Raw genomic sequence first — 115343 nt, 5'->3', positions numbered from 1 at the left:
GGGGGCGGGTTGATCCACACGTCGCGCGCCGTCACGCCCTCGCCGTGCGCCTGCACCAGCGCGCGGGCGTTGCCGGGGTTGGTCTCCAGGTGCAGCACGCGGTTGGCGTGGGCGTACAGCACCGGGTCGCTTTTCACCTGCTCGTAGCTGGGCAGGCGGATCACGCTCCTGTCGCGCGGCGGCACCTTGAGCTTGGCCTTGAGCACAGGGTTGGCCACGAACAGCATGGGCTGGATGGCGGGGTTGGGCTCGACCTTTTCAGAGCCTTTTTGGCCGTTACCGCCCGTCCCATCTGCCTTTGCAGCTACAGAATCAGGAGCATCCTCCTTGCTGCAGGTGCTGCCCTGGGCAGCCGCCTGCTCGCTGGTGGTCATATAGGGGTTGATGTGCGCTTCCACACGGCCGGGTTCGTCCACCGTGGTGGAGTCGATCTCAAACCAGCCCTTGCCGCTTTCGTCGTCGGGGCGGCGCACAAAGGCCGTGCCGCGCACGTCGGTGATGTTCTCCACTGGCTCACGCGCTGCAATGCGGTGGGCCACCTCCACCAGCGCACGTTCGGCATTGCCGTACAGCAGCAGGTCGCACTTGCTGTCCACTACGATGGAGCGGCGCACCTTGTCGCTCCAGTAGTCGTAGTGGGCGATGCGGCGCAGGCTGCCTTCGATGCCGCCCAGGATGATGGGCACGTCCTTGTAGGCCTCGCGGCAGCGCTGGCTGTAGACGATGGCGGCACGGTCGGGGCGCTTGCCGCCGATGTCGCCGGGGGTGTAGGCATCGTCACTGCGGATCTTCCGGTCGGCGGTGTACCGGTTGATCATCGAATCCATGTTGCCCGCCGTCACGCCCCAGAACAGGTTGGGCTTGCCCAGCACCTTGAAGGGCTCGGCGCTTTGCCAATCAGGCTGGGCGATGATGCCCACGCGAAAGCCCTGGGCTTCGAGCGTGCGGCCGATCACGGCCATGCCAAAGCTCGGGTGGTCCACATACGCATCGCCCGTCACCAGGATGATGTCGCAGCTGTCCCACCCCAGTTTCTCCATCTCGGCGCGGCTCATCGGCAGAAACGGGGCCGTGCCAAAGCGCTTGGCCCAGTACGGACGGTAGCTGGTCAAAGGCTTTGCGGCGCGCGCAAAAAAGGAGACGTCAACGGGGGCGTTCATGCAGAGGGGGTCGCGGCCGCCCCCGGTGCGATGGGGGCCTTCGTGGGGCGCGTCTGTGGTGGATAACCCGCGATTTTACGTTGGCAGGCGGTTTTTGTCGCCTCTGCAGCACTTGCCCCTCTCTGTTACAGGCTTGATGGTCATCAAGCATATACTTGCCTTTGTCAATTAATTAACTGACAAAAGCATTTATGAGCACCACCACGCCAGCCACTTCGGCCGCCACCCCCGTCCCTGCCAGCGCCGTGAAGGCGGTGCGCCGCTTCAACCGCTTCTTCACCCGCCGCATTGGTGTGCTGGACCCGTACCTGGGCAGCGACCTGTCGCTGACCGACGTGCGCGTGCTCTATGAACTGGCCCACCGCGAGGCGCCCGTGGCCAGTGAACTGGCGCGGGAGCTGGGCTTGGACGGCGGCTACATGAGCCGCATCCTGCGCCGCTTCGAGCAGGCGGGGTGGATCAGCCGAAGCACCAGCGCGCAGGACGCCCGGCAAAGCGTGCTGGCCCTGACGGAGGCCGGGCGCGCGGTGTTCGAGCCGCTGCAGCAGCGCTCGCGCGACGAGGCCAGCGCCCTGCTCGCCCCGCTGCCCCCGGCACGCCAGCAAGAGGTAGTGGATGCCATGGAACGCATCGAAACCCTGCTCGACCCGGCATCGGGCGCAGGCGCGCCCCCGCGCATGGCCGTGCTGCGCGACCCCGTGCCGGGCGACATGGGCTGGGTGGTACAGCAGCACGGCGAAATCTACTGGCGCGAATACGGCTGGGACAGCCGCTTCGAGGCCCTGGTGGCCGACATTGCCGCGCAGTTTCTGCGCAAGTTCCAGCCTGAATGGGAGAAGGCCTGGATCGCCGAGCTGGACGGCGAGCGGGTGGGTGCGGTGTTTGTGGTGCGCAAATCCACCACCACGGCTCAGTTGCGCATGCTGATCCTGGTCCCCAAGGCGCGCGGGCTGGGCCTGGGCGCGCGGCTGACCGACGAATGCCTTGCCTTTGCGCGCGCCAAGGGCTACAAGAAGATGGTGCTGTGGACCAACAGCTGCCTGACCGCCGCCCGGGGCATTTATGCCCAGCGCGGCTTTCGCCTGACCAAGTCGGAGCCCTATGAAGGCTTTGGCCAGCAGCAGGTAGGAGAGACCTGGGAGCTGAAGCTGTAGCTGCAACAAACACCCGATGGCACCGCACGCCATACAAGGCCACCACCATGACCGACAGCCCCCGCCCCACGATCCGCCAGGTCACGCCCGAAGACGACCTGGCGCGCCTCACCGCACTCATCCACGCCGCCTACGCACCCCACGCCCGCTTGGGCCTGCGCTACTGGGGCACCCACCAGTCGGAGGAAGACACGGCCAAGCGCTTTGCGTCAGGCACCGGCATGGTGATGGTGGATGGAGATGAATACGTGGGCACGGCCACCTTGCGGCCACCCCAGCCGGATTCCACCGTGCCGCTGTACCGCGACCCCACGGTCTGGTCGCTGTGCCAGTTCTGCATCCCCCCCCAGGCCAAGGGCCGTGGCTACGGCAAACAGCTGCACGCCTATGCGACCGCATTTGCCAAGCAGGCAGGCGCCCGGACCCTGGCGCTGGACACGGCCCAGCCTGCGGCGGCCTTGATTGCGATGTACGAATCCTGGGGCTACCAGGTGGTGGGCGAATGCGACTGGCGGCCACTGACCAACTACACCAGCGTGCTCATGGCGCGCAGCCTGGTGGACCTGCCGGGTGACGGCGGCACGGGCGCCGGCTGAAGTCAAACGCAAACAGGGCCCCAGAAACGGCAATGGCCCCAAGAGGGCCATTGGTGGCAAAGCCGGGATCGGGCCCCGCACCGCTCACCACTCGCCGACTTCCCGCACGCGCTGGGCCAGGTCGGGCAGGTCGTCCTCTTCCTCCACCGGGGCGTTCACCACGAGCGCCGCCATGGGCTGGCGGGTGGCGGCCGGGGCAGACAGGGACATGAGCCGGCCAAACACCTGGTTGGCAAAGCGGGAGGGCACGGGGGCGGAGAACGGGGTGGCAAACATGGTAGTTCCTTTTTTTCGGGTGGGCCTGGTGCTTTCAAAAACGTAGCGCCAGCGTAGGCCACCACAACAGCTGGGCAGTGTAGGAATGCATGCCGCTCTGGCGTGTGACAGAACGCACACTCCCGGCCCTGGCGCCCATCCCTCGGTGTAATGAGAACGCCGGGCGTGACATTCATCACACAACGCGCGCCGTACACTCGCTGCCCCATGCCCCAGACTCTGGCCGCCCCGGCACACAGCGAACTCATCATCAAGAAAAGCCGCTTCATCGGCTGTGTGCAACCCATGGCCGACCGCGCCAGCGCCCAGGCGGCCGTGGATGCGCTGTGGAAGCAGCACCCCGGAGCCGCCCACATCTGCTGGGCTTTGCTGGCAGGCGGGCAGTCGGCAGCTGTGGATGACGGAGAGCCCGGCGGCACGGCCGGCCGCCCCATGCTGGATGTGCTGCGCCACCAAGACCTGGAAGGCGTGCTTGCCACTGTGGTGCGCTACTTTGGTGGTGTGAAGCTGGGCGCGGGCGGCCTGGTGCGCGCCTACACCGACACCATTGCCCAGGCTTTGCTCACCGCCCCCAAGGTCACACTGCAGCGCATGGCCACCCTGCAGTGCCAGGTGCCCTATGCGCTGGAGGGCTTTGTGCGGCGCGAGGTCGAATCGGCCGGTGCCGAGCTGGTGGACGTGCAGCATGGCACGCTGGTGCAGTTGCAGATCCGCCTGCCCGAGGCGCAAGCGGGCGCTTTTGTGCAGCGCATCAACGATGGCGGCCAGGGCCGGGTGGGCTGGACAGACAATCTATCCTGACTCCCGCCCCCTGCCAGAGATGTAACACCCCTCAAGCCCGCAGCCGGGATGCCGATAAACCGCCATTACCCCAAGGAATCGCCATGGACGTCGCCCTCGCCAACAGCATCGTCAGCACCGCCACCAACCTGGCCAGTGCCAAAACGTCGGATGCGCTGAACATGGTGGTGCTGAAAAAGGCGCTGGACATGCAGGCGGTGTCGGCCGCCACCATGATCGACGCCATGCAGCAGTCCATGCCCCAGCCCCAGCTGGCGACCAGCGGAACGCTGGGCACCAACGTCAACACCTTCGCCTAAGTTTCATGGCCTTGGTGGCGGCGCCACCCTGGACCATGAAAGTTACTCCACATTAAGGGGCTGAGCCCCTCCGCTCACGCAGCTCAGCGCAACCGCGCAGGCGACAGCCCTTCCACCCCCACGCCCTCGCGCACCAGTTCCTCGGCCAGCGGCTCGCCCCGCAGCAGTTGCCGCGCCAGCAACGAGGCGCCCGCCGCGCTCTGAATCCCATACCCGCCCTGCCCGGCCAGCCAGAAGAAGCCGGGCACATGGTTGTCCCAGCCAATCACCATGTCGCCATCCGGCACAAACGAGCGCAGCCCGGCCCAGGTGTGCGACGGGCGGCGAATCTGGAAACGTGTCATTTCCTCGATGTGATAGATGCCCGTGGCCACGTCCAGCTCTTCGGGCACCACATCGTGTGGGTGCGTGGGGTCGGCATTGGCCGGTGAGCCCAGCAACTGCCCCGCATCGGGCTTGAAGTAAAAACTCTCGTCAATGCCGATCACCGCAGGCCAATGGGTGGCGTCCATGCCCTCGGGCACGGGGAAGGTGAACGCAGTGCGGCGGCGCGGCTCCAGCCCGATGGGCGGCACACCGGCCAGGCCCGCCACCACGTCGGCCCAGGCGCCCGCAGCGTTGACGATGGTGGGGGCAGCAAACACCCGCCCATCGGCCAGCGCCACCTCCCACGCATCTCCAGCGCGGCGCACGGCCGTGACCTCGGCATTGGTCAGCACCTGGCCGCCACGCTGGCGCAGGCCACGCAGATAGCCCTGGTGCAGGGCATTCACATCAATGTCTGCCGCCTCGGGCTCGCTCATGCCTGCAGCCACGGCCTCGGGCTTGAGGCAAGGCAACATTGCCAGCAGCTCCGCCTTGTCCACCCACCGCACATTGGGCGAGGTGGCATGCGCTTCGTCGTAGGTCTGCTTGAGCAGGTCCAACTGGTCCGGCCCCGCCACATAGACCACGCCCCGGGGCGAGAGGATGGGATCGGAGCCAAACTCGGGCGGCGGCGCGTCGTAAAACGCGCGGCTGGCCCGGGTCAGCGCCTGGATGTTGGGCGTGCCGTAGGTCGCCATGTACAGCGCGGCCGATCGTCCTGTGGTGTGGTAGCCGGGCTGCGATTCACGCTCCAGCAGCAGCACGCTGGCGCCCTGCCCTGCGGCGCCGGGCTGCACCAGTTGCCAGGCCACGGAGGCCCCGGCAATGCCTGCGCCGATCACGATGGTGTCCACGGTTTGCATGTTGGTGTCTCCTTTTAAACCGCCGACACCTGCGCTGCCGATGCCGCACGGTCGTCACGCGGCAGGCTGCGGGCATCGCGGGGGTCGGGTGCCACGGTCACGATGGAGGTCAGCGCGGGTTCGGCGCGCGTCTGCATCAGCTTGGCCATGTCAGGCCGGGGCCGCGCCAGCCCGGCAATGCCCTTGAACGCCTGCTCCAGCGCATGCGCCACGCCCAGCGTGTGGCGGTCGGCACGGAACCGACCCACGATCTGCAGGCCAAACGGCATCCCGGCGTCGTCTAGCCCGCACGGCAGGCTGAGCGCCGGGTGGGTGGTGAGCGTGCTCACATAGGTCAACGCCAGCCATCGGTAGTAATTGGCCTGCGGCTCGCCGTTGATGTGGCTGGCAAACAGCTCGGTCCACGCAAACGGAGACACCGGCGTGGTGGGCGCCAGGATCACGTCGTACTGCTCATACAGCTTCTGGAACCGCGCCAGGATGCGCGTCTGCTCGGCCTGTGCCCAGGCACTGTCCGGCAGCGTCATGGCGGCCCCCATTTCGTAGTTGGCGCGGGTGTTGGGGCCCAGGCTGGCGGGGTCGCGCTCATAGGCCTCGCGCGTGCTGGCCACAAAGGCCTCGGCGCGCAGCACGTCAAAGCAGCGGTGTACATCGCCCAGGTCGATGTCGATGGCGTCGCAACGCGCAAACAGGTGCCTCATGGCCTGTACCTTGCGGCGGAAAACGACGCGGATGCCGTTGTCCACCGCGCAGGCGCCGAAGTCCTCGGTGTAAGCCACGCGCAGGCGGCTCAGGTCCACGGTTTCGGGTAACAGAAAACTCATCGGGTCCAGCGGGTAGCTCAGCGGGTCGCCCGCCGACATGCCGGCCGATGCCGCCAGCTGCAGACAGGCCTCTTCCACCGTGCGGCCCATGGGGCCGACCACCGAAATCGGCGTCCAGCCCAGCAGCTTGCGCGAGCTGGGCACCACGCCGGGCGAGGGCCGGAAGCCCACCACACCACAAATGGATGCCGGAATGCGCAGCGACCCACCCGTGTCCGAGCCCGTACACACCGGCAGCATGTCGCACGCCAGCGCAGCGGCCGAGCCGCCCGACGAGCCCCCAGCGTTCAGGTTGGGGTTGAACGGATTGCCCGTGGCGCCCCACACGGTGTTGCGCGAATTAGCGCCCGCCCCCATTTCGGGGATGTTGGTTTTGCCCGTGACAATGGCACCCGCCGCGCGCAAGCGCGCCACCAGCACGTTGTCCTCGGCCGGAATGTGCTCACGGTAGATCTGCGAGCCATAGGTGGTCAGCAAGCCCGCCGTGGCCTCCAGGTCTTTCACGCCCATGGGCAGGCCATGCAGCAGGCCCAGCGGCTCGCCGCGCAGCACCGCCTGCTCGGCGGCTTTGGCCTCGGTCCGGGCGCGGTCGTAGCAGGTGGCCGTGACGGCATTCACATGCGGGTTCACTGCCTCGATGCGGGCGATGCAGGCGTCGAGCAGCTCCACCGGCGAAATCTCGCGCGCGCCGATGTGATGGCGCAGTTCGTTGGCGGTCAGCTCAATCAGGGCTTGGGGGCTTGTTGTGGTCATCTCGGGCTTGTCTCCTTGTTCTGGTCACACGGGTTCAGTCTGCGGTGATGGCTGCGCGCTGTGCAATGGCGCGCATCAGCGGCAGCTCCTTATCGATCAGCTCGGCCAACACCTTGGACGAAGCATAGGACGGCTCGAACCCCACCGCGATCATCTTGTCACGCGTTTCGGGGTCTGACACCACCTGGGCCAGCGCCAGCTCCAGGCGGGACTTCACGGCCGGCGGCAGGCCACGGGGCGCCACCATGGCCAGCCAGGTGTCCATCTCCAGGCCGGGGTAGCCGCTCTCGGCCAGCGTAGGCACTTTGGGTAGCAGGGCCGAGCGTTTGCCGGATGTCACCGCAATGGCCTTGATCTTGTTGTCCTTGAGCTGCGGCAGCGCGGCCGACACGGTGTCCACCGTGAACGGGATCTGCCCGCCGAGCAGGTCGGTCATTGCAGGAGCACTGCCCTTGTAGGGCACATGCTGGATCTTGAGACCTGCCGCGTGGAAGAACATCTCGCCTGCAAACTGCGAGGTGGTGCCCGCACCGAACGAGCCATACGAGTACTTGTCCGGCCCGGCCTTCACCAGGGCCACAAACTGCTTCACATCGGCCACGGGCACATCCTTGTTGGCCAGCAGGATCAGCCCCGTGCGCCCGGCAATGCCAATGGGCTCGAAGCTCTTGACCGGGTCATACGGCAGCTTGGCGCGCACCGCCGGGTTCACCGTGAAGGTGGTGCCCGAACTCATGAGCAGCGTGTAGCCATCCGGCGCGGCCCGGGCCACCGAGGTGGCGCCAATCACCGTGCCAGCGCCCGCGCGGTTGTCGATCACCACGCTCTGGCCCAGTTTGTCGCCCAGTTTTTTGCCAATGAGGCGGCCCAGCACGTCAGTGGCGCCACCGGGCGGGAACGGAATTACCAGCGTGATCGGCTTGGTGGGGAACGCCGCCTCCTGTGCCATGGCCGGAGCCAACGCGGTGGACCCCAGGGCGGCAAAAAGGGCGGCAGACAAAAGCAGTTGCTTGCGGTTCATCGGGTTCTCTCCAAAGGTCACAAAGGTTGGGAAAGCAAGAAGAAATCAGCCCTGCGCAGCCAGCACGGCCCGCCCGCGCTGCACAAAGCCCTGGTACTGCGCCTCGGGCACCAGCAGGCCGCCCGTGGTCCACACCAGATGCGTGGCGTTGTTCAGCACGGCGTCGATGCCCGTGCTGCGTAGCCAGGCCTGCCCGGCGGTGGTGCCGGTCAGCAGGGCCGGGCCGCTGAAGCCTGCAGCGGCCGACGGCTCAATGCGCTCGCCCAGGGCATCCAGCACCCGCACCAGCTGCGCAAACAAGGTGTCGTCGGCCACCGTGAACACGCCCGACAGCAGCGGCCGCATCAGCTCCGCCGCCAGCAGCGAGGCACGCGGCACGGCCAGGCCATCGGCCTCGGTGCGGTTGGTCAGGCCCCAGTCGTAGACAGAGGGGTGCTCCCCCTGCCCGGCCATCATCTGCACCATGAAGCACGGCGACTGCACCGGCTCCGCAAAAAAGCAGTGCACATGCGGCCCCAGCACCTGCCGCAGGCCAAAGGTGATGCCCGCTGGCGCGCCACCCACACCACACGGCAGGTAGACGATGAGCGGGTGCTCGGCGTCCGCCGCCACACCCTGCTCGGCCAGTTGCTTTTGCAGGTGCAGCGCCGCTGCGCTGTAGCCCAGCAGCAGCGAGCACGATTGCTCGTCGTCCACAAAGTGGCACAGCGGGTTGCTGGCCGCCTCGGCACGGCCTGCGGCCACGGCGCGTTCGTAGTCGCCCGCGTGTTCCACCACCAACACGCCACGCTGACGCAAGCGGTCTTTTTTCCATTCCTTGGCATCGGCCGACATGTGCACCGTGGCCTGAAAACCCAGGGCCGATGCCACCACACCGATGCTCATGCCCAGGTTGCCGGTGGAGCCCACCGCCACCTGGTAGCAGCCCAGCACTTCGCGTGCCTGCGGCGTGGCCAGCGCGCGGTAGTCGCCACCGGGCAACACCAGCCCGTGCTGCTGCGCCAGCCCCTCGGCAAACTCCAGCACCTCGTGCATGCCGCCCCGGGCCTTGATGGAGCCCGCGACGGGCAGGCTGTGGTCGGCCTTGATGAAAAGGCGGCCTTGCGCGTCGGCCATGCCCAGTGCAGGCGCCAGCACCGCAGCAGGCAGCAGGGGCGACTCCACCACGCCCCCGGTGGCGGCCAGTTCGGGGAACACCTGCGCCAGCAGCCCGGCAAAACGGGCCAGGCGGGCAGCCGCTGCGTGCGTATCATCCAGACTAATGGTTCTGCCCAGTGCAGGCAGCGCTGCAGCGGGCTGTGCCTGCCGCGCCGGGTTGGTCCACAGGGCGGGCTGGGCGTTGCGCAGGCGGGTGGCCAGCAAGGTGTCTATGGCGGGTGAGGGTTCGGCAATCGTCATGGCGCGTTCATCTCGAAAAGTCTTGCCCCCATTCTTCGCCGGTCACGCCTCCGTCACAAACCATTTATAATGAGCGCAGCATTAGTATTAATAATGGATATTCGCCTCTCCCCCTCCCTGCTCGCCTGGCTGCGCAGTTTTGATGCAGCCGCCCGCCACGGCAGCTTCACCAAGGCGGCGGCCGAGCTGTGCATCACCCAGGGCGCGGTCAGCCAGCAGGTCAAGCAGCTCGAAGACTGGCTGCGCCGCCCCCTGTTCCTGCGCACCCCGCGCGCCCTGGTGCCCACGCCCGAGGGCAAATGGCTGGCCGTGGTGCTGCGCGAGAGCTTTGACGCCATCGAAAGCACCCTGGCCCAGATGCGTCAGCCAGCAGAGGCCGCCACCGCCACGCTGAGCTGCTCGCCCTCGTTTGCCATGAGCTGGCTCACCCCCCGGCTGGGCGACTTCTTTCGCCAGCACCCCCACACCGGGCTGCGCGTGTTTGGCGAGTTCCACACGCTGGACCGCACCCGCATGGTGCGCGACGGCGTGGAGGCCGCCGTGCGCTTTGACCTGGGCGGCTACCGCGACCTGAACGCCACCGTGTTCCTCGACGAGTGGCTCATCCCCGTGGCCAGCCCCGAGTTCCTGGCCCGCCACCCGCCCATCACCCAGCCGCAAGACCTGCACGGCGACTGGCTGCTGCACGACGGCAGCGCCTGGGACGGCGCGGACACGTACGAAGAATGGCAACACTGGTTTGCGCAGAGGGGCGCCACGCCACCGCCCTGGGCGGGCGGCCAGCAGTTCAACCTGTCGCAACTGGCCCTCGGCGCAGCGCTGGCCGGCCAGGGCATTGCCATGGGCCGCGCCGCGCTGGTGCTGCAGGACGTGAAAGCCGGGCGCCTGGTGCCGCTGCTGGGGCACAGCGTGCCGTCACGCGCGGCCTATTCGTTTGTGACCACCGCGCACCCCAGCCCCGCCATGGAGCTGGTGCGGGAGTGGCTGGGGGACGAGGCGCGGAAGTTTGGCGAGGAGCGGGCGCGGGTGCTGCCGCCGCTGCTGCTGGATGCAAAGTAGGTCGGGCTGACCCGCTCTGCGGGATGGCAGGAAACGCAACTGGCCACCCCACGCCTGCGCTGCTCCTAAATCTGATCAAAAAAACTGTGTGCGCGCGTCCATCATGCGCAAGCAGCTATCATTTTTGACAATCCCGTTGCATCGACCTGAGAACCGTCCCTTCAGTACAAACCGCCCGGCCCGTACCAGCGCTACCCCTACCCCTGCCCCCGCAGCCATCCAATCAAGGCGCGCAGCGCCGGGCTGACCTGCTTGCGCCCTGGGTAATACAGCGCAAAACCGGGCTCGGCCGGGCACCAGTCGGCCAGGGCCTGGACCAGGTGGCCTGCGCGCAGGTGGGACTGGGCCATGGCTTCGTACACATAGGCCCAGCCTGCGCCCCCCAGCGCGGCGCGCAGGGCCAGGCGCTGGTCGTCAACGGTGAGCGGGCCTTCCACGGCCAGGTCAAAGGCCTGGGCGCCTTCACCCGGGGGCACAAATTGCCAGCGGTACAGTGCCCCGCTGGGGAAGCGCTGGCGTACGCAGGGCCGCTGCAGCAGGTCGTGCGGGGTTTCGGGCACGCCCAGGGCGGTGGCCAATGTGGGGGCGGCCACCACGGCAAACCGCTGCGGCGGCCCGATGGGCACGGCCACCATGTCCTGCGGCAGGGCTTCGGGGAAGCGGATTCCCGCATCGAAGCCCTCGCGCACGATGTCCACCAGCCCGTCCTGGGTGCACACCTCCAGCGCAACGCCGGGGTGGGCCTTCAAAAATCCGCCCAGCAAAGGGCCGAGCAGCAGGTCGGCGGCGCTGCGCGGCACATTGAGCCGCAGGTGCCCGCGCACCTCCTGGCCCCACTGGGCCGCCTCGGCCAGCGCGCCGTCCAGCCCCTGCATCACCGGCGTGAGCTGGGCCAGCAGCTGGGTGCCCGCCTGGGTCATGGCCACGCTGCGCGTGCTGCGCTGCAGCAGGGGCACGCCCAGCCGCTCTTCCAGCGTGCGCACGGCCTGGCTTACCGACGACGGCGACAGGCTCAGCGCCCGGGCCGCACGCCGAAAGCTGCGCCACTCGGCCACGGCCATGAAGGCGCGCAGGTGCTGGAGGTCGGGGGGTGCAGGCATGGGGCGGATTGTTCCACACCCACCGGCCTGCAAAGGGCGGCATGGCGCGGCCATTGTGCGGCCTGGCCGGACAGTGCATTCAGACCAGAAGCGCTTGCGGGAGGATGCTCGCAGGAAGAACATCCACCCCTTTGCTGCAGGCACCTGCCACTACCCAAAGGAACCATATGGCCGAACCGAACAATCCCTCCAACAACATCCTCCCGTTGCCGCGCCCACTGGGGCAGCGCCAGGTCCACCCCCTGGGGCTGGGCTGCATGGGCATGAGCGAGTTCTACGGGCAGACCGACGATGCGCAATCGCTGGCCACGCTGCACATGGCGCACGGCCTGGGCGTGAACCACTTTGACACTGCCGACGCCTATGGTTTTGGCCACAACGAATCCCTGCTAGGCCGCTTTCTGCACGAACTCTCCCCCAGCCAGCGCAATCAGGTCACGGTGGCCACCAAGTTCGGCATCATGCGCGAGCCTGGCCGGTACGAGCGGCGCATCGACAACTCGCCCGCCTACATTCGCCAGGCCTGCGATGCCTCGCTGCAGCGCCTGGGGGTGGAGCGCATCGACCTGTACTACTGCCACCGCCGCGACCCGGCCGTACCGCTCGAAGAGCTGATGGGCACCCTGGGTGACCTGGTGCGCGTCGGCAAGATTGCCGCCGTGGGCCTGTCGGAGGTGAGTGCAGAAAGCCTGAGCGCCGCCCATGCGCTGCACCCGGTGGCGGCCGTGCAAAGCGAATATTCGCTGTGGGAGCGCGGCGCCGAGCAGGCCGTGCTGCCCACCGCCCGGGCGCTGGGCATTGCGTTTGTGGCCTACAGCCCGCTGGGCCGGGCCTTCCTGACCGACCAGCCGCCCGTGGTGGACGCGCTGGCCCCCGACGACTTCCGGCGGGCGCTGCCGCGCTTCAATGGCGCCGAGGGCCAGGCCAACCGCAGCCTGCAGCAGGGGCTGGCGCAGCTGGCCCAATCGGCAGGCCTGCCGGTGACCACGCTGGCGCTGGCCTGGATGCTCCACCGCCATCCGCATGTGCTGCCCATCCCCGGCACCCGGCGCAGCCAGCACCTGCAGCAGAACCTGGCGGCGGCCCAGGCCACGCTGCCTGCCGAGGTGACGGATGCGCTTGACGCCCTGTTCGCCCCCGGCAGGGTGGCGGGTGCCCGCTATACGGAGGCGGGCTGGGTGGGGATCGAGGGTTCTTAGCCCCATCCACGGCGCCAGGCTTCGAACTCGCTGGGGCGCAACCGATACCGGGCCATGTTGCCTTCATGCAGGCTCATCAGCTCGGTTTCGGCCACCTCTACGAAGCGGTGGCGATCAGCGGCAGGCACCTGCAACCGGGCTTGCTGCGCCACAAAGGCAATGGCGCGTTCCTTGCCCAGTGCGGCACGTACCACCTCGGCCACGGTGTCAAAAATCTGCTCGCGGTACCGCAGACGAAACGGATCGGGCTCCCCCAGTGACTGGCGCACCGCAGAGTAGCGTGCACACGATCGCTTGTAGGCCCAGGCAAAAACATCGCGCAGCAGTTCCACCCGGTTGAGTTCATACACACCAAGCATGGCGCTGATGTACACCGTCGGCGGCACGTCCACGAACGACAGCGGGCACAGGTTGTGCTGAATGAGGGGAATGTTGGCGGCCAGACGGGAGACCCGCTTGTTCACATCCTCAAAAGGCTGCAGATAGGGCAAATGCACCATCGCAAAAAAAGCCTGCTCCAAGGGGTCTTGAATGGCGGCGGCGGTGTCCAGCACCTGGGCAAAACACTCGGCAATCAACTGCGGCCCCTCCAGCGGCAGGAACACTGCCTGCCCGATGCCCACCGCCACAGTGCGCAGGCGGCCACTGGCGGCCGGGTCGGGCAGCAGGTTGTCTGACAGCAGCGCGTGCAGATTGAGCAGCGTGTAGCGGTTGAAGCCGATGTCGGGCGCAGAGGCAATCAGAAACTCGATCGCAGCCTTGTGGTTGAGGATCATCTGGGCGTCCAGCGCCCCCTTGCCTTCGGCCGCCTCGCCCATGGACAGGAGGCGCTCGGTTTCGAGCAACGAGTAGGTATTGCCCTCCAACCGGCTGGAGTTCCACGACAGGTCGATCAGCAACCGGTGCGCGATGCTGCGTGCATAGGTGCCGGCCGGTTCGTTGTGCGCCGCCACCTGGCCTTGCGCCCGCAGCTCCTCACGCAAAGGCCCGGGCAGGTAGTACGTGGTGTTGGGGCGATAACTGTCGAGAAACCGGCGCTGGTACCCCACAGGCGTGCGGTGCTGCACGGGCTGCCGCACCGCGTTTTCAATGCTCCTGGCCTCTTGCGAAAGAGGCAAAGAGACTTCTATGTGTCCTGTGGAAGTGACTCCGGCCAGGGCTGCCGCTCCCTCGATGGCCCGAATCGGCAGCAGGTACCGCGTGGCACGCGCCCGGCCTTCTTTGCGCAAACGCCCCTGCTCTACCAGGTCGTTGAGCCAGCGCTGCACCGTGCGCCGCGTGGGGGCATCGGGCAGTTGGGATTCGATGTGCTGGATGTCAGCACCCGCCGCAACTTGCGCCACGGCCGCCAGAACCGCGCCGTAGGCATCATGGGGAATGGGTTTGGCCATAATGTCGCAATACAATTTTTTGCGACATTAAAGCATTATTTAATGTCGCAATAAGAATTTTGCGACATTAAAGACAAGATCGCGACATCAAACCACGGCAACCCCATCCTTGAGCGCACCCACCGCTTCTGCGCACAATCCGGTGCCACCACGCCCCTCTGCCCGGTCCGCCGCACCATGAGCCTCTCCACCGTCGTCAAGATCGCCATCGCGCTGCTGATCGCGTTTTTTGCCATCGAGAAGCTGCGGGTGCACCGGGCTGACCAGCGGCTGCGCAGCCCGGTGGGCACCACACAACAGCAGCCGTTTGCCGACAGCCCCGTGCAGACGGCCACGCGCGATGCGCCGTTTGTGCGGCAGGGGTACGAGATCAAGCCACTGGCAAACTTTGCGGTGCGCGCGCGGGTGCTGTCGCGCGAGGACTACTCGCTGGGCAAGGAGGCGGACTTGTCGCGCACCGACCTGGCGCTGGGCTGGCAGCGCATGGCCGATCCGGCGGTGTACGGGCTGCTCAGAATTTCCCAGGGCGGCCGCTGGTACCGCTATTCCTGGCGCGACCAGCCGCCCATCCCGTTGCAGGAGATCATCGAGTCGTCTGCCAACATGCACATGATTGCGGCCGACGCCACGGTGGAGCGAGCCTTGGCGAAGGTCCGCAAGGGGCAGTGGGTACGCATCACCGGCAAGCTGGTAGAGGTGAGCCATGCAAGCGGCTGGCGCTGGACCAGTTCGCTCACCCGGACCGATTCGGGCGCCAGCGCCTGCGAGCTGGTGTGGGTGGACTCGCTGCAGGTGGAGGACTGATGGCGCGGGTGACCTTGGGGCAATGCGCCAGCAACGCTGCGAAATCAGTAGCTATCAACCCATGACCATAGCGCGCAAACTGGGTTTTTTGTTCAAATCCCCAGCGCACCGTACGGTCAGTGCCCCGCCTTGTCGGCCCAGCCGGGATACTGCGGCTGCAAGGTTTGCCCCACGGGCAGACCACCGGACTCCCTGAACCCCAGCAAAGGACGCCCATGGCCAAGATCCTGGAAGTGAAGTACGAGCACCAGGCCGATGCCCGCGTGTGCGAGGTGGCCCACAAGAGCCAGGCCGACCTGTGCTGGCACGAGGTGCACTACCCCGCACAGGCCAGCGGCGACGCGATCTGGTTCATGGTGGCCTATGCGAACCAGGCCAGCTTCAAGATCCTCCGCGTCAAGCATGCCAGCCAGGCAGACCTCACGATCTTCAAGGTGGCGACCCCCGAGGAAGCTGGCTGGAACACCAAGGACCACCTGCTGATCGGAAAGCTGGGCAAGTAACCGGGTCAGCAACCCACCTGGGCGGTCAGGCCAGGTCAGCTCAGCTCAACCCCCCACGCACTTTTGCACCTGCTCGCCCAGGCCAGTCGCGCCCAGCCGCATCACGTCGCCGGGCTTGAGGAACCAGGGAGCGGGCTTTTGCCCCAGCCCCACCCCGGCGGGTGTGCCGGTCAGAATCAGGTCGCCGGGCTCCAGCGTCATGAACTCGCTGATGTACGACACCACCGTGGGCACATCAAAAATGAAGTTGCGGGTGCTGCCGTTCTGCACGCGGCGACCGTTCACCTCCAGCCACAGGTCAATGGCGTGTGGGTCGCCCACCTCGTCGGACGTCACCAGCCAGGGGCCGATGGGGGCGAAGGTGTCGTGGCTCTTGCCCTTGTCCCACTGACCGCCGCGCTCCATCTGCCATGCGCGTTCGGACACATCGTTGGCCAGCACATAGCCCGCCACATGCTCCAGCGCCTGCGCCTTGGCCACGTTGCGCGCACGGGTGCCGATGACGATGCCCAGCTCCACCTCCCAGTCGGTCTTGACAGCACCGGCGGGGATGCGCACATCGTCGTGGGGGCCGCTGAGCGCCGTCACGGCTTTCATGAACAGCACGGGCTCGGCGGGGGGTTGCAACCCGGCCTCGCGCGCGTGGTCGGCGTAGTTCAGCCCCACACACACGATCTTGCCCACGCCCCCCACCGGGCTGCCCAGGCGCGGCGTGCCGTAGACGGGCGGCAAGCGGCTGGCGTCGATGGCGGCCAGGGCAGACAGGGTGCGCGGGTTGAGCTGGGCGGGGCCGATGTCGGGCAGCAGCATGGACAGGTCGCGCAGCGTGCCGGTGGCGTCCAGCAGGCCGGGGCGCTCGGCGCCGGGCTGGCCGTAGCGGATGAGTTTCATGGCGGGGAGTCCTTGTGGATCGATTGGGGGCCGCAGCGACAGCAAGAACCCAGCAGTCTGCTGGCTGCAAGCTGCGACCACCACGCAGCATAGCGGCCCGCAGGCCCATGCGGGCCCGTGCGTGGACGCAAATCACCGCCCCTGCCTTGCCACAACGCGACGCCTTCACCCCACGCGCAGCCCTCGCCCGCCGCGCAGCACGCGTAACATGGCGTACGGGGCGCCATGCCCATGACCGCCCCACCAAATACTCCTGATTTAATAGCTGCTACCGCAATATGGACGAGCGGTAACGGCCATTTTGACCACTATTCACCATGGCCACTGCTGCCAATCTGCCCTCCGCGCCCCGCCCCTCCCCCGAGCCCGCTCCCCGGCCCCAGCCGCGCAACCCCGCCGACCTGTTCTGGTCCTTCACCTGGCTGGCCCTGCAGGGTTTTGGCGGCGTGCTGGCCGTGGTGCAGCGCGAGCTGGTCGAGAAAAAGCGCTGGATGACGAACGAGGAGTTCGTCGAGGACTGGGCGGTGGCGCAGATCATGCCGGGCCCCAATGTGGTCAACCTCAGCATCATGATCGGCGACCGCTACTTCGGCCTGCGCGGTGCGTTTGCGGCATTAGCGGGCATGCTGACCTTTCCGCTGATTCTGGTGCTGGCCCTGGCCGTGGTCTATGCGCAGTTTGCCAGCCACCCGGCGGTGGCCGGTGCGCTGCGCGGCATGGGCGCGGTGGCCGCCGGGCTGATCGCCGGAGTGGCCATCAAGCTGTTCACCTCCATCAAAAGCCACCCGCTGGGCCGCCCACTGTGCGTAGCCTTCCTGGTGCTGACCATCCTGGCCATGGTCGTGCTGCGCTGGCCGCTCTGGTGGATTCTGCCGGTGATCGGCGGCGCAGCCTGCCTGCTGACCTGGAGGAAGCTCGCACCATGAACAGCATTGCCCTCACGCTCAGCCCAATGGACTGGCTGAACCTGTTCCTCTACTACATGTCGCTGTCACTGCTGGCTATGGGCGGCGCCATTGCCACTGCGCCCGACATGCACCGCTTTCTGGTCGAGCGCCAGGCCTGGCTCACCGACCCGCAGTTCAACGCATCCATCGCCATCGCCCAGGCCGCACCTGGCCCCAACGTGCTCTTCATCGCCCTGCTGGGCTGGAACGTGGGCATCAACGCGGGCGGCCCCGGCATGGGCGGCTGGATGCTGGGCGCATTGGGCATGGCGGTGTGCATGCTGGGCGCGATGCTGCCCAGCAGCTTGCTCACCTGGCTGGCCACGCGCTGGGGCCACCGCAACCGCGAGCGCCGGGGCGTGCGTGCCTTCAAGCAAGGCATGGCGCCCGTGGTGATTGGCCTGCTGTTGGCCACCTCGTGGGTGCTAGCCCGCGCCCACGGTGGCCCCGCCGAAGCCTGGCCCCTGTGGCTGCTGAGCGGCGCCACCGTGCTGCTGGTGTGGCGCACCAAGCTGCACCTGCTGTGGATGCTGGGCGCAGGAGCGGTGCTGGGGGCAATCGGCTGGGTGTAGCCAATGACAGAGGCGCCGCGCTGGGCATCCCTGCGCGGCACGGGGCCCGTTCAGCTGATCCGGCGCCCGTTCTCCGCATACACCGCCAGATAGATCGCATCCGAGCCGATGTAGGGTGCCTTGTTGCCAAAACCCACGTTGAAGTCGCCAAAGGACAGCGCGCGGATGCTGGCCAGACCTGCGCGCAGGCGCTCGCGCGTGGGCTCCTTGCCCGCATTCTTCAGGCCTTCGATCATGATCTGGGCGTTCAGCCAGCCTTCGAGCGCGCTGCCGCTGTTGAGATAGGCGGCATCGCCACCGGTGGCTTTCATGGTGCTCTGGAACTTGCGCACCACCACCGATTTTTGCGAATTGGCGTCCGGGAACACCTGCACCAGCGCCAGACCGCGCGTGGACGCGGCCAGCTTGGGCAGCTCGGACGAGATCACCGTGACCGACAGGCCCGCCAGAGGCACGCCCTGCGCCTTGGCGCGGAAGGCATGCACAAATGCCGTGTTGGCTGTGCCCGTGGTGGCCAGCAGCACCGCGCCGGGGCGCTCGGCGGCCACCTTGTCGGCCAGCTCGGCACCGTTTTTGCCGTCCACGGCCAGCGCAAACTCGCCGCCGCGCTCCACCTTGATCTCATCGAGCGCTGCGGACATGTCCTTGAGCACTTCCTTGCCGAAGGGGTTGTCCAGGTACACCACGGCAATGCGCTTGAGGCCCATGTCCACGATCTGCTTGACCAGGCGCTGGGTTTCCTCGCGGTAGGTGGGGCGCAGGAAGAACACATGCTTGTTGCCAGGCACGCGCAGCGAGGTGGCGCCCGTGACGGGGCCCACAGTGGGGATGCCCTTGGACTCGACGAGCGGCAGGATGGACGCGGTGTTGGCCGTGCCCAGCGGCGAGATCAGCGCAAACATGGACTGCGCCTCGACCATCTCGGTCACGTTCTTGAGCGTGCGCGCGGCCACGTAGCCGTCGTCCTTGGCGTCCACACGGATTTCGCGGCCATGCACGCCACCTGCGGCGTTCACTTCGGCAAACGCGGCCTTTATACCGGCCAGCTGTTCGATGCCGGCCTGGCCCAGCGGGCCGGTGAGCGCAATCGAACAGCCCAGGGTGATGGAGCGGGCGGTCAGCGCCTCTTCAGCCGCCAGGGCGTGGTGGGCCCAGGTAGGCAGACCGGTGACAGCGACAGCCTGGGTGGCTCGCAGCAGAAATTGACGACGGCTCATGGTGGTGCAGGGGCGGAAAGGATAAAAGTGGCGCAGGCTACCGGCCACCACGCGTACCCCCTGTCCGTTGTGCGACAAAAGCCACCGCGCGGGGCCAAAACCCGGGGTTTTTACCTAGACGCCGCGAGGCGCCATGGCCGCCCGGGGTCTGCACCGTGTGTCAGAAAACCAGCAGTTGCGGCAACAGCGTGGCGGCCGTGCCGCGCAACAGCGCGTGTGCAGCGCCATCCAGTTCGCTGGGGGCGGGGTTCAGCACCACCACCCGCGCACCCGCCGCCCGGGCCTGGTGTGCCAGTCCCGCTGCGGGGTAGACCGCACCGGCCGTGCCCACCACCAGCATCAGGTCGCACTGCTGGGCTTCGTTCTCCGCTGCTTCGAGTGTGGCCCAGGGCAAGGCCTCGCCAAACCACACCACGCCGGGCCGCACCACGTTGCCGCAGCGGTCGCAATGGGGCGGGTGCCCGGCCACGGCATGGTCGAGATGGCAGCAAGGGCGCGGCGTATCGAGCCAGCGGTTGCTAAAGATGTCGCCGTGCAGGCACAACACGCCGGGGCTGCCCGCGCGCTGGTGCAGGCCGTCCACGTTCTGGGTGATGAGGGTGAGCCGGCCGGGGTGCCGCTGCGCAAAGCGGGCCAGTGCATGGTGCCCGGCGTTGGGCACCACGTCGGCCAGCAGGTTGCGCCGGTACTGGTACCAGTCCCACACGCGCTGGGGGTGGGCGCGAAAGCCCTCCTCCGTCGCCATGTCTTCGGGACGGAACTGGGCCCAGTAGCCCGTCTGCGCGTCGCGGAAGGTGGGCACGCCCGATTCGGCACTCACACCTGCGCCGGTGAGCACGGCGATGTGTTGCGCCTGCTGGACCCATTCCTTCACCGTGTCCAGCATGGCGCCACCGTCAGTGGATGGCATCGGCGGGGAATCAGGTCCTCTGGCGCAGGGCCTCGTACAGGCACACGCCGCTGGCCACGGAGACGTTCAGGCTTTCCACCGCACCCTTCATGGGGATGCTGACCAATTCGTCGCAGGTCTTGCGCGTGAGCTGGCGCATGCCGTCGCCCTCGGCGCCCAGCACCAGGGCCACGGGGCCTTTCAGATCGACCTGGTAGATGGTCTTGGGCGCATCGTCGCTGGTGCCAATGCACCAGATGTTGCGCTCCTTGAGCTCATTCAGGGTGCGCGAGAGGTTGGTGACCATGAAGTACGGCATGGTCTCGGCCGCGCCGCTGGCCACCTTGGCCACGGTGGCGTTGATGCCCACGGCGTGGTCCTTGGGGGCGATGACGGCATGCGCGCCCGCGCCATCAGCCACCCGCAGGCAGGCGCCCAGGTTGTGGGGATCGGTCACGCCATCCAGCACCAGCAGCAGGGGCTGCTCGATGCCTGCGGCTTCCAGGTCCTCCAGCAGCTCGTCCAGCGAGGTGGCAGCCTTCACGGGCTCCACCCGCGCGGCCACGCCCTGGTGGCCATGGCTGCCTGCCAGCTTGGCGATGCGCACGCTGTCGGCTTCGATGAGGCGGGCACCGGCCTCGCGGGCGCGGTCGAGAAACTGGCGCATGCGCGCATCGCGCCGCGTGGCTTCGTAGTAAATCTCGATGATGGACTTTGGCGCGGTCTTCAGACGCACGCCCACGGCGTGAAAGCCGAAGAGAACTTTGGGGCTGGACATGCGGGGATTATCCGCTGGCCACGGGGCTGCCCCGCTTCACACTATGGATTTAATAGCTATCAAGGCAATACCATCGCGCGGCAGAGGCCAAAAATGCTCAAAATTTTTGCCTTAAACAACACGCCCCGCGTCGATGGTAATGCGGTGTTCGCATTGCGCAGCGATGGCCCGGTCGTGGGTGACGAGGACCAGGGTGGTGCCCTGCTCGCGGTTCAGCTCGAACATGAGCCGCATGATGGTCTCGCCCGTCGCAAAGTCCAGGCTGCCCGTGGGCTCGTCGGCCAGCAGCACGGCGGGCTGCACCACAAAGGCCCGCGCCAGCGCCACGCGCTGCTGTTCGCCGCCCGACAGCACCTTGGGGTAGTGCGACAGGCGCTGGCCCAGGCCCACGCGGGCCAGCATCTCGGTGGCGGCCTTGCGCGCGTTTTTGCGAACCTCAGGGCGGCTTGCCAGCTCCAGCGGCAGCATCACGTTCTCCAGCGCCGTGAGGTTGCCCATGAGCTGGAAGCTCTGGAACACAAAACCCACCTTCTGCGCGCGCAGCGCGGCGCGCTCGTCCTCGTCGATGGCAAACAGGTCATGGCCGTCCAGCCGCACGGTGCCGCGCGTGGGGGTATCGAGCCCCGCGATGATGGACAGCAGCGTGCTTTTTCCCGAGCCCGACGCGCCCACGATGGCGGCGGTTTCCCTCGCGGCCAGGCGGAAATCGATATCCCGCAGAATGTCGAGGGTTCCGGTGGAATCGGTCACCGACTTGAAGACATGCTCCACGGCGATGATGGGGGTTGCGGACGATGCCTGCGGCAGTGGGGAGGATTCGGACATGAAAGGATTTTTGCTTTGATTCGATACCTACGTCGGCGCCACTTTATCGTGAGCGCAGCCACCGGCGCGCTGGTGGGGCTTTGTGCCCCCGCCGCCCTCGCCCAGGCCAAGGCCCCGGCACAGGCCGCGCGCGCACCCTTGCTGCTGGTGCTGGGCGACTCGCTCAGCGCCGAATACGGCCTGGCGCGCGGCACCGGCTGGGTCGCGCTGCTGGAGAAACAGCTGGCGCAGGACAAGCTGAATGTCACCGTGGTCAATGCCAGCGTGAGCGGCGAGACCACCTCGGGCGGCCGCTCGCGCCTGGCGGCGCTGCTGGCCCAGCACAAGCCCACGCATGTGGTGATCGAGCTGGGCGGCAACGATGCCCTGCGCGGCCTGCCGCTCAAGAACACCGAAGAGAATCTGACCTGGATGACCCAGGCCGCCCAGAAGGCCGGGGCCAAGGTCTTGCTGGTGGGAATGCAGGTGCCGCCCAACTATGGCACCGACTACGCGAACAAGTTTGCGGGTTTGTTTGCCACCGTGGCGCAAGCCCAGAAGGCGGCCGTGGTGCCCTTTCTGCTGAAAGGGGTGGCGGATGGGCCGGACCCAACCCGCCTGTTCCAGCCTGACCGCATCCATCCGCGCGCCGAGGCACATCCGCAGATGCTGGCCAACGTGTGGCCGGAACTGAAAAAACTGCTGCGCTAACGCGCAGCTCTGGCGATCAGGCGCTGGCGGGACCCCCAGGCTGGCCGGGGGCAGCGGCGTCACCAGCGGGCTGATCGTCAGCGGGCTGGTCCCCGTGCGGCTCATCCGGCCTGCGGTGCGCCTTGGCCCTCAGCTTCTCTTCTTTTTTCTGTTTTTTGGCGAGTTCGCGCTGGCGCTTTTCGTATCCGTAGTTAGGTGTTGCCAAGGTAATTGCTTCCTGAAGTAGAGGCCCACTGTAACAGCATGCTCCTTGGAGCCGAATCTAAGAACCTGCTCAAAGCATCACGCCGCAGCAGGCGGTGGCGGCGTGATCCGTGCGACCGATGCGCGATAAGCGTGCCAGCTCGCAAAGCCCAGCACCGGGCCCGCCAGCAGCAGCCCCACGCCCCAGAACCAGAGCGAGACCGCAACAATGAAGGTGATGAGCGCGCCCCACAGCAGCATGATCAGCGGGTTCTCCAGCACCACGCGCATGCTGGTGATGCCTGCGGTCAGGGCATCGGTGTCGCGGTCCAGGATCATGGGGATGGACACCACCGAGGTGGAGAACACCAGTGCGGCGAACACGCCACCCACCACGGCGTACACGGCCACAAAACTCCAGTTCTGCGGGTTGAACACCGCCTGCAGCACACCCGTGGTGGACGGCATGCCGGTGTTGAAGAACACCGCAAACACCACCAGCGAGGCCCGGCCCCAGAGCAGTTCCAGCACCACCAGCACCAACACCAGCATGCCCATGCTGCCCATGTGGGTGTCCCAGCAGGTGAGCGACTCGCTGAGCTGCGGCTTCAGGCCCGCCTCGCGCCGACGGCTGGTGTCATACAGCCCCATGGCCAGAAACGGCCCCAGCAGCAGGCAGCCGCTGGCCATGGACATCGTGTATTCAGGCCGCGTGCGGAACACCCAGCCCAGCACCACCGCCATGGCCCAGAAGCACACACCATAGAACAAGGCAATGCCCGGCGCGGTCCGCACGTCCTCCAGCCCGCGCAGCAACCACCTGAACGGGTCGGCAAAACGCAGCGGCTGCAGCTGCACGGGCTGGGCGGTCTGGGCCTTCACGCGGTTGGCAATGGCCTCGGCGTGTTGGGATTCCGACGGGTTTGGCGTGCTGAGTGCGTCTGGTGCGGGCTTGGAAGGGGTCACGGTCATGCCGCCACACTAAGCCCGCAGCTGCGGCGGCGCCACTGAGGAAAGCCCGTATCCCGGGCGGCATCGACCGCCGGGCTGCGGTGCCAATGCGGTTCAGGCGACGGGGAAGGCCCGCTCCATGGCTTGCTGCAGATCGCGCCGCAGGTCTTCCACCGCTTCGAGCCCGATGGAAAAACGCACCAGCGTGCCCGACTTCAGATGCTGCGAACGGCGGCTGCGCATGCTGCCAATGGTGTAGGGCACAACCAGGCTCATGGGGCCGCCCCAGCTGTAGCCCAGCTTGAACAAGCGCAGGCCATCGCAGAACGCGTCTACCTGCTGCTGCGTGTAGCGCGCATCGATCATCACGCTGAACAAACCCGCCGCCGCGCCCTGCCCGCCGTGGGCCGCGCCACACAGCGCCTTCCAGTGCGCATGGCCGGGGGCGCCTTCCAGTGCAGGGTGCAGCACCTGCGCAATGGCCGGTTGCTGCTGCAGCCAACGCGCCAGCACGCGGGCAGCTTCGTCATGGGCACGGTAGCGCAGGCCAATGCTGGGCAGCGCGCGCAGCACGGCCTCAACATCATTCACCCCCACGCCCAAGCCCAGCCGCATGTGGGTGAGCTTGATCTTCATGTGCAGGCCCAGGTCGCGCGTGATGACGCTGCCCATCAGCACGTCGCCACCGCCGCTCGGGTACTTGGTCAGCGCGTGGGCAGAAATATCCACGCCCAGGCTGCCGTCGCCGGTCAGGTCAAACGGTGCAAACGCCAGGCCCGCGCCCCAGGTGTTGTCCAGCGCCGTGGTCACGCCGCGTGCGCGGCAGATGCGCACCTGCTCGCACAGGTCGGGGAACTCCATGCTCACCGAGCCCGGGGCCTCCAGCCACACCAGCCGAGTGGCGGGCGTGATGCGGGCAGCCAGGTCGGCCGGGTCCAGCGGGTCATAAAACGCATGGGTGATGCCAAAACGGGCCAGTTCGCCGTTGGCGAAATCCTTGCCGGGGCCGTAGGCGTTGTCCGGAATCAGCACCTCGTCGCCGGGCTTGAGCAGGGCCAGACCTACGTTGGCAATGGCCGCCAGGCCGCTGGGCACCAGCACGCACTGCAGGCCCCCCTCCAGCGTGCACAGGCGCTCTTCCAGGATGAAGGTGGTGGGTGTGCCATGCAGGCCGTAGGTGTAGCCACTCTTGTCCTTCCACTCGCGCGAGCGCATGGCTGCGACGCTGGGGAAGATGACAGTGGACGCCTTGTAGACCCCGGGCTGGGGGGCTTCAAAACCGGCGGGTGGCAGGTAGCCGTGGTGGACGATGCGGGTGGCGAGATCGGTGTCGTGGTCGTTCATGGCGGCCATGGTAGCGCGCCGCCCAGGGCCAGCCTGGGCGGCGCGGTGCATGTGGCCTGCAGCGGGTTGCCGCGGGTTTAGCTGGCGCTTACCACCAGCTGGTTGTTCACCGAGGTCACGCCGCTGACCGCCTTGGCAATGGTCTCGGCACGGTCACGGGCCACGGTGGAAGGCGCGGGGCCGTTCAATGTGACCTTGCCGTTCACGGTGTCCACATTGATCTTGACGGCGCTGAGGTCGGGGTCCTTGGCCAGGCCCGCACTCACCTGTGCGGTGATGGTGGCGTCATCGATCGCTCCCTTGGCGGTGTCGGCGGCCTGCTTGGCTGTTGCTTCTGCGCTGGCGGCGCCCTTCTCCATCTTGGTTTCCGCGCTCTGCATGGCGGCCTCGGCCTTGGCGCGGGCATCGGCAGCGGCCTGCTCGGTTTTCTCGACAGCGGAGTCGAGCCGCTGGCCCACCGTGGGCTCTTCGGTCTTGCCGCAGGCCGCCAGGCCCAGGGCCAGGGCGCTCACGACCAGAAGGCTGGCTACGCGGTGGGCGGGGTGGAGGCTGGTTGTTTTAGAGGTGTTCATGTCGTGACTCCTTCAGGTTGAAACATGGGCCCCACTGTAGGCAGCCCCCCAGGGCCTGCGGGTCGGACAGGGCCGAAGTGCCTGTAGGACGGTGCCGGGCGGCTCTGCCGGGCCGTTGCCCCTGCCAAAGGCATCACCCCCGCCTTGACACGCGACAATCGGGCCATGATTTCGCCGTCGCTGACCCGCTGGTTTCCCTTTCTCGCCTGGCCCCGCCCCGACCGCCACCTGCTCAAGGGCGAGTTCTGGGCCGGCATGACCGTGGGCCTGATGCTGGTGCCCCAGGGCGTGGCCTATGCCGCGCTCGCAGGCATGCCACTGGTCACGGGCATCTACGCCTCGCTGATCCCGGCGCTGATCGCCGTGCTGTTCAGCGCCTCCACCCGGCTGGGCGTGGGGCCCACGGCGCTGACCAGCCTGCTGATTGGCGCCTCGCTCACCGGCCTGGCCGAGCCCGGCAGTGCCCAGTGGGTGGCCATGGCGGCGTGGATGGCCATGCTCTCGGGCCTGCTGCAGTTGGTGATGGGGCTGGCGCGGTTTGGCTGGCTGCTCAACCTGGTCACCTCGCCGGTGCTCAATGGCTTCACACAGGCGGCGGCGCTGCTGATTCTGGGCTCGCAGCTGGGTGCGCTCACCGGCCTCAGGGCCGCAGAGTGGAGCACCCTGCTGACCACGCCCTCGCCCGGCCTGTTCGACCTGACGGCCGCTGCCTTCGGGCTGGGCAGCCTGGCGCTGCTGATGCTGGCGCGCCGCTGGCGGCCCAACTTCCCGGCCGCCATCGTGGTGGTGGGGGCGGCGGGTGCGCTCAGCTGGGCCCTGGGGTATGCCGACGCCGGTGGCGCGGTGGTGGGCGCCCTGCCCTCGGGCCTGCCCGCACCTTACTGGCCGGGCGCCCTGCCCTGGTCCAGCTTTTCTGCGTTGGTCATGCCGGTGCTGGTGGTCACGCTAGTGAGTTTTCTGGAGACAGCGTCCAGCGCCAAGGTTGAGAGCCAACGCTCGGGCGAGCAATGGAACGAGAACCAGGATCTGATCGGCCAGGGCCTGGCCAAGATCAGCAGCGGCTTGTGCGGCAGCTTTGCCACCAGCGCATCGTTCTCGCGCTCGGCCATCAACCTGTACGCCGGTGCCAAAAGCGGCTGGGCCACCTTGTTTGCGCTCAGCCTGGTGCTGGTGGTGCTGCTGTGGCTCACGCCCGCGCTGTACCACGTGCCGCAATCGGTGCTGGCTGCGGTGGTGGTCACGGCCGTGACCAGCCTCATCAAACCCGGCACGCTGCTGCGCCTGTGGCGGGTGTCGCGGGTTGAGGCCGTGATCGGCGGCATCACCTTCGCCCTGACCCTGGCCACGGCGCCACGCATGTACTGGGGCGTGCTGGTGGGGCTGCTGGTCAACCTGAGCCATTTCCTCTACCAGCGGCTGCACCCGCGCATCATCGAAGTGGGCCTGCACCCCGACGGCAGCCTGCGCGACCGCCACCTGTGGCACCTGCCCCCGCTGGCCCCCCGGCTGCTGGCGCTGCGCATGGATGCCGAACTGGACTTCGCCTCGGCCAGCGCACTGGAGCGGCGGGTGGCCGAGCACCTGGCCCAGCACCCCGACGTGGTGCACCTGTGCCTGCTGGCCCAGCCCATCAACCGCATCGACGTGACCGGGGTGGAAACCTTTGCGCAGTTGCTGGCGCTGATGCAATCCCGGGGTGGAACCCTGCACCTGAGCGGCCTCAAGCTGCCCGCCGAGCAGGTGCTGCGGCAGGCGGGCCTGCTGGAGCCACGCGCCGGGCTGGCCATGTACCGCACCGACGCCGACATGCTGATGGCCATGCAGCAGTTGCCCGAGCCTGTTGCCAGGGCCTGACGCTCGCAAGACAAGCCCCTGCGCGGGTTTTACCTACACCCCCGGCAGGCGCTGGCCAGCCCTTGCCACTGGTACACTGCGCAAACTCTCTTTGCTCGATTTGTGTCTGACTCTGCGGCCTCTCATCTGGTAGATCTGCGCGAACTTCGCCTGGATACTGCTCACGCGCTGGTGGCTCAGGCCGGCGGCAGCGAAGCAGCGTTGCACCGCGAAACCCCTTCGCGCTACTTGCAGGGCCTGATCGACGGCCTGTGCGAGCTGTCCCTCAAAGACCCCCTCACCGGCCTGGCCAACCGCAGGCATTTCCGCGCCGTGCTGGAGCGCGAGATCGACCGCGTGACCCGCTCGGGCGAAGCCGCCCTGCTGCTCATGCTCGACATCGACCACTTCAAGAAAGTGAACGACACGCACGGCCACCTGGCAGGCGATGTGGTGCTGCAGTCGGTGGCCCGCACGCTCAGCGCCTGCGTGCGCCCCATGGACACCCTGGCGCGCTACGGCGGCGAGGAGTTTGCCGTGGTGCTGCCCGCCTGCCAGGCCGCGTTTGGCCGCGTGGTCGCCGAGCGCATCCGCCGGGCCGTGGCCAACACGCCCGTCCGCATCTCGCCCGGGGCGGAGCTGAACGTGACGGTGAGTGTTGGCGGCGCCTTTGCCATGCAGTGGATACGCTCCACCACCCTGCTCTGGACCGACCGGGCCGACCACCAGCTCTACCAGGCCAAATCGGCCGGACGCAACCGCGTCAGCATTGAGGAGCAACCCGACAGCACCGTCAGTGCCGAAGAGAAAAGCCTGTTGTTTGGCCCGCTCTACACCCCATCGGGTTGGGGCGACCTGCCTCCGCTGGACCCCAACCCCACAGGCAGCGCCTACTGAAAGTTAGATGATGAGCGACGCGCTGACCCCTCAACCCACCACGCCTGCAACCCCTGCAGGCGCCGCCACCCCCACGGCCCCCGCCCCGGATGGTGCCCGCATCATTGCGGTCACCAGCGGCAAGGGCGGCGTGGGCAAGACCTTTGTGTCCGCCAACCTGGCCGCCGCCCTCACCCGCCGGGGCCAGCGTGTGCTGGTGCTGGATGCCGACCTGGGCCTGGCCAACCTGGACGTGGTGCTGAACCTGCACCCCAAGATCACGCTGCATGACGTGTTCACCGGCAAGGCCGCGCTGGACGATGCCGTGATCACCGCCCCCGGCGGTTTCGACGTGCTGCTGGCCGGTTCCGGCATGGTGGAGTATTCGCGCCTCACGCCCGAGGTGCGCAACCAGTTCCTGAGCGTGATCCAGGCGCTCACGCCACGCTACGACGTGGTGCTGCTGGACACCGGCGCGGGCATCTCCGACGTGGTGCTGTTCTCGGTGTCCCTGGCCTCCGAGGTGCTGATCGTGGCCACACCCGAGCCGACCTCACTGACCGACGCCTACGCCGCCATCAAGGTGCTGGCCATGCAGCAAAAGCGCCAGCATGTGCGCATGGTCATCAACCAGGCCGCGCGGCCAGGCGATGGCCGTGCCATCACCAGCCAGTTGCAGCAGGTGCTGGACCGCTTTGTGAGCACCGAGTCTGGCCGCCCCATGCGCCTGATCCACATGGGCGATATCCCGGCCGACCCCTCGGTGCGTGACGCCGTGATGCGCCGCCAGCTGCTGCTGCTGCAAACCCCCGGCTGCCCTGCAGCGCTGGCCATTGCCCAGCTGGCCAACAAGATAGAGACCACGCTGCTGTCACCTGCAGCCTGACCGGCATATGCCAGGGCGCGCCTTGGCCACTGTGCCAACCTGACCCACAGGCCCGCCAGCGGGCCTTTGTGCATTTTTACTGCCGTGAACACCACCCACACCGTCCTCAACATCTCCTGCTACAAGTTCGTGCCACTGCCCGACGCCGCCGTGCTGCGCGAGCAGCTGCACGAGCGCGCAGTGGCCGCGCAGCTCAAGGGCACCATCCTGCTGGCCGAGGAAGGCATTAACTTCTTTCTGGCAGGCCCGGCCGATGCCGTGCGGGGGTTTGTCGGGCAGCTGCGCACCGACGCCCGCTTTGCCGATCTGGAGCCCAAGGAGAGCTGGTCGGCCACGGTGCCGTTTCGCAAGATGCTGGTCAAGGTCAAGCGCGAGATCATCCGCATGGACCACCCCACCATCCGGCCCGCCGAAGGCCGCGCGCCCTCGGTAGACCCGGCCACGCTGCACCGCTGGCTGGCGCAGGGGCATGACGACGAGGGGCGCGAGGTAGTCACACTCGACACCCGCAACGCCTTCGAGGTGGACGCAGGCACCTTCGACAACGCCATCGACTGGCGCATCGACAAGTTCACCGAATTTCCGCCCGCCCTGCGCGCGCATAAGGCCGAGCTGCAGGACAAGACCGTAGTGAGCTTCTGCACCGGCGGCATTCGCTGCGAAAAGGCGGCCATCCTGATGCGCGAGGAAGGCCTTTCCCATGTCTACCAGCTGGAGGGCGGCATCCTCAAATACTTTGAACTGACCGACGGCGCGCACTACCACGGCGGGTGTTTTGTGTTTGACGAGCGCGCCGTGCTGGCCACGGACCTGCGTGCGGCAGACAGCGAATAGCTATCAAATTAATAGCTACAAAGACATACCCACTGCGCGGTAACTGCCATTTTTTCTTGAAATTTTGACCTGTTTCTTCAGCCACCTTGCAGTGCCTGCGCCAGATCAGCGGCGCTGGGTTGCTGCTGCAGGATCTTTCCGTACTCCCCCGACTGGCGCAGCGCTTTCAGCCCCCGGTTGAAAGCCTCCATGCGCTTGGCGCTGGCGGGCAGCTTCTCGCTCATCATCAGGTGGGTTGTGAAGTCGGGCACAAACAGCTTGGGATGCGCCCGCACGCGGCGTGCCTTCTCGCCCGTGAACTTGGCACCCAGCAGGTCGCACGCCACGTTGCGGTCCAGCGGCACCACATCCACGCGGCCCGCCAGCAGCTTGTTGAGGTTGCTCACGTCGTCGGGCGCCACGTCTGCGCGCAGGGTGCTGTCCTTCACCATGCGCCAGAATGCAGGGGTGTAGGTGTAGTCGGCCACCACCCCAATGCGCAGCCCCGCCAGGTCCTGCAGGCTGCTCCAGGTGAAGTTCCGGTCACTGCGGTAGCGGATCTGCCACTGCTCGGTTAGCACGTTGTCGCTGACCAGAAACCCCTTGCATGGTGGGCGAAGGCGCCATCGTGCGCGCCGACATCCTGGACGGCGAACGCACGCTGATGACGGTCTCGCGACCCGGCGAAGTGCCGCCCATCGACACCACCTGGACCATCCCGATTGCGGACCCGCCCCACCCCGGCGCTGGCCAGCCCCCCTGGGCGAGATCCGTGTGTACGAGTCCTACACCGCGCTGCGCGCCCAGCAGGCCGAAACCGCCTGGCGCATCGCCATCGCCCAGCTGCTGCAGATCGCCAGCATTGCCGCCATGCTGGTGGTCATCGTGCGCTGGCTCATCATGCGCCACCTGTCGGCCCTGGCGCGGGCCGTCACCGGCCTGAACCCGCTGGACCACCAGGACCGTATCCGCCTGCAGCGCCAGGCCAGCGGCGCACAGCCCGACGAGCTGGACGCGCTGGTGGATGCGCTCAACCGCTTTCACACCGAACGTGCCACCGAAGCCGTGCTGCGCCTGCAGGCCGAACGCGCGCTGCGAGCGCGCGTGCAGGAGATCGAGGCCACGCTGGGCGCGCTCAGCGACGGTGTGCTGGCCCTCAACAGTGCGGGCGAGGTGGCCTACGCCAACGGTGCGGCGGAACGTCTGATGGGCATGGCCGAGCCAGACCTGCAGGGGCAGCCCTGGCACAACCTGTTTCGGCTGCTGGACGAAGCCAGTGGCGAGCCGCGCGGCGAATGGCTGGAGCAGGCCCGCCAATCCGGGAAGCCGCAGCGCGTGCGTGGCGAGCTGCGCATCGCCCCGGTGCACGCACGGGCCTTTGTGGCAGAACTCAACGCCGTGCCCCTGCACAAGCCGGGAGACGTGGTGGTGCTGCTGGTGCTGCGCGATATCTCCGAAGAAATCGACAAAGAGCGGCAGATCGTCTTCCAGGCCTTCCACGACCCGCTCACCGGGCTGGGCAACCGCTCCAAGCTGGCGCGCGACCTGCCGCAGGACCTGGCCCGCTCGCGGGCCACCCAGGGCCGCCTGGCCCTGCTGTTCATCGACCTGGACAACTTCAAGGACATCAACGACACCCTCGGACACCAGGTGGGCGACCTGCTGCTGCGCCAGCTGGCGCTGCGCCTGCAGGCCAGCGTGATGCCCCCCGCCTGGGTCACACGCCATGGTGGCGACGAGTTTCTGGTGGTGCTTCCGCAGCTGGACGGCGATGAACAGGCCATTGCGCTCGCACAGGAGCTGATGAACCAGATCCGCCGCCCGTTCACCCTGGAGGGCTACCAGCTGCATGTCACGCCCTCGGTGGGCATCAGCTTCTTCCCGGACCACGGCACCACCCCGGCCGAACTGGTGAGCCGCGCGGACATGGGCATGTATGCCGCCAAGAAGCTCGGGCGCAACACCTACTGTGTGTTTGACGACCGGCAGCTGCAGGAGTCGTCGCGGCGGCTGAGTGTGGAGAACGGCCTGCGCACCGCGCTGGCCCAGGGCGAGTTCTGGCTGGCCTACCAGCCCAAGGTGGACCTGGCGACTGGCCGGGTGGTGGGTGTGGAAGCCCTGCTGCGCTGGGAAAGCCAGCAGCTCGGCCGCATCCCGCCCGCCAGCTTCATCCCCATTGCGGAGGAAAGCGGCCTCATCATCGACATCGGCGACTGGGTGCTGCGCGAGGCCATCGCCGCCGCACGGCGCTGGCGCGACATGCTGGGCACCGAAGTGCCCGTGGCGGTGAACGTGGCGGCGGCGCAGTTCCGCAGCCCGCGCCTGCTGCAGGCGCTTCGCGCCATCGCAGCCGAAGACCGCGACATCCCGCGCCTGATTCAGCTCGAAGTGACCGAAAGCGCGTTGATCAGCGGGCTGGAGGACGTGACCGGCAAGTTCATTGCCATCAAGGAGCTGGGCTACAGCATCGCCATCGACGATTTCGGCACCGGGTATTCATCCCTGTCGTACCTGAAGAACCTGCCGGTGGACACGCTCAAGATCGACCAGGCCTTCATCCGCGACCTGCACCGCAGCACGCAGGACGTGACCATTGTCTCGGCCGTGGTGCGCATGGGCCAAAGCCTGGGGTTTGCCATCGTGGCCGAAGGGGTGGAGGAAGCCCGCCATGTGCAGATCCTCCAGGGCCTGGGCTGCGACCAGGGCCAGGGCTACCACTTCAGCCGCCCCGTGCCCGAGGCGGAGCTGATCCCCCTGCTCCGGCAGGGGTGTGGCACGGTCAAGGCCTGACCGCAGGCAGTTTCAGTCTGCCTTGAAGCACTGGGGCGGCAGCGGGATGAACTCCGTCTCGCCCGGTACCGGGTCAAACCGTTGGGCCTCCCAGTCTTGCGCCGCCTGCACGATGCGCTCCTTGCGGCTGGACACAAAGTTCCACCACATGTGGCGCGGGGCATCCAGCGCATCACCGCCAATCACCATGAGCCGGGCCGCCGCATCAGCCGGGGCCGCAAGCTGCATGCCCTGCCCGGCCTCCACCACGCCCAGCAACTGCGCATCCAGCGGCTGGCCGTTGAGCTGTACCGGCTGGTCCACGGTGTAGACCGCCATTTCCTGCGCCAGCGCCGGGATCTCCAGCGTGGCACCGGCGGACAGTTGCACATCCAGGTACAGCGTGGGCGACAAGGTGGCCACCGGCGAGGTCTGGCCAAAGGCCGAGCCGATGAGCACACGCACCGTGGCGCCTGCGGCGCCACCCGCATCGGCCACATGTACCTCGGGAATGTCCGCAGCAGGCGTGTGCACAAAAGACGGATCCGCCTCTTCATGCGCCACCGGCAGAGCCGTCCACAGCTGGATGCCGTGGTTCACATAGGACTGATTCGCCAGGCTTTCGGGGCGCCGCTCGGAGTGCACGATGCCACGGCCTGCGGTCATCCAGTTGATGGCGCCGGGCTCGATCTGCTGCACGCAGCCCAGGCTGTCGCGGTGCATGATGGCGCCTGAGAACAGATAGGTCACCGTGGCCAGGCCAATGTGCGGGTGCGGCCGCACATCGTGGCTGTCACCCGGCAAAACTGTCACCGGGCCGAAGTGGTCGAAGAACAGGAAAGGCCCCACGGCCTTGCGCTGCACGGCGGGCAGCAGGCGGCGCACGGTGAAGCCACCGCCCAGATCCTTGGCATGGCCCTTGAGCTGCAGGAAGGTGGATGAATCGCTCATGCCGCACGCTCCACCGAAGTGCTGATCTCGGTGGTCACCGTGGTCATCAGCTTGTGCACGGGGCATTTCTGCGCCACGGTTTCCAGCTCGGCGATCTGGTCATCGGTGAGGTCGCCGCTGACCTGCAACCGGGTCGCGAGGCGGTAAACGCCCGTGCGCTCGGCCGATGCATCGCGCTCGACCACGGTCTGCACATCTTCCACCGGCAAGCCCTTGCGGCGTGCGTACCACAGCACCGTGAGCGCCTTGCAGGCTCCCAGTGCGGCGTCATACAGGTCGTGCGGGCTGGGGCCGCTGTCGGTGCCGCCCTCCTCCACACTGCCATCGGCCACGAGGTCGTGCGCGCGGATGCGCATGGTCTGGGCCATGGGCGCGCCGGGGACGCGCCGCAATTCAACTGCCATGGGTTGTTCTCCTGGTTGTGCTGGGGCGCGCCACTGTAGCGCCAAAAGTGGGCTTGACCTTAACGGTCGAGTCGGCGGGCCACGTCGGCCACACGCTGGCCAAACTGGCGGCCGGTCTCCAGGTCGCCAGGGAACATCTCGGCGGCCGAGGCGTCGGACGGCGACTGTGCCATGGCGCCACTGAACGAGCCGATCCAGTTCACATCGTTGCGCGTGGCGGCCTTGGAGTTGGCGGGCATCATGCCGTTGCCCACCCAGATGCCGCCGTGCTGCATGGCCAGGTGGAACAGGTAGTCCAGCGTGACCTGCTTGTCGCCATTGGTGCTGGCGCTGTTGGTGAAGCCTGCGAACAGCTTGTCCTTCCAGGCCTGGCTGAACCAGGGCTTGGACGAGGCATCGGCAAACTTCTTGAACTGCCAGCTGGGGCCTGCCATGTAGGTGGGCGAGCCAAAAATGATGGCGCTGGCTGCGGCCAGCGTCTCCCAGCCGCCTTCGGGCAGGTTGCCCTCGGCATCAATGGCAACCAGTTGGGCACCTGCGCCCTCGGCCACGGCTTGCGCCAGGCGTTGTGTATGACCGTAACCCGAGTGGTAGACAACTGCGATCTGTGCCATGAGAAAACTCCTGTTGAAACGATGGGGGAACGACGAAAGGGAAAAAAAACAAGCAGCCAGGGCGGATTGAATGCCAGAACCTGCAGCCCTGCGGGCTGCAGGCCCATTCATTCATGCAGGTGCGATCAGCGGCCTGCGCGGCGTGCGTCCAGGCTCCAGGCGCCAGCGCCAAAGGCCGCCAGGGCCAGCAAGCCGCCGGTCACGCCCACGTTCTTGAAGAACATGAGCTGCTGCATCATCTGCTTGTCGGCGGGCAGGTTCCAGTAGGCGTGGAAGAAGAAGCTGGCCACCAGCGTGAAGAAGGCCAGTGCCAGCGCGGCAAACCGGGTGCCCACGCCAAAGATCAGCGCCAGGCTGCCCAGCACTTCCACCGCTGCCGCAATGGCGGCCGCCACCGTGGGCATGGGCAGGCCCACGGACGTGATGTAGCCCACGGTACCGGCAAAGCCGGTGAGCTTGCTGATGCCCGCAGGCAGGAACAGGGCGGCCAGCAGCAGGCGCGATGCCAGGGCCAGGGGGTTTTGCAGGGATGTGAACATGGTGAAGAACTCCTGAGTGAAGGGGGTTGAGAAACAAACGATCCAGAGATCAGGCGGCCAGGTCAAACACCAGCACCTCGGCGTCGTGGCCATCGGTCAGCGACAAGGTGGTTTCCTTTTCCATCAGCAGGGCATCACCGCCCGACAGGGCTTGCCCATTGGCGCTGAGTGCACCGCGCACCAGGTGCACATAGGTCTTGCGGGCGGGGTTCAGCGCCAGCGTGGCGGATTCAGCGCCATCCAGCAAGCCTGCGTACAGGGCCGCATCGGCATGGATCTTGACCGAGCCCTGGGCGCCGTCGGGCGATGCCACCAGGCGCAATGCGCCGCGCTTTTGCGCCTCGGCAAAGGTCTTTTGCTCGTAGCTCGGCGGGATGCCGCGCACATTGGGCTCAATCCAGATCTGCAGGAAGTGCGTGGTCTGGCCCGCTGCGTGATTGACCTCGCTGTGCTGCACGCCCGTGCCTGCACTCATGCGCTGCACGTCGCCGGGCGGGATGCCCAAAATGTTGCCCATGCTGTCCTTGTGGGCCAGTTCGCCCGACAGCACGTAGCTGATGATTTCCATGTCGCGGTGGCCATGGGTGCCAAACCCGGTGCCCGGCGCGATGCGGTCTTCGTTGATGACGCGCAGGTTGCCAAAGCCCATGTGGGCGGGGTCGTAGTACCCGGCGAACGAGAAGCTGTGGAAGGAATTGAGCCAGCCATGGTCGGCGTGGCCCCGGTCTTGCGATTTACGAACAGTCAGCATGGTTATGGCTCCTTTGAAGACTCGACTGTAGGACTGCAGGCCCGCCTGCGGGGGCAGATGAATTGATGGCAATGTTCAAATAATCTGAATTAACATGGTGCCACCATGCAAAACGCCCGCGATGTCCTCACCCCCGATGCGCTGACCATGTTGCAGGTGATTGCCGAGGCGGGCAGCTTTGCCGCCGCCGCGCGGCAACTGGGCCTGGTGCCCAGCGCCCTCACCTACCGCGTGCGCCAGATCGAAGACGCGCTCGACGTGCTGCTGTTTGACCGCAGTGCGCGCCAGGCCCGCCCCACCGAGGCCGGGGTGGAACTGCTGCGCGAAGGCGCCCGCCTGCTGCAGGACATCGACGCCGTGGCCCACCGCGTGCGCCGCGTGGCCACGGGCTGGGAGCCACAGCTCACGCTCTCCATAGACGGCATCATCTCGCCCCACACCATGCTGGAGCTGGTGGATGCGTTCTATGCCATGCAGCCGCCCACGCGCCTGAAGCTGCGCGACGGCATCATGACCGGCACGCTGGAGGCCCTCACCTCGGGCCGCGCCGATCTGGCGATTGGTGTCTCGGTGGCGGCCTCCAATGTCGCGGGCCTGCAGCAGGCCCTGCTGGGCGATGTGCTGTTTATCTACGTCGTGGCGCCCCACCACCCTTTGGCCTCAGCCCCCGAACCCATCTCCGACGCCACCTTGCTGGAACACCGCGCCGTGGCCGTGGCCGATTCGGCCACGCGCGGCGGCGCCACCATGGGCCTGCTGGGCGGGCAGGACGTGCTGACAGTGGACACCATGCAGGCCAAGGTGCAGGTGCAGCTGCGCGGACTGGGCGGGGGGTTTCTGCCAGAACCCATGGTGCGCCCCTACCTGGAGGCCGGCCGCCTGGTGGAGCGCCGCGTGGCCCGGCCCGAGCGCAACGTGCGTGTGCACTACGCCTGGGGCGGCCCGGGCTTCACCGCACCCGGCCGTGCGCTGCAGTGGTGGCTGAACCAACTCCAAAGCCCCGCCACACGCCGCGCTCTGCTGGAAAACCACCATCATTTCTGATCCCGATCAAGCGCCTGTACCTCCTGGGCGCGTGTAGAGTGGTTCCTGTTGGTTTCGCATTGCATTTCATCCGCCGACCGTCACCGAAAGGCCTTCCATGAGCACACCCGATCCTCGCCCCGCCAAACGGCTCCGACGCACCAGCGCCCCGACCACCGCCCCCGTTGCGCCCCCCGCAGCCCCCATCACCCTGTCTGGCAAACCCCAGCGCCACTTCGCCATCATCGGCGCCGGCATGGCGGGCATTGCCTGTGCCCGCACCCTGGTGCAGGCTGGGCACCGCGTGACGGTGTTCGAGAAATCCTCCCAGGCCGGTGGCCGCACTGCCACCATCGACACCCCGTTCGGCAACTTTGACGCCGGGGCCCAGTATTTCACCGTGCGCGACCCGCGTTTTGCCCGCGCCATCGACACCGTGCCCGGCATCTGCAAGCGCTGGAGCGCCAATTCCGTGCAGGTGCTGGACGCTGCGGGCCGCGTGGCCGCTGCGGGCCTGCCCCACCGCGAGGCGCACTGGGTGGCCAGCCCCGGCATGCAGGCCCTGGTGGCCACCTGGGCCGAGCCGCTGCGCCAGGCTGGGCAGCTTCTCACCGACACCCGCGTCACCCGTATCGAACCCGACCCCCTGAACACGCCCGGCTGGCAACTGCGCACCGAAGGGCCCGGCGGCAGCCAGCATGTCTATGCCGGTTTTGACGCCGTGCTGCTGGCCCAGCCCGCTGTGCCGGCCCAGGCACTGCTGGCCAGCTCGGCCGTGGACACGCCCCTAACCGACGCCCTTTCCAAGGTGGCCATTGCCCCGTGCTGGACGCTGATGCTGGCCTACCCCCAGGCCGTGCGCCCGGGCCTGACCACGCTGGGCCCGCAGTGGAACGCGGCGCGCAGCACCCACCACCGCATTGCCTGGCTGGCACGCGAATCGTCCAAGCCCGGCCGCAATGTGGTCGAGCGCTGGACGGTGCAGGCCAGCCCCGCCTGGTCGGCCGAACACCTCGAAGACGACGCAGCCCGCGTGCAGGCCAAGCTGCTCAAGGCCTTTGCCGAAGTCACCGGCATCCGCGCCACCCCCGCCCACGCCGACACGCGCCGCTGGCGCTATGCACAAACCACCCACCCGCTGGGCAAGAGCCACCTGTGGGACACCACCATGGGCCTGGGCGCCTGTGGCGACTGGTGCCTGGGGCACCGCGTGGAAGACGCCTTTGTGTCGGGCCTGGAGCTGGCACTCGCGGTGGCATGACGGAGAGCGCGGCCCCTGAACCCAGTGGCGCCGCCCGGTACATCGGGCGCTTTGCCCCCTCGCCCACCGGCCCGCTGCATGCGGGCTCGCTGGTCGCAGCCCTGGCCAGCTGGCTGGACGCGCGGGCCCATGGCGGCCAGTGGCTGGTGCGCATCGAAGATGTGGACACCCCGCGCTGCGTGCCGGGCGCCGACCAGTTCATCCTGCAGCAGCTCGCCACCTGCGGCCTGGTGCCCGACGCCCCGCCCGAGTGGCAGTCTGCACGTTCAGCACACTACCAGCGCGCGCTGGACCAGCTGGTGGCCCACGGCCACGCCTACCCCTGCGCCTGCTCGCGCAAGGACATCGAAGACGCCCAGGCGGCACTCGGCCATGCGCGCGAACGCCACGCCGCGCTGCCCTACCCCGGCACCTGCCGCCACGGGCTTCAGGGCCGCACCGGGCGCTCATGGCGGTTCAATGCCACAGATTTCAAGCAAAAACAGGCCCTGCCGCCTGATGGATATGCCCTAGTAGCTATCAATTCAATAGCAAACAGCACCCTGCACTGGCACGACCGCCGCCTGGGCCCGCAGCAGCAGGACGTGGCCCGCAGCGTGGGCGACTTTGTGCTGCACCGGGCCGACGGTCTCTGGGCCTACCAGCTGGCCGTGGTGGTGGACGACGCGGCCCAGGGCATCACCGACGTGGTGCGCGGCGAGGACCTGGCAGACAACACCCCGCGCCAGATCCTGCTGCAGCAGGCCCTGGGCGTGCCCACGCGCCGCTATCTGCACACCCCGCTGGTCCACGGCGCCAATGGCGAGAAGCTCTCCAAGCAGAACGGCGCCCGCGCGCTGGACCTGGCCGACCCGCTGCAGGCCCTGTCGCAGGCGGCCCAGGTGCTGGGCCTGCCCGCACTGGAACATCCGCACAACAATCACCTGGGCGACGCACAAACACAGTGGGTTGCGGCGTGGCGACGTCACTACAATGGCTCACCGTGATTGAACCGACCCTTGCTTCCGCCCCCGCGAGCGCAGCACCCGCTGCCGCTCCCTCCACCCCCGGTGCAGCGCCTGCGGGCGTGACCCACCCCAAGACCATCAAGAGCTTTGTGCGCCGTGCAGGCCGCACCACCACCGGCCAGGCCAAGGCCTTTGAAGACTTTGGTCCCCGTTTTGTTCTGCCCTATGCCCCCGCCCCGCTGGACGCCACGGCCACCTTTGGCCGCAGCGCCCCGCTGGTGCTTGAAATCGGCTTCGGCATGGGCGAGGCCACGGCCCACATTGCCCGCGTGCGCCCGGATGACAACTTCTTGTGCTGCGAGGTGCATGAGCCGGGTGTGGGCGCGCTGCTCAAGCGCATTGGCGAGCAAGAGCTAACCAACATCCGCATCCTGCAGCACGACGCCGTGGAGGTCATCGACCACATGCTGCCACCCGGCGTTCTCGACGGCGTGCACATCTTCTTCCCCGACCCCTGGCACAAGAAGAAGCACAACAAGCGCCGCCTGATCCAACCCCCGCTGGTGGCCAAGCTGGCCGCCCGCCTCAAACCCGGTGGCTACCTGCATTGCGCCACCGACTGGCAACCCTACGCAGAGCAGATGCTGCAGGTGCTGAGCGCCGAGCCCCTGCTCCAGAACACCGCCGCTGGCTTTGCGCCGCAGCCCGACTACCGCCCCCTCACCAAATTCGAGAACCGCGGTCTGCGGCTCGGACATGGGGTGTGGGACGTGGTGTTCGTGCGACGCAACCAGTAGCGCACCAGCCACCATGCCCCGACTGGCACGCCAAACACCGCCTATGAAACCCATCCTGCAAAACCTGGTGGAGATGACTGGACACCGCGACCACCTGCGGTTGGAGGTGTCGGTGTTGTCCACGCTGCAAAAGCTCAGCAGCATCACCGAAGTGCGGGCCCTGGAGCTTTTTACCGACGCAGGTGTACCGTACGTACGCCCGCGCACCTGGGTAGACAACGGCCAGCTGGTCTCTACCGACTCGGAGGCCGCCGCAGACCCCCGCCGCGAACCGCTGGAGAACTACCCCGCGCTGCGTGGCTGCGTGGACACCCATGGCGAAAGCGCCCTGGCCTCGCCGCGCAAGGGCCGGTATGTGCTGTGGCTGCCGGTGTGGATGCATGACAAGGTCAGCACCTGCCTGGAGATCACACAGTCGCGCCCCTTCTCGGCCCACAAGCTCGATGTGCTCATGGGCGTGTTCCAGGTCTACCAGAACTACCAGAGCCTGCTCGACTACAGCGAGCGCGATGCGCTGACCGGGCTGTTCAACCGCAAGACGTTTGACGAGCAGTTCTCGCGCCACACCATGAGTGGGCTGGCCAGCCGCACCAGCGCCGCCAACGAATCGCTCGTGACAGATGAAAGCCCGGTGGCCAACGGACACGAACCTGTGCAGCAATGGTTGGCCGTGGTCGATATCGACCACTTCAAGCAGGTGAATGACCGCTTCGGCCACCTGTATGGCGACGAGGTGCTGATCCTGATAGCCAACATCCTGCGCAGCTCGTTCCGCAGCCACGACCGCGTCTTCCGCTTTGGTGGCGAGGAGTTCGTGGTACTGCTGCGCTCCACCACGCTGAGCACGGCCCACAAGGTGTTCAACCGCTTCCGGCTGGCAGTGCAGGAATACAACTTTCCGCAGGTGGGCCGAGTCACCGTTAGCCTTGGCTTTGTCTGCACCACCAAGGGCTCGCCCGTCGAAATCCTGGGCCAGGCCGACCAAGCCCTCTACTACGCCAAGGAGCACGGCCGCAACCAGGTCTGCTTCTATGACGATCTGGTGGCCAACGGCCACCTTGCGGCCAAGGTTGCCAACGACGACGTCGAACTGTTCTGACCCAGCCGGACCGGGCCCTTGCCGGGCTTGATCAGGCCAGCGACGCCAGGATGGCGTCCACATCCACCGCATCGCGCTGTGCAGGCGCCAGAAACTGCTCGGCATACTCGCGCCACACACCGCTGGTGAGGAAAAATCGGAACACCTCGGCATCGATATGCCGGTCGCGCACCATGTGGGTCATGATCTTGAGCGACTCGGACAGCGTCTTGGGCGGCTTGTAGGGGCGGTCTGCCGCCGTCAGCGCCTCGAAGATGTCGGCCAGGGTCATCACCCGGTCGGCCAGGGTCAGCTCGGTGGCCTTCAGGCGGCGTGGGTAGCCCGTGCCATCCAGCTTTTCGTGGTGCGAGCCCGCAATCATCGGCACCCGCGCCAGGTGGGGCGGAAACGGCAGGCTGCTCAGCATGATGATGGTCTGCACGATGTGGTCGTTGATCTTGAAGCGGTCTTCCGCCGTGAGCGTGCCGCGCTGGATCGACAGGTTGTGCAGCTCACCCAGGTGCGCCTCCTGCGGCGGCAGCAACATGTCGAAGCCCCAGCGGTTGGCCGGGTGCCCCGCCTCCACAGGTGGCCTGCGCGTGCCCCAGGGCACGATGTGCTCGGGGCGGTCGGCCAGCAGCGGCTCGTTCGCGGGCAGAGGCCGCACCGGCACATTCGCCAGCCGCCCCGTTTCGGAGGCCGACAGGCCCAGGCGGTCATCAAAATGCCGCTGCCACACCTGCCGCCCGATGGCCTTGAGGCGGGCAATGTCGGCCTCGGCCATGAACTCGCCGCCCACATTGCTGCGGGCCACAAAGGCGAAGTCTTCCAGTAGCTGCTCGCGTCGCTGCAGCAGCTCGCGCTGCAGGCGCACCGGGTCCACCCCCGCCACCTGCTGCTTCCAGTAATCCAGCTCGGCATCGCGCCACAGCACCTCGAAGCGCATGCGCACCTCGTGAATGCGGTTGTAAAGCGTCTCCAGCTTGGTGGCCTTGTCGATGATGTGTTCGGGGCTGGTGACCTTGCCGCAGTCGTGCAGCCAGGCGCCCAGGCGGAACTCGTAGCGCTCTGCGTCGGTCATGCTCACCTGGGCAAAAGGCCCCTCGTCGGCATCGCACATGCGCTGCATCAGCGACTCGGCCAGCTGCGGCACGCGCTCGCAGTGCCCGCCGGTGTAAGGGCTCTTGGCGTCGATGGCGTCGGCCAGCAGGCGAATCACAGCGTCCAGCAGCTTCTTCTGCCCTTCAATCAGGTTGCGCGTTTCAATCGCCACCGACAGCGTGCCCGAGAGCTTCTCGACAAAGGCGCGGAAATGCGCGTCGTCCTGCAACGCATCGGCCACATACCGCAGCACCAGCAGCCCCAGAGGCTGCCCGTCCCGCGTGCGCAGCTGCACGCGCAGCACGCGCACGGATTCGGCGTCGTCATCGTCTTCGTGCTGGTCGCCTTCCTGCACCTGGGTGTGGTTGATGAAATGCACCATCGCCAGGTGTTCGGGGAAGCGTGACTGCTGCTCGGGGTCTTCGCAGTAGCGGGCTGTGCGCAGCAGGCCCGCACGCTGCGGCTCCACCATGTAGACCGCGCCGCCCGTGCAGCTCGTGGCACGCACCAGCTCGTACAACACGCTGGACAGCATCAGGTCGGTGCGTGACTCGGCACTGATGTGGTGGGTGATGTGCAGAAACTCCTGGATGGTGTCCGACATGCGGTCCATCACCTGACCCAGGTCACGCACTTCGCGCACGGGCGACAGGGAGCGGGCCGCGCGCCGGAAGTCAAACCGCGCCAGCGCCCGCGCCTGCGACGCCAGGCCAAACAGGCTGCGCCCCACCCGCCGCCCGGCCAGCCAGCCCACGGGCAGCATGAGCCCGATGAGCGACACCGACAGCCACACCTGGCGCCGCAAGTTTTCGTTCACATCGGCCAGCATCGCCTGGGTGGGAATGGCCATCAGGATCTGCAGCCCCCGCCAGCGCATGGATTCGAGCGGCAGGGCACGGGTCAGCCACTCCTCTCCATCGGCCACCAGGCGCTGCGACTTTCCGCTTTGCAGCCCGGCCCCCTGCATGGCCTGCAAGCTGCTCACCCCCAGGTCGTCCAGCGTGCGCAAGCGCAGGCTGGAGGTTGCGCCGTCGCGCATGATCACGCGGGACATATCGGGGTAGGCCAGCACGCGCAGGTCCTTGTCCACCACCGCGATTTCGGTGCGCTGCATCAGGCGCAGCCCGGCAATCTCGCGCCCCAGGTCGGTCAGGGCCACATCCAGGCCAATCACCGCCCGCCCGTCTTCACTGGGCTGGCTCAAGGTGACGCCCACCTCCTGCGTGGTGAAGAAAACATAGGGTGCCGTCAGGATCTGGGTGTTCTTTTCAGCCGCCTCGGCATACCAGGGCCTGGTGCGCGGGTCGTAGCGGTATTCGGGCCGCACGGAGGAGTCAATCTGGCGCAGCGCGGCGTCGTAGTAGCTCCAGCGCCCCACCAAGCCGCTCATGCCCCGCTCGCGCGCCATGGACTGCACCAGGAAGGCCGTCTCGCGGGGGGCATTCAGCCGCAGGCGCATGGCCTCGTCGCGCACCGGGCGCACCAGCAAAAACTGGCCGTCGGGGTAGCCGATGAACACGGCCGACAGCAGTGGATTTTGCTCCAGCAGGCGCGCCAGCACCGGCAGACGGCGCATGCGCGCGGGCAGCCAGGTGGTCGACGCAATGGGGTCAAACGCCAGAAGGCGGATGGCGGCATCGGCCGGGTCCACGATGCGCTGCACCCGCTCGGCCACCAGTTGGCTGATGTGTTGAGCACTGTCGTCGGACGCCGCAATGATGGCCTGGCGCGCGCTGGTGCTTACCTGGTAGACCAGCAGCGCCGTGAGCAGCAGCATGGCAGAGACCACCACGGAGGCGATCAACACCTCGAACGGCACCGTGATGCGCCGCCACCAAGGCAGGTCGGCCGCCGCGCCCTGGGTGAGCAGGGTCGGCGAGTCGTCAGGCACGGTGGGCTTGGGCGCTGGCGGGCTTTCGCGCATGGTGTCGTCCATGCGGCTGAATGTAGGGGGAAAGCCCGTCGCGCGTCATCCCCTTTTGGCAACACCAACCCGGCAGACAAAACAGCCGGGGTGGCGCCAGGCGTCAACCCAGCTGTTGCGTAACCCAGCCTGCCACTGAGGCCAGCGCTGCAGGCAGCTTGGACGCATCGGTGCCGCCAGCCATGGCCATGTCGGGCTTGCCGCCGCCCTTGCCACCCACTTGCTGGGCAACAAAGTTCACCAGCTCACCTGCCTTGACCTTGCCCACGCTGTCGACTGTGACGCCTGCAGCGATCTGCACCTTGTCGCCGTCCACGGCGGCCAGCACGATGGCAGCGGTCTTGAGCTTGTCCTTGAGCTTGTCCATGGTGTCGCGCAGGGTCTTGGCATCTGCACCCGGCAGCACGGCCGCCAGCACCTTCAGGCCCTTGATGTCCACGGCCTGCGTCAGCAGCTCGTCGCCCTGGGCGGAAGCCAGCTTGCCCTTGAGGGCGGTGACTTCTTTCTCAAGTGCAGATCTCTCAGCCCGCTCTTTTTGAAGTCGCTCTTCCAACTTGTCAGCAGTCGTTTGGTAAAAACCCTCGACAAAACTGACCTGTGTCTCGACTTCTTGCAAATAGGTCAATGCGTTCATGCCAGTGACGGCTTCGATGCGGCGGATGCCCGCAGCCACACCGCCCTCGCCCACCACCTTGAACAGGCCGATGTCACCCGTGCGCTGCACGTGGGTGCCGCCACACAATTCGCGGCTTGTGCCGATGTCGAGCACGCGCACGGTTTCGCCGTACTTCTCGCCAAACAGCATCATCGCGCCGGTCTTCTGGGCCGATTCGATGTCCATCACACGGGCTTGCGTGGGCTGGTTGGCCAGGATTTCTTCGTTCACGCGGCGCTCGATCTCGCGGATCTCGGCCGCCGTGACGGCGCCGTTGTGCGTGAAGTCAAAACGCGTGCGGTCAGCATTCACCAAGCTGCCCTTTTGCTGCACATGGCTGCCCAGCACTTCGCGCAGCGCCTTGTGCATGATGTGCGTGACCGAGTGGTTGCGCACGGTGGCGGCGCGCACGGCCGTGTTCACCTGCGCCTGCACGGTGTCGCCCACGTTCAGCGTGCCCTCTTCGAGCGTGCCGTGGTGGCCAAACACATCGGCCTTGATCTTGAGCGTATCGCCCACCGCAAAACGGGCCGAGCCGCTGGTGATGACACCTTCGTCACCCACCTGGCCGCCGCTTTCGGCGTAGAACGGGGTCGTGTCGAGCACCACCACGCCGTTTTGACCGGCTTTCAGGGCCGCTGCGCCTGTCCCATCTACATAGATTGCTACGATTTTTGCAGTTTCAGACAGGTGCTCGTAGCCGGTGAACTGGTTGGCCACACCGGTGTACTCCAGCGCCTTGTCCATCTTGAACTTGCCAGCGGCTCGGGCCTGGGCCTTCTGCTTTTCCATGGCAGCCTTGAAGCCCGCCTCGTCCACGTCCACGTCGCGCTCGCGGCAGACGTCATTCGTCAGGTCGAGCGGAAAGCCGTAGGTGTCGTGCAGCTTGAAGGCTACGTCGCCGGGCAGCACCTTGGCGCCGCCGTCCAGCGCTGCATCCAGGATTTCCATGCCGTTGGCCAGGGTCTCGAAGAAGCGCTCTTCTTCGGTCTTGAGCACGTCGGTGATGCGCTGCTCCTGCTCACGCAGCTTGGGATAGGCATCGCCCATCACGCGCACCAGATCAGCCACCAGCTTGTGGAAGAACGGAGTCTTCTTGCCCAGCTTGTAGCCGTGGCGGATGGCGCGGCGCACGATGCGGCGCTGCACATAGCCTCGGCCTTCGTTGCTCGGGAGCACGCCATCGCTCACCAGGAAGGCGGTGGCGCGGATGTGGTCGGCAATCACGCGCAGGCTCTTGTTGTTGAGGTCGGCTACACCCGTCTCACGGCCGGCGGCCTTGATCAGCGCGTCGAAAAGGTCGATCTCGTAGTTGCTGTGCACGTGCTGCAGGATGGCAGCCAGGCGCTCCAGGCCCATGCCGGTGTCCACGCAGGGCGCGGGCAGCGGCGTGACCGAGCCGTCTTCGGCCATGTCGAACTGCATGAACACGTTGTTCCAGATCTCGATGAAGCGGTCGCCGTCTTCATCGGGGCTGCCGGGGGGGCCGCCAGCGATGTGCGGGCCGTGGTCGTAGAAGATTTCGCTGCACGGGCCGCAGGGGCCGGTGTCGGCCATCATCCAGAAGTTGTCGGACTTGTAGCGGCCGCCCTTGTTGTCGCCGATGCGGATCACACGCTCGGGCGGCAGACCGATTTCCTTGGTCCAGATGTCGTAGGCCTCGTCGTCTTCTTGGTACACCGTGGCCAGCAGGCGCTCGGGTGGCAGCTTGTAGACCTCGGTCAGCAGTTCCCACGCCCACTTGAGCGACTCGCGCTTGAAGTAGTCGCCAAACGACCAGTTGCCCAGCATTTCAAAGAAGGTGTGGTGGCGCGCGGTGTAGCCCACGTTCTCCAGATCGTTGTGCTTGCCACCGGCACGCAGGCAGGCTTGCACGGACACGGCCCGGTTGTATGGGCGCTTGTCGGAGCCCAGGAACACGTCCTTGAACTGCACCATGCCCGAGTTGGTGAACATCAGCGTGGGGTCGTTGCCCGGCACCAGGGGGCTCGATGCCACAACGGTGTGGCCCTTGGAGACGAAGAAGTCCAGGAAGGACTTGCGGATGTCGGCGACAGAAAAAGTGGGTGTGCTGCTCATGGTGTGGTGGAGTGGTTTCACACAGTGGACCGCCGCACAGACCAATGCCTGTGGGCGCCCCAGCGGGACCAACCTTTAATTATAGGTTTGGCGCCTTGCAGGCCGTGGCTGGGGAACGACACCGCCTGGCTACCGGCCATCGCTGTCTCCAACGCCGCCCTCCAGATCACACATCCCGGCGATCAGGCCACGCTCACACGCACTTTGCAAAAAAGATGAAAACGCCCATTGCATTTCAAATATTTCTTTAATATATTTACAACATACTTAAATTCCTCACCCACCCCGGAGCTCGTTCCCATGAATCCTCAACCCCGCTGGCAAGGCATCTTCCCCGCCATCACCACCAAGTTCCACGCCGACGAATCCATCGACGCCGAAGGCACGGCACGGCACATCGACTTTCAGATCCGCAACGGCATCCATGGCCTGGTCACTTGCGGCTCGCTCGGTGAAGCAAGCACCCTCAGCCTGGAAGAAAAGCTAGAGGTAGCAAAGATCGCCCTCGAAGCCGCCGACGGCCGCGTGCCCGTGCTGGCCAATGTGTCCGAAACCAGCACCCGCGAGGCCCTGCGCTACATCGACGGCGCCAACAAGCTGGGTGTGGCAGGCTACATGGTCATGCCCTCGGTGATCTACGTGGCCGATGCGCGGGAGGCCATGGCCAATGTGCGCGCCATGGCCGGTGCCGCCCAGCGCCCGCTCATGGTCTACAACAACCCCGTGGCCTACCGCGTGGACCTGAAGCCCGAGCACATGCTGGAGCTGGCCGATTGCGAGTGGATCGCCGCCATCAAGGAAAGCACGGGCGACATCCGTCGCATCACCGACCTGCGCAATACCGTGGGCAACCGCTACCAGCTCTTCCTGGGCGTGGACGACCTCGCCTACGAAGGCCTGGCGCTGGGCTGCGACGGCCTGCTGGCTGGCGTGGGCTGCGCCTTCCCGCGTGAGACCGTGGCGCTGTACGAGCTGATGAAGGCGGGCCAATTTGCCGAGGCCCTGCCGCTGTACCAGTGGATGACGCCCATGCTGCACCTGGATGTGTCCAACAAGCTGGTGCAGAACCTCAAGCTCATCGACGTACTGGTGGGCGTGGGCTCCGAACACATGCGCCGCCCCCGCCTGCCGCTGGTGGGCGAAGAGCGCGCGTTTGTCGAGCGTGTGGTCCGCAAGGCGCTCGAAACCCGTCCGACCAAGTACCAGTCCGTCGCCTGACGAGCCGCCCGTTTACCTGTTGCCGTCACCGGGCCGGACGAGACACCGGCCCTTTCCATCACGCACACACAAGAGGTTTTCCATGACACGTGCATCTTTCGGATTTCGGACGCTCACGCCCGCCGCCATCGCGGCCTTGCTGCTCGTGGGCCACGCCCACCACGCCAGCGCGCAAGAGCAGGTCATCAAAATCGGCCACAGCGGCCCGCTCTCGGGCCCCAATGCCTTTGCGGGCAAGGACAACGAGAACGGCGTGCGCCTGGCCGTTGAGGAGCTCAACGCAAAAAAGATCGTGGTTGAGGGCAAGACGCTGAAATTCGAACTCGTGTCGGAAGACGACCAGTGTGATGCGCGCACCGGCGTGAGCGTGGCGCAGAAGCTGGTGGACAGCGGTGTGAAGTTCGTCATGGGTCCGTACTGCTCTGGCGTGGCCATCCCAGCGTCACGGGTCTACAACGACGGCGGCGCGATGGTGTCCACTGTGGGCACCAACCCCAAGGTGACGGAAGGCGGCTACAAGAACCTGTTCCGCATCATCGCCAGCGACACGCAGATCGGCTCCAACATGGCCGTGTATGCCGCGCAGATTCTCAAGGTAAAACAGGTGGCCGTGATCGACGACCGCACTGCCTTTGGCCAGGGCGTAGCCGAACAGTTCACCAAGGAGGCCAAGAAGCAAGGCCTCACGGTGGTGGGCCAGGAGTTCACCACCGACAAGGCCACCGATTTCCTCTCCATCCTCACCAGCCTGAAGGCCAAGCAGCCGCAGGCCATCTTCTTTGGCGGCTACGCACCTCAGGCTGCGCCTATGGCACGGCAGATGAAGCAGCTCGGCCTTACCGCCAAGCTGCTGGGCGGCGACACCCTGTGCAGCCCCGAGGTGGGCAAGCTGGGTGGCGACGCCGTGAACGACACCGTGTTCTGCGCCCAGGGCGGCACCATGCTCGACAAGGTGGCCGACGGCCCGGCCTTCAAGGCCAAGTACAAGGCACGCTTCAAGCTGGATGCCGACGCGTATGCGGCCGCCTACTACGATCAGGTGATGTTCATGGCCGACGCCATGCAAAAGGCCAACTCCACCCAGCCTGCCAAGGTGGGCGCACAGATGCTCCAATCCAGCCACCAGGGCGTGGCGGGCACCTACGCCTACGATGACAAGGGCAACCTCAAGCAGGCGCCCATCACGGTGCTGACCTTCCGCAATGCCGCGCCCGTGCCTTTGGCAAGTTACTGACCCCGTTCTCAGCCCTCACCCCTGAAACAACTCCATGAAACGCATCCAGATCCTTGACTCCCACACCGGCGGCGAGCCCACACGGCTTGTCATCGGCGGCTTCCCTGACCTGGGTGCGGGCAGCATGGCCGAGCGACGCGAGCGCCTGGCGCGCGAGCACGATGCCTGGCGCGCCGCCACCGTGCTGGAGCCACGCGGCAGCGACGTGGTGGTGGGGGCGCTGCTCTGCACCCCCCAGGACCCGGCCAACGCGGCGGGCGTGATCTTCTTCAACAACAGCGGTTACCTGGGCATGTGTGGCCACGGCACCATCGGGCTGGTGGCATCGCTGGCCTACATGGGCCACATTCAGCCCGGCGAGCACCGCATCGAAACCCCGGTGGGCACCGTCACCACCACCTTGCACGCCGATGGATCGGTCAGCGTGCGCAACGTGCCCGCGTACCGCCTGCACCACCGGTTGGCGGTGGACGTGCCCGGCTATGGCCGCGTGGTGGGCGACGTGGCCTGGGGTGGCAACTGGTTTTTTTTGATCTCTGACCACGGCCAGCGCGTGGCCAGCGACAACCTGGAGGCGCTGATGCACTACAGCTGCGCCGTGCAGCAGGCCCTGAAGGACCAGGGCATTCGCGGCGACAACGGCGGCGAAATCGACCACATCGAGCTCTTCGCTGATGATGATGACGCGGACAGCCGCAACTACGTGCTGTGCCCTGGCAAGGCCTATGACCGCTCGCCCTGCGGCACCGGCACCAGTGCCAAGATTGCCTGCCTGGCCGCCGATGGCAAGCTGGCTCCCGGTGCCATCTGGCGCCAGGCCAGCATCATTGGCAGCCAGTTCGAGGCCAGCTACACGCTGCAGGACGATGGCAAGCTCATCCCCACATTGCGTGGCCGCGCGCACATGAGTGCCGAAGCCACGCTGCTCATTGAAGACAGCGACCCCTTCGGCTGGGGCATCCGGCTGTAAAGCGCCTCTTTCCATCCGCACAGGCCCTATGCAAACCACCGATGTCCTTGTGATTGGCGCTGGCATCGTCGGCGCGGCCTGTGCCCATGCGCTCGCGCAGGCCGGGTTGTCGGTACGTGTCATCGACGCGCGGCTGGGCGGTGCCACGGCCGCTGGCATGGGGCACCTGGTGGTGATGGATGACAACCCCGCCGAACTGGCGCTCAGCAAATCCTCCCTGGACCTCTGGCACGCCTGGGCCCCGCAGATGGATGCGGGCTGCGCCTTCACCGCCTGCGGCACGCTCTGGCTGGCCGCCAACGATGCCGAACTGCAGGCAGCACACGACAAACGCGCCACCCTGCAAGCGCAAGGAATCACCTGCGATATGCTGGATGCAGCCGCCCTCTCCCGCGCCGAGCCCGCGCTGCGCGTCGGTCTGGCAGGCGCACTCAAGGTGCGGGGCGACAGCGTGGTCTATGCCCCGCGCGCGGCCCAATGGCTGCTGGACCAGGCAGCAGCGCATGGGAAAGTTGTTTTTGAACAGGCCGAAGCCACGCAGATCGACGGCCACACCGTCACCCTGCGCGACGGCAGCCAGCGCAACGCAGGCGCCATCGTGCTGGCCAGCGGCATCCAAGCCCCGCAACTGTGCCCCGGCCTGCCGCTGCGCCCCAAAAAGGGCCACCTCGTCATCACCGACCGCTACCCGGGCACCGTGCACCACCAACTGGTGGAGCTGGGCTACATCACCAGCGCGCACCACAGCGATGGCACCTCGGTGGCCTTCAATGTGCAGCCCCGGCCCACCGGGCAGTTGCTGATTGGCTCGTCGCGCGAGTTCGACACCACCGACCCGGCCATCAACCACGCCGTGCTGGCGCGCATGCTGCAGCGGGCGCTGGGCTACCTGCCCGGCCTGGCAGACTTGAACGCCGTCCGCACCTGGACAGGGTTTCGCGCCGCCACGCCCGACAGCCTGCCCATCATCGGCCCGCACCCCACGCACCCCCACCTGTGGCTGGCCGTGGGCCATGAGGGCCTGGGCGTGACCACCGCCCCCGCCACGGCACAGTTGCTGGCCGCACAGATCACAGGGGGCACGCCCTCGATAGACCCCATGCCCTACGCAGCGCAACGTTTTGATTTGCAGGTCGCGGCATGACATCCACATCCAACGCCCCGCGCACCGTGCAGATCGCCGTCAACGGCGTTCCCCGGCAGGTGCCAGCGGGCACCAGCGTAGCCGCCGCGCTGGCGCAGCAGCTGCCCGGCACCACACGCACCTCCACCACCGGCGAGCTGCGCGCACCGCTGTGTGGCATGGGCGTGTGCCACGAATGCCGCGTGCGCATCCAGGGCCGCATCCGCCTGGCCTGCCAGACGGTCTGCACCGAAGGCATGGCCATCGACACCGATGCAGGCACCGCCCCGGGGAGCGCCATGCCATGCCCATGAACCGCCCCACCCCCATGCACGAACGCTGCGACATCCTCATCATCGGCGCGGGCCCGGCTGGCATGGCCGCAGCCCTGGCCGCCGCCCCAAGCGGGGCCGCCATCACGGTGGTAGACGACAACCCCCAGCCCGGCGGACAGATCTGGCGCGATGGCCCGCAGGTGGCCCTGCCGCCGCTGGCGCAGCAGCACCGCGCGGCCCTGGCACAGCACAGCAACATCCGCGTGCTGACTGGCACCCGGGTGGTGGGCCTGGGCGCACGCCAGCCCACCGACAAGGCCCCCGCCCTGCTGCTGGAAGACGCCAACCGGGGCTGGACCCAGCACAGCCACCGCATCATTCTGTGCACCGGCGCGCGCGAGCTGCTGCTGACCTTCCCCGGCTGGACCTTGCCCGGCGTGACGGGCGCTGGCGCGCTGCAGGCGCTCATCAAGGCGGGGATGGATGTGCGCGGCCAGCGCATCGTGATTGCTGGCACCGGCCCGCTGCTGCTTGCGGCGGCAGCCACGGCCACGCAGGCAGGCGCCAGCGTGGTGCGCATTGCCGAGCAGGCCGCCTGGGCATTACTGGCGGGCTTTGCGGCGCAACTGCCGCGCTGGCCTGCTAAGGCGCTGCAGGCCCTCACGCTACTCAATACTGGTTTGCGTGCCAACACCCATGTGCTGGAGGCACAAGGCACCACCCAGGTGCAGTCCGTGCGGCTGCGCAAGGGCGCGCATGCAGAAGAAACCATCGCCTGCGACCGCATCGCCTGCGGCTTTGGCCTGGTGCCCAACACCCAGCTGGGCCAGCTGCTGGGCTGCGCTCTCGGCGGGCCGCTGAGCGATGGCCTGGGCTTGGCGGTGGATGCGCAGATGCGCACCTCGGTGGCAGGTGTGTTTGCTGCCGGGGAAAACACGGGCTTTGGCGGCAGTGAGCGGGCCCTGGTGCAAGGTGCGATTGCAGGCCATGTGGCAGCAGGCCAAGTGCCGCAGGCCCAGGCACTGCGCGCGCAGCTTGCGCGCTGGGAAGGTTTTGCCCAGGCGCTGCAGACTTCGTTTGTGCTGAACAACCAGCTCAAGGCCTTGCCCCGCCCCGACACCCTGGTATGCCGCTGCGAAGACGTGGCCTATGCCGACCTGGCCCCGCGCCAGGGCTGGATCGACGCAAAGCTGCACACCCGCTGCGGCATGGGCGCCTGCCAGGGCCGCATTTGCGGCGCGGCCACACAGCACCTGTTTGGCTGGACACCTGCCGCGCCCCGGCACCTGCTCGCGCCTGCGCGCATCGCCACCTTGGCCGCCTGTGGCGGGCTTGCGCCGGAAGACCCCAGCGCAGCACCACCTGCCTGACCCACAGCCTTTTCTACAGCCCAGCAGCGACGCCACGACCCACTATCAACAGGCATCCATCTTGCTCAAAAAATATATCAACCAGATATCAATAAACAGCATTACCAAATCGCCTGCCCAACCACATTCACTCCGAGCGCCGCACCATGTCTTCAACCCACAGCCACACCCCACCACCCGTTGCCACCCCGCGTGCACCTGTTCGCTGGGTGCTGGCGCTGTCCTCGCACATCCTGCGCACGGAGCGACACGTGCTCACCGGCCTCATGACGCTACTGGTGCTGCTCATCCTGCTCAACGTGGTCACGCGCTACACCGGTATGCCCATCTATTGGGTGGACGAGGCGGCGGTCTACACAGTGGTGTGGCTGACCTTTGTGGGCGCCTCGGTCATGACGCGGCTGCGCATGGACTTTGCAGTGACCATGCTGACCGATCACCTCGGCGCACGCGGTGCCCAGGCGTTCAAGGTGGTGGCCACCTTCGGCGTGCTGCTGTTTGGTCTGGCCATGCTGGTGATGTGCTGGGTGTGGATGGACCCCATCGGGATTGCACGCTATGGCTTTGACGCCAAAGAGTTTGCAGCCGAGAGCTTCAACTTCCTCTACACCGAGCGCACCCAGACGCTGAACTGGCCCACCTGGGTGCTGCAGCTCATCCTGCCGATCTTCTCCGCCACCTTCAGCGTGCATGCGCTGGCCAACCTGCTCGAAGACATGGGCGCCGCGGAGCGTGTGCAGCACGCGGGCTTCGACGTGATCAACGCTGACGCCGTGAACTGAGCGCCCCAACGCCCGTAAACCCAACCGAGCCTCGACCATGATCACCACTCTGTTCTTCCTCGCCGCCTTGATGGTGGGCGTGCCCATCGGCGTGTGCCTGTGCCTGTCGGGCGCGGTGTACATCCTCAGCATCGGCAGCCCAGTGCTGTTCCATTCCTTCCCCATGCAGATGTTCGGCGGAGTGGACAGCTATGGCCTCATCGCCATCCCGCTGTTCATCCTGATCGGCGAGATCATGAACAGCGGTGGCATCACGCGGCGGCTGGTGGACTTGTCCATGGCCTTCATCGGCTCGGTGAAAGGAGGGCTGGCCTACGTGAACATCCTGGCCAACATGCTGGTGTCTTCCATCATTGGATCGGCCACCGCGCAGGTGGCCATCATGTCTCAGGTCATGGTGCCCGAGATGGAGAAGCAGGGCTACGACAAGACCTTTGCGGCGGGCCTCACGGTGTATGGAGGCATGCTGGGACCCATCATCCCGCCCTCAGTGATGTTCGTGGTCTACAGCGTGCTGGCCCAGGTGGCCGTGGGCGACATGCTGATCGCGGGCATACTGCCGGGCATCCTGCTCACGCTGCTGTTCTTTGTCGTGATCGCACTCATGGGCTTTGTATACGACTACCCGCGCAGCGAGAAACGCACGCTGGCCCAGCGTGCACGCACCGTGGTGCAAGCCAGCCCCACACTGCTGATCCCCATCATCATCGTGGGCTCCATCCTGAGTGGCCTGGCCAACCCCACCGAATCGGCCGCCGTAGGCGCGCTGGCGTCGGCTCTTGTGGGCCGTTATGTGACCAAGGAGTTCCGCTTCAGCGCCATGCCGACCATCCTGCTGCGCTCGGCGATTTACTCTGCCATTGTGCTATTCCTGGTGGCGGCAGCGGCCGTTTTCTCGTGGCTGCTGATCTACGGCAAGGTGCCACAGATGGTGGCCGCCTGGGTGCAGACCGTCGCGCATGATCCGGTCACCTTTTTGCTGCTCACCAACGTGATTCTGCTGGTCATCGGCACGGTGATCGACGGCATCCCCGGTCTCATCATGACCGCCCCCATCCTTCTGCCCATTGCCACCGAGGTCTATCACATCGACCCGCGCCACTTTGGCGTGGTGATCGTCGTCAACCTAGTGCTGGGGCTAATGACCCCCCCCGTGGGCCTGAGCTTTTTTGTCGCATCGGCCGTCACCGGGGCCAAGCCCGGAAAGATGTTCATCGTCACCCTGCCGTTTTTCATCATCAGCTGTGTGGCGCTGGTGATGTTGTCGCTGTTCCCCAGCCTGTCGCTCGGCCTGCTCAAGTAGCAAGGCATGCCGTTCGACAGATCCGTCCCCCTCCCAACGTTCTTTCACACGGAGTTCACCATGACGACCCAGTCCGCCCACACTGTCACCCGCCGCCATTTCATCCAGCGCCACGCCGTAGCCGCCGCCACCGTCACGGGGCTGGGGTTTCCGGCCCTGGTGCGTGCGGCAGACGCCAAGGAGTTTCGCCTGGGCCTGATCACGCCCGCAGGCCATTCGTGGAACCGCGCCGCGCTGCAGTTTGGCGAGGCATTGAAAAAAGACACCGACGGCCGCCTGAGCGTCACCGTCTTCCACTCCGGCCAGCTGGGCAACGAGGCCGCGATGATGCAGCAGTTGCAGTCCGGCGCGCTCGACATGGGCTGGATCCAGGCGGCCGAGCTGGGCTCACGTGTGTCGAGCATCGCGGCCATCAATGCGCCCTACCTAGTGCGCTCTACGCCCGCCGTCGCCAAGCTGGTCAAGCACCCGGCCGCCACCAAGCTGCTGGAGGTGCTGCCGCGCGAGACCGGCACCATTGGCCTCGGCTGGGGCATCACCGGCATGCGCGCCGTATTCTCCACCAAGGACATCAACCTGCCCACCGACATCAAGGGCATGAAGCTGCGCATCAACCCCACGCCCGTGTACCGCGACTTCTATCAAATGCTGGGCGCCGCGCCCACGCCCATCCCCACGCCGCAAGTGTTCGACGCCATGAGCAACGGCCAGGTCGATGGACTGGAGGCCGACATCGAGTTCTCGTGGAACCAGCGCTTCGACAAGGTGGCCAAGACGCTGCTGCAGATGAACGCACTGTTCATGCCGTTTGCGCCACTGGTGTCGGGCCGCATCTGGCAAGGGCTGGATGCCAAGGACAAAGAGATCATCCGCAAGCTGGTGGCCCAGTCGCTCGACGCGCAGATCAACGACATCGTGACCACCGAGACGGGGCTGATCGAGAAATTCAAGGGCACGCCCATCGCCTTTAAGACGGCGTCTTCCTTCAACCCCGACGGCATCATCCAGGAGTTCGACAAGCTGTGGCTGCCCAAGGCTCCGCAGATTGCCGAGCTGCGCAAGGCGGGCGCTAGCCTGACCTGATGGCAGCGGGGCCGCTTCCGCAAGCCACTAAGATGCGGTCCGCAACCCCGCCCCTCACACCCAGCTCCCCATGACTACCCGCAGTGCCCCCCCCCTGCGAGACCTCGCACCCAAGCGACGCGCGGCCGACGTGGCCTATGACGCCATCGAGGCCATGATCTCCACCTTGCAGCTGCAGCCCGGCTCGCCCGTGGTGGAAGCCGAAATTGTGGAAAGCACCGGCCTGGGCCGCACCCCCGTGCGCGAGGCGCTGCTGCGCATGGTCTCCATCGGGCTGATTGCGCAGCAGCCCCGGCGCGGGCTGCTGGTGTCGCACATCGACCTGGCCGACCACCTGGACGTGATCCAGACCCGCCGCGTGCTGGAGCGTCTGATCGCGTCCTGCGCCGCGCGCCGCGCCACGGCACCGCTGCGTCAGGCCATCATGCATTGCGCCGAGAAGATGGTGGAAGCCGCCGCACGCGGCCACCTGGATGACTACATGCAGGCCGACCATGCGCTTGACGTGGTGGTGCACCAGGCCAGCCAGAACCACTCGGCCGCCAAATGCGTGCAGCCGCTCATCGTGCAGTGCCGCCGCTTCTGGTATGCCTACCAGCACGAGGGCGAGGTGTCGGAAGGCGCCCGCGCCCACCTGCAGCTAGCCCAGGGCATTGCCAGCGGCGACGAAGCCCAGGCCATGGCCGGGGCCGAGCAGCTGATGGAGTACCTGGAGCGGTTCGCGCGGCGCATCATTGACCGGTAGGTTCCGCAGTCTCGGCTAAAAATCACTATCCATTTGATAGCTTAAAGCGCTTATCTATCGCGCGCTACAGCCGATTTAAATTTTCTCAACCCGACGCCATGCGCTGCCTTCCGGTGGCGTATTCCAAGGCAACCGCTTTGCATGTCGAATGGCGCTACCCTGCGCCCTGTTCCGGCCCTACCGATGAGAGACAACATGGACACCAAGACCTCCCCCCTCGCCCTGCTGAACGACCCCACCTTGCTCAAGACCGACGGCCTCATCAATGGCCAGTGGGTGGCGGGCAGCAGCCGCTTTGACGTGAACGACCCCGCCACGGGCCTGAAGCTGGCCGACGTGGCCAACCTGGGCCCGGCCGATGCAGAGGCCGCCATTGCCGCCGCCAACGCCGCCTGGGGCCCCTGGAAGACCAAGACCGCCAAGGAGCGCAGCATCATCCTGCGCAGGTGGTACGACCTGCTCATGGCGAACCAGGACGACCTGGGCCGCATCATGACGGCCGAGCAAGGCAAGCCGCTGGCCGAGGCCAAGGGCGAAGTGGCCTACGGCGCGAGTTTTGTGGAGTGGTTTGCCGAAGAAGCCAAGCGCATCAACGGAGAGACCCTGCCCCAGTTCGACAACAACCGCCGCTTGATGGTGCTCAAGCAGCCCATCGGCGTGTGCGCCGCTATCACGCCGTGGAACTTCCCGCTGGCCATGATCACGCGCAAGGTGGCCCCTGCCCTGGCCGCAGGTTGCCCCGTGGTCATCAAGCCCGCCGAGCTGACGCCGCTCACGGCCCTGGCCGCGGCCGAGCTGGCCCTGCGCGCAGGCATCCCGGCGGGGGTGTTCAACATCCTGCCCGCCGACAGCGACAACTCCATCGCCATCGGCAAGGTGCTGTGTGCGAGCGACGTGGTGCGCCACATCAGCTTCACCGGCAGCACCGAAGTGGGCCGCATCCTGATGGCGCAGTCCGCCCCCACGGTCAAGAAGATGTCGCTGGAGCTGGGTGGCAACGCGCCCTTCCTGGTGTTTGACGACGCCGACATCGACAGCGCCGTGGAAGGCGCATTCGCCAGCAAGTACCGCAACGCGGGCCAGACCTGCGTCTGCACCAACCGCTTTTATGTGCAGGAAGGTGTGTACGACGAGTTCGTGGCCAAGTTCGCCGCCAAGGTCAAGACGGCCAAGGTAGGCAACGGCTTTGAAGCCGGCGTGAACCAGGGCCCGCTGATTGAGGAAGCCGCGCTGGCGAAAGTGCAGCGCCATGTGGATGACGCGCTGGCCAAGGGCGGCCAGGTGGTGGCGGGCGGCCAGCGCCTCACCGCCCTGGGCTCAGGCCAGTTCTTTGAACCCACCGTGGTGGCCAACGCCACGGCCGACATGCTCTGCGCCCGCGAGGAAACCTTTGGCCCCTTCGCCCCGGTCTTCAAGTTCAAGACCGAGCAGGAGGCCATCGATGCGGCCAACAACACCGAGTTTGGCCTGGCCAGCTACTTCTACAGCCGCGACGTGGGCCGCATCTTCCGCGTGACCGAGGCGCTGGAATACGGCATGGTGGGCGCCAACGTGGGCATCCTGGCCACTGAGCATGTGCCTTTTGGCGGCGTCAAGCAGTCGGGCCTGGGCCGCGAGGGCTCGCACTACGGCATGGACGACTATGTGGAGATCAAGTACCTGTGCCTGGGGGACATCCAGAGCGGCAAGTAGCCCTTCTCTTCTCCGCCCTGTTCACCGCGCCATCCATACCGCAATAGCTATTTTTTTATAGCTGCTTACATAGATGGGGTGCGCGGAAAGGGCTAAAAAAGCTCAAACTTTTGGTCACTCCACACCGCTGCGCACCTACACGCAGCGGTAGGCCACCTCAAAACGGCTGACCTGCACAGCCAGCTCCGCCTGCAGGCCATACCGCGCACAGTGTTTGTCGGCCGCCTGCTGAGCGCCATCCGGGCCCAGCGTGGAGTTTTCCCAGTTGATGGACACCACCTTATCGTTGCCCACAATGATGAACGGCGCGGGCGGTGAATAGGCGCAGCCGCACAGGCCTGCGGCCATCACCACCAGCCAGCGCCGGGCCATCGGGGTCATCGTGTTCATGCAGGTGCTCGTGCGGGAATCCATGCGAGCCGCAGTGTATCGGACGGCCCCTGAGACAGGTGCTCAGCGTCCGGCAGGCCATACCCGCTTGAGCCGCAGCCCCGCCCAAACGGCCGCAAACACGGCCGCTCCAAACACCCAGCCCGACAGCGCCCCCGCCATGCCACCCGACAGCAATGTGCCGATGGTGCAGCCCAGCCCCGTCATCGCGCCCCAGCCCAGCAGCACACCACCCGACAGGCCCCGCATGGCATCGCGCCAGGTGGGCCAGCGCAGCGCAAATTGGCGGCTGGCCAGGGCCGCAACAAACGCCCCCGCCACCAGCCCGGCCAGCAGCAAAGCATTGGGTGTGAACCAGGTGGACTGAGGCGCTGTGGCGCAGCCTGCAAAACCATCCAGCCCCTCCAGCCGATGGGGAATCCAGCCCTGCCCCTGCGCCCACTGGCGTGCCGCACTGCCCAGCGTGGCCGTCACGCCCAGCGGCCGCATGCGCACGATGGCTAAAGCGCCGATCAGCCCCACCGCCAGGCCCCCTACCCAGTAAGGCCAGCGCCCAGCCCACAGGTTGCGCCACACCACACCCAGGCTGGGCACGCCCTCCTTCGCCGAGTCAGCGGCCGCCTCACGCGCAAAACCGCGCCACAACCAGGCCGCCACCAGCGCCAGCGCGCCCAATTGCACCAGCAGCGCCCCGCCATATCCCAGGTGCGCGGGCAGCCAGACCACGGGTGCATCGGCCACGCTCAGGCTGCACAAGGGGTTCCAAGTGGTGAAACCCAGGATGAAGCCCAGTGCCGACCCGAAAAGCGCAAACGGCGACACGGCGGAACCCTCGGCCAGCCGGTACCAGTGCGCGCTGATGCACGAGCCCGACACCACCATGCCCGCGCCAAACGACAGCCCCGCCGCCACCAGCACCCAGCTCACCGGGCCAATGTGCATGTCGGGCGGCAGCTTTCCAGGCTGGGGCACGGGCAGCCAACTGCCCAGCACCACGGTATAACCCACCACCCCCACGGCCAGCGCCAGCACGATGGCCAGCAGCCCGCGCGGGTTGCCATCTTCAAACCAGTCGCGCGCATGGCAATAAAAACAGAAGCGCGTGCGCTGCAGCACCAGCACCAGCCCCAGCACCGCGCCCGTGGTCAGCGCAAACACCAGCGTGCGCCCGCCAGGCAGCGCCTGCACTGCATGGGCAGCAACACCCAGCACCACCACCAGCGCCAGGGCGCCTGCATGAGAAAAATTGACCTTGAACGCCATGAACCCCCCGTGCATAAAAAAGCCCGCACGAAGCGGGCTGTAAAAGAGACCCCCTACCAAAAATCAGAAACTCTCTTTGTTTTGCATTGCACCTTCTTCCCAAAAGGTTCTGTCGGCAAACCCCATCACTTGGCGGCCCAGATGGTGCCCGCCGGGTTGGTGATGGGCACGCCCACCGCGTTGCCGTATTCCGTCCACGAGCCGTCGTAGTTCTTCACGCTGTAGCCCAGGATCTTGGACAGCGCAAACCAGGTGTGGCTGGAGCGCTCGCCAATACGGCAGTAGGTGATGATGGGTTTGCTGCCGTCCACGCCTGCGCTGGCGTAGAGCTTTTTCAGGTCTTCGGCCGACTTGAAGGTGCCGTCCTCCTTCACCGCCTGGCCCCAGGGCACATTGGCCGCGCCGGGGATGTGGCCAGCGCGGATGCTCAGCTCGGGCACCCCGGCAGGCGCAAAAATCTTGCCCGTGTATTCGTCGGCCGAGCGAATGTCCACCAGCTTCGCGTTGCTCTTGCCCTCGGCCGCCGCCAGGGCGTCCGACAGGCGGGCGCGCAGGTCAGTGTTCACCTTGGACACCTTGTAGCTGGTGGCTGCAAACTCGGGCACGCGGTTGTTCAGCGGCTGGTTTTCGGCCTCCCACTTCTTGCGGCCGCCGTCGAGCAGCTTCACGTTCTTGACACCATAGATGTCAAACACCCACGCGCCCCAGGCGGCAAACCAGTTGTTGGTGTCGCCATACAACACCACCGTGGTGTCCTGCTTGACCCCGGCTTTTGAAAGCAAGGCCTCGAACGCCTCCTTGCCCACGATGTCGCGCCGCACCCGGTCGTTCAGATCCTGGTGCCACGAAAAGTTGACCGCCCCCGGCACATGGCCACGTTCGTACAGGCCCGGGTCCACGCTCACTTCCACAATGCGTACCTGCGGGTTGTCCAGGTTCTGCGCCAGCCATTCGGTGGTGACCAGGGGGCCTGCGGGGATGGGGGGGCGGCCAGCAAAGAACCGCTGAACAGCACCACGCCCCCAGCCATGCAGGCACGTAGCCATTGGCGCCATGGGGCTTGCGTTGAAGAACTGCGTGGTGTGGTCATCGGATTCCTTTCGGTGTCTGTGGAGTGCCTGCAGCGCAGGGCAGGTGAAAGGAATTTAGAGCCCAAAGACCCCACGCCCAACCAACAAGATCGGCTATGCATATGCGGTTTGCGCACTTGCACGAACCGCTTTCAAGCCAGAAGCCGGATGCTGCCTATAATCCAAGGCTTCGCGGGTGTAGTTCAATGGTAGAACGGCAGCTTCCCAAGCTTCATACGAGGGTTCGATTCCCTTCACCCGCTCCAAATACAAAACCCGCCAGGCTTCACAGCTTGGCGGGTTTTTTCATGGGTGGACGCGTTCAGCCCCGAATGGATGTCGCATCCTGCCCCAGATTGAACCGCGCAATCGCCTCCACCATCTGCTGCGCCTGCGTGCGCAGGCTGCTGGCGGCGGCGGCCATTTCTTCCACCAGTGCGGCGTTCTGCTGCGTGGTCTGATCCAGCTGCGTGACGGCCTCGCCGACCTGACCCACGCCCGCAGTCTGTTCATTGCTTGCGGCGCTGATTTCGGAAACCATGTCGGCCACGCGCTGGATCGAGCGGACCACCTCCTGCATGGTGGTGCCCGCCTGGTCGGCCAGCACCGAGCCCTGCTGCACCATCGCACTGCTCGCGCCAATCAGCTCCTTGATGGCCTTGGCCTCTGCGGCGGTGCGCTGGGCCAGGTTGCGCACCTCGGCCGCCACCACCGCAAAACCACGGCCTTGTTCACCCGCACGGGCGGCCTCCACGGCAGCGTTCAGCGCGAGGATGTTGGTCTGGAACGCAATGCCGTCGATCACGCCGATGATGTCGGCGATCTTCTGGCTGCTGCTGTTGATGTCCTGCATGGTGCTGACCACCTTGGACACCACCTCTCCACCCTGCTGCGCCACGCGGCTGGCGCCCACGGCCAGTTGGTTGGCCTGGCTGGCGCTGTCGGCGTTGTGGCGGATGGTGGCGCCCAGCTGTTCCATGCTTGCGGCCGTCTGCTCCAGCGCACTGGCCTGGCTCTCGGTGCGGCCCGAGAGGTCCTGGTTTCCCTGGGCGATTTCCGTGCTGGCGGCCGAGACGCTGTCGGCACTGGTGCGCACGGTGCCCAGGCTTTCCACCAGGCGGGCGCGAAAGCCCTCCATCGCCTGGGCCAGCGTGCCGATTTCGTCACGAGACCGCACCGACACCGCATGTGTGAGATCGCCCTGCGCCAGATAGGCCAGCGCGGTGCTCAGCTGTTGCACGGGCGCGCCCACCAGGCGGCGGGTGGCCATTACCAGCACCACTGTCAGCAAAGCCAGGGCCACCACCACCCCCAGCCACAGCCAGACCAGCACATTGCGGGCCTCGCTCATCATTTCGGTCAGGGGCGCCTCGGCCACAATGGCCCAACTCCAGGGCTTGTAGTGCTCCACCGCCAGATAGCGCGTGGCGCGGTCACCCTCACCGCTGCGGCGCGGGGACCAGTCCGACTCCAGATCGCCCGCCTGCCCCACTGCCGCCAGTGCCGCCATCCAGGCCTTGGCCTGCTCGTCCTTTTCGTCCACCTTGAGGGACTTGCCCGCGCCCGGCAGGCCAAAAATGTTGCCCCGTGCAGGGCCTGCTGACAGGTTGACCGCATAGACCGCCCCGGTGGCAAACAGCTTCTGCCCCGCCATCACGGTGTCGAGCTTGCCCAGGATGGCCCCCATGTCGGAGCCGATGAACAAAATGCCGATGGTGCGGTTGCCCTCGCGAATGGGCTCGTACACCGTCATGTACTCCCGACCAAACAGGCTGGCGCGGCCGATGTAGGTCTTGCCCTCGTTCATCAGGGCATAGGCCGGGTGCTTGCGGTCCAGCAGGGTCTTGTAGGCGCGCTCGCCATCCTGCTTCTTGAGCGACGTGGTCACGCGGATGAAGTCATCCCCCGTGCGAGCAAAAATGGTGGCCACTGCGCCACCGCTGTTTTTGGAAAAGCGGTCCACCACACCGAAATCGCCGTTCAGGGCCGTGCCCTGGAACGACAACACTGCCTCGGGTTTTCCATCTGCGCCGGGCACGTCGGCCACCGAGAAGGGGCCCTGGAAATTCGCCTTGAACAGGGTGAAATCGCGCCGGGCCTGCTCTTGCGCGGTTTCGTCAAAGGTCTGCACCAGTGTGCGCACCTGGGCGGCGTACTGCGTGGCATCGTCCCGCGAGAGGCGGCCAAAGTCGTTCCAGAGCAGGCCGCTGACGATGCCCATGGTGGCCAGCAAGACCACCAGCAGGCTGAACAAGGCGGTTGCCGAAAGTTTGAACGCCACTGAATGGCGGGTGTTTGACGAAATCATCTGGTGCTTTTCTGTAATTTATGCAAAGGCGTGCATATGAGGCAGACAAAGTACCCGATTCACTGAGTAATGCAAACAGCGCTGTCGGCAATGGCCTGTCAAAACCTAGGGAAAACCCTTGCAAAATTACCGATGCCCGGCAAGGGCGCGTGTGCCCTAACACCTGCGAGTGCGTGAAGAGAACCTACCCACCCATGGGCAAGTGCAGGGACTGTCGGCTCTCAAACACCCGCTGCGCCCCGGTGACCGGGTCCACAAACGCCAGCGACCTCGCCAGCAGCTGAAGAGGTTTCGAGTAATCGCCCTCGGGCGGGTCGTTCACCACCGGGTAGAACGGGTCATTGCGCAGCGGCAGCCCCAGGGCCGCCATGTGCACGCGCAGCTGGTGCCGCTTGCCGGTGATGGGCGACAGGCGGTAGCGCGCCCAGCCGCCTGCCGCCTCCAGCACCTGCATGTGGGTGTGGCTGTTGGGCTCGCCAGGCACCTCCTGCATGCGAAAGAACTGCGGGCTCTCCTCCAGGCGGCTGACATGCTCGCGGGGAAAGGCCACATCCGCACACCAGGGCGCGATCGCGTCGTAATGCTTGGTGATCTGCCGGTCGCGGAACAAGGCCTGGTAGGCACCGCGCGTGCGCTGCTGCACCGACAGCATCACCAGCCCGGCCGTGTCGCGGTCGATGCGGTGCAGCGGTGACAGCTCGGGCAGGCCCAACTGGCGCTTGAGCCGCACCAGCAGTGTGTTGTGCAGATACCGGCCCGAGGGCGTCACGGGCATGAAGTGCGGCTTGTCGGCCACCACCAGGTGCTCGTCCTGATACAGCACCACCTCGCTGAAGGGCAGCACAGGCTCAGCAGGCAGGCTGCGGTAGTAGTACAGGCGCAGCCCGCCCTCAAACGGCCGCTCAGGCACCACTGGCTGGCCGCGCTCGTCCACCACGTCGCCCGCCAACATGCGCTCGCGCCATTCATCGCGGGCCACCACCGGTAGCCGCTGGGCCAGAAAGTCCAGCATGCTGCCCTGCCCGTGTGTGGGCAGCACCACACAGCTGGGGCTCACGCCATCGCGCACGGGCAGGACATGGGGGTGGTGGGGGTTGTGCATGGCGCGGGGATTTTAGGGTGCCCCGCGATCATCGCTTCAACAACAAGGCGCCATGCACTACTGCCAGTTTGCGGCAATCACCGGGTTGAGTGCCGTTTGGTAGCCAGCTGGCAAAGCAGTCTGCCCGGCAGACGGCGGCGAGAACGCGGCCATCGCGTCAACCAGTGACTGCACCTTGGCATCGGTGAGCACTTTGCCATTGGCCCAGATCTGCTCCACACGGCGACTGGAGCCGACGTACCAGTCTTTAACAATTGCTTTGTCGCTTGTACCGATAACGCTCACTTCCAGGTTATTGCCCGCTTTTCGCAACCAGATCTGGTCATGCCGAACATTCGAGCCCCACTGCAACAAGTCAGTGACGTTGGAAGTGCTGTCATTTTCGACAATGGTGTCCTGGCCGGTACCGGCTTCCATGAAGTATGTGTCTCCACCTTTGCCACCCGTCAACGTGTCGTTGCCAGCAGCACCATTGATGACATTGGCGCCGTCATTGCCAGTCAGTTTGTTCGCCTTGCTATTGCCTTTGAAGATGTAAGCACCATTGCCTGAAAGGCTGTAGTCCGCGTTTTGGTCGGGCAACACATAAGCGTAGGTGTATGAGGACGGCGGGGGATTTCCAGGGCCGGTGCCACCACCGGCAGCAATTACCGCAGAGATCTTCGCCTGATCCCACACCTCACCACTGTCAAAGACAATCTGATCGATTTTGCTATCGGCTGGAGCGCCATCTTGCAATGAGTCTGCCTGGAAATAGTTGGACACAGTGACCTGGTCCGCTGCCCCCATCCGCACGACCAAGTTATTGCCTGAACGTTGCAGTAGAACCTCCGACGCCAGCCACCCATGCACCAGCAATTTATCAACAGCCGTTTTGACGTCGATGGCGTCCAGCGTGTCTTGGCCATCTCCTTTGTTGAACTCAAAGATGTCATTGCCTGAGCCCCCCGACAGAGAGTCGTTGGCCAGGCCACCGATCAAGGTATCAGCGCCCGCCTGACCATAAAGAGAGTCGTCTCCGGCCCCGCCATCAAGGCTGTCGTTCCCGTTTCCGCCATGCAATTGGTCCTTGCCACCCAGGCCAGTAATTGCGTCATTGCCACCGCCCCCACGAAGCGTGTCGTTGCCCGCAGTTCCACGAATGGTTTTGTTCTCAACAGCGATGTCAATGTTGAATACGTCTGAAACGCTCAACCCCTCTGAGTCAGTGGCAGTCACTTTGACGGCAAGGCTCGTAGTGCCGGCCGCAGGAGTGCCAACCAAGCGTTGGCTCTGAAAACGCAGCCAGGACGGAAGCGCTTCACCGCTGGCCAGCGTCGCCGAATAAGTCAACGTATCTCCGACATCAGAATCCGTAAAAGTGCCTGAAGGGATCAGGTAATCAAGAGATGTACCCTCAGGAATAGACAGGTCAGCAATCGACTTCGTCAAGACCGGGGCTGAATTAACACGGACCATGCTCGCAATCTGCGGAATTTCCCACAGGGTCCCATCCGAAAACATGATGGCTTGAAGCGGGTTTCGGCGATTCTGCGGATCGTTGTTCCGAAAGAACTGTTCCACCAAAATGGAGCTTTCTCCCAACTGGAGAAGCAGATGCTCCCCACTTCGCTTGACTTGCACGTGAGCGGGGAGTTTTCCGCTACCGCGCAAATCCAGAACGTTGCGCTCAGACACAACAGCATCCGCTTCCAGCGCCTTGATCACGTCTTGGCCATTCACTGTGCTGAACAGATAAACATCATCTCCTTCACCACCGCGCATCGTGTCATTGCCGTAGTACGCAACCAGCGTATCGTTTCCAGCCTCACCGTTCAGTGCACTGGCTCCACCTCGGCTTTCAAGGCGGTCATTTCCCTCTCCTCCATTCAGTACGCCACCCAGCGTGCCCCCCACGATGAGGTTGTCGGCACTGTTGCCACTCAAGGTCAGGCTTGAGGTTTCATCCAAAGCGATCAAGCGCTCCACGTTCTCGGGCAAAGCCGCATTGAAGCTCGTGTAAACCACATCTGTGCCTTGCCCCACCTCTTCAACGATCACATCCAGCGGGCTGTCAATGTAGTAGCTGTCGTTCCCCTCGCGCCCCACCAGCCGATCAGTACCCGCGCCGCCCCAGAAGCTGTTGTCGCCAGAGTTGCCTGACAAAACATCGTTAAATGCGCTCCCTTTGAGATGATCGAAATTCATAAGGGTGTCCACGCCTGCCCCACCCGTATCTTGCGCAGTGGTAGTTTGAAGCGATACCGTGACTCCACTAGAAGCGGACTCGTAGCTGGCCGTATCTTTGAGAGAGTATGAGCCGATGAGTAAATCGTTACCTCCACCGCCCTCCACCTCAATAGGCACAAAGCTGGAATTCACCGCCAGCAGATCAATGGTGTTGTCCCCACTGTTCCCCTTGTACTGCGCCAGCGGCTTCTCAGCGAGCGAATGCCGGATGCTTCCAGTCCGGAACGAAGTCACGGTCAGTTTTTCCACGTGCTCCGGCAGCGCTGCATAAAAAGCGTTCGTCAACAACGTGTCCAAGCCCTCACCAGCGTTTTCATAAATTCGCGCGCTCAGTGGCCCACTTACCTCGTACCACTGCGAATACTGCGTGTAGTCGGCATAGACCTTGTAGGTGTCATCTCCTTGCCCCCCGTACAACTGATCGTCTCCACCGCCACCCCAATCGATTGAGTTGGCTGCCGAGTTACCGCGAATCACGTTGTTTTCTGTGTTTCCAGTCGCGTTCACAGAGATCACGCCCGTCAAGGTGAGGTTTTCCACATTGGCAGGGAGCACGTAAGAGACACTGGAAAGAGCCGTGTCATTGCCACCGTTGATTTGCTCAACAATTTTGTCTGCAGCGTTGTCGATGGTGTATTGATCGTTGCCAGTGGTGCCGGTGAAGGTGTCTACCGCACCACTGCCGCCGGTAACGTTTGCAAGGATGTAGGTTCGGTCCCAGACCGTTCCGTTAGCAAACTTGATGGACTCGATGCCCGACTGGTTCTGCCCCTCGAAGAAGCCAGACACCCATACTTCCGTGTTCCCATCCACCACCCGGACGACCAACTTCTCGGGCGGCGTTGTGTTTCCAGCAGCTGCCTCGCGCGTCCGAATCAACACCACCTGCGTTGGCAAAACACCAGCGGCAAAAACAAGCTGGTCAACCCCTTGGCCCTCGCCTTCGGTGATTGAGTCCTTCCCGTCGTAAGCACCAAAAACATAGCGGTCATCGCCCGCCCCACCTATCAGGGTGTCGTCACCCCCATTGCCCTGCAAAAGGTCATTGGATTCGTACCCCTGAATCCGCTCAGGTCCGGCGCCACCAATCAACGCCCTGGCCTTGATCTCGGCCACATCCCACTGGATGGCAGGGTGGTCAACAAACTGCACCCTTTCGATCTTGCGATTGACACCAGATGTCTCCAGGAAGTAGTCATCGACACGAATGCTGTCCTGACTACCCGAGATGGAGAAAATCAGTGAGTTCTCATCACGCCGCACCAAGACATCTGCAGGATTGACACCCGCCTTGAAGCGGAGAGTGTCCAGCTCATTCGCCTGCATAGAAAAATCACGAATGATGTCATTGCCATCTCCCCTGCCAAAAAGGTAGGTATCAGAACCATACCCCTGGTAATAGCCGCGCATCTGGTCGCCGTTCCCCCCCAACAAAAGGTCATCGCCTCCTTGGCCATCCAAAGTGTCGTCGCCATACCCCGCAATAAGAATGTTCTTGAGTGCATCGCCCACAACAGCATCGTTGCCAGGCGTTCCAATCACATGGTCATAGCCCATCAAGTTCAGTGCAGACTCCACATTCAAGACCAGCGGCTGATGCGCTTGCGCTCCCTTGGCATCGGTGGCTGTGATCTTCAGGCTGAGATTGGTCGCCAGCCCGAGTCCGGGCATGCTGAAAAGTCTTCCCGTCGCAGAGTCAAACTGCAACCATGGGGGCAGCGGGCCACCATCGCTCAGGGTTGCGCTCAAGGTCAACACATCGCCCGCGTCTGCATCCGCGAAGCTGCCACTGGGAAGCGTGTAGCTCCATGCGACGTTCTCCTTGAACACCTGCGCCTGAAGCGGCGCCCCAGCGGTGGGTGCGTCGTTGGTGCTGTGAACCACCAGCGCAAAGGCGTGGCTGGCAGACACATTCTGGGCGTCCGTCCCAACCACCCGCAAAGCCAGGCGGCCCACATCTGCGTCAGCGGGTGTACCGCTAAACTTTTTAGTGGCGGGGTCAAACTGAAGCCATGCAGGCAATGGCTGCCCACTGGCCAGGCTAGCGGTGTAGGTAGCGCCAGCGCCCAAGCCAGAGAAAGCACTCCCAGGCACGGTGTACTCAAAGGCCGCATCTTCATCGGCCGATGCTTCCTCGTAGCTGAAATCGACCACAGAACCATCGGAAAACTTCAGCCTCCCTACGGGAATGTTCTCCAACATGGGCACGGTGATCAAACTCAGGTACTTCACCACCAGCTTGTCGCCAGGCAAGTCTGAATACTGAATCACCAGACTGTCGTCCTCTGCCGAGTATTCCGTAACGATGTCGTTGGCCGAAATTCCAGCACCAAACTCCAGCAGCAGCTTTTCTGCCAACGGTTTGCCGGGCGTAGGAAGCTCTTCAATCAAAACTGTGTCTGAACCATCCCCACGCTTCAGAACAATGCGCGTGGCCGATGTGCTGGTCTTGATCTTGTCATCGCCCTGGCCAGCCTGCACCGTAGAGCCCTTGCCATTGAGCTGGATGTCATCCGCCAATGCGCCTCCCAAGGCACTCGCGCCATCGGCATTGCTAACGGTAAAGACCTCTGTGCGCACATTGCTCGTGACATAGTCCGCCAAGGTAACGGAGCCGCCACCCGCCTCGACCAAACCAGAAAACCCGCCGAGCATCGCCTCGGCAATGGAAACCGTCTTGCTCGCAGAAGCAAACACCAGGGTGCCATCGAGCAGCACAGAGGCGGACATCCCTTCAACACCCTGAACAAGGTTGTTGCCCTCACTGTCCACAATCGCGTGGGAGCCATCCTCCGCACACACATAGACATCGTCACCCGCGCCCCCTTTGAGCACATTGGTGCCAGAACCCCCATCCAGCACATCAGCACCAGCTCCGCCGTAAAGGTGATCGTTGTCGGCGCCCCCAAGCAAGGTGTCGTTACCGTTGCCGGCAACCAGCATGTCATCGCCTGCGCCACCATCAATCAGGTCATCGCCGGTAAGAGTGCTCACGGAATCAAAGCGGGTTTCATCCTCACCAGCGATCCAATCGTTGCCATCCCCGCCCCGGAGTGTGTCATTGCCACCACCACCCGACATTTCGTCATCGCCTTCGCCGCCATCCAGATCGTCATTGCCGTGGAATGAGCCGCTTAGGCTGCTCACCTCATCATCACCATCCATGCGGTCATTGCCTGCACCACCGGTCAAAAAGTCGTCGCTGCCGCCACCTTGCATCACATCGGCACCTGCGCCGCCGTCCAAGTGATCTCTTCCATGGTGCTCACCGCTCAGAGCGCTTCCCGTGTCATCTCCCAAAAGCTGATCATCGCCGTCTCCCCCCACCAGCGAATCATTGCCCCCCTGCCCCCACAAGTCATCGTCGCCCTCGCCACCATCTAGATCGTCGTCACCATGGAAGGTGCCCCCCAGTTTGCTGCCTTCGGCATCGCCCTCCATACGGTCGTTGCCCGCTCCCCCCACCAGCGAATCATTGCCCCCTTGCCCCCACAAGTCATCGTCGCCCTCGCCACCATCCAGATCATCGTCGCCATGGAAGATGCCACCCAGTTTGCTGCCTTCGGTATCACCTTGCATGTTGTCGTTGCCCGCTCCGCCGATCAGCACATCGTCGTTGCCGCCTGCCACCATAACGTCGGCACCGGCACCACCATCCAGATAGTCCCGCCCGTGGTGTTCCCCTTTCAGAGTGGCATCAAAGTCATCACCGGTGAGTTGGTCGTCCCCCTCTCCACCAAGCAGGGTGTCGTCACCACCACCACCAACCAAATCATCAGAGTCGGCACCACCGTCCAGGTAGTCATCGCCATGGTGCTCCCCGGCAAGGTTGGCAACACTGCCATCCCCCCAAAGTTCATCTTCACCCGCGCCACCCACAAGAACGTCGTCCTTACCTCCACCAAACAAGCTGTCCGCACCATCTTCCCCGTTGAGATAGTCCTCGCCGTGGTGGGCTGCAGCCAAATCGGACTCTGACTTGTCATCGCCATAAAGCACATCGCTTCCCACCCCACCATAGAGCGCGTCACTGCCTCCCTGCCCGAACAGCGTGTCGTCATCGGCACCACCATCCAGAAAATCATCGCCATGAAGCGCGATATCCATTGTTTGGAGCTTATTGGGTGTAGTCGTACCGTCACCATTGATGACATCCTTGCCATCACCCCCGTGAAGAACATCACCATGGTCCATCCCCCACAAGACATCGTCGCCCGCATCACCACTCAAGTAGTCGGCCCCCTTGCCTCCAGTAATCATGTCGTCGCCGTCTCCGCCAAATGCGGCATCACTTGCAGAATCTCGAACCCCGATTTCAGCACCGTAAATAGTCCAAAACTTTCCGCCATCCCCCGTAGAAGCAGCCCAAGCACTGCCATCCACCAACAACGTCTCACCTGCGGGTATATCGACCTTGTCATCAACGTAAACACGCTGAATTTGACCAAGATCATCTGCCGTAAGAATGAAATCGTTCCCTGCGTCCCCATGCAATAGATCTGAGCCATTGCCCCCCACCAACAGGTCATCCCCCTCCCCACCGCGCAGCTCATCGTCACCACTGCGCCCCTCAAGCGCGTCATTACCACCCAGACCATTCAGCAGATCATTGGAACCATTAAAGCCCTTGAGCACATCGTTGAAGTTTGCTTCGGCTATGCCGCCGATCAGATCACCATCTGCCCCCCGCTCTACCTTGTTCCAATCGAAAACCTCCCTGCCATTGCCCAGCCCTTTGATGGGTGGGCGCTGGTCCCCATTCTTTATCGTGGTCGTATCCAACACATCGCTTAGCTCAATCCCCCAGGCGTTAGACACAGCCACCTGGGCTTGAGCCTGCGCCAGCTCTGGCATAGGCTGCCCTTGGTACGTCGCCGTGATCAGCGCCGCCCCGCTGGCATCCACCTCGGCGCCTTCCTGCACCAGTGCAATCGGAACCATCATCTGGCCCTCAGACAGCGTGATCACGGCGCCGTCCGCAGGCACAGTCACATCACCCAGGATGGCCTTGAATTTGTCCTTGAGATCGCTCAAGGACAACGTGATGGTGTCGCCCGCCTTGGCAGGGCGGTTGAGATACAGCGCGAGTAGTTCCCCCCCGTGCTCAGTCACGGCAGAGCTGCCACTGACAGTGGCGGGATTAAATGTTGCATCCTCTAAAGGGTTAGGCCCCAAAGAACTTCGGAGCAACACCTTAGGTGTAGTTGCCAGCTTGACACCCAAGTAGCCCTTTTCGCTGAACAACGCTTCACGATTAACGTGATTGAGTGTGATCGTGTTGGCCACTTCCCCCGTCTTCGCAATGACAAGTTGATCGCCACTGGTTTCGCTGGTCTTGAGGGTGTAGGTGTAGGCTTGTCCGTTGATCTTGGCTTTGAACGTGTGCAACGAGCCATTGCCAGAAGCGTATTGGCCGACCATCTCGCCAGTAGGAGCAATCGCGATGTTGCTGATCAGGATGGTCCCTTCTTCGTTCCCGCCCATAGCGGTGCTTTCGTCAATACTGTCTTTGCCGAATTTGCCGCTGAACTTATAGGTGTCAGAACCTGCTCCGCCTTCAAGTGTGTCGTTACCCTCCCCACCGTCCAGCACATTGGCCAAGTCGTTGCCGATCAGTTTGTCGTGGCCTTTGCCGCCTGTGGCATTTTCAATTGCTGTGCTTTCGTAAATAGCGACGTTGTCAATATTCGTACCAATAGTTGGTATTGAGCTGAAGTACGCTTTACCCGCCGTGAAATCGGTAGCGCGAAGATCGATAATGGCATCTTGCTCGCTTACTCTAATAAGACCATCTGCGCCTTTGTACTTGGCTGCCAGAGTGTCATTGCCACCCGAGTCCAATATGGTTTTTGCTCCATTCGGAACATCTATGATGTGCTCAGTGTCCCCACTGTTGAGGTCGTTGCGCAAGAATCCCATTGCCTTGAGGCCGACTACATCCATTAACATGGGAGTGATGCGACGCATACCACCATGAGATATATAACTCATTAGTGACCACTGGGCGGTATCGTATTTTTCTTTATCTAGCCTGCCATCAAATTCTCCATTTTCTTGTAGTCCACGCGCGGGGTGCGAGAGGCCCAAGGCATGCCCAAATTCGTGTGCTAAAGTATTGATACTTTTGGCATTCAATAAGTCCTTTGCATACGAATCCTCAAGAAATACGTCATTTGGTCTTTTGGGCCCTAGGTATCCGGCACCACCGTCTCCCGGAACAAAATTGATGGAAACTGACGGCTCCTCCGAAGCTTTTACCGCGTTGATGCCGATACGAATATCGGCCTTCGACGGATTATCTTCAAAAATAAAATTGATATTTGTAACATTACCCCAAATTGCCACGATCTGCTCTTTAATTATTTTTGCTTCGTCCCTGCTAAAAACTCTGACACCCACGCTTGCATTGATGTTTTTTGCATGATTAAAATTTTCCCTTATGAGCGCAGCTCTATTATCGAGAGTAGCCGCATCCAAACCGGAGTAGTATTTATCGGCCCACTCCTGTAGTGTGCCAATCTGATATAATCCATCTGAATTTTTGCTGGTAAGAATGTGGACTTTGACAGGGCTGTTGGGCTGAATGCCACGAGCTATTGCAAGGCGTGTTATCTGGGCGGCAATATCGTCAGAAGTTGGAACTATTTCTTCTTGCATATATAAACTCTGAATTTATTTTGAGGAATTAAGTTGGGGCGGAAAAAGGCCTTCTATTTGAATTGATCGCAGGGATTTTCGAAAGCGAGCGATCCAGTATTCGGCCATGGTTTTAGAAGGTGCAACCCCGCGCCCCTTGTCGTAAAGTTTCGATAGCGATAATTTCGCCCCAACTGAGCAAGCTCTGGGAGCAGCCATGGAACACCAGTAAAAAGCTTGTGCATCATCCTTTTTTTCCACGCCAGGAACCTCGCTCAGGTTCTTGTCATGTGCTGTGCAAAGCCATTCTGCCGCTGCCGGATTGCCACCACGTGCGGCGATCTCCGCCCACTTGGGTATGTCGGTGATTTTTAATATGGGGTGATCGGGGTAGGAACGGTAATTCCAACGGGCACGTCCCATCTCCATCAACCAAGTCGCGGCCTGGGGTTCGCCAGCCTCTGCCGCATCGATCACAGGCTGCAGCAACTCTTTGAGAAGGGGCGGGCTGATTGGTTTGCGCTCGCCATCAGGTTCTGCGGGGTCGACGGGCTCGGTCTTCCAGCGCGGATCCAGCACGTAGGCATAGTAGGCGGCTGCGCCTTTGGAGCCGTTGGCGATAGCCTTTTTGAGCCAGGCTAGGCGGTCGTCCTTGTCCTGCGCGGCCAGGCCCATGAAGTATTGGGCATCGGCGTCGCCATTCTTAGCCCATGATTCCTGAGCTCTTATTTGCTCTGGTGGCATTGGCTGAACAAAGGCACTACGCCCCCATTCCCTCTCGCACGGCGTAGGGATGTACATGCCACCGCTGGAACCATAGGCGGTGGCGTGCAATGAAAATAAGATGAGTAAAGCGGATTTGGTCGCAGATGGAAATCGTAGACTAATTCTCATAAATTGACCTCTTCTCAGATTTTGTTAAATTGATTGAAAAATTCAATTTGGCACAGCGTTGCGAACAAATCATTTCAATAGTATTTGGTTGAGTCATTTTTCTCCATTATTAATGATCTCAAGATTTTTCACAAATATCAGCACTTTTCTCAATTGCGTGGTCGCACCGCTACCTGCACGTCTTATTATCGATTTATCGGCCATTTATGCGCCTGCATCCACGCCCCACATCTGAAACGCATTAACTAGCTGCCCCAAAGACGCTTCCACCTGCCCCATGGCGGGCGCTGCAAACCCCGCCATAGCCTGTACCAACTGCTGCACCAAAGCATCCTGGCCCCCTGGTGGTTGCGCAAGCAGATGCGGCTTGGTGAAGACGCTCTCCCACACCCCCCGCAACGCTTGGTCCTGCCAATAGGTGGAAAGCCCGTCCAGATACGACTGGGGCGCCCAGTCCAAGGGTAGTTGCAGGGGCTTGTGCGTCCCGAAGGCCAGGCTGTCTTCGCTGATAAGGTAGGGCCCGACTGCGCCCCGGTAGGTCTGTGTTGCTTGGTCAAACTGCATGTTGTTCATAGTGATTTCCTCTGATGTCACTTTGGTTTTGGATAAATTCGGAGCTGAACCTCGATGGCTCACCGCTCCCTCAAACTCTCACTCCCCGCCCTCTGAATCGGACTGAGCAGATATTCAATGACTCTTCGCTGTCCCGTCTTGATCTCCGCCGTGATATTCATCCCCGGCGCGAGTTTTATGAGCTTGCCATCAATGTCGATGCTGGTCTGGTTCAGTTTCAGCGTCGCCGGGAAGATCGCCCCGCGCTTCTCGTCATTCACCGCGTCCTGCGTGACCTTGTCCACGCTGGCTTTGACGGTGCCGTACCTTGTGAACGGGAAGGTCTCCAGCTTGATGGCAACCTCCTGCCCCGGGGCCACAAACCCGATGTCCTTGTTCTCCAGCGTGACCTCGGCGCTGACGCTGGCGGCATCGGGAACGATGACCATGAGAGCTTGGGCTTCGGTGACCACGCCGCCTTCGGTGTGCAGGGCCAGTTGTTGCACGGTGCCTGACACCGGGGCCGTGAGGGTGGCGAGTTGTTCGCGCTGGGTGGCTTTGGTGAGTTCTTGCCCGGTTTGGTGGCGCTTGAGGTCCGCCTGGGCCTGGCGTTCGCTTAAAGAGCGTCTTGTTTCTGCCAGGTAGGCGCTGCGGGTGTGTTCGGCTTCGCGCAGGGCGGCCTGGGCTTCCTGGTAGCGGGCTTGCTGGGTGGCCAGGTCGCGTTCGAGCTCGATGCGTTCGCGGGTGCGGTCCTGGTTGGCGTGGCCGGACATGAAGCCTTGGGTAGTGAGCGCCTGGAAGTCTTGTTCGCGCTGGCGGGCGATGGGCAGGGTGGCTTCGAGCTTGCCGATCATGGCGCGCACGGTGGCCATTTCGGCCTGGCGGCGCTGGTGTTCGGCAGACAGTTTGGCCAGGCGGGCGGTGATGTCGCTCCACTCGGCGGCCAGTTGGGCCTGGGTGTCGGCCTTGTCGGTGGGGGTCCAGTCTGCTGGGGTGTCCTGGCGAAGCTCTTGATTGATGGCTTTTTTGGCATCCACCGCCTGATGGGTGGATGCTGATAGCTCTTGTTTTGATAGCATTTTCTGCAGGATCTGCGCGCGCAGCCATTCGGACTGGGCGGCCTTGCGGGTCTCCACCAGGCTGGCTTTGTCGGCCTGGGCGGTGGTGGGGTCCAGCTCTACCAGGGGCTGGCCTGCTTGTACGTGGTCGCCGTCTTTGACGAGGATGCGCTGGACCACGCTGCGCTCCAGGGGCTGGATGACTTTGGTGCGGTCGCTCACGATGATGCGGCCGGGGGCCACGGCCACGATGTCGATCTTGCCCAGGATGGCCCAGGCCAGGGCGATGAGGAACAGGGCCATGAGCACGTAGGCGATGCGCCGGGGTGCCGGGTGCACGGGGGTTTCCTGCAGGCTCAGGGCTGCGGGCAGGAAGGCCTGTTCGTCGGCCAGGCGGGCGGGGCCAGCCAGTTCGTGGCGGTGTTGCCAGGCGGCTTGGAAGATGGCGCGGTAGCGGGCCAGCAGTTCGCTGGCCGGATGGCGGGGGGTGGCTGCCTGCGCTGTTGGCTGTGCCGTTGTCTGTGCTGCGCTGTTCATGCCGCCACCTCTTGTGTGGGGTGGTTGCCGCCGCCGGGTGTGGATGGCGCTGTGGCCCGGCCGCTGCCATCTTGCATGCGCCACAGGTGGGCGTACAGGCCTTGCTGTTTCTGGATCAGGGCGTCGTGCGGGCCGGCTTCCACGATGCGGCCTTTGTCCATGACGATGATGCGGTGGGCGTGTCTTACCGCGCTCAGGCGGTGGGCAATGATGAGCACGGTGCGACCCTGGCAGATGTGCTGCATGTTGCGCTGGATGATGGCCTCGCTCTCGTAGTCGAGCGCGCTGGTGGCTTCGTCCAGGATGAGGATGCGGGGGTTGGTGAACAGTGCGCGGGCGATGGCGATGCGCTGGCGCTGCCCGCCCGAGAGGCTGCCGCCTTGTTCGCCCACCAGGGTGTCGTAGCCTTCGGGCAGTTCGCTGATGAAGTCGTGGGCGCCGGCCAGTTGGGCGGCGTGGACCACGGCTTCGATGGGGGCGGCGGGGTCGGCAATGGCGATGTTCTCGCGCACGCTGCGGTTGAAGAGCAGGTTTTCTTGCAGCACCACGCCCACCTGGCGGCGCAGCTGGGCGGCGTCGATGAGGCTGATGTCGATGCCGTCCACCAGGATACGGCCTTGTTCGGGGGTGTACAGGCGCTGGACTAATTTTGTGAGGGTGCTTTTGCCGGAGCCGGAGCGGCCGACGATGCCGATGACCTCGCCAGGGCGCACATCCAGGCTCACGCCGCCGAGCACGGGGGCGGCTTCGGGGCGGTAGCGGAAGTGGATGCCGTCCAGGGTGATGCGGCCTTTGATGGGGGGCAGTTGGGCGGCGCTGCTGGGGGGCACTTCGGTGCGGGTGTTCAGGATGTCGCCCAGGCGGGCCATGGAGATGCCGGTCTGCTGGAAGTCGGTCCACAGCTGGGCCATGCGCATGATGGGCTGGGCCACGCGCTGGGCAAACATGTTGAAGGCCACAAACTGGCCCACGGTGAGTTCACCCCCCATGACCAGGTGGGCGCCGTACCAGAGGGTGGCGGCGTTGACGAGTTTGCCAATGAGGTTGACGCCTTCGTGGGCCCAGCTGGCGAGGTTCTGGGTCTTGAAGCTGGCGCTGACGTAGGCGGCGAGCTGGTTGTCCCAGCGGCGGGCAAACGAGGGCTCCAGCGCGCTGGCCTTGACGGTCTGGATGCCGGTGACGGTTTCGACCAGCATGGATTGGTTTTCTGCACCCCGGGCAAACTTGACGTCCAGCCGCCTGCGCAGGATGGGCACCACGGCCAGGCTCAGGCCAAAGTACAGCGGCAGGCTCACCAGCACGATGAGGGTCAGCGGCACGCTGTAGAACAGCATGACGGCGATGAAGATCACCGAGAACAGCACGTCGAGCACAACAGTGAGGGCGTTGCCGGTGAGGAAGCTGCGGATGTTCTCCAGCTCGCGCACGCGGGCCACCGAGTCGCCTACGCGGCGGGCCTGGAAGTAGGCCAGGGGCAGTTGCACCAGGTGGCGGAAGAGGCGCGCACCCAGTTCCACGTCGATGCGGCTGGTAGTGTGGCTGAAGACGTAGGTGCGCAGGGCGTTGAGCAGGCTCTCGAACACCACAACCACCACCAGGCCGATGACGAGCACATCGAGCGTGGTGATGCCCCGGTGCACGAGCACTTTGTCCATCACGACCTGGAAGAACAGCGGGCTGACCAGGGCGAAGAGCTGCAGCATGAAGGAGATGAGCAGCACCTCACCCAGCAGCTTGCGGTGTTTGATAAGGCTGGGGATGAACCAGGAGAAGTCGAACTTGGCCAGCTCGCCCGCCAGGCTGGCGCGGCTGGTGATGAGGATGAGTTCGCCCGTCCATTGGGCAGCGAAGGCTTCCATGGAGTCGATGACGGGGCGGGCACCCGCACCGGATGCGGCGGGGTCTTGCAAGAGCACCCGCTGGCCGTCGCATTGGGCCAGCACCACGGTGCGCACCGTGCCATCGTCCGCGCGCAGCAGGGCCAGGGCGGGCAGTGGGCTCAGTGGCAGGCGGTCAATGGTGGTGCGCGAGAGTTTGGCTTTGAGGCCCAGGTGTTTGGCGGCGCGGAGTTGGTCGTCCACGCTGGCTGCGTCGCTGGGCTGCAGGCCCAACTGGTGGGCTAGGGTGGCAGGGTCTGCGGCTACCTGGTGGAAGCGGGCTATGACGCACAGGGCGGCGAGGCTTTCTATCCCCCGCTGGCAAGTTGCAGTTGTGGTTGCAGGGCACGGCAATGCCTCGCCTTCTGAAGACGATCGAACTTCCACGGTGCTTTCCCTCTCTGGTGCTTTTGGTTGTTTGACTCCATCGTAATGCGAATTATTATTGATTACCACAAAAATCAGTGTCACTGATTGCCACCAGCAACAACTTCTCCTTTTTCCTGTCACATATCAATTTCTGCCGGTCTTGGTGTGCCGTTCTCACCCCGCTGGCTCAATGAAAATCCCGGCTGCCGTGCAGCGCCTGGGCCATGCGGCCGAGCAGCGGGGTCAGGTCCTTGAAGCGCTGGGCCACGAGGTGGCGCACCACGGCGGGTGCCTGGCCTGAGGTGGAGGAATGTGCGCTGCCGCCCTCGGGCACGCTGCACTGCCACAGGCCTTCCACGGCCAGCAGTTGGGATCTGAGCAGAGCGTTGCGCCAGCGGTCCACCATGGCGGGCCAGACGATGACGTTGACGGGGCCGGTTTCGTCTTCGAGGGTGACGAACATGGTGCCCTTGGCGGTGCCTGGGCGCTGGCGCACGGTGACGATGCCGCAGGCGCGCACCTGGCGGCCGTGGGGCGTGGCCACCAGCTGCAGCGCGGTCTGCAGGCGCCAGCTGGCCAGGCGCGGGCGCAGCAGGGCCAGTGGGTGGCGGCGCAGGGTGAGGCCGGTGGCGGCGTAGTCGAACAGGATTTCTTCGCCCTCGGGGGCGGCTGGCAGCGCCAGCGGTGCTTCGAGCACGGGCACATCGCGCAGCAGGGCCGGGGCGCTGTGCTGGGCGGCGGCGTCCCACATCTGTTGGCGCCGGTGGCCTGAGAGGCTGGCCAGTGCATCGGCGGCGGCCAGGGCCTGCACATCCTGCTGGCTCAGTTGGGCGCGCAGGGCCAGGTCTTCGGTGGTGCTGAAGGGCGATGTGGCGCGGGCCAGCACCAGGCGGTCTGCCGCGCCTTTGCCCAGGCAGCCGACCAGGCACAGGCCCAGGCGCACAGCGGGCTGCGGCTGCTGTGGCCGGGGCAGGCCCTTGGCAGGCAGCAGGTGTTCGGCGGGGCCTTCCAGCGTGCAGTCGTGGTCGCTGTGGCTCACGTCGATGGGCAGCACGCGCACGCCGTGGCGGCGTGCGTCCTGCACCAGCTGCGAGGCGGTGTAGAAGCCCATGGGCAGCGAGTTGAGCAGCGATGCCAGGAAACACGCGGGCTCGTGGCACTTGAGCCAGCTGCTGGCGTAGGCCAGCAGGGCAAAGCTGTGGGCGTGGCTTTCAGGAAAACCGTATTCGCCAAAGCCGAGCATCTGCTGGAAGATGGCCTGGGCAAATTCGGTGCGGTAGCCGCGCGCCTCCATACCGCCAATAAGAGGCCGCTCGAACCGGTGCACGCCGCCCTTGCGCTTCCAGGCGGCCATGGACCGGCGCAGGTCGTCGGCCATGCCGGGCGTGAACCCGGCGGCGATCATGGCGATCTGCATCACCTGCTCCTGGAAGATGGGCACGCCCAGCGTGCGTTCGAGGGCTTCTTCCAGTTCGGGCTTTTCCAGCTCCAGCGGCAGGCCCTGCCGCCTGCGCTCGCGCGCCTTGAGGTACGGGTGCACCATGCCGCCCTGGATGGGGCCGGGCCGCACGATGGCAACCTCGACCACCAGGTCGTAGAACGTGCGCGGGCGCAGGCGGGGCAGCATGCTCATCTGGGCGCGGCTTTCGATCTGGAACACGCCCACGGTGTCGGCGGCGCAGATCATGTCGTAGGTGGCGGGGTCTTCGTGCGGGATGTCCTTGAGGCCCCAGTGCTCGCCGCGCAGCACGGCCCGCAGCTGCAGGCAGCGGCGCAGCGCGCTGAGCATGCCCAGGGCCAGCACATCGACCTTGAGCAGGCCCATGTCATCGAGGTCGTCCTTGTCCCACTGGATGACGGAGCGCTCCTTCATGCTGGCGGGCTCGACCGGCACCAGCCGCGTGAGCTTGCCCTGGGTGAGCACGAAGCCGCCCACATGCTGGCTGAGGTGGCGCGGAAAGCCCTGGAGGTCGGCTGCCAGCTCCAGCCACAGCGTGGCGGTGTGCGGGTGCAGCGCGGCGCCAACCGCCTGCGCCAGTTCCTGCAGGCGGTCGGCGGCGAAGGTTTCGTCAAACCAGTGGTGGTCCTTGGCAAACGCATCGACCAGCGCGGGCGCCACGCCCAGGGCCTTGCCCACGTCGCGCAGGGCGCTGCGCGTGCGGTAGCTGGTGACGACGGCGGCAATGGCGGCGCGGTCGCGGCCGTATTTGTCGTAGATGTACTGGATCACCTCCTCGCGCCGGTCGTGCTCGAAGTCCACGTCGATGTCGGGCGGCTCCTTGCGCTCCTTGCTGATGAAGCGTTCGAACAGCAGGTGGGTGTTCTCGGGCGGCACGGCCGTGATCCCCAGCATGTAGCAGACCACTGAGTTGGCGGCAGAGCCGCGCCCCTGGCACAGGATCTTCTGGCTGCGGGCGTAGCGCACGATGTCGTGCACGGTGAGGAAGTACATCTCGTACTGGCAGTGCGCGATCAGGTCCAGCTCTTTGCGGATCTGGTCCAGCACCCGCTGGGGGGCGCCCTGCGGGTACTCGCCTTCCACGCCGGTCTGTACCAGCCAGGCCAGCGCCTGGGCGGGGGTCATGCCTTCGGGTACGGTCTCTCGCGGGTACTGGTACTTGATCTCGTCCAGCCGAAAAGTGCAGCGCCCGGCCACCGTGAGCGTGGCCGCCAGCAGCTCGGGCGGGTAGATGCCCGCCAGCCGCACGCGCTGGCGCAGGTGGCGCTCGGCATTGGGCTGCAGCGCAAACCCGCACTCGGCCACGCTGCAGCCCAGGCGCACGGCGGTGATCACGTCCTGCAGCGGCTTGCGCGAGCGGGCGTGCATGTGCACGTCGCCCGCCGCCACCAGCGGCAGGCCCAGCTGTGCGCCCACGCGCTGCAGCGTGGCCAGCCACAGGCCGTCGTCGGGGGCCAGGTGCAGTTCGACCGCCAGCCAGATATGGCCGTCAAAATCAGAGCCAAAACAGGTCTTTGCGCGCGAAAGACAAGCCTCAATAGCTATTAAATTAATAGCATCAAAGCGTTTGCGGCAAGGCGCCAGCAGCAGCTCGCACCCCTGCAGCAGGTGCCAGGAGCTGGCCGGGCCCACGTGGTACTGGCCCTTGGGCGCCGCACGGCGCGCGGCCGAGATGAACTCGCACAGGTTGCCCCAGCCCTCGGCGTCGCGCGCCAGGGCCACCAGCCGCAGGTCGCCCCACAGAAACTCGCTGCCCACGATGAGGTGCAGGCCCGTGGGCTGGGCGGCCTTCCAGGCGCGCACCACGCCGGCCACCGAACATTCATCGGTCAGCGCCAGGGCCTGGTAGCCCAGTTTGGCCGCGCGCTCCACCAGCTCGTGCGGGTGCGATGCCCCGCGCTGAAAGCTGAAGTTGGACAGGCAGTGCAGCTCAGCATAGCCCGGCAAGGATGCAGTCATCTCCATTCCCTATGGCGCTGCGCGCCACCCACCAGGATTGAAACTGGCGCGCCCAAGGCGAGGGCCGCCGCACAAGGGCCACCCGCCGCGCTGGCGGCGCCCTCCTGCCCGCATCGCACAGCGCTGCGAGAGCGGGGGAAGCCGTACAGGGGGTGTTTCAAAACACACCATGCAGAAACCAGCGAGGGGGCCGCGCCATCGCCTGCGAGCCTTCGGGCAGCGGCGCCAGCCGCTCGCGGAACACCCACACCAGGCCCGCCACCGCGTTGTGCGCCACAAAGTAGTCGCGCAAGGCCAGGCCAGTGCCGGGGGGTGTGGGGTCGTCTGCCCCGCCATCGCCCGCAGACCACCAGCCCGCCTCGAAGCGGTGGGGCCCGGCCAGCAGGCGCAGCAGGCCATGGTGGCAGGGGCGGTTGCCCTGCACGGCCAGCCGCTGGGGCGGGTTCAGCAGCCAGGGGGGCAGCAGCAAGGCGTCCGGGCTGGCATCCAGCGCGGCCTCGGCCCCGCCGCCTGCGCTGGTGGCGGCAGAGCGCCGGGTGGATGGGCGGCCCAGCACCTCGGCTGCGGGGCGCCACTGCTGCATAAGCTCGGGGCGGTGGTCGGCCATCAGCACGGGGGCCTGCACCTGTTCGGGCCCCAGGCGGGCCGACAGGCGCTCCAGCAGCTGGTGCAAGGCTTCGCCTGGGGACGCAGGGTTGTCGGCACCGCCAGGGCAACCGCCACCATGATCGCCGGGCGGCAGCAGGCTGGCACTGCGGTGCGGCAGCGGTGCCGACTCCAGCAGGCGCAGCGTGATCTGGTTGGCCGGTGCGGCCAGGGTGGTGCGCGCCAGGTTTTCAGACAGCAGGCGCCGCAGGTGCGCCATGTCCTGCGTGGCCTGGGCGGTGCGCACCAGCAGGGCCTGCGTGGGGGCGATCACCACCCCGTCGATGCGCCGCAGGTCGTGGCGCCAGGCCAGCTCCAGCGCCAGTGCGCCCTGCTGGCGCGCCTGCAGCCAGCCCTGCAAGGCCGTGAGGCAACGGTGGGCGCTCCACAGCAGGGCGTCGGCCGAGGTGGCCAGTGCAGGCAATTCGGTGGCCAGCGCAAACTGCTCGGGCAGCTCCAGCCAGGCATGGGCTTCGGGGGCTTCGCCCAGGGCCTGGTCCAGCACCCGCAACACCCCAGCCCCCAGGCGCCGGGCCAGCCCGGCACGCGGCAGTGCCCACAATGCGCCCCAGGTGCGGCAGCCCATGCGCTCCAGGCTGGCCACATGCGGGCGCAAGGCGGTCAGGGTGTGCAAAGGCAGGGTGTGCACCGCTGCCCTGTCTTGCCCTGGCCGTCCTTCTTGCCCTCGTGGTGGATGCCCGGCCAGCGCCATGCGCAGCCAGGCCTGCGCTACCAGGGCCGTGGGCCCACAACCCCAGTGGGCCTGCATGGCGGGTGATTGCTGCGGTGGTATCGGTTGTGGCGACGGCACATCCTCCGCCCCGGCTGCCTTGGTGTCTGCCAGCCCCCCGGAGGCTTCGGCCCAGGCCTGCAACACCAAGACCCGCAAGGCATCGCGCCCGCCCCAAAGGCGCTCGGTGGTCGAGACCTCCAGCAGCACGGTGTCGCCATCCACCAGCGCCACGCGCGGGGTAAAGCGCAGGGCCCACCAGCCTGCGGCGGGCGCAGCCATCGTGCCAGCCGCAGCCGCCGCCCCGGTATTGGCCGGGCTGGCTGCGGGCTCATCCCGCCATGGCAGCGGCAATGCGATCCAGTGCATGCCCCCTCCCCTGCAGCGCCGCCACTGCGGGCTCCGGACGCATGGGCTGCGCCGCCTGGCCCCCCGAGGCCGCTGCGTTGTAACGCGCCACCATGGCGCGGGCCACCACCTGCGCGGCGTGGCGGCGCTCGGCCTGCGCCGCCAGTGCCTGCGCCAGCCGGGGGTGGCAGCCCGGCAGATCGAGCGCCTGCACCAGGGGCGGCCCCCGGCGCTTGAGGATCTGCACCTGCATACCGGGCGCGGCAGGCGCGGATGTATCGGCAGACAGCCACCGCCCCTGCACCTGAAGCCGCAGCAGGGCTGGCGATGCCTGTGGCGCGGCGCTGATCGGGCGAAATACCCACAGCAGTTGCTGTAGCTGCGCCGCCGCCAGCTGCAATCTGCGCAAGGCTGCAGCGGGGGCCTGCGGCAGCCAGGCCATGACGGCCAGCACATCGCTGCACCGCAGCGCCTGTTCGGCCGCCCAGAATGCCGCACGGGCGCTGTCGGCCCGCACCACACACAGCCGCTCGGGCAGCAGCCCCTGCGCCTTCAGTGCCGGGCCAAAGGGCTCGCAAGGGGGTGCCACCGCCACCACGGCCCCTGCGCGGCGGGCCGTGGCCTGTGCCAGCGCAGGCAATACCAACAGCCACTCATGCAGGCCCGCCAAGGGCTGCAGCACCTCGCACAGCGCACCCAGCGGCCAGCCCCCGCCCGGCAATTGGGCATCCAGCGGCGCGTACCCCGTGGGCTGGGCCGCCTGCGGGCCCGCCCCCAGGGCATCGGCATGCCAGACACCGGGCACGGCAGAGGGCAGATCGGGCGCAATCCGCAAGGACAGGCTGGGCGCGGGCATGGCGGGGACGGGGCTTCAAAGAACAAGAATGCTGTAAATATAACCAGTATTTTGAAGCATGGCGAGCCGGAAAGGGATGGCGCCAGGGTCTGAGGGGGCATGGGGCTGCTAGCGCTTGCAGGCAAGGCCGAAAAGGCCTGTGGCCCCTCGCCATGCTCAGGCCAAGCCATGCCTACGGCATGGCGGTGGAACAGCGATTTACCTTTCGCAGCAGGCGAGCCACCAGCGTGCCCTCTGCACGCGCCTTGAGGCGTGTCAGAGCCGCTGCAGCGCCCAGTCGCACCAGTCCGCCACAGCCGCATCCATGGGCGTGGCGCGGTCCGACAGCTGGGGCCAGCGGCGGTGGCTGGCGTTCAGGATGCTCTGCAGCTGCCACAGCGCCTCCCGCCCCACCAGGGCCACTTCGGCCATGCCGATGGCATCGCCCTGCAACTGCGCCAGCAATTCGCCCTGGTGCTGGGGGTGAGAGCCCGCCTCGATCAAGGCTTTCTGCAGTGCCAACAAGCGGGAATCGGTGAATGCAAAGGCGCTGTCTGCCGGGGCCTTGGCAGCACCGGGGGGCAGGGCCGCCTTGAGCTGATCCCAGTAGGTAAAGGCCTCGGCCAGCAGGTCAATCTGGCGGGGAGCATCATTGCCCAGCGGCATCAGGGCCGATTCGCGTGCCACCTCTTCCTGCAGCAACGGCAGGATGTGGGCCACGAGCGCGGAAGGGAATTTGCGGTGGTTGAGCCGCAGCACCAGCGACAGCCGCTGCGCGGGCATGTCCTCGTATTTTTCGTAGAACGCAGTCACCACCTCGGCCAGCAACAGGATGCACCCCATGGGCGTGATGTCGGCACCGGCCAGGCCACGCGGGTAGCCGCTGCCGTCCATGCGCTCGTGGTGCTCCAGCACCGCCACCTCGGCGGCACGGGCGTACACCTTGGTGTCGCGGATCATCAGCATGGCCGTGATGGGGTGCGCCACCAGGTGCTTGCGCTGCACCCCCACCACCTTGTGGTCGGGGTCGCTCCAGGCGGGGTCCATGTGCAGCACGCCCAGGTCGTGCAACAAGGCCGCAGCAGCCAGGGTGCCGCAGTCACGCTCCGCCAGCCCACTCTTGATGCCCAAGAACACGGCCACGGTCATCATCTGCAAGCTGTGTTCGAACAATTCGGGGCGCTGGTCGCGCATGACCGTGAGCTTGCAGGCCATGGGCGCTGGCAGGACCAAGGAGCGCAGCGGCGCCAGCAGGCAGGCCGCCGAGGGGCCCAGCGCCTCGGCCAGCATGTTGGGCAAGGCCTCCTGCTCAATGAGCGCCTGCCCCGCTGCCAGCAAGGCGGGCACGTCCACGGGGTTTTCGATGGACAGGTGGCGATCGATGGGTTCGCGCAGCTTGTGCTGCACCAGGCGGTCGTACAGGCGGCTGTCGATGCGGGCGCCCTTCTCCACCAGTTTGATGCCGTTGTCGGTGTAAATGGCGGCGTCCGCCACCACCGTGCGGCGGTCGGCCATGTCGGTCAACGCGCGCAGGTAATGGGGGCTGTCAGCGGTATCAATGTCCGCCGAATCGAGGGGGTCTGTCATGCGAGGAACAACAAATCGTTACCTCGGACTATATGACGTTCTCTTGCGGGGCACTGACACAAAACGCTCTTCGACACCGCATGGTCTTGATGCACATCAAGTGCCGACCGTGGCCTGCCAAAGGCCCCCTTGCACCGCCTGGGGGAGCGCGATCACCGGCTGCCACGGCGCTTTTCGCCACGAAAACCGCCGGTTGCACCGTTCCAAATCCGCATCAGGGTTTTCATGGAATGTGGATGGCTAAAGCCCGCTTTTTGCGCTCCATGGACAGTCAGTCTTGGGTAAACCCTGAAAAGTTCCACGCCGATTGTTTCCAATGCTGGAACAGTTAGTTCGCGACCCGGTGGTTTTTCTGTGACCTTTACCCGCGTACAGTTCACCCCATCGATGAGCCGAACCCGCAAGGCGACTCACCGAACCCGGTTTGAAGCAGCTTTCAGTTTTTGGCTCTTTGCTCCGGTTTTTTGAGCCGCTTTTTTAACTTCAAGGATTTTCATCATGAACAACACCGCACGTTTCCTCTCCATTGCCGCTGTCGCTGCTTTCGCCTCTTTTGGCGCCCACGCTGACGAAGCCGATGCTTCGCAGTTCGCCACGAAGTTCGAAACCAATCGCACCCGCGCCGAAGTGGCCGCCGAAGCCGCCACCGTGGCCCAGACCCGCAGCATCGAACCCGCTGGTTCGCGTGTGGTGACTTACAAGAGCACTGCCGACCGCGCTGCTGTGCGTGCCCAGGCTGCTGACGCTGTGCGCACCGGCCAGATCGCTTACGGCGAGCGTGGCTGAGCTGAATCCGCTGGATTCAATGCCCACCCTCTCTGATTACTTGAACCCCAATTTCTGAATTTCACCGGAGTTTCACCATGAACAAGACCGCTCGCATCATCTCCATCGCCGCTGTGGCTGCTTTCTCTGCCTTCGGCGCCCACGCTGACGAAGCCGACGGCTCGCAGTTCGCCCTGAAGTTCGACACGAACCGCACCCGCGCTGAAGTGGCTGCTGAAGCCGCCACCGTGGCCCAGACCCGCAGCATCGAACCCGCTGGTTCGCGTGTGGTGACCTACAAGTCCACGGCCGACCGTGCTGCTGTGCGTGCCCTGGCTGCTGAGGCCCTGCGCACCGGCCAGATCCCTTCGGGCGAATTCAGCGCCATGTAATTCCAACCGGCCTGTGCAGGCCGGTCGCGAAGTGCAAATGCCATAAAAAGGCCGGGGCCCCTTGTGGGGCCCCGGCCTTTTTGCTGCATTCCGTGCAGCCAACAAGTAGCCCTTGGCCCTGGCTGGCTGCGAGGGGATTACGGGATCAGCGTGACGCTGGTCTTGGCCTGCAGGGCCTCGAAGGTTACGCCCGGAGCCAGTTCCACCAGTTTGAGGCCTTGCGGCGTCACGTCCAGCACGGCCAAATCGGTAATGATGCGGTCCACCACGCCCACGCCCGTCAGGGGCAGCGTACAGGCGGGCAGGATCTTGAGGTCCTCGGTCCCGTCTTTCTTCTTGGCCACGTGCTCCATGAGCACGATCACGCGCTTGACGCCGGCCACCAGGTCCATGGCGCCGCCCATGCCCTTGACCATCTTGCCGGGGATCATCCAGTTGGCCAGGTCGCCCTTTTCGCTGACCTGCATGGCGCCCAGGATGGACAAATTGATCTTGCCGCCACGGATCATGGCAAACGACTGGTCGCTGCCGAAAATGGACGAGCCCTTGATGGTGGTTACCGTCTGCTTGCCAGCGTTGATCAGGTCCGGGTCCACCTTGTCTTCGGTCGGGAACGGGCCGATGCCCAGCATGCCGTTCTCGGACTGCAGCCACACTTCCTTGTCACCGGTGAAATTGGCCACCAGCGTGGGGATGCCGATGCCCAGGTTCACATAGAAACCGTCTTCGAGTTCTTGCGCCGCACGTGCGGCCATCTGGTCTTGGGTCCACGGCATGGTCAGGCTCCTGCTTTTTCTGTGATCGTGCGCTTTTCGATGCGCTTTTCGGGGTTGGCATTGAGCACGATGCGGTGCACATAGATGCCGGGCAGGTGGATGTCGTCGGGGGCCAACTCGCCCACTTCCACGATCTTTTCCACTTCAACGATGCAGACCTTGCCTGCGGTGGCGGCGGCGGGATTGAAATTGCGTGCGGTGAGGTTGAAACGCAGGTTGCCCGACTTGTCGGCCACGTCAGCCTTGACCAGCGAGACCTCGGGCACCAGGGAGCGCTCCATCACATAGGTTTCGCCATCAAATTCGCGCAGTTCCTTGCCGTCGGCCACGATGGTGCCCACGCCAGTCTTGGTGAAAAAGGCCGGGATGCCCGCGCCGCCCGCACGCAGCTTTTCGGCCAGCGTGCCCTGGGGGGTGAATTCCAGCTCCAGCTCGCCCGCCAGGTATTGGCGCTCGAACTCCTTGTTCTCGCCCACATAGGACGAGATCATCTTCTTGATCTGGCGGGTTTCGAGCAGCTTGCCCAGGCCAAAACCGTCCACGCCGGCGTTGTTGGAGATCACGGTGAGGTTCTTCGCACCCGAATCGCGCAGCGCGTCGATCAGGGCTTCAGGAATGCCACACAGCCCGAAACCGCCCACAGCCATCAGCTGGCCGTCTGCAACCACGCCCTTCAGGGCCTCGGCTGCGGAGGGGAATATCTTGTTCACCACGATCTCCTTATGAATTGGGATACGCTACGATACTACGTATCTAAATAAGTAGTTTCTCGTAAAGACTTGCACTATGGACGTTGACTACCGACTGGCTTTCGACATGGCCCCCGTGGGGCTGGTGTTGTCACGCAACCGCACCATGGTCGATTGCAACCGCCATGTCTGCGAGATGTTCGGCGCCTCGCGTGAAGTGCTCATCGGCCAGTCGTTCCAGGTACTTTACCCAAGCGCCGACGAGTACGAACGCCTGGGCGCGCACATGGAGCCCATCCTCAACGCCAAAGGCCACTATGCGGACAACCGCATCATGAAGCGCGCCAACGGCGAGGTGTTCTGGTGCCATGTGTCGGGCCGCGCGCTCAACCGCGAAAATCCGCACGCTTCGGGCATCTGGAGCTTTGAGGACCTGAGCTCGCAGCGCACCGTGAAGGCCGAACTCACGGGCCGCGAACGCGAGGTGGCGGCGCGCCTGCTGGAGGGCCTGACCTCCAAGGAGATCGGCCGGGCGCTGGAGATCAGCCACCGCACGGTGGAGATCTACCGAGCGCGTCTCATGCGCAAGTACAACGCCTCCACCGCCGCCGACCTGGTGCACAAGCTCCTGGCGGGCGGATAGGTTCCCCCTGAGTCGCTTCGCGCCTCGGTGCCACCGCCAGAAGCGGTGACTCTTCGGGCTCGTTCAAGCCTGCGCAGGCAGGCTTGGAGCCGCGGCCCTCAGCCCCTGAGGGGGAGGCCACCAGTGGCCTGGCAAAGCCAGTTCCACGGTGGCGCTGGCTTGGTACATGCCAGTTCTACGGGCGACAGGAAGCAGTCCAAACGGAAGACCGCATCGTCAGCCCTTCTTGGGCCCGTCGATCACCTCGGCGGCCGTGCGGAAGGCCTCCAACGCCGTGGGCAGGCCACAGTAGATGCTGGCGTGCAGCAGCACCTCCTGGATCTCCGCCGACGTGGCGCCATTGTTGAGCGCGCCGCGCACGTGGCCCTTAAGCTCATGCTGCTTGCCCAGCGCGGTAAGAAACGCCACCGTGATCAGGCTGCGCGTCTTCATGTCCAGCCCCGGCCGCTGCCACACATCGCCCCAGGCATTGCGGGTGATGAACTCCTGGATCGGCTGGGTGAACTCCGTGGCATTGCCAAAGGCATTGGCCACAAAGTCCTCGCCCATGACCTGCTTGCGCGTGGCCAGGCCTTTGTCGAAGTCCTTGGTGGAGGGGGTGGATGGTTGCGTCATGCGGGCTCTCTGGTTCAGTTGGGGCTGCCATCGTAGCCGCCCCATTCAGGCACAAGGCGCACACCCATAAAAACGCCCCCTGCAGCGTCCCTTGGGACCTGCAGGGGGCGTGGGCGCAACGTTCAGACCTTGCCCGCCGCCAGATCAAACCGGTCGAGATTCATGACCTTGGTCCAGGCGCGGGCGAAGTCCTGCACAAAAACCGCCTGGGCATCGCTGCTGGCATAGACCTCGGCCAGCGCACGCAGCACCGCATTGGAGCCAAACACCAGGTCGGCCACCGTGCCGGTCCACTTTTTGGCGCCCGTGCTGCGGTCAACACCTTCCAGCACGCCCGCCGAGGTGGCCGACTTCTGCCATTGGGTGCACATGTCGAGCAGGTTCACAAAGAAGTCATTGCTCAGCGCGCCGGGGCGCTGCGTGAAGACGCCATGAGACACCTGCCCCACATTGGCGCCCAGCACGCGCAGACCACCGATCAGCACCGTCATCTCCGGCGCGGTCAGCGTCAGCTGGTTGGCACGGTCCACCAGCAGTTCGGCCACAGCGCCTTCCAGGCCAGGGCGCACGTAGTTGCGGAAGCCATCGGCCACGGGCTCCATCACCTCGAACGAAGGCACATCTGTCTGCTCTTGCGAAGCATCCGTGCGGCCCGGGGTGAAGGGCACGGTCACGCTCTGCCCGGCCTGCTTCGCCGCAGCCTCCACAGCAGCGCCACCGGCCAGCACGATCAGGTCGGCCAGCGATATCTTTTTGCCGCCACTCTGTGCCGCATTGAAGGACTGCTGGATCTTCTCAAGCTGGCCCAGCACCTTGGACAGCTGCGCAGGCTGGTTCACGGCCCAGTCCTTCTGCGGCGCCAGACGGATGCGGGCCCCGTTGGCGCCACCCCGCTTGTCGCCGCCCCGGAAGGTGGATGCAGACGCCCAGGCCGTGGACACCAACTCAGCCACCGACAAACCCGAGGCCAGCACCTGGGCCTTGAGCACAGCAATGTCCTGTGCATCGACCAGTGCGTGGTCCACTGCCGGGATCGGGTCTTGCCACACCAGCACTTCGGCGGGCACTTCAGCGCCCAGGTACCGCGCACGGGGCCCCATGTCGCGGTGCGTGAGCTTGAACCAGGCACGCGCAAACGCGTCGGCAAACTGCTCAGGGTGGGCCAAAAAGCGGCGCGAAATCTTTTCGTAGGCCGGGTCAAAGCGCAGCGACAGGTCGGTGGTGAGCATGGTGGGCACCAGCTTTTTCGACGGGTCGTGTGCGTGCGGGATCGTCGCCGCAGCCCCCTTGGCCGTCCACTGGTGGGCGCCCGCCGGGCTCTTGGTCAACTCCCATTCGTAGCCGAACAGGTTTTCAAAGAAGTTGTTGCTCCACTGTGTGGGCGTGGTGGTCCAGGTCACTTCCAGGCCACTGGTGATGGTGTCGCCCCCCTTGCCTGACCCATGGCTGCTTTTCCAGCCCAGGCCCTGCTCCTCGATGCCTGCACCCTCGGGCTCCTTGCCCACCAGGGCCGCGTCGCCCGCACCATGGGTCTTGCCAAAGGTATGGCCGCCAGCAATCAGCGCCACGGTTTCTTCATCGTCCATGGCCATGCGCGCAAAGGTGTCGCGGATGTCGCGTGCGGCAGCGATGGGATCGGGGTTGCCGTTGGGGCCCTCGGGGTTCACGTAGATCAGCCCCATCTGCACGGCGGCCAAGGGGTTGGCCAGGTCGCGCTCGCCGCTGTAACGCTTATCGCCGCCCAGCCAGGTGGATTCAGCGCCCCAGTAGACGTTTTCATCGGGTTCCCATACGTCGGGGCGGCCACCGGCAAAACCGAAGGTCTTGAAGCCCATGGATTCCAGCGCCACGTTGCCCGCGAGGATCATCAGGTCGGCCCACGAAATCTTGCGGCCGTATTTCTGCTTGACCGGCCAGAGCAGGCGGCGGGCCTTGTCCAGATTGGCGTTGTCGGGCCAGCTGTTGAGCGGCGCAAAACGCTGCTGCCCAGCCCCTGCGCCACCACGCCCGTCCGCCAGGCGGTAGGTGCCCGCGCTGTGCCAGGCCATGCGCACAAACAGCGGACCGTAGTGGCCAAAGTCTGCAGGCCACCAGTCCTGCGAATCGGTCATCAGCGCGCGCAGGTCGGCCTTCAAGGCGGACAAGTCCAGGCTCTTGAATTCCTCGGCGTAATTGAAGTCGTCCCCCATGGGGTCGGTCAGCGGGGAGTTCTGGTTCAGGGGGCGGAGATTGAGCTGGTTGGGCCACCAGTCGGCATTACGGGGGCCCGTGGGCACGGCCTTGGTGTGGTCAAAGGGGCACTTGGCTTCGGTGGTCATGGGGCATCTCCTGTAGGAACGTGAATGAACGCATCAACAGGGCAGATGGTAGGAAGCAATCGATGACAGGTAAATTGAATCGATTGAATCGCATCAATAGCCAATTTCAATAAAACACCGGCCCACCATTGATGTTTTCAAAAATCTGCCACCCCGCCCCCACGCAAGCGTCTACCCCAGGTCAGCGCGGCAGCGCCAGCGGCAACCCGCCCACATCCAGCTGCGCGCACAAGATGTGGCCATGGGTGGAGTCGGTCACAAACACCGTGGTGCGCCCTGCCCCGCCAAACGCCAGGTTGGTAGTAGACGCCCCGGCAGGCCCGCGCAGCACCAGCACGGGCTCGGCCCGGTGGTTGAGCACCCACACATAACCCAGGCCCGGGTTGGCCACCAACAGGCGCCCGCTCGCGTCCACCGCCAGCCCGTCGGGGCCGCTCGGGCCATAGGACGTGAAGAACTGCCCCACTTTGGCCACGCTGCCATCGGGCAGCAGCGGCACGCGCCACACGCAGTTGCCACGTGTGGCGGCCAGGTACAGCACGCGGCCGTCGGGCGACAGGGCCACGCCATTGGGGCTGGGCACGTTGGCCAGCAGCAGATCGAGCTGGCCATTAGGGCGCAGCCGGTACAGGCGCCCGCTCGGGTCGTGCAGGCCGCTCTGGCCCTGGTCGGTGAAGTACAGGTTGCCGTCGGCGTCGAAGATCAAATCGTTCACGCCCTTGAAACGCTCGCTGTTGCGGCGTTCCAGGTACGGCGTGACCCTGCCGGTCGCGATATCGAGCCGCATCAACCCGTTCTTGTAGTCGGTGATGAGCAGCGTGCCCGCATCCATGAACTTCATCCCATTGGGCTCGCCGTCGTACTCGGCCACCAGCGTCCACGCGCCCTGCGGGTCGATGCGGAAAATGCGGCCCCAGGGGATGTCGGTCACATACAGGTTGCCTGCGTCGTCGAACACCGGGCCTTCGAGGAACGAATCGGTGACAGTGCCGCCCCGGTTGGCATCGGCCCAGGCGCTGCGCTCTGGGCGGCGGAAGGTGTCGGGCATAGAGCTGAAAAACGCCAGCTCGCGGACCTCGGGAGATTGCAGCAGAAACATGGAAGAGGCTTTCGTTGTCAGGAGGTGGCGCCGAAACCATACAGCCGCGCCGGGTTGTCCACCAGGATACGGTCCATCGCGGCATCCGAGCCCGCCCAGGCGCGCAGCAGGTCCACCAGGTCGGCATCGTTCACGGTGCCCGGCGCCTCGGTGGTGTGGGGCCAGTCGCTGCCCCACACCAGGTGACTGGGGGCAGCCCGCACCAGGGCTTGCCCCAGCGGCAGGGTGTCGGCGTAGCTGGGGCCCTGCACGGCAGAGCGCATGTAGGCGCCCGAGAGCTTGACCCAGGTGTTGCCGCTGTCCAGCAAGCGGCGCAGCACGCCAAAGGATTGGGCGGATGGACCTTCGGCCGGGTCGATGCGCCCCAGGTGGTCGATGACCAGCGGCACCGGCAGCGCCTGCAGCACAGGCGCCAGCACCACGATTTGCTCCGGGTGCGCGAACACCTGGATGTGCCAGCCACCGCAGTCCGCATGCCGTGCCACCTTGCCCGCCAGCGTGCTCAGCATCTGCGCCGTGGTGGTGCCCCACGATTGGGGTGAGACAAAGTTGACCCGCAGCCCGCACACGCGGCGCGCGGCCAGCCGGGCCAGCTCTGCATCGCTCACGCGGGGGTCCACCACAGCCACGCCACGTGCGTCGTCACCCAACTGGTCCAGCGCATCCAGCGTGCAGGCGTTGTCGGTGCCGTAAGTGGATGGCGTAACCACCACCGTGCGTGTGCTGCCCAGGCGCTGCTGCAGCTGCCGGTAGGCGGCCACGGGCGCATCGGGCGGCGTGCGCGGCCAGTGGGCAGACGGTGCAAAACGCGCATCGAAAATGTGCATGTGGCTGTCGCACGCGCCGGGCGGCAACGGGCGTTGCGGGCGGTTCAGACCCACCGAGTGCGGCACGGGCGTGGTCAGCGCGGGCAAAGGCATGGCTCAGTCGAGTTTGATGTTGCCCTTCTTCACCACCTCGCCCCACTTGCTGTCTTCCTTCTTGAGGAAGGCGGCAAACTCCGCAGGCGTGGAACCGATGGGCTGGGCGCCCAGGTCGGCCAGGCGCTGTTTCACTTCATCGTCCTTCAACACCTCTTGCAGGGCCTGCTGCAGTTTGGCGGCCACGTCGGCAGGCACGCCCGCAGGCAGGAACACGCCGTTCCACTCATAGGCCTCATAACCGGGGATGGCCGCCTCGGCCGCCGTGGGCACATCGGGCAGGCGCTTGGAACGCTCGGGCGCCGACACGGCCAGCGCGCGCAGCTTGCCGCCCGCCACATGCGGGTAAGTCGCGGCCACGGTGCCGAACATGAAGTCCACCTGGCCCGCAATCACGTCGGTGATGGCGGGGCCGCCGCTCTTGTAGGGCACATGCACCATATCGAGGCCCAGCTTCTGGGCCATCAGCTCCGCCGCCAGGCGCTGCACCGTGCCGCTGCCGCCAGAGGCAAAGTTGATCTTGCCGGGCTGCGCCTTGGCCTTGGCAATCAGCTCGCCCACGTTCTTGTAGGGCGCATCGGCCTTCACGATGAGCACATTGGGCGCCAGCAGCACCAGCGACAGTGGCTGCAGCGCGGTGCTGGCATACGGCATCTTGGGGAACAGATGCGGGTTGATGGAGTGTGGCGTGGCGTCGTACAGCATGGTGTAGCCATCCGCCGGGGCCTTGGCCACAAAACTCGCGCCAATGGTGCCACTGGCGCCCGCCTTGTTGTCCACAATCACGCTGCCGCCCAGCTTGGCGCCCAGGCGGGTGGCCACCACGCGGGCCACGGCGTCGGCCGCGCCGCCGGGGGCGTAGGGCACCACGAGGGTGATAGGCCGCTCGGGGAAGGCGGCATGGGCCAGGCCAGCGGCCAGGGCACAAGCAGCGATGACGGGTTTCAGAACACGGAACATGGGGGAGTCTCCTCTCAGATGAATGTGGGGCTAAAAAAGCGGGACGGGCGTGCGCAGCTCAGTCCGCCTTCAGGTCCAGATCGCGTGCAATCTGCGTATAGGTGGCCACTTCGCGACCGACCTGGCTGGCAAACGCCGCGCCGCAGGTGGCATCGGCGTCCAGCCCCAAGCCGCGCAACTTGTCGTTGGCCGCAGGGCTTTGCACAAAGTCCCGGGCCACGCGCTCCAGCTGCTGGGCAATGGCGTCGTCCAGGCCCGCCGGGGCCAGCAGGCCATACCAGGCGTCGGCCGAATACTTGCCGCCACCGGCCTCGGCAAAGGTGGCCACATCGGGCAGCAGCGACGACCGCTTGGGCGATGCCACGGCCAGCGCGGTGAGCTTGCCGCTCTTGATCTGCGGCAGCACTGAGCCCAGCGTGGCAAACGAGCTGTCGAGCTGGCCGCCCACCAAGTCCGTGACCACCGGCGCGGCGCCCTTGTAGGGCACGTGGTTCAGCTGCAAGCTGTTGGCGCGGGCAAACATCTCGGTGGCAAAGTGGCCTGAGCTCCCCACGCCCGCCGTGCCTGCGGACAGACGCCCCGGCTCCTTGCGCGCACGGGCCATGTAGTCGGCTAGCGACTTCACGGGCAGCGCCTGCCCCACCACCAGCACCGTCGGGCTGGTGGCTACGGTGCACAGCGGCTTGAACGACTTCACCGCATCGAACTTCACCCGCCCGGCGTACAGCCCCGGGATCATGGTGTGGTTGGTGGCGCCAAACAGCAGCGTGTAGCCGTCGGCGGGCGCGCTGGCCACCGCCTGGGCGGCCAGGATGGTGTTGGCGCCGGGCTTGTTGTCCACCACAAAGGGCTGGCCCAGCGCGAGGCTGGCGTGGTCGGCAAACGCACGGGCCACCACGTCGGTGGGGCCGCCTGCGGCAAATCCCACCACCAGCTTGACGGGCTTGTGGGGGAACGCAGTTTGCGCCCCTGCTGCGTCGGATGCTATACAAACAATAGCTATCAGCGCATGATGGACGCGCGCAGAGGCCGTTTTTCTTCTCAAAACTTTGTGCATGTCTTTGTCTCCATGGGCCGGGGCGCCCTGCCCCGTGCCTTTTTTCTCTTTGCTTTCAGGAAGGGGGCTGGCGTCAGGCCGCAGCCACCGCTGCGCCAGGCACGCGGGCCAACACGGCCAGCAGGTTCTGCGCCGCACCCACGCCCATGTTCACGTAGGCGTCACTGGTCACGCCGCCGATGTGGGGGCTGAGGATGAAGTGCTTCTCGCCCTGGAAGGGATGGCCCGCCACCATCGGCTCGACCGCAAAGCTGTCCAGCCCCGCCGCCATGACCTGGCCCGAGCGCAGGGCCGCCAGCAGCGCGGCCTCGTCGATCAGGCCGCCACGCGCCGTGTTCACCACGATCACGCCGCGCTTGCATTGCGCCAGCGTGGTGGCGTTCACCATGCCCCGGTTCTCGTCGGTCAGTGGGCAGTGCAAGGACACGGCATCGGCTTCGCGCCAGATCGTCTCCAGGCCCACACTCTGCACATAGTCCGGCAGGTTCTTCGCAAACGGGTCGAAGCCGATCACGCGCATGCCCATGGCGTCGGCCATCTTGGCAAACCGGAGGCCGATGGCGCCCAGGCCCACCAGGCCCACGGTGCGGCCACCCAGCTCCAGGCTTTTGTGCGTGGCTTTGTCCCAGTGGCCCGCGTGCATGCGCGCGTCGAGCTGCACCACCGATTTGGCGCAGGCCAGCAGCAGCGCCAGCGCCTGCTCGGCCACGGCGGCGGCGTTGGCGCCCACGGCGGCCACCACCTCAATGCCCCGGGCCTTGGCCGCCACCTTGTCGATGGTGTCAGTGCCGCTGCCGTGCTTGGAGATGACCTTGAGCGCGGGGGCCGCGTCCATCACCGCAGCGCCCACCTTGCCGTAGCGCACGATGATGGCCACGGGGTTGTGCGCACCGCACAGGGCCACCATGTCCTCTTCGGTAGGCGTCTTGCCTGCGTAGACGATGTCGTAGCCCGTGAGCAGGTCGAGGGCTTGCTGCGCCAGATCGGCGCCGGTGACGATGATGGTTTGGCTCACAGCGATTCCCCTTCCTTCAAAACGCCAGCAGCGCGCAGCGCGGCAGGCAGCCATTTCGATGCGGTGTCGCCGCGTGCAATGGCTTCGATGCGGGCGGCTTCGTCAGCCACCTTCTTGTCGGCCAGGGCCAGCATGGCGGGGGCTTTTTCGCGCTCGATCACCACCACACCATCGGCGTCGCCCACTACCAGGTCGCCCGCGTTCACCACAGCACCACCGGCGGCGATGGGGTGGTTGATGCGGCCGGGCACGTACTTGGTGGGCCCAGCGGGGTTGAAGCCCGCGCTGAACACGGGGAAGTCCAGCTCCAGGATCTCCAGCTTGTCGCGGATGGCGGCGTCCACGATCACGCCCGCCAGGCCGCGCTTCTTGCAGGCGCTGAGCATCAGCGTGCCCATCAGGGCCGCCGTCTGGTCGCCCTTGCCGTCGATCACCAGCACATCGCCCGGCTGGGCTAGGGCAATGGCGGCGTGGATCATGAGGTTGTCGCCAGGGCGCACTTCCACGGTGAAGGCCGGGCCCGCCACCTTCATGTTCTGGTGCACAGGGGCCACGCGGCCGTGCATGGTGCCGCGGCGGCCCGCCACATCGGCCAGGATGGCGGCCTGGTAGGTGGCGGCTTTTTGCACCACGTCAGCGCTCACGCGGTCAATGGTGCGGATGATTTCAGGGAGTTGGTTCATGGTGCTTCTATCAGGTAGAGAAATGAAAGGGGTAGAGAAGGCTGGCGGGCGCGCCCATCAGTCGGCCTGGATGTTTCCTTCTTTGATCACCTTGGCCCACTTGGCGGAGTCAGCCTTTTGCAGGTCACCCAGCTGCTGTGGCGTCCCCCCCACCAGCGTCACGCCCAGCTTGTCGGCCAAAGCCACCACAGCGGGGTCTTTCAGGGCCTTGTTGATTTCCTGGTTCAGGCGCTGCACCACGGCAGCGGGCGTCTTGGCGGGCGCAAACACGGCCTGCCACTACTCCACCACAAAGTCCTTCATGCCCACCTCGCCCATCGTGGGCACGGATGGCAGGGATTTGAGGCGCTGGGCCGACGTGACGGCCAGCGCACGCAGCTTGCCCGCCTGCACATGGGGCAGCGCGGCGGCGGCGGGCGCAAACATGAACTGCACCTGCTCGGCCAGCGTGTCTTGCAGCGCAGGGGTGTCGCCTTTGTAGGGCACATGGATGAAACGCGCGCCGGTTTGCTGCTGCAGCAATTCGCCCTGCATTTGCAGGATGGTGCCGTTGCCGCCCGAGGCAAACGCCAGCTTGCCCGGCTGCGCCTTGGCTGCGGCCAACAGGTCGGCCACGGTCTTGAACGGCTGGTTGGCCCCCACCACCAGGATGTGCGGGATGGTGCCCACGGTGACCACGGGCTCGAACGCCGCAATGTGGTCATACGGAAGTTTGGCCATGAGGTGCGGCGCAATGGCCTGCGGGCCGATGGAGGTGCCCAGCAGCGTCAGGCCGTCTGGCTGCGCCTTGGCCACAAAGGCTGCGCCAATGGTGCCGGTGGCGCCCGCCTTGTTGTCCACGATCACGCTGGTGGAGAGGGCCGGGCCCAGGCGCTGCGCGATGTTGCGGCCCAGCACGTCGGTGCTGCCACCTGCGGGGTACGGCACCACCCAGGTGATGGGCCTGCCGCCGGGCCAGTCGGCCTGGGCCCATGCGGGGGCGGCCAGCATGGCGCCTCCGAGGACCAGCAGGTTGCGGCGAGCGATGCGATGGAGGGGGCGTGAAGTGGGGGTCATGGCAATGCCTTCCAAACAATCAAACAAAGGGGTTGTCACAGCGGGCGGCCGAAGCCGTAGAGCGCCTGCGGGTTGTCCACCAACACCTGGTGCAGCAGCGCGGGGCCGCCGCAGGCAGCGGTCCAGTCCACCAGACGGTCCACCTGGCGCGCGTCGTCGGGCAGGGGCTGCACACCGGCCGATGCGGTGGCGTGGGGCCAGTCGCTGCCCCACAGCACACGCCCGGGCGCACAGCGCAGGTAGCTGGCGGCCAGCGTGTCGAGCAGCGGGTCTTCTACCGAATGCATGCTGCTCACGATGTAGCCGCCCGAGAGCTTCACCCACGCCTGCCCGCTTTGCAGCAGCCCCAGCAGCACCGCGTGTGCGGCGTGGCACCCCGCCTGTGCTGGAGCGATGCGCCCAAAGTGGTCAAACACCAGCGGCACGGGCAACTGCTGAAGCACGGCGCACTGCTCTGCCAGCTGCGGCGGCATCAGCAGCTGCAAATGCCAGCCCCAGGGCGCAATGCGCTGGGCCAGCGGCACGATGGAATCCACCGAGCCGGACACACCCAGCGACAGGTTCAGCCGCACGCCCCGCACACCGGCGGCGTGCAGCTGCTGCAGCTCGGCATCGCTTTCGCGGCCATCGATCACCGCCACGCCACGTGCCTCCACGCCCAGTGCGGCGAGCGCGGCCAGCCCTGCCAGCAGGCAGCGGTTGTCACTGCCATAGGTCGAGGGCGTGACCAGCACCACCCGCGTGGTGCCGATGCGCCGCTGCAGCGCGCGATAGTCCTGCGCCGACGCATCGGGCGGCAGCAGCCTGGCACCGGGTGCGGCAGGAAAGCGCTGGTCGTACACATGCACATGGCAGTCGCACGCACCCGCAGGCAGTGCAGTGCGCGGCGCGGCGGTGCCCGCCGAGAACGGTACAGGCGTGGCAAGGCAATCGCGGGACATGGCGATGGCTGTGCGAGCGTGGGTGGGGCTACTGCGCGGGCAAAGCCGTCAGTCCAGGCTGGCGCCCGAGTCCTTCACGATCTTGGCCCAGCGCGGCACCTCAGATTTGAGCAGCTGGCCGAACTGCTCGGCCGTGCCGCCCAGCACATCGCCGCCTTCGGAGCGCAGCTTGTCAGCCACATCGGGCTGCTGCAGGGCCGCGTTGATGGCCTTGTTGAGCTGCGCCACGATGGGTGCAGGGGTGCCCGCAGGCGCGAGGATGCCAAACCAGGTCACGGCCTCGAAGCCCTTGTAGCCGGACTCGGCCAGCGTGGGCACATCGGGCAGCTGGGGCGAGCGCTTGGCCGAGGTGATGGCGATGACCTTGAGCTTGCCGTTGCGCACCTGGCCCAGCAGCGTGGGCACGGAGGACATGTACAGGTCGATCTGCCCGCCCACCAGGTCTGTCATGGCCTGGGCGGCGCCCTTGTAGGGGATGTGGCGCAGCTTGATGCCCGCCGCGTCTTCCGCCAGCTCGCCCGCCAGGTGGGCCACAGTGCCGTTGCCTGAATAGCCCAGCGTGAGCGCATCGGGCTTGCCCTTGGCAGCGGCCACCACATCGGCATACGACTTAAACGGCGAATTGGCGGGCGCAGCCATCACGATGGGCGATGACGACACCAGGGCCACGGGCACCAGGTCCTTGATCGGGTCGTAGGGCAGCTTGGGGTAGAGCGTGGGGTTGATGGCTAGGTTGCTCGTCTGGCCCATGACCAGCGTGTAGCCGTCGGCAGGCGACTTGGCGGCGGCGTCCACCCCCAGGTTGCCGCCCGCGCCGGGGCGGTTGTCCACGATCACGTTCCACTTGTTCTGGTCGGTGAGCTTTTGCGCCACGGTGCGCGCAATCATGTCGGTGCCGCCGCCGGGCGGGAACGGCACGATGAGGCGGATGGGTTTGCTAGGGTAAGCGGCCTGCGCCAGAGCGGCCCCGGTGGGTGCGGCTGCGGCCTCAAAGCCCAGGAAGGCAGCACACAGGGAGCGCGAAAGCGAAGTGAAGGCGGTCATGAATTTGTCTCCGTTGTGGTGGTTCGTCACGCCGGTCTGCAGGAACTTTGTTGTGATACGTGTTCTGGTCCGGCGCCGTGGGTGCGACTGTACGCAGACGTTTCAACCCATACAATGCAGTTGCGTACCATGAAACGAATTGCGCCATGAGCAACCACCCCGCCAAGCCCTCCCGACCCCTCGCCCCCGCGCCCCGTCCCATGGCTCCGGCAGATGCAGAACCCGGTGGTGGTGTCATCGCCGTCACGCGTGCCCTGCAGGTGCTGGAAGCCTTTGCACTGGGCGAATCCAGCCTGCCCCTGGCCGAGCTGAGCCGCCGCTGCGGCCTGCACAAGACCACGGTGCTGCGCCTGGCGCGCACGCTGGCGCAGTCGGGTTTCATGGTGCAACGCGAGGATGGCGACTGGCGCCTGGGCCCGGCCGCAGGCTGGCTGGGCGCCCGCTACCAGGCCGGTTTTGACGTGCAGAACGTGCTGGAGCCCGCGCTGCGCGAGCTGACCCTTGCCACAGGCGAAAGCGCCGCGTTTTATGTGCGCGAAGGCAATGTGCGGACCTGCCTCGTCCGTGTGGAAGGCCCGCAGGCGCTGCGCCACCATGCACGCATGGGCGAAGGCCTGCCGCTGGACAAAGGCTCGCCGGGCCGCGTGATCCTGGCGTTTTCGAGCGAGCCGGGCAAGGCTTATGAAGAGATCCGAAAAAAGGGCTACCACTGGTCAATTGGCGAGCGCGAACAGGGCGTGGCCACCGTGTCAGCGCCGGTGTTTGGCATGCACTGGCGGCTGATGGGCTCGGTGTGTATTTCGGGCCCCGCCTCGCGCCTGCCAGCGGAAAAACTCGAAGCGCTGGCGCAGACAGTGATGGCTGCGGCCACCCAGTTGTCGTATGCGCTGGCGGGCAATTCCGCCGCGCCCGCCCAGAGTCCGGTGCGGGCGACCCACTGGCACCCTTGAGGCATCCGTGATACTTGCGGCATCCATCACAACAACCCCAGGAGACCGCCGTGAGCCGCTACCCTTTTCCCGACCTGAATACCCTGCCCGAAGACATCCGCGCACGCATCGTGGAAATGCAGGAGAAGGCGGGCTTCATCCCCAATGTGTTCCTGGCCTTTGCACGCCGCCCGGCCGAGTGGCGAGCGTTCTTTGCCTACCACGATGCACTGATGCTGAAAGAGGAAGGCAGCCTGACCAAAGGCGAACGCGAGATGATCGTCACCACCACCAGCGCGGCCAACCAGTGCCTGTATTGCGTGGTGGCGCATGGCGCGATCCTTCGCATCTACGAAAAGAAACCGCTCATCGCCGACCAGGTGGCCGTCAACTACCGCAAGGCCGACATCAGCCCGCGCGAACGCGCGATGCTCGACTTTGCGATGAAGGTCTGCCAACGCAGCCACGAGATCGAGGACGCCGACTTTGCCGCGCTGCACCCCCACGGTTTTGACGACGAGGACATCTGGGACATCGCGGCCATCACCGCGTTCTTTGGGCTCAGCAACCGCATGGCCAGCTTTGCGGGCATGTTGCCCAACCCCGAGTTCTACCTGATGGGCCGTGTGCCCAAGCAGAAATAAAGCAGCGCGGAGGCAGGCCTCAATACTATGCTTTTGATAGCATAAAGCGCTTATCCATCGCGCGCAGAGGCCCCTTTTTTACCTTGATTCAGTCTGCCGAGACCAGCGCCCGCATCCAGTCCGGCAGCGGTGCCGCCTTCTGCTGCGGGAAGTCCACCCAGATGGTGGTGGCCCCGCCCGCCGCGCAGACCACGCCCGGCTGGTCCACCCGCTCCAGCGTGCACCAGGTTTCAAACGTGGTGCGGCCCGGGTCGCTCACATAGAGCTTGAGCAGCACGTCTGCCGGGTATTCGAGCTGCTTGTAGAAGTTGCAGAACGCGTTGACGATGACCGGCCCCTGGCCGCGCGGGTCGGGGTTGCAGCCCACCGACACCATCCAGTCGATGCGCGCGGTTTCCAGGTATCTGAAATACACCGTGTTGTTGACATGGCCCATCGCATCCATGTCGCCCCAGCGCACATGAAAGCGCATCTCGTAGACCAGCTTCTTGGCTTCAGGAATTTCAATCTTCATCGATAGTCCAGGTTGGTGGTACCGCCCAGCGCTCTGCAACTGGCGCGCCCCCAGGCCAGTGCCACCGTGGAACTGGCTCTGCCAGGCCACCGGTGGCGTCCCCCTCGGGGGATGGTGCGCAGCGCCTCAGGGGGGCTTCCTATACAGCGAAGCCGTCGTCCGCCGCAATCACCGCGCCGTTGATGAAATGGCTCTGGTCGCTGGCCAGCATCACCAGCAGCGCATCCAGGTCTTGCGCGTTGCCCACGCGCTTGCGGGGCAGCATGTCGATGAGCTTCTTGCCCTGCTCGGTCTGCCAGTGGTGGTGGTTGATCTCGGTATCGATGTAGCCAGGGCATATCGCGTTCACGTTGATGCCGAACTTGCCCCACTCCATGGCCATGGCCTTGGTCATCTGCACCACGGCGGCCTTGCTCATGCAATAGGCGCCAATCTGCGGCAGCACCTTGAGCCCGGCCATCGACGCAATGTTGATGATGCGCCCGCCGGTGAAGCTGCCTGGTGCCGCGCCGCGCGAACGGGCCAGCATGCGCTTGCCCACCTCCTGCGCCACAAAGAACGCGCCCTTCACATTGGTGTCGAAGATGAAGTCGTAGTCCTCGGGCGTCACGTCCTGCAGGCGTTGCGTGGTGCTCACGCCCGAGTTGTTGACCAGGATGTCGATGGAGCCCATTTCGGTCTCGGCATGGGCCACGGCGGACTTGATGGAGGCGTGGTCGGTCACGTCGAGTTCGATCACGTGGGCGTCACCGCCTTCGCCCTCGATGCGCGCGCGCAGCTCCTTGAGCTTTTCCACCCGGCGGCTGGCCAGCACCACCCCGGCCCCGGCACGCGCCAGGGTGCGCGCAAACTGCGCGCCCAGGCCACTGGAAGCGCCGGTGATGAAAGCGACGCGGCCCGACAAGTCGATGCTGTATGCCATTTAGAGTCTCCCCACTGATCAAAATAGAACGGTCGTTCGATTGTCCATATTCCGTGAATACAATCAGTCGCCAGACAGACAGGGGCTGGCCCATGCTCTGCCGACAATAGTCCATTATCAAACGCCCGACGAGAAGCCCATGACAAACGAAGAAATCCTCGCCCAATATGGCCCCCGCGAATCCATGGAATACGACGTGGTGGTCGTTGGCGGTGGCCCTGGCGGCTTGGCCACAGCCATCCGCCTGAAGCAATTGGCGGCCGAAAAGGGCCAGGATGTCTCGGTCGTGGTGCTCGAAAAAGGCTCTGAGCCCGGTGCCCACATCCTCTCGGGCGCCATCATGGACCCCAAGGCGCTGACCGAGCTGATCCCCGACTGGAAAAAGCGCGGCGCCCCGCTCAACCAGCCCGTCACCGACGACGCCTACATCTTCCTGTCGGAAAAATCGGGCGTCCGTGTGCCCAACATGTTCCTGCCGCCGTTTGCGCAGAACCATGGCAACTACATCATCAGCCTGGGCAACCTGACCAAGTGGCTGGGCGAACAGGCCGAAGCCCTGGGCGTAGAAATCTTCCCCGGTTTCACCGCTGCCGAAGTGCTCTACAACGACAACGGCTCTGTCAAGGGCGTGGCCACCGGCAATATGGGCATCGGCAAAGAGGGGGAGCCCACCGAGAACTTCCAGCTGGGCATGGAGCTGCTGGGCAAGTACACCGTGTTTGCCGAAGGCGCACGCGGCCACCTGGGCAAACAGCTGATCGCCAAATACCACCTCGACAAGGACCGTGACCCCCAAAGTTTCGGCATCGGCATCAAAGAGCTGTGGGAGATCGACCCCAAGAAGCACCAGCCCGGCTTTGTGATGCACACCGCTGGCTGGCCCATGGAGAACGACACCTACGGCGGCGCCTTCCTGTACCACCTGGAGGGCAACAAGGTGGCCCTGGGCTTCGTCACCGGCCTGGGTTATGCCAACCCCTACCTCAGCCCCTTCGAAGAGTTCCAGCGCTGGAAGACGCACCCCAACGTCCGCTACTACTTCGAAAACGAAAAGGGCGAGATCACGGCCAAACGTCTGTCGTATGGCGCGCGCGCCATCAACGCCAGCGGCATCAACGCCCTGCCCAAGACGGTGTTCCCGGGCGGCGCACTGGTGGGCTGCAATGCCGGTTACCTGAACGTGGGCCGTATCAAGGGCAGCCACGCCGCCATCAAGACCGGCATGCTGGCAGCCGAAGCCGCCTACGACGCCGTGGTGGCAGGCCGCCAGCACGACGAACTGAGCGCCTACCCCGAAGCCTTTGAAAAGAGCTGGCTCTACACCGAGCTGAACAAGGACCGCAACTTCAAGAACTGGTTCAAGTACGGCCTGACCACGGCCACGCTGATGAACGGTTTCGAGCAGTTCGTGCTGCGCGGCCACATCCCCTGGACGCTGCACCGCGACAAGCCCGACCACGCCTACCTGAAGCCTGCGGCCGAGTGCAAGCCCATCGTCTACCCCAAGCCCGATGGCAAGCTCACGTTTGACCGCCTCTCCAGCGTGTTCATCAGCAACACAAACCACGAAGAAAACCAGCCCGCCCACCTCACGCTCAAGGACGCGAGCGTGCCGGTCAACATCAACCTGACCAAGTACGCAGGCCCCGAGGCCCGCTACTGCCCTGCCGGGGTGTACGAATTCGTGGCCGACGAAGCCAAGGGCGGCAACGCCCAGCGCCTGCAGATCAACGCGCAGAACTGCGTGCACTGCAAGACCTGCGACATCAAGGACCCCACCCAGAACATCGTGTGGGTTACGCCGGAAGGCGGCGGTGGCCCGAACTACGCAGGAATGTAATCCAAATTGATAGCAAACAATGCTTGAGGGGCCCGCGCAGGGCCCCTTTTTTATTGATTTTTACGCCGCCCGGGCCAGCTGAAACTGCCCCATGGCCCCCGCCAGCCGGTTGGCCTGGTCCTTGAGGCTTTGCGCCGCCGCCGCGCCCTCTTCCACCAGCGCGGCGTTCTGCTGGGTCATGTGGTCGAGCTGGTCCACCGCCTGGCTCACCTGGCCGATCTGCGTGCTCTGCTCGCTGCTGGCCTCGTTGATCTCGGACATCAGCGTGGTCACGCGCTCCACGCTGTGCACGATGTCGCCCATGGTGGATCCCGCAGTCACCACCAGTTTGGCGCCATCGCTCACCTTGGCCACGCTGTCGGAGATGAGCGCCTTGATCTCGCGCGCCGCGTTGGCGCTGCGCCCGGCCAGGCCCCGTACTTCACTGGCCACCACGGCAAAGCCACGCCCCTGCTCGCCCGCACGGGCGGCCTCCACGGCGGCATTGAGCGCCAGGATGTTGGTCTGGAACGCGATGCCGTCGATGATGCCCACGATGTCGGCAATCTTCTTGCTGCTGGCGTTGATCTCTTCCATGGTCTTGACCACCTGGTGGACCACCTCGCCGCCCCTGCTGGCCACCTGCGTGGCGCTGTGTGCCAGTGCATTGGCCTGGCGCGTGCTGTCGGCATTGGCCGCCACCATCTGCGCCAACTGGGCAATGCTGGCCGCCGTCTGCTGCAGGTTGCTGGCGGCGTGTTCGGTGCGAGCGCTCAGGTCGGTGTTGCCCGCCGCCACCTCGGAGCTGGCCACGTGGATGGATTCGCCCGAGTCGCGCACCTCGGTCACCACGTAGTGCAAGGACTCGACCATGCTGTTGAGCGCCGTGAGCAACTGGCCGATCTCGTCGGTGCGCTGTGTGTCCATGCGCACCGTGAGATCGCCCTGCGCCACCAGGGCAGCGGCGTCGGACGCCTGGCGAAGCGGCAGCACGATCGAGCGACGCAGCAGCCAGCCAAACAGCGCCGACAGCCCCACCACCACCAGCACTGCAATTGCGCTGATCCACTGCGCGCGCGAGGCGTCGCTGATCATGCTGTCGCCCGCCCGCAAAGACGCCTGCTCCGACGCCGCGAGCAACTGGTCGATGGCCGTGAGGTACTGGGCCAGGGCGGCGGCATGCTCCTGCAGCTCCTTCTGGCTGATGATCTTGGCTTCAAGCGCGTTCTGCACCAGCGCATCGCGCAGCACCGCATAGCGCTGCCGCTGCGCCTGGGCCTGGGCCCACAGGGGTTTGGTGCTTTCGGCGGTCGATGCCTGGGCCAAGGCCGCCTCGATGCGCTTGCGCTGGGCATCTTCGGCAGCCAGCTGCGTGCGCATTTCGGCCACCAGCGGGAACACGTCCGACGACAGCGTGGCGCGCAGCGCAATCTGGCCGATGGCCACCGACTGCGTTTTCCAGTCCCGCACCGAGCGCTCGATGGGCAGTTGCTCGGCCGTCAGCAGCGCGGCCTGGCGGCCTGTGCCCTCGCCCGTCATCCAGGTGGTGGCCCCCAGTAGCGCCACGGCCAGCCCGAGGATGCCAAAACTCGCGGCGAGCTTCTGACCCACGCTCAGGCTGCGGCCGCGCCGCCGGGGCACAGCGGGCGCCTGGGCCGCATCGGCCCGTGGCTCAGGATGGATGGCATCCACAGGCGGTCCAGACAGGGAGGTGCCTTGAGACACACCAGATGTAGCGGGCAAGTAGTTCATGCGTGTTCTCCTGGTTCATCCATGCCCCGCACCCGGCGGGGCCGAAAGGCTGCGCTGGCGGCAAGTGCAGCCAGCGCCCCGCCTTCATCGCAGCGGTCAGTGCGCCACGCACTCTCCAAACCCGCCACCGCCGGGCGTGGAGATCTCGAACACATCGCCCGGCTCCATCAGCGCGGCACCAATGTGGCCCAGCTCCTCGACCTGGCCATTGGCGCGCAGCACCCGGTTGGCGCCCGCGCGCCCGGGCTGGCCGCCCGCCATGCCGAAGGCGGGGTTCAGGCGCCCGTTGGAGAGGATGCTGGCCGTCATCGCCTCCAGGAACCGCACCCGGCGCACGCCACCATCGCCCCCCGCCCAGCGGCCTGCGCCGCCCGAGCCGCGCTGGATCTCGTAGCTGTCGAGCACCACCGGGAAGCGGAACTCCAGCACCTCGGGGTCGGTCAGGCGCGAGTTGGTCATGTGGGTCTGGACCACGCTGGTGCCGTCAAACCCGCGCACCGTGCGGCCCGAAGCGTCGAACACCGCACCCGCACCGCTGCCGCCGGCAATGGTTTCGTAGTACTGGTACTGCGCATTGCCGAAGGTGAAGTTGTTCATGGTGGGCTGGCTGCCCGCCATCACGCCCAGGGCGCCGAACAGCGCGTTGGTGATGCAGGTGGAGGTCTCCACATTGCCCGCCACCACCGAGGCCGGCGGGTTGGGGTTGAGCATGGAGCCTTGCGGAATAATGACCTGCAGCGGCTTGAGGCACCCGGCGTTGAGCGGAATGTCGTCGTCCACCAGCGTGCGGAACACATACAGCACGGCCGCCATGCACACGGCGCGCGGGGCGTTGAAGTTGTTCATCTGCTGCGCGCTGGTGCCTGCAAAGTCGATCACCGCGCTGCGCTCGGCCACGTTGACCTTCACCGACACGCTGATTTGCGCGCCGTTGTCCAGCGGCAGGGTGAACTGCCCGTCTTTGAGCTGCGTGATCACACGGCGCACGGACTCTTCGGCGTTGTCCTGCACATGGCGCATGTAGGCCTGCACGACATCCAGGCCAAACTGGTCCACCATCTTCGAGAGTTCCTGCACGCCCTTCTCGTTCGCAGCGATCTGTGCGCGCAGGTCGGCCAGGTTTTGCTCCGGGTTGCGGCTGGGGTACGGCGTGGTGCCGCCCCCCGTGGCCAGCAGGTTGCGCACGGACTCTTCCAGGAAGATGCCCCTGTCCACCAGCTTCACGTTGTTGATCTGCACGCCTTCTTCATCAATGCGCGTGGAGAACGGCGGCATGGAGCCCGGTGTGGTGCCGCCGATGTCGGCATGGTGGCCCCGGCTTCCTACATAAAACGTGGGCTCGTTGCCCTCGGCCACGTACACCGGGGTGATCACCGTCACATCGGGCAGGTGGGTGCCGCCGTGGTACGGGTCGTTGAGCATGTACACATCTCCCGGGTGCATCTTGCCCGCGTTCTCGCGGATCACGGTCTTGATGCTCTCGCCCATGCTGCCCAGGTGCACGGGCATGTGGGGTGCGTTGGCAATCAGGTTGCCTGCGGCATCGAACAGCGCGCAGCTGAAGTCCAGGCGCTCCTTGATGTTGACCGAGTAGGCCGTGTTCTGCAGCTGCAGCCCCATCTGCTCGGCGATGTTCATGAACAGGTTGTTGAACACTTCGAGCAGCACCGGGTCCACCGTGGTGCCTGCGGCGTACTGCACCTTGCGGGCCGTCACGCGGTCCAGCACCAGGTGGTCCAGGTCGGTCAGGCGCGCAGACCAGCCGGGCTCGACCACCGTGGTGGTGTTCTTCTCGGCAATGATGGCCGGTCCAGGGATCACGTCGCCGGGGTGCAAGTCTTCGCGCACCACCAGCGCGGCGGTGTGCCATTCACCGCCCGAATACATGCGCACGCTTTCGCGCTGCGGGTGCTTGCGGTGCGGGTGCACGGGCAGGCGCGGCTCGGCGGGGGCATCGCCTGCAATCATGGCTTCGACCGACACAGCCTCCACCACCAGGCCCTTGCCCGCCATCAGGAAGGCAAAGCGCTGGCGGTAGGCCTTTTCAAAGGCGGCCTGGATGCTGGCCATGTCGCCAAACGGCACCACCAGGGCCGAATCGGTGCCTTCGTAACGCACGTGCACGTTGTGGCGCACCTGCACCGGGTTGGCGCTGACCTGCTGGCGCTCCAGTTCGGTCTGGGCGGCGGTGCCCAAGGTGTCCAGGCGCTCGGCTATCAGCGGCAGCGACGCGGCGGCCAGTGGCATCTCCACGGCTTGTTCGCGGATCACGGTCTGGTCGGCCAAGCCCATGCCGTAGGCGCTGAGCACACCCGCCAGTGGGTGCACAAACACGCGCGACATGCCCAGGGCATCGGCCACCAGGCACGCATGCTGGCCGCCCGCGCCGCCAAAACACTGCAGCGTGTAGCGCGTCACGTCATAGCCACGGGCCACGCTGATCTTCTTGATCGCATTGGCCATCTGCTGCACAGCGATCTGGATGAAGCCTTCGGCCACTTCTTCGGGCTGGCGCTGGGTCTGGGTGGCGATCTCCTGGAAGCGTGCGCGCACCGCATCGGCATCCAGCGTTTCATTGGCTGCCGGGCCAAACACGCTGGGGAAAAAGCGCGGCTGCACCTTGCCCACCATCACGTTCGCGTCGGTCACGGCCAGCGGGCCACCTCGGCGGTAGCTCACCGGGCCGGGGTTGGCACCTGCGCTCTCGGGGCCCACGCGAAAACGCGAGCCGTCATACGCCAGCACCGAGCCACCGCCCGCCGCCACGGTGTGGATGCTCATCATGGGCGCACGCATGCGCACACCGGCCACATGGGTCTCGAACTCACGCTCGAAGGCGCCCGCGTAGTGGCTCACGTCGGTGCTGGTGCCGCCCATGTCAAAGCCGATGACCTTCTCATGCCCCGCCAGCCCTGCGGTGCGCGCCATACCCACAATACCTCCCGCCGGGCCGGACAGGATCGCGTCCTTGCCCTGGAAGGTGCCCGCATCGGTGAGGCCGCCGGATGACTGCATGAAAAACAGCTTGACGCCTGGCATCTCGCTAGCCACCTGCTCCACATAGCGACGCAGGATGGGCGACAGATAGGCATCGACCACCGTGGTGTCGCCCCGGCTCACGAACTTCATCATGGGGCTGGTTTCGTGCGAGGTGCTGATCTGCGTGAAGCCCACTTCTTTGGCAATGCGCTTGGCCGCCTGCTCGTGCTGCGTGTAGCGGTAACCGTGCATGAACACAATGGCTACGCTGCGCAGGCCACGCCCATAGGCCGCCAGCAGGTCACCGCGCAGGGTGGCCTCATCCAGGTTCTGCAGCAGGCCACCATGGGCGCCCATGCGTTCGCGGGCTTCGATGACCTCGGTGTACAGCAGCTCGGGCAACTGGATATGGCGGTCAAACAGGCGCGGGCGGTTCTGGTAGGCGATGCGCAACGCATCGCGAAAACCGCGTGTGGTGACCAGCAGCGTGGGCTCGCCCTTGCGCTCCAGCAGCGCATTGGTGGCCACGGTGGTGCCCATCTTCACGCATTCCACCAGCGCGGGGGTGACGGGCTCGCCGGGCTTCAAGCCCAGCAGGTGGCGAATCCCCGCCACTGCCGCGTCTTTGTACTGCTCGGGGTTTTCAGACAGCAGCTTGTGGGTGGTGAGCGAGCCGTCGGGCCGCTTGGCCACGATGTCGGTGAAAGTGCCGCCCCGGTCAATCCAGAACTGCCAGCGGTTGCCGGCCGGTGCGGTGGTCATGGTGGAGGGTGCTTGCATGGTGATAGGACTCACTGGTTAACGGATGAACTGACGGACTAACGAACTAGCGGACTAGCGTTGGAAGTAGTAGGGAATGAAAATCTTGTTGGCCTCGTTGCCCACCGACTGCACCCATTCCCGGGAAAAGCGTTCGCCCAGGCGCTTGAGTTCGGTGTCCAGTTCGGCGGATGCGCGCTCGACCTTGATGCCCTTGCGCTGCAGCTCGCCCACCGACTCTTCTGCCACGGCGGCACTCAGGGCCCAGCCGCGCGTTTCAGCCTCAGCCGCCGCCTGCGTCACGGCCTGGCGCGCGGCCGGGGGCAGCGCATCAAACGCCTGCTGGTTCACAAACACGATGTTCTTGGGCAACCAGGCATTGATGCCGTAGTACTGCTTGATCTGGCCCCAGACCTGGTTCTCCACCCCGGTCAGGGCCGAGGTGATCATGGAGTCGAGCTTGCCCGCCGACAGCGCCTTGTTGACTTCGACCATGGGCACGTCCACCGGGGTGGCGCCCAGCAGCTCGGCAATGCGCACGGTGGCCGGGTTGTAGGTGCGCATGCGCGTGCCCTTGAAGTCGGCCGACGAACGCACCGGCGCGATGGAAAACAGCCCCTGGGGTGGCCAGGGCACGGCATACAGGGCCTTGAGGCCCTTGGCTGCAAAGTGCCCGTCGATCAGCGGGCGCTGCAGATCCCACAGGCGGCGCGCATCGGCGTAGCTGCGCACCAGAAATGGCACGGTGTCGGCCCCGGCAATGGGCATGCCCTGCACCAGGCTGGTCATGATGGTTTCGCCCGCCTGGGCCTTTCCGTCCTGCACGGCCTGGGGGATTTCGCCCAGCTTGAACAACGTGTTGTTGGCATGGACCTCGATGCGCAGCGCCCCACCCGAAGCGCGCTCCACGTCTTGCGCAAACTGCACCACATTGCGGGTGTGGAAGGACTCTGCGCGGTAGCCTGTGGCCAGTTTCCACTGGGTCTGGGCGTACGCCATCGGGGCCACGGCAAGCGCGGCCAGCAACACCATCTTCATGGCAGGCTCCTGAACGGGGGATGGATGCCGGCAGAACACCCGCCGGCAGATGCGGGGCGAAAAGGCCGGGAACTACTTGGCCTGGCCCATGACAAGGTCCGGGACGATGGTGACGATCTGCGGGAACATGGTGATCAGCGCAATGCACACCACCAGACACATGAAGAAAGGTATGGCAGCCTTGGCAATCAGGTTGCTGTCCTTGCCTGTCATGTTCTGCAGAACGAACAGGTTGAACCCCACGGGCGGTGTGACCTCGGCAATCTCCACCAGCAGAATCACGAAGATGCCGAACCAGATCAGGTCAAAACCGGCTTTTTCGATCATGGGCATCACCACGGCAGCGGTCAGCACGATCATGCTGATGCCGTCCAGCGCCGTCCCCAGCACCAGGTAGAAGGCCACCAGGCAGGCGATCAATGCATAGGGCGACAGGTGCAGCGAGTCCACCCATTCCGCCAGCTCACGGGGTATGCCGGTGAACGCCATGGTTTTGGTCAGAAAGGCCGCACCCGCCAGAATGAACATGATCATGCAGCTGGTACGGGCCGCGCCCGCCAGGCCTTCCTTGAAGTTCTGCCAGGTCAGCGCCCGGCTCCATCCGGCCAGGGCCAGTGCCCCCACCACCCCATAGGCCGCACATTCGGTTGCCGTGGCCCACCCGGCCACGAGGGACCAGCAGATGAAGACGATCAAGAGGGCGCAGGGAATGAGGTTGCGCGACAGATGGAGTTTTTCGCGAAAACTCAGGACAGGCTCGTCCGCAGGCATCAGCGCCTTGTTGCGCATGGACCACCAGGCGATGTAGCCCGAGAACAGCAGCATCAGCAGCAACCCGGGCAGGAAGCCCGCCAGGAAGATGCGGATGATGGAGGCATCGGCCGCGACCGCATACACCACCATGGTGATGGACGGAGGGATCAGGATGCCCAGAGTGCCGGCCGTGGCCAGCGAGCCGATGGCAATGCTCTCGTTGTAGCCGCGCTTTTTGAGGGCGGGCAGCGAGACCTTGGCAATGGTGGCGCAAGTGGCCGCCGACGACCCCGAGACCGAGCCGAAAATGCCGCAACCCAGGATGGTGGTGTGGAAAAGCCGCCCAGGCACCTTGCCCAGCCAGGGTGCCAGCCCGCTGAACATCTCCTCGCTGAGCTTGGTGCGAAACAGGATCTCGCCCATCCAGATGAAAAGCGGCAAGGCCGCCAGCTCCCAGCTGGCATTGCTCTCCCAGAACGCGGAGAACAGATTCAACCCGGGCTGGCTGTTGGTAAAAAAGGCCTGCCCGACCCAGCCGCAGATGGCCAGCGTCATGGCGATCCAGACGCCACCGGACAGCATCAGGAGCATGAGCAGCAGCAAGACGGCGCCCACAGAAAGAATGTCCATGTTCATGCTCCTTCAAAGATCGGAGGAAAAATCGCCCTTGGCGTGGCGCTCTTCCACCAGCCGGACAAAGGTCGGCACCCCGCCGCACGCCACGATCCACCATTCATCGATGACCGCCGCCAGGAACAGCACCGCACCGAGCGCGAAGCTCATTTGCGGAATCCAGATCGGGATAGCCCACAGGCCCTGCGCCAACTCATGGAACAGCCAGCTTTCGTAGGTGAAGACACAGGCCCACCACGCCAGGTAACTGATAGCCACCACGGCCACGCTCAGGCTCGCCAGCTCGAACCTGCGGCGCGCAGAGGGGGAAAGTTTTTCCAGCACCAGCGTCACCCGCACAAAATCACCGTGCTTGAAGGCATGTGCCATCGTCAGGAACGCTGCCGCTGCGCACAACCAGGCCACAACATCGTTGATGGCGCCCGTGGGAAAGCCGAGCTGCCGCCCCAGCGACTGCACCACCATCAGCACGCAGATGAGCGCAACGCACGCCGCACCTGTTGCGCCAGCAGCCAGGTAGGCGGCATCGAGTGCGCGCCGCAGCAGGTGCGGCGGCAGGTCGGGAGCGGCGGCGCTGCCCGCCGCCACCGACGTGTGAGAGATATGGGTCATACCGGTCTCACTTCTTGTTGTAGGCGTCGATGACGGACTTGCCTTCGTCGCCTGCGGTCTTGATCCAGTCTGCGGTCATGCGCTCGCCCACGGCCTTGAGTTCCTTCTTGAGGTTCTCGGCACTCACATCCACCTGCATGCCCTTGGCGGCCAGTTCCTTGAGGTACTCCTGGTCCTTCTTCTCGCTCATCGCCCAGCCGCGCTGCTCGGCCACGGCAGCCTGCGCGACCAGCGCTTCCTGCGTGGCCTTGTCCAGCGCGTCAAATGCCTTCTGGTTCACGACCACCGCGTTGCGTGGCAGCCAGGCGGCCACCCCGTAGAAATACTTCACGCTCTCGTAGAGCTTGCTGTCCACGCCGCTGGCGCTGGAAGTCAGGAAGTTGTCCACGGTGCCGGTGCTCAGTGCGGCAGACAGCTCGGCCAATTGGATGGTGACGGGCTGGGCACCCACCGCACTCGCGATGTACGAGGTGGCGGGGTTGTAAGCGCGCATCTTGGTGCCTTTCAGGTCCTTGAGCGCCGTCACCGGCTTGACGGAGTACAGACTCTGCGCGGGCCATGGCACGGTGTACAGGAGCTTCATGCCCTGGGCGCCCAGTGTCTTGACAAGCAAGGGACGGGATGCCTGATCCAGCCGCTTGGACTC

The 115343-nt window shown here is 65.4% G+C and carries 97 protein-coding genes, 1 tRNA gene and 1 pseudogene (2 of these 99 running past the window's edge); 39 read left to right on the top strand and 60 right to left on the bottom strand.

Annotation, left to right across the window (positions count from 1 at the left end; all coding sequences use genetic code 11):
* Window positions 1–1160: the beginning of a YgiQ family radical SAM protein gene (locus ACYZGB_RS03440; RefSeq protein WP_462386797.1), read on the bottom strand. The gene continues 1342 nt to the left of window position 1, outside the view; the window shows 1160 of its 2502 coding nt (coding positions 1–1160); it begins with the start codon at window positions 1158–1160; the stop codon falls past the left edge of the window.
* Window positions 1161–1351: 191 nt separating this feature from the next.
* Here ACYZGB_RS03440 and ACYZGB_RS03435 point away from each other — a divergent pair, with 191 nt between their 5' ends.
* A complete protein-coding gene (locus ACYZGB_RS03435; protein WP_462386796.1) occupies window positions 1352–2314 on the top strand; it encodes a bifunctional helix-turn-helix transcriptional regulator/GNAT family N-acetyltransferase in 963 nt (320 codons plus the stop codon).
* A 47-nt stretch (window positions 2315–2361) separates the two neighbouring features.
* Entirely contained in the window at window positions 2362–2910 is a 549-nt protein-coding gene (locus tag ACYZGB_RS03430) for a GNAT family N-acetyltransferase (RefSeq protein ID WP_462386795.1), read from the top strand.
* Between the two features lie 84 nt (window positions 2911–2994).
* Here the strand turns inward: ACYZGB_RS03430 and ACYZGB_RS03425 are convergent, their stop codons facing one another.
* Window positions 2995–3186 carry a hypothetical protein gene (locus ACYZGB_RS03425; RefSeq protein WP_462386794.1) on the bottom strand — a complete coding sequence of 64 codons (192 nt, stop codon included), beginning with the start codon at window positions 3184–3186 and terminating at the stop codon, window positions 2995–2997.
* 207 nt (window positions 3187–3393) lie between these two features.
* Between ACYZGB_RS03425 and ACYZGB_RS03420 the strand changes: the two genes are divergently transcribed.
* Window positions 3394–3987 (top strand): IMPACT family protein, encoded by a 594-nt coding sequence (locus tag ACYZGB_RS03420; RefSeq protein ID WP_462386793.1) that lies wholly within the window; start codon window positions 3394–3396, stop codon window positions 3985–3987.
* Between the two features lie 83 nt (window positions 3988–4070).
* Window positions 4071–4286, top strand: a complete 216-nt coding sequence (locus ACYZGB_RS03415; RefSeq protein WP_124514208.1) for a YjfB family protein — start codon at window positions 4071–4073, stop codon at window positions 4284–4286.
* A gap of 83 nt (window positions 4287–4369) precedes the next feature.
* On the opposite strand, the gene ACYZGB_RS03410 is transcribed toward ACYZGB_RS03415, so the two are convergent.
* From ACYZGB_RS03410 to ACYZGB_RS03395, 4 genes are read right to left on the bottom strand one after another with little or no spacing between them, the layout of a single operon-like run.
* Entirely contained in the window at window positions 4370–5515 is a 1146-nt protein-coding gene (locus ACYZGB_RS03410; RefSeq protein WP_462386792.1) for an NAD(P)/FAD-dependent oxidoreductase, read from the bottom strand.
* A 14-nt stretch (window positions 5516–5529) separates the two neighbouring features.
* On the bottom strand, window positions 5530–7092 hold the full coding sequence (locus ACYZGB_RS03405) for an amidase (RefSeq protein WP_462386791.1): 1563 nt from the start codon (window positions 7090–7092) through the stop codon (window positions 5530–5532).
* Window positions 7093–7126: 34 nt separating this feature from the next.
* A complete protein-coding gene (locus tag ACYZGB_RS03400) occupies window positions 7127–8113 on the bottom strand; it encodes a Bug family tripartite tricarboxylate transporter substrate binding protein (protein WP_462386790.1) in 987 nt (328 codons plus the stop codon).
* A gap of 45 nt (window positions 8114–8158) precedes the next feature.
* Window positions 8159–9511 carry a D-serine ammonia-lyase gene (locus ACYZGB_RS03395; RefSeq protein WP_462386789.1) on the bottom strand — a complete coding sequence of 451 codons (1353 nt, stop codon included), beginning with the start codon at window positions 9509–9511 and terminating at the stop codon, window positions 8159–8161.
* Window positions 9512–9604: 93 nt separating this feature from the next.
* Here ACYZGB_RS03395 and ACYZGB_RS03390 point away from each other — a divergent pair, with 93 nt between their 5' ends.
* The gene (locus ACYZGB_RS03390) at window positions 9605–10570 is read left to right on the top strand and encodes a LysR substrate-binding domain-containing protein (protein WP_462386788.1); all 966 of its coding nucleotides are present in this window, start codon (window positions 9605–9607) and stop codon (window positions 10568–10570) included.
* 197 nt (window positions 10571–10767) lie between these two features.
* Here ACYZGB_RS03390 and ACYZGB_RS03385 read toward each other — a convergent pair whose 3' ends face one another.
* A complete protein-coding gene (locus tag ACYZGB_RS03385) occupies window positions 10768–11670 on the bottom strand; it encodes a LysR family transcriptional regulator (RefSeq protein ID WP_462386787.1) in 903 nt (300 codons plus the stop codon).
* Window positions 11671–11837: 167 nt separating this feature from the next.
* On the opposite strand from ACYZGB_RS03385, the gene ACYZGB_RS03380 reads away from it, so the two are divergent.
* Entirely contained in the window at window positions 11838–12869 is a 1032-nt protein-coding gene (locus ACYZGB_RS03380; protein WP_462386786.1) for an aldo/keto reductase, read from the top strand.
* Here ACYZGB_RS03380 and ACYZGB_RS03375 read toward each other — a convergent pair.
* Entirely contained in the window at window positions 12866–14260 is a 1395-nt protein-coding gene (locus ACYZGB_RS03375; RefSeq protein ID WP_462386785.1) for a Fic family protein, read from the bottom strand. The genes ACYZGB_RS03380 and ACYZGB_RS03375 overlap by 4 nt on opposite strands.
* Before the next feature lie 177 nt (window positions 14261–14437).
* Between ACYZGB_RS03375 and ACYZGB_RS03370 the strand changes: the two genes are divergently transcribed.
* Window positions 14438–15064, top strand: coding sequence for a hypothetical protein (locus tag ACYZGB_RS03370; RefSeq protein WP_462386784.1), 627 nt, complete (start codon window positions 14438–14440; stop codon window positions 15062–15064).
* Window positions 15065–15279: 215 nt separating this feature from the next.
* Window positions 15280–15567, top strand: coding sequence for a DUF6150 family protein (locus tag ACYZGB_RS03365; RefSeq protein ID WP_462386783.1), 288 nt, complete (start codon window positions 15280–15282; stop codon window positions 15565–15567).
* A 45-nt stretch (window positions 15568–15612) separates the two neighbouring features.
* On the opposite strand, the gene ACYZGB_RS03360 is transcribed toward ACYZGB_RS03365, so the two are convergent.
* Window positions 15613–16458, bottom strand: a complete 846-nt coding sequence (locus tag ACYZGB_RS03360) for a fumarylacetoacetate hydrolase family protein (protein WP_462386782.1) — start codon at window positions 16456–16458, stop codon at window positions 15613–15615.
* 317 nt (window positions 16459–16775) lie between these two features.
* Between ACYZGB_RS03360 and ACYZGB_RS03355 the strand changes: the two genes are divergently transcribed.
* Together ACYZGB_RS03355 and ACYZGB_RS03350 are read left to right on the top strand one after the other, a co-directional pair.
* The gene (locus tag ACYZGB_RS03355) at window positions 16776–17384 is read left to right on the top strand and encodes a chromate transporter (protein ID WP_462386781.1); all 609 of its coding nucleotides are present in this window, start codon (window positions 16776–16778) and stop codon (window positions 17382–17384) included.
* The gene (locus ACYZGB_RS03350; protein WP_462386780.1) at window positions 17381–17977 is read left to right on the top strand and encodes a chromate transporter; all 597 of its coding nucleotides are present in this window, start codon (window positions 17381–17383) and stop codon (window positions 17975–17977) included. The genes ACYZGB_RS03355 and ACYZGB_RS03350 overlap by 4 nt, the downstream gene beginning before the upstream one ends.
* A gap of 50 nt (window positions 17978–18027) precedes the next feature.
* Here the strand turns inward: ACYZGB_RS03350 and ACYZGB_RS03345 are convergent, their stop codons facing one another.
* From ACYZGB_RS03345 to ACYZGB_RS03330, 4 genes are all read right to left on the bottom strand, one after another.
* Window positions 18028–19194: an ABC transporter substrate-binding protein gene (locus ACYZGB_RS03345; protein ID WP_462386779.1), complete on the bottom strand. Its 1167-nt coding sequence runs from the start codon at window positions 19192–19194 to the stop codon at window positions 18028–18030.
* 160 nt (window positions 19195–19354) lie between these two features.
* The gene (locus ACYZGB_RS03340; RefSeq protein ID WP_462386778.1) at window positions 19355–20104 is read right to left on the bottom strand and encodes an SIR2 family NAD-dependent protein deacylase; all 750 of its coding nucleotides are present in this window, start codon (window positions 20102–20104) and stop codon (window positions 19355–19357) included.
* A 10-nt stretch (window positions 20105–20114) separates the two neighbouring features.
* Complete coding sequence (gene rlmB, locus ACYZGB_RS03335) at window positions 20115–20861, bottom strand: 23S rRNA (guanosine(2251)-2'-O)-methyltransferase RlmB (protein ID WP_462386777.1); 747 nt, start codon at window positions 20859–20861, stop codon at window positions 20115–20117.
* A 111-nt stretch (window positions 20862–20972) separates the two neighbouring features.
* A complete protein-coding gene (locus ACYZGB_RS03330; RefSeq protein ID WP_291467632.1) occupies window positions 20973–21686 on the bottom strand; it encodes an ABC transporter ATP-binding protein in 714 nt (237 codons plus the stop codon).
* Window positions 21687–21701: 15 nt separating this feature from the next.
* Here ACYZGB_RS03330 and ACYZGB_RS03325 point away from each other — a divergent pair, with 15 nt between their 5' ends.
* A complete protein-coding gene (locus ACYZGB_RS03325) occupies window positions 21702–22376 on the top strand; it encodes an arylesterase (RefSeq protein ID WP_462386776.1) in 675 nt (224 codons plus the stop codon).
* A gap of 16 nt (window positions 22377–22392) precedes the next feature.
* On the opposite strand, the gene ACYZGB_RS03320 is transcribed toward ACYZGB_RS03325, so the two are convergent.
* From ACYZGB_RS03320 to ACYZGB_RS03305, 4 genes are all read right to left on the bottom strand, one after another.
* A complete protein-coding gene (locus ACYZGB_RS03320) occupies window positions 22393–22581 on the bottom strand; it encodes a hypothetical protein (protein WP_082836257.1) in 189 nt (62 codons plus the stop codon).
* Between the two features lie 77 nt (window positions 22582–22658).
* Window positions 22659–23531: a DUF2189 domain-containing protein gene (locus tag ACYZGB_RS03315; protein ID WP_462386775.1), complete on the bottom strand. Its 873-nt coding sequence runs from the start codon at window positions 23529–23531 to the stop codon at window positions 22659–22661.
* Window positions 23532–23624: 93 nt separating this feature from the next.
* Window positions 23625–24863 (bottom strand): PLP-dependent transferase, encoded by a 1239-nt coding sequence (locus tag ACYZGB_RS03310; RefSeq protein WP_462386774.1) that lies wholly within the window; start codon window positions 24861–24863, stop codon window positions 23625–23627.
* Window positions 24864–24931: 68 nt separating this feature from the next.
* Entirely contained in the window at window positions 24932–25426 is a 495-nt protein-coding gene (locus ACYZGB_RS03305) for a BON domain-containing protein (protein ID WP_462386773.1), read from the bottom strand.
* A 165-nt stretch (window positions 25427–25591) separates the two neighbouring features.
* On the opposite strand from ACYZGB_RS03305, the gene ACYZGB_RS03300 reads away from it, so the two are divergent.
* The 4 genes from ACYZGB_RS03300 (at window position 25592) to ACYZGB_RS03285 (ending at window position 29855) form a co-directional block, all read left to right on the top strand.
* Window positions 25592–27280 carry a SulP family inorganic anion transporter gene (locus ACYZGB_RS03300; RefSeq protein ID WP_462386772.1) on the top strand — a complete coding sequence of 563 codons (1689 nt, stop codon included), beginning with the start codon at window positions 25592–25594 and terminating at the stop codon, window positions 27278–27280.
* Between the two features lie 102 nt (window positions 27281–27382).
* On the top strand, window positions 27383–28156 hold the full coding sequence (locus ACYZGB_RS03295) for a GGDEF domain-containing protein (protein WP_462386771.1): 774 nt from the start codon (window positions 27383–27385) through the stop codon (window positions 28154–28156).
* 10 nt (window positions 28157–28166) lie between these two features.
* The gene (locus ACYZGB_RS03290) at window positions 28167–29021 is read left to right on the top strand and encodes a MinD/ParA family protein (RefSeq protein ID WP_462386770.1); all 855 of its coding nucleotides are present in this window, start codon (window positions 28167–28169) and stop codon (window positions 29019–29021) included.
* Between the two features lie 84 nt (window positions 29022–29105).
* Window positions 29106–29855 carry a sulfurtransferase gene (locus tag ACYZGB_RS03285; RefSeq protein ID WP_462386769.1) on the top strand — a complete coding sequence of 250 codons (750 nt, stop codon included), beginning with the start codon at window positions 29106–29108 and terminating at the stop codon, window positions 29853–29855.
* A 77-nt stretch (window positions 29856–29932) separates the two neighbouring features.
* Here the strand turns inward: ACYZGB_RS03285 and ACYZGB_RS03280 are convergent, their stop codons facing one another.
* Window positions 29933–30415 carry a substrate-binding periplasmic protein gene (locus ACYZGB_RS03280; protein ID WP_462386768.1) on the bottom strand — a complete coding sequence of 161 codons (483 nt, stop codon included), beginning with the start codon at window positions 30413–30415 and terminating at the stop codon, window positions 29933–29935.
* Between the two features lie 193 nt (window positions 30416–30608).
* Here ACYZGB_RS03280 and ACYZGB_RS03275 point away from each other — a divergent pair, with 193 nt between their 5' ends.
* Window positions 30609–32624, top strand: a complete 2016-nt coding sequence (locus ACYZGB_RS03275) for a putative bifunctional diguanylate cyclase/phosphodiesterase (RefSeq protein WP_462386767.1) — start codon at window positions 30609–30611, stop codon at window positions 32622–32624.
* A gap of 12 nt (window positions 32625–32636) precedes the next feature.
* Here ACYZGB_RS03275 and ACYZGB_RS03270 read toward each other — a convergent pair whose 3' ends face one another.
* The 5 genes from ACYZGB_RS03270 to ACYZGB_RS03250 form a co-directional block, all read right to left on the bottom strand.
* A complete protein-coding gene (locus tag ACYZGB_RS03270) occupies window positions 32637–33554 on the bottom strand; it encodes a pirin family protein (protein ID WP_462386766.1) in 918 nt (305 codons plus the stop codon).
* Window positions 33551–33958, bottom strand: a complete 408-nt coding sequence (locus ACYZGB_RS03265; protein ID WP_462386765.1) for an OsmC family protein — start codon at window positions 33956–33958, stop codon at window positions 33551–33553. The genes ACYZGB_RS03270 and ACYZGB_RS03265 overlap by 4 nt, the downstream gene beginning before the upstream one ends.
* Window positions 33959–34017: 59 nt before the next feature.
* Window positions 34018–34572, bottom strand: a complete 555-nt coding sequence (locus ACYZGB_RS03260) for a flavodoxin family protein (protein ID WP_462386764.1) — start codon at window positions 34570–34572, stop codon at window positions 34018–34020.
* A gap of 125 nt (window positions 34573–34697) precedes the next feature.
* Entirely contained in the window at window positions 34698–35111 is a 414-nt protein-coding gene (locus tag ACYZGB_RS03255; protein WP_094290696.1) for a DoxX family protein, read from the bottom strand.
* A gap of 49 nt (window positions 35112–35160) precedes the next feature.
* Window positions 35161–35862, bottom strand: coding sequence for a pirin family protein (locus ACYZGB_RS03250; RefSeq protein WP_462386763.1), 702 nt, complete (start codon window positions 35860–35862; stop codon window positions 35161–35163).
* A 105-nt stretch (window positions 35863–35967) separates the two neighbouring features.
* Between ACYZGB_RS03250 and ACYZGB_RS03245 the strand changes: the two genes are divergently transcribed.
* The 5 genes from ACYZGB_RS03245 to ACYZGB_RS03225 all read left to right on the top strand — a co-directional run bounded on the left by ACYZGB_RS03245 (window position 35968) and on the right by ACYZGB_RS03225 (window position 40989).
* Window positions 35968–36906, top strand: a complete 939-nt coding sequence (locus ACYZGB_RS03245) for a LysR family transcriptional regulator (RefSeq protein WP_462386762.1) — start codon at window positions 35968–35970, stop codon at window positions 36904–36906.
* Window positions 36907–37141: 235 nt separating this feature from the next.
* Window positions 37142–38146 (top strand): NAD(P)/FAD-dependent oxidoreductase, encoded by a 1005-nt coding sequence (locus tag ACYZGB_RS03240; protein ID WP_462386851.1) that lies wholly within the window; start codon window positions 37142–37144, stop codon window positions 38144–38146.
* Window positions 38143–39132 carry a tRNA glutamyl-Q(34) synthetase GluQRS gene (gene gluQRS / locus ACYZGB_RS03235; RefSeq protein ID WP_462386761.1) on the top strand — a complete coding sequence of 330 codons (990 nt, stop codon included), beginning with the start codon at window positions 38143–38145 and terminating at the stop codon, window positions 39130–39132. Before ACYZGB_RS03240 ends, gluQRS begins: the two co-directional genes overlap by 4 nt.
* Complete coding sequence (gene trmB, locus ACYZGB_RS03230; RefSeq protein ID WP_462386760.1) at window positions 39129–39890, top strand: tRNA (guanosine(46)-N7)-methyltransferase TrmB; 762 nt, start codon at window positions 39129–39131, stop codon at window positions 39888–39890. Before gluQRS ends, trmB begins: the two co-directional genes overlap by 4 nt.
* A 43-nt stretch (window positions 39891–39933) precedes the next feature.
* Complete coding sequence (locus ACYZGB_RS03225; protein ID WP_462386759.1) at window positions 39934–40989, top strand: GGDEF domain-containing protein; 1056 nt, start codon at window positions 39934–39936, stop codon at window positions 40987–40989.
* A 31-nt stretch (window positions 40990–41020) separates the two neighbouring features.
* On the opposite strand, the gene ACYZGB_RS03220 is transcribed toward ACYZGB_RS03225, so the two are convergent.
* Together ACYZGB_RS03220 and alaS are read right to left on the bottom strand one after the other, a co-directional pair.
* Entirely contained in the window at window positions 41021–44005 is a 2985-nt protein-coding gene (locus ACYZGB_RS03220; RefSeq protein WP_462386758.1) for an HD domain-containing phosphohydrolase, read from the bottom strand.
* Window positions 44006–44096: 91 nt separating this feature from the next.
* On the bottom strand, window positions 44097–46727 hold the full coding sequence (alaS, locus tag ACYZGB_RS03215; RefSeq protein ID WP_462386757.1) for an alanine--tRNA ligase: 2631 nt from the start codon (window positions 46725–46727) through the stop codon (window positions 44097–44099).
* A 300-nt stretch (window positions 46728–47027) separates the two neighbouring features.
* Here alaS and ACYZGB_RS03210 point away from each other — a divergent pair, with 300 nt between their 5' ends.
* From ACYZGB_RS03210 to ACYZGB_RS03160, 11 genes are all read left to right on the top strand, one after another.
* On the top strand, window positions 47028–47945 hold the full coding sequence (locus ACYZGB_RS03210) for a dihydrodipicolinate synthase family protein (protein ID WP_462386756.1): 918 nt from the start codon (window positions 47028–47030) through the stop codon (window positions 47943–47945).
* Between the two features lie 82 nt (window positions 47946–48027).
* Window positions 48028–49179, top strand: coding sequence for a branched-chain amino acid ABC transporter substrate-binding protein (locus ACYZGB_RS03205; protein ID WP_462386755.1), 1152 nt, complete (start codon window positions 48028–48030; stop codon window positions 49177–49179).
* A 34-nt stretch (window positions 49180–49213) separates the two neighbouring features.
* A complete protein-coding gene (locus ACYZGB_RS03200) occupies window positions 49214–50149 on the top strand; it encodes a 4-hydroxyproline epimerase (protein WP_462386754.1) in 936 nt (311 codons plus the stop codon).
* Window positions 50150–50177: 28 nt separating this feature from the next.
* A complete protein-coding gene (locus ACYZGB_RS03195; RefSeq protein WP_462386753.1) occupies window positions 50178–51293 on the top strand; it encodes an NAD(P)/FAD-dependent oxidoreductase in 1116 nt (371 codons plus the stop codon).
* A complete protein-coding gene (locus tag ACYZGB_RS03190; protein WP_462386752.1) occupies window positions 51290–51586 on the top strand; it encodes a 2Fe-2S iron-sulfur cluster-binding protein in 297 nt (98 codons plus the stop codon). Before ACYZGB_RS03195 ends, ACYZGB_RS03190 begins: the two co-directional genes overlap by 4 nt.
* On the top strand, window positions 51583–52917 hold the full coding sequence (locus tag ACYZGB_RS03185; protein ID WP_462386751.1) for an FAD-dependent oxidoreductase: 1335 nt from the start codon (window positions 51583–51585) through the stop codon (window positions 52915–52917). The genes ACYZGB_RS03190 and ACYZGB_RS03185 overlap by 4 nt, the downstream gene beginning before the upstream one ends.
* A 146-nt stretch (window positions 52918–53063) precedes the next feature.
* Window positions 53064–53699 (top strand): TRAP transporter small permease, encoded by a 636-nt coding sequence (locus tag ACYZGB_RS03180; RefSeq protein WP_462386750.1) that lies wholly within the window; start codon window positions 53064–53066, stop codon window positions 53697–53699.
* A 37-nt stretch (window positions 53700–53736) separates the two neighbouring features.
* A complete protein-coding gene (locus ACYZGB_RS03175) occupies window positions 53737–55002 on the top strand; it encodes a TRAP transporter large permease (RefSeq protein ID WP_462386749.1) in 1266 nt (421 codons plus the stop codon).
* 60 nt (window positions 55003–55062) lie between these two features.
* Window positions 55063–56085 carry a TRAP transporter substrate-binding protein gene (locus ACYZGB_RS03170; protein ID WP_462386748.1) on the top strand — a complete coding sequence of 341 codons (1023 nt, stop codon included), beginning with the start codon at window positions 55063–55065 and terminating at the stop codon, window positions 56083–56085.
* Window positions 56086–56155: 70 nt separating this feature from the next.
* Window positions 56156–56830, top strand: a complete 675-nt coding sequence (locus tag ACYZGB_RS03165) for a GntR family transcriptional regulator (RefSeq protein WP_462386747.1) — start codon at window positions 56156–56158, stop codon at window positions 56828–56830.
* A 195-nt stretch (window positions 56831–57025) separates the two neighbouring features.
* On the top strand, window positions 57026–58522 hold the full coding sequence (locus tag ACYZGB_RS03160; RefSeq protein WP_462386746.1) for an NAD-dependent succinate-semialdehyde dehydrogenase: 1497 nt from the start codon (window positions 57026–57028) through the stop codon (window positions 58520–58522).
* Between the two features lie 135 nt (window positions 58523–58657).
* Here the strand turns inward: ACYZGB_RS03160 and ACYZGB_RS03155 are convergent, their stop codons facing one another.
* The 3 genes from ACYZGB_RS03155 to ACYZGB_RS03145 all read right to left on the bottom strand — a co-directional run bounded on the left by ACYZGB_RS03155 (window position 58658) and on the right by ACYZGB_RS03145 (window position 61230).
* Window positions 58658–58912 carry a hypothetical protein gene (locus ACYZGB_RS03155; protein WP_462386745.1) on the bottom strand — a complete coding sequence of 85 codons (255 nt, stop codon included), beginning with the start codon at window positions 58910–58912 and terminating at the stop codon, window positions 58658–58660.
* Window positions 58913–58975: 63 nt separating this feature from the next.
* Complete coding sequence (locus ACYZGB_RS03150) at window positions 58976–60175, bottom strand: YeeE/YedE family protein (protein ID WP_462386744.1); 1200 nt, start codon at window positions 60173–60175, stop codon at window positions 58976–58978.
* A 125-nt stretch (window positions 60176–60300) separates the two neighbouring features.
* On the bottom strand, window positions 60301–61230 hold the full coding sequence (locus ACYZGB_RS03145) for a sulfurtransferase (protein WP_462386743.1): 930 nt from the start codon (window positions 61228–61230) through the stop codon (window positions 60301–60303).
* 207 nt (window positions 61231–61437) lie between these two features.
* Here ACYZGB_RS03145 and ACYZGB_RS03140 point away from each other — a divergent pair.
* Window positions 61438–61511 (top strand) — tRNA-Gly (locus ACYZGB_RS03140).
* Window positions 61512–61567: 56 nt separating this feature from the next.
* On the opposite strand, the gene ACYZGB_RS03135 is transcribed toward ACYZGB_RS03140, so the two are convergent.
* From ACYZGB_RS03135 to ACYZGB_RS03085, 11 genes are all read right to left on the bottom strand, one after another.
* Entirely contained in the window at window positions 61568–63526 is a 1959-nt protein-coding gene (locus tag ACYZGB_RS03135; protein WP_462386742.1) for a Cache 3/Cache 2 fusion domain-containing protein, read from the bottom strand.
* Window positions 63527–63737: 211 nt separating this feature from the next.
* A complete protein-coding gene (locus ACYZGB_RS03130) occupies window positions 63738–64655 on the bottom strand; it encodes a pseudouridine synthase (protein WP_462386741.1) in 918 nt (305 codons plus the stop codon).
* A gap of 57 nt (window positions 64656–64712) precedes the next feature.
* Entirely contained in the window at window positions 64713–73541 is an 8829-nt protein-coding gene (locus ACYZGB_RS03125; RefSeq protein WP_462386740.1) for a putative Ig domain-containing protein, read from the bottom strand.
* Window positions 73542–73556: 15 nt separating this feature from the next.
* A complete protein-coding gene (locus ACYZGB_RS03120; RefSeq protein ID WP_462386739.1) occupies window positions 73557–74354 on the bottom strand; it encodes an SEL1-like repeat protein in 798 nt (265 codons plus the stop codon).
* A 264-nt stretch (window positions 74355–74618) separates the two neighbouring features.
* Complete coding sequence (locus ACYZGB_RS03115) at window positions 74619–74987, bottom strand: hypothetical protein (RefSeq protein ID WP_462386738.1); 369 nt, start codon at window positions 74985–74987, stop codon at window positions 74619–74621.
* A 59-nt stretch (window positions 74988–75046) separates the two neighbouring features.
* Window positions 75047–76561 carry an HlyD family type I secretion periplasmic adaptor subunit gene (locus ACYZGB_RS03110; RefSeq protein ID WP_462386737.1) on the bottom strand — a complete coding sequence of 505 codons (1515 nt, stop codon included), beginning with the start codon at window positions 76559–76561 and terminating at the stop codon, window positions 75047–75049.
* A complete protein-coding gene (locus ACYZGB_RS03105; RefSeq protein WP_462386850.1) occupies window positions 76558–78792 on the bottom strand; it encodes a type I secretion system permease/ATPase in 2235 nt (744 codons plus the stop codon). Before ACYZGB_RS03105 ends, ACYZGB_RS03110 begins: the two co-directional genes overlap by 4 nt.
* 202 nt (window positions 78793–78994) lie before the next feature.
* Complete coding sequence (locus tag ACYZGB_RS03100) at window positions 78995–82225, bottom strand: error-prone DNA polymerase (RefSeq protein WP_462386736.1); 3231 nt, start codon at window positions 82223–82225, stop codon at window positions 78995–78997.
* 157 nt (window positions 82226–82382) lie between these two features.
* A complete protein-coding gene (locus ACYZGB_RS03095) occupies window positions 82383–83969 on the bottom strand; it encodes a Y-family DNA polymerase (protein WP_462386735.1) in 1587 nt (528 codons plus the stop codon).
* Complete coding sequence (gene imuA / locus ACYZGB_RS03090) at window positions 83932–84804, bottom strand: translesion DNA synthesis-associated protein ImuA (RefSeq protein WP_462386734.1); 873 nt, start codon at window positions 84802–84804, stop codon at window positions 83932–83934. The genes ACYZGB_RS03095 and imuA overlap by 38 nt, the downstream gene beginning before the upstream one ends.
* A gap of 255 nt (window positions 84805–85059) precedes the next feature.
* Window positions 85060–86370, bottom strand: a complete 1311-nt coding sequence (locus ACYZGB_RS03085) for an HD-GYP domain-containing protein (RefSeq protein ID WP_462386733.1) — start codon at window positions 86368–86370, stop codon at window positions 85060–85062.
* Window positions 86371–86868: 498 nt separating this feature from the next.
* On the opposite strand from ACYZGB_RS03085, the gene ACYZGB_RS03080 reads away from it, so the two are divergent.
* Together ACYZGB_RS03080 and ACYZGB_RS03075 are read left to right on the top strand one after the other, a co-directional pair.
* Window positions 86869–87156, top strand: coding sequence for a hypothetical protein (locus tag ACYZGB_RS03080; protein WP_063459199.1), 288 nt, complete (start codon window positions 86869–86871; stop codon window positions 87154–87156).
* A 77-nt stretch (window positions 87157–87233) separates the two neighbouring features.
* Window positions 87234–87527 (top strand): DUF4148 domain-containing protein, encoded by a 294-nt coding sequence (locus ACYZGB_RS03075; protein WP_108617545.1) that lies wholly within the window; start codon window positions 87234–87236, stop codon window positions 87525–87527.
* Window positions 87528–87664: 137 nt separating this feature from the next.
* Here the strand turns inward: ACYZGB_RS03075 and ACYZGB_RS03070 are convergent, their stop codons facing one another.
* Together ACYZGB_RS03070 and ACYZGB_RS03065 are read right to left on the bottom strand one after the other, a co-directional pair.
* Window positions 87665–88303, bottom strand: a complete 639-nt coding sequence (locus tag ACYZGB_RS03070; protein ID WP_462386732.1) for a 3-oxoacid CoA-transferase subunit B — start codon at window positions 88301–88303, stop codon at window positions 87665–87667.
* Between the two features lie 2 nt (window positions 88304–88305).
* Complete coding sequence (locus ACYZGB_RS03065; protein WP_063462793.1) at window positions 88306–89013, bottom strand: CoA transferase subunit A; 708 nt, start codon at window positions 89011–89013, stop codon at window positions 88306–88308.
* A gap of 76 nt (window positions 89014–89089) precedes the next feature.
* Between ACYZGB_RS03065 and ACYZGB_RS03060 the strand changes: the two genes are divergently transcribed.
* The gene (locus tag ACYZGB_RS03060; protein WP_094290661.1) at window positions 89090–89635 is read left to right on the top strand and encodes a PAS and helix-turn-helix domain-containing protein; all 546 of its coding nucleotides are present in this window, start codon (window positions 89090–89092) and stop codon (window positions 89633–89635) included.
* A gap of 216 nt (window positions 89636–89851) precedes the next feature.
* Here the strand turns inward: ACYZGB_RS03060 and ACYZGB_RS03055 are convergent, their stop codons facing one another.
* The 11 genes and pseudogenes from ACYZGB_RS03055 to ACYZGB_RS03005 all read right to left on the bottom strand — a co-directional run bounded on the left by ACYZGB_RS03055 (window position 89852) and on the right by ACYZGB_RS03005 (window position 101343).
* A complete protein-coding gene (locus tag ACYZGB_RS03055) occupies window positions 89852–90250 on the bottom strand; it encodes a carboxymuconolactone decarboxylase family protein (RefSeq protein ID WP_462386731.1) in 399 nt (132 codons plus the stop codon).
* Window positions 90251–90372: 122 nt separating this feature from the next.
* Window positions 90373–92568 carry a catalase/peroxidase HPI gene (gene katG, locus ACYZGB_RS03050; protein ID WP_462386730.1) on the bottom strand — a complete coding sequence of 732 codons (2196 nt, stop codon included), beginning with the start codon at window positions 92566–92568 and terminating at the stop codon, window positions 90373–90375.
* A 181-nt stretch (window positions 92569–92749) separates the two neighbouring features.
* A complete protein-coding gene (locus ACYZGB_RS03045; protein ID WP_462386729.1) occupies window positions 92750–93667 on the bottom strand; it encodes an SMP-30/gluconolactonase/LRE family protein in 918 nt (305 codons plus the stop codon).
* A 17-nt stretch (window positions 93668–93684) separates the two neighbouring features.
* Window positions 93685–94587, bottom strand: a complete 903-nt coding sequence (locus ACYZGB_RS03040; RefSeq protein WP_462386728.1) for an amidohydrolase family protein — start codon at window positions 94585–94587, stop codon at window positions 93685–93687.
* Window positions 94588–94590: 3 nt separating this feature from the next.
* On the bottom strand, window positions 94591–95547 hold the full coding sequence (locus ACYZGB_RS03035; RefSeq protein ID WP_462386727.1) for a tripartite tricarboxylate transporter substrate binding protein: 957 nt from the start codon (window positions 95545–95547) through the stop codon (window positions 94591–94593).
* Between the two features lie 58 nt (window positions 95548–95605).
* The gene (locus ACYZGB_RS03030; protein WP_462386726.1) at window positions 95606–96604 is read right to left on the bottom strand and encodes a Bug family tripartite tricarboxylate transporter substrate binding protein; all 999 of its coding nucleotides are present in this window, start codon (window positions 96602–96604) and stop codon (window positions 95606–95608) included.
* A 73-nt stretch (window positions 96605–96677) separates the two neighbouring features.
* Window positions 96678–97619, bottom strand: coding sequence for an NAD(P)-dependent oxidoreductase (locus ACYZGB_RS03025; protein WP_462386725.1), 942 nt, complete (start codon window positions 97617–97619; stop codon window positions 96678–96680).
* A complete protein-coding gene (locus ACYZGB_RS03020) occupies window positions 97616–98302 on the bottom strand; it encodes an RraA family protein (protein WP_462386724.1) in 687 nt (228 codons plus the stop codon). Before ACYZGB_RS03020 ends, ACYZGB_RS03025 begins: the two co-directional genes overlap by 4 nt.
* 57 nt (window positions 98303–98359) lie before the next feature.
* A pseudogene (locus ACYZGB_RS03015) lies at window positions 98360–99358 on the bottom strand (Bug family tripartite tricarboxylate transporter substrate binding protein).
* A gap of 35 nt (window positions 99359–99393) precedes the next feature.
* Window positions 99394–100299 carry an amidohydrolase family protein gene (locus ACYZGB_RS03010; protein ID WP_462386723.1) on the bottom strand — a complete coding sequence of 302 codons (906 nt, stop codon included), beginning with the start codon at window positions 100297–100299 and terminating at the stop codon, window positions 99394–99396.
* Window positions 100300–100347: 48 nt separating this feature from the next.
* Window positions 100348–101343 carry a Bug family tripartite tricarboxylate transporter substrate binding protein gene (locus ACYZGB_RS03005; protein ID WP_462386722.1) on the bottom strand — a complete coding sequence of 332 codons (996 nt, stop codon included), beginning with the start codon at window positions 101341–101343 and terminating at the stop codon, window positions 100348–100350.
* 146 nt (window positions 101344–101489) lie between these two features.
* Between ACYZGB_RS03005 and ACYZGB_RS03000 the strand changes: the two genes are divergently transcribed.
* Both ACYZGB_RS03000 and ACYZGB_RS02995 read left to right on the top strand, forming a co-directional pair.
* Window positions 101490–102293 carry an IclR family transcriptional regulator gene (locus tag ACYZGB_RS03000; RefSeq protein WP_462386721.1) on the top strand — a complete coding sequence of 268 codons (804 nt, stop codon included), beginning with the start codon at window positions 101490–101492 and terminating at the stop codon, window positions 102291–102293.
* Window positions 102294–102343: 50 nt separating this feature from the next.
* Entirely contained in the window at window positions 102344–102916 is a 573-nt protein-coding gene (locus ACYZGB_RS02995) for a peroxidase-related enzyme (protein ID WP_462386720.1), read from the top strand.
* 88 nt (window positions 102917–103004) lie between these two features.
* Here ACYZGB_RS02995 and ACYZGB_RS02990 read toward each other — a convergent pair whose 3' ends face one another.
* Entirely contained in the window at window positions 103005–103430 is a 426-nt protein-coding gene (locus ACYZGB_RS02990) for an acyl-CoA thioesterase (RefSeq protein ID WP_462386719.1), read from the bottom strand.
* Window positions 103431–103569: 139 nt separating this feature from the next.
* Window positions 103570–104352, bottom strand: coding sequence for an SDR family oxidoreductase (locus ACYZGB_RS02985; protein ID WP_462386718.1), 783 nt, complete (start codon window positions 104350–104352; stop codon window positions 103570–103572).
* A 139-nt stretch (window positions 104353–104491) separates the two neighbouring features.
* Here ACYZGB_RS02985 and ACYZGB_RS02980 point away from each other — a divergent pair, with 139 nt between their 5' ends.
* Window positions 104492–106192, top strand: coding sequence for an electron transfer flavoprotein-ubiquinone oxidoreductase (locus ACYZGB_RS02980; RefSeq protein WP_462386717.1), 1701 nt, complete (start codon window positions 104492–104494; stop codon window positions 106190–106192).
* Window positions 106193–106252: 60 nt separating this feature from the next.
* On the opposite strand, the gene ACYZGB_RS02975 is transcribed toward ACYZGB_RS02980, so the two are convergent.
* The 6 genes from ACYZGB_RS02975 to ACYZGB_RS02950 form a co-directional block, all read right to left on the bottom strand.
* On the bottom strand, window positions 106253–107923 hold the full coding sequence (locus ACYZGB_RS02975) for a methyl-accepting chemotaxis protein (protein WP_462386716.1): 1671 nt from the start codon (window positions 107921–107923) through the stop codon (window positions 106253–106255).
* A 96-nt stretch (window positions 107924–108019) separates the two neighbouring features.
* Complete coding sequence (locus ACYZGB_RS02970; RefSeq protein ID WP_462386715.1) at window positions 108020–111682, bottom strand: hydantoinase B/oxoprolinase family protein; 3663 nt, start codon at window positions 111680–111682, stop codon at window positions 108020–108022.
* A gap of 54 nt (window positions 111683–111736) precedes the next feature.
* Window positions 111737–112699 (bottom strand): TRAP transporter substrate-binding protein, encoded by a 963-nt coding sequence (locus ACYZGB_RS02965; protein ID WP_462386714.1) that lies wholly within the window; start codon window positions 112697–112699, stop codon window positions 111737–111739.
* Between the two features lie 72 nt (window positions 112700–112771).
* Window positions 112772–114082 (bottom strand): TRAP transporter large permease, encoded by a 1311-nt coding sequence (locus tag ACYZGB_RS02960; RefSeq protein ID WP_462386713.1) that lies wholly within the window; start codon window positions 114080–114082, stop codon window positions 112772–112774.
* Between the two features lie 12 nt (window positions 114083–114094).
* Entirely contained in the window at window positions 114095–114628 is a 534-nt protein-coding gene (locus ACYZGB_RS02955) for a TRAP transporter small permease subunit (protein WP_462386849.1), read from the bottom strand.
* Window positions 114629–114704: 76 nt separating this feature from the next.
* Window positions 114705–115343, bottom strand: partial view of a TRAP transporter substrate-binding protein gene (locus ACYZGB_RS02950; RefSeq protein WP_462386712.1) — the 3' portion only. The gene runs 327 nt beyond the window's last position; 639 of the gene's 966 nt are visible here — the last part of the coding sequence; the start codon falls outside the window, past its right edge; it ends in the stop codon at window positions 114705–114707.

This window comes from Acidovorax sp. Q11 (genome assembly GCF_054950075.1).
The sequence above is the reverse complement of the archived record's forward strand: the minus strand, read 5'-3'. Positions and strand labels throughout refer to the sequence as shown.

Bases quoted from the DNA above. Each gene is read 5' to 3' on its own strand.
- ACYZGB_RS03190 (WP_462386752.1), top strand. From the start codon at position 51,290: ATGACATCCACATCCAACGCCCCGCGCACCGTGCAGATCGCCGTCAAC.
- ACYZGB_RS03200 (WP_462386754.1), top strand. From the start codon at position 49,214: ATGAAACGCATCCAGATCCTTGACTCCCACACCGGCGGCGAGCCCACA.
- ACYZGB_RS03000 (WP_462386721.1), top strand. From the start codon at position 101,490: ATGAGCAACCACCCCGCCAAGCCCTCCCGACCCCTCGCCCCCGCGCCC.
- ACYZGB_RS03205 (WP_462386755.1), top strand. From the start codon at position 48,028: ATGACACGTGCATCTTTCGGATTTCGGACGCTCACGCCCGCCGCCATC.
- ACYZGB_RS03045 (WP_462386729.1), bottom strand. From the start codon at position 93,667: ATGTTTCTGCTGCAATCTCCCGAGGTCCGCGAGCTGGCGTTTTTCAGC.
- imuA (WP_462386734.1), bottom strand. From the start codon at position 84,804: ATGCCCGCGCCCAGCCTGTCCTTGCGGATTGCGCCCGATCTGCCCTCT.
- alaS (WP_462386757.1), bottom strand. From the start codon at position 46,727: ATGAGCAGCACACCCACTTTTTCTGTCGCCGACATCCGCAAGTCCTTC.
- ACYZGB_RS03435 (WP_462386796.1), top strand. From the start codon at position 1,352: ATGAGCACCACCACGCCAGCCACTTCGGCCGCCACCCCCGTCCCTGCC.
- ACYZGB_RS03385 (WP_462386787.1), bottom strand. From the start codon at position 11,670: ATGCCTGCACCCCCCGACCTCCAGCACCTGCGCGCCTTCATGGCCGTG.
- ACYZGB_RS03310 (WP_462386774.1), bottom strand. From the start codon at position 24,863: ATGGCCGCCATGAACGACCACGACACCGATCTCGCCACCCGCATCGTC.
- ACYZGB_RS03160 (WP_462386746.1), top strand. From the start codon at position 57,026: ATGGACACCAAGACCTCCCCCCTCGCCCTGCTGAACGACCCCACCTTG.
- ACYZGB_RS03115 (WP_462386738.1), bottom strand. From the start codon at position 74,987: ATGAACAACATGCAGTTTGACCAAGCAACACAGACCTACCGGGGCGCA.
- ACYZGB_RS03185 (WP_462386751.1), top strand. From the start codon at position 51,583: ATGAACCGCCCCACCCCCATGCACGAACGCTGCGACATCCTCATCATC.
- ACYZGB_RS03255 (WP_094290696.1), bottom strand. From the start codon at position 35,111: ATGTTCACATCCCTGCAAAACCCCCTGGCCCTGGCATCGCGCCTGCTG.
- ACYZGB_RS03145 (WP_462386743.1), bottom strand. From the start codon at position 61,230: ATGGCGCCAATGGCTACGTGCCTGCATGGCTGGGGGCGTGGTGCTGTT.
- ACYZGB_RS03360 (WP_462386782.1), bottom strand. From the start codon at position 16,458: ATGAAACTCATCCGCTACGGCCAGCCCGGCGCCGAGCGCCCCGGCCTG.
- ACYZGB_RS03345 (WP_462386779.1), bottom strand. From the start codon at position 19,194: ATGAGCCGTCGTCAATTTCTGCTGCGAGCCACCCAGGCTGTCGCTGTC.
- ACYZGB_RS03355 (WP_462386781.1), top strand. From the start codon at position 16,776: ATGGCCACTGCTGCCAATCTGCCCTCCGCGCCCCGCCCCTCCCCCGAG.
- ACYZGB_RS03075 (WP_108617545.1), top strand. From the start codon at position 87,234: ATGAACAAGACCGCTCGCATCATCTCCATCGCCGCTGTGGCTGCTTTC.
- ACYZGB_RS03155 (WP_462386745.1), bottom strand. From the start codon at position 58,912: ATGAACACGATGACCCCGATGGCCCGGCGCTGGCTGGTGGTGATGGCC.
- ACYZGB_RS03060 (WP_094290661.1), top strand. From the start codon at position 89,090: ATGGACGTTGACTACCGACTGGCTTTCGACATGGCCCCCGTGGGGCTG.
- ACYZGB_RS03180 (WP_462386750.1), top strand. From the start codon at position 53,064: ATGTCTTCAACCCACAGCCACACCCCACCACCCGTTGCCACCCCGCGT.
- ACYZGB_RS02990 (WP_462386719.1), bottom strand. From the start codon at position 103,430: ATGAAGATTGAAATTCCTGAAGCCAAGAAGCTGGTCTACGAGATGCGC.
- ACYZGB_RS02985 (WP_462386718.1), bottom strand. From the start codon at position 104,352: ATGGCATACAGCATCGACTTGTCGGGCCGCGTCGCTTTCATCACCGGC.
- ACYZGB_RS03170 (WP_462386748.1), top strand. From the start codon at position 55,063: ATGACGACCCAGTCCGCCCACACTGTCACCCGCCGCCATTTCATCCAG.
- gluQRS (WP_462386761.1), top strand. From the start codon at position 38,143: ATGACGGAGAGCGCGGCCCCTGAACCCAGTGGCGCCGCCCGGTACATC.
- ACYZGB_RS03315 (WP_462386775.1), bottom strand. From the start codon at position 23,531: ATGACCGTGACCCCTTCCAAGCCCGCACCAGACGCACTCAGCACGCCA.
- ACYZGB_RS03085 (WP_462386733.1), bottom strand. From the start codon at position 86,370: ATGACAGACCCCCTCGATTCGGCGGACATTGATACCGCTGACAGCCCC.
- ACYZGB_RS03035 (WP_462386727.1), bottom strand. From the start codon at position 95,547: ATGTTCCGTGTTCTGAAACCCGTCATCGCTGCTTGTGCCCTGGCCGCT.
- ACYZGB_RS03405 (WP_462386791.1), bottom strand. From the start codon at position 7,092: ATGACCACAACAAGCCCCCAAGCCCTGATTGAGCTGACCGCCAACGAA.
- ACYZGB_RS03430 (WP_462386795.1), top strand. From the start codon at position 2,362: ATGACCGACAGCCCCCGCCCCACGATCCGCCAGGTCACGCCCGAAGAC.
- ACYZGB_RS03055 (WP_462386731.1), bottom strand. From the start codon at position 90,250: ATGACGCAACCATCCACCCCCTCCACCAAGGACTTCGACAAAGGCCTG.
- ACYZGB_RS03130 (WP_462386741.1), bottom strand. From the start codon at position 64,655: ATGCACAACCCCCACCACCCCCATGTCCTGCCCGTGCGCGATGGCGTG.
- ACYZGB_RS03350 (WP_462386780.1), top strand. From the start codon at position 17,381: ATGAACAGCATTGCCCTCACGCTCAGCCCAATGGACTGGCTGAACCTG.
- ACYZGB_RS03150 (WP_462386744.1), bottom strand. From the start codon at position 60,175: ATGGCGTTCAAGGTCAATTTTTCTCATGCAGGCGCCCTGGCGCTGGTG.
- ACYZGB_RS03020 (WP_462386724.1), bottom strand. From the start codon at position 98,302: ATGAACCAACTCCCTGAAATCATCCGCACCATTGACCGCGTGAGCGCT.
- ACYZGB_RS03370 (WP_462386784.1), top strand. From the start codon at position 14,438: ATGAGCCTCTCCACCGTCGTCAAGATCGCCATCGCGCTGCTGATCGCG.
- ACYZGB_RS03250 (WP_462386763.1), bottom strand. From the start codon at position 35,862: ATGCTGACTGTTCGTAAATCGCAAGACCGGGGCCACGCCGACCATGGC.
- ACYZGB_RS02975 (WP_462386716.1), bottom strand. From the start codon at position 107,923: ATGAACTACTTGCCCGCTACATCTGGTGTGTCTCAAGGCACCTCCCTG.
- ACYZGB_RS03040 (WP_462386728.1), bottom strand. From the start codon at position 94,587: ATGCCTTTGCCCGCGCTGACCACGCCCGTGCCGCACTCGGTGGGTCTG.
- ACYZGB_RS03365 (WP_462386783.1), top strand. From the start codon at position 15,280: ATGGCCAAGATCCTGGAAGTGAAGTACGAGCACCAGGCCGATGCCCGC.
- ACYZGB_RS03220 (WP_462386758.1), bottom strand. From the start codon at position 44,005: ATGGACGACACCATGCGCGAAAGCCCGCCAGCGCCCAAGCCCACCGTG.
- ACYZGB_RS03380 (WP_462386786.1), top strand. From the start codon at position 11,838: ATGGCCGAACCGAACAATCCCTCCAACAACATCCTCCCGTTGCCGCGC.
- ACYZGB_RS03420 (WP_462386793.1), top strand. From the start codon at position 3,394: ATGCCCCAGACTCTGGCCGCCCCGGCACACAGCGAACTCATCATCAAG.
- ACYZGB_RS03010 (WP_462386723.1), bottom strand. From the start codon at position 100,299: ATGTCCCGCGATTGCCTTGCCACGCCTGTACCGTTCTCGGCGGGCACC.
- ACYZGB_RS03340 (WP_462386778.1), bottom strand. From the start codon at position 20,104: ATGCCATCCACTGACGGTGGCGCCATGCTGGACACGGTGAAGGAATGG.
- ACYZGB_RS03080 (WP_063459199.1), top strand. From the start codon at position 86,869: ATGAACAACACCGCACGTTTCCTCTCCATTGCCGCTGTCGCTGCTTTC.
- ACYZGB_RS03240 (WP_462386851.1), top strand. From the start codon at position 37,142: ATGGCGGGCATTGCCTGTGCCCGCACCCTGGTGCAGGCTGGGCACCGC.
- ACYZGB_RS03005 (WP_462386722.1), bottom strand. From the start codon at position 101,343: ATGACCGCCTTCACTTCGCTTTCGCGCTCCCTGTGTGCTGCCTTCCTG.
- ACYZGB_RS03110 (WP_462386737.1), bottom strand. From the start codon at position 76,561: ATGAACAGCGCAGCACAGACAACGGCACAGCCAACAGCGCAGGCAGCC.
- ACYZGB_RS03260 (WP_462386764.1), bottom strand. From the start codon at position 34,572: ATGGCACAGATCGCAGTTGTCTACCACTCGGGTTACGGTCATACACAA.
- ACYZGB_RS03425 (WP_462386794.1), bottom strand. From the start codon at position 3,186: ATGTTTGCCACCCCGTTCTCCGCCCCCGTGCCCTCCCGCTTTGCCAAC.
- ACYZGB_RS03395 (WP_462386789.1), bottom strand. From the start codon at position 9,511: ATGACGATTGCCGAACCCTCACCCGCCATAGACACCTTGCTGGCCACC.
- ACYZGB_RS03305 (WP_462386773.1), bottom strand. From the start codon at position 25,426: ATGAACACCTCTAAAACAACCAGCCTCCACCCCGCCCACCGCGTAGCC.
- ACYZGB_RS03095 (WP_462386735.1), bottom strand. From the start codon at position 83,969: ATGCACTGGATCGCATTGCCGCTGCCATGGCGGGATGAGCCCGCAGCC.
- ACYZGB_RS03210 (WP_462386756.1), top strand. From the start codon at position 47,028: ATGAATCCTCAACCCCGCTGGCAAGGCATCTTCCCCGCCATCACCACC.
- ACYZGB_RS03415 (WP_124514208.1), top strand. From the start codon at position 4,071: ATGGACGTCGCCCTCGCCAACAGCATCGTCAGCACCGCCACCAACCTG.
- ACYZGB_RS02970 (WP_462386715.1), bottom strand. From the start codon at position 111,682: ATGCAAGCACCCTCCACCATGACCACCGCACCGGCCGGCAACCGCTGG.
- ACYZGB_RS03270 (WP_462386766.1), bottom strand. From the start codon at position 33,554: ATGAGCGATTCATCCACCTTCCTGCAGCTCAAGGGCCATGCCAAGGAT.
- ACYZGB_RS03290 (WP_462386770.1), top strand. From the start codon at position 28,167: ATGAGCGACGCGCTGACCCCTCAACCCACCACGCCTGCAACCCCTGCA.
- ACYZGB_RS02980 (WP_462386717.1), top strand. From the start codon at position 104,492: ATGACAAACGAAGAAATCCTCGCCCAATATGGCCCCCGCGAATCCATG.
- ACYZGB_RS03410 (WP_462386792.1), bottom strand. From the start codon at position 5,515: ATGCAAACCGTGGACACCATCGTGATCGGCGCAGGCATTGCCGGGGCC.
- ACYZGB_RS03195 (WP_462386753.1), top strand. From the start codon at position 50,178: ATGCAAACCACCGATGTCCTTGTGATTGGCGCTGGCATCGTCGGCGCG.
- ACYZGB_RS03165 (WP_462386747.1), top strand. From the start codon at position 56,156: ATGACTACCCGCAGTGCCCCCCCCCTGCGAGACCTCGCACCCAAGCGA.
- ACYZGB_RS03070 (WP_462386732.1), bottom strand. From the start codon at position 88,303: ATGCCGTGGACCCAAGACCAGATGGCCGCACGTGCGGCGCAAGAACTC.
- ACYZGB_RS03390 (WP_462386788.1), top strand. From the start codon at position 9,605: ATGGATATTCGCCTCTCCCCCTCCCTGCTCGCCTGGCTGCGCAGTTTT.
- katG (WP_462386730.1), bottom strand. From the start codon at position 92,568: ATGACCACCGAAGCCAAGTGCCCCTTTGACCACACCAAGGCCGTGCCC.
- ACYZGB_RS03375 (WP_462386785.1), bottom strand. From the start codon at position 14,260: ATGGCCAAACCCATTCCCCATGATGCCTACGGCGCGGTTCTGGCGGCC.
- ACYZGB_RS02965 (WP_462386714.1), bottom strand. From the start codon at position 112,699: ATGAAGATGGTGTTGCTGGCCGCGCTTGCCGTGGCCCCGATGGCGTAC.
- ACYZGB_RS03100 (WP_462386736.1), bottom strand. From the start codon at position 82,225: ATGACTGCATCCTTGCCGGGCTATGCTGAGCTGCACTGCCTGTCCAAC.
- ACYZGB_RS03265 (WP_462386765.1), bottom strand. From the start codon at position 33,958: ATGGCAGTTGAATTGCGGCGCGTCCCCGGCGCGCCCATGGCCCAGACC.
- ACYZGB_RS02960 (WP_462386713.1), bottom strand. From the start codon at position 114,082: ATGGACATTCTTTCTGTGGGCGCCGTCTTGCTGCTGCTCATGCTCCTG.
- ACYZGB_RS03125 (WP_462386740.1), bottom strand. From the start codon at position 73,541: ATGCAAGAAGAAATAGTTCCAACTTCTGACGATATTGCCGCCCAGATA.
- ACYZGB_RS03245 (WP_462386762.1), top strand. From the start codon at position 35,968: ATGCAAAACGCCCGCGATGTCCTCACCCCCGATGCGCTGACCATGTTG.
- ACYZGB_RS03030 (WP_462386726.1), bottom strand. From the start codon at position 96,604: ATGCACAAAGTTTTGAGAAGAAAAACGGCCTCTGCGCGCGTCCATCAT.
- ACYZGB_RS03225 (WP_462386759.1), top strand. From the start codon at position 39,934: ATGAAACCCATCCTGCAAAACCTGGTGGAGATGACTGGACACCGCGAC.
- rlmB (WP_462386777.1), bottom strand. From the start codon at position 20,861: ATGTCCAGCCCCAAAGTTCTCTTCGGCTTTCACGCCGTGGGCGTGCGT.
- ACYZGB_RS03175 (WP_462386749.1), top strand. From the start codon at position 53,737: ATGATCACCACTCTGTTCTTCCTCGCCGCCTTGATGGTGGGCGTGCCC.
- ACYZGB_RS03400 (WP_462386790.1), bottom strand. From the start codon at position 8,113: ATGAACCGCAAGCAACTGCTTTTGTCTGCCGCCCTTTTTGCCGCCCTG.
- ACYZGB_RS03330 (WP_291467632.1), bottom strand. From the start codon at position 21,686: ATGTCCGAATCCTCCCCACTGCCGCAGGCATCGTCCGCAACCCCCATC.
- ACYZGB_RS03300 (WP_462386772.1), top strand. From the start codon at position 25,592: ATGATTTCGCCGTCGCTGACCCGCTGGTTTCCCTTTCTCGCCTGGCCC.